Origin of the sequence: Enterobacter sp. EC_50 (assembly GCF_019584525.1) — a bacterium.
In the GTDB taxonomy this organism is placed as follows: Bacteria; Pseudomonadota; Gammaproteobacteria; order Enterobacterales; family Enterobacteriaceae; genus Enterobacter; species Enterobacter roggenkampii.
In genome coordinates this window covers 1-114,293 of the sequence record NZ_VDAF01000015.1, presented here as the reverse complement: position 1 = coordinate 114,293, position 114,293 = coordinate 1, and the positions used below count along the sequence as shown (strand labels likewise).

Sequence of the window (114,293 nt, the reverse complement as noted above, 5' to 3'; positions counted from 1 at the left end):
GCGACCATGGCAATCTGCCGATCGTCTTCAAGCTGGCGAACAACGGCGCCCAGCGGCGGTATGCCAGAGGCAGTTCGTAAGATGCCTGCGATATCATTGCCTGCACGCGTCGCGATCTGACGGTACCCGATGGCACCTTCCGTCCAGGTTGAGGTGACGACGCGGGTGTCAACGTCTACGCCATCGGGCAGGTTGTTCATATTGACCTGCACGCTGGAAGGCGAATAGCTGGAGATGGACGGTAAAACGCCAATCCCGAAGCGATTGGTTTCATCCCGCGACATGTTCAGCGGGATGTTGCCTACGCCATCGGTACTGACCATCACGCGCGGCTCGTTACCGTAGCTGCGGCGGTGCAGCGCAGCGCCTTTAGCCGTCGAGGTGAATGAACCGGTCCAACTGGCACTCAGGGAATTGTATTCGTTAGCCTTAACGCTCCCGGAGAGATTCAGGTCGCCATAAGGAGAATAATGTTGATAGTTGCCGCTCACCTGCGCGCCGGCATCTGACTTCTCGCTTTCGGTACCTGCCGAAACGCCCCAGGTGTTGTTGCGGTCTGATGTGTCATACCACGATACGTTCTGGCTCAGACTCTCGCTGTTGCGCAGGTCGTAATTCAGACGATGATCGGGATCGAGCGGTACGCTCAGTGAGAGATAGAACTGCGTATCGTCGTCTTCGTCTTCATAGTGGGTTTTACTCCACGACACGGTGACGCCCAGATTTTTCCAGCGACCGATATCAAAGTTATAGCCTGCGGTCACGCTGCCCGTCGTGGAGGAGGAATCGTTCCACCAGGTTTGACGCAGCATGTTCACATAGAGGTTGAGCGATAGCGCCGAAATGTACTGGCTTGCCGTCACGCTGAGCGTCTGTTTTTCTGACTGCCGATCGTTATTGTCATCATCCAGAAAACGGGCGTAGCTGAGAAACTGCGGATCGGAATAGCGATAACTGGCGAGCGTAAGCTGGCTGCCGGTGGTATCGAAACGCTTACTGTAGTTGAAACGGTAACTGTAACCTGTCTGGCTATTCTGATTGGGCAACTGGCTGGTCGCCTGCGTCACGTCAAAAGAGAGCGCGCCCAGGTACTCCATGTTTTGACCTATTCCGGCGGCAACGGACCGGTAGCGATGGCCATCGGCGAGCGTACCGCCGTAGAGGGAGGTTTGTGACAGCATCCCCCAGGAGAATTCGCCGCTCATAAACGCGTTATCTTCAACGTCATGCGAGGCGTCTTTGCGTGCTTTTCCTGCCGCCAGCTTATAGCGAACCTGACCTTTGCGGGTTAAAAAAGGCACCGATTCCGCAGAAACCTGGAAGGTGCTTACGCGCCCATCCTCTTCTGCCACTTTGACGTCCAGCGTACCCTGTACAGACTGGTTTAGATCCTGAATAACAAACGGCCCTGGCGGAACGTTGCTTTGGTAAATGACACGGTCAGCCAGGCTAACCGTTACCGTGGCGTTAGTTTGCGCGAGGCCGGTAATTTGTGGCGCGTAGCCGCGCAGCGACCATGGCAGCATGCGCTCATCGCTAATCAGGGAGGCACCGGTATAGGTGAAGGCATCAAAAATAGCGGACTGGAAATCCGTTTCACCCAGTGTGAGTTTGGCTCCGAGCGAGGGGAGAGGACGGAACATATAGAGGCGTGAAAAGCGCCCGTCATTCTCTGAACCTGCGTCGGTATGGGTTTGAGTATACTGATAATCACTGCGCAGTCGCCACGCGCCCATATTCGCGCCGGCAGTGCCATAAGTGTTGACGTTATCCGTGCTGCTGCCATCGTTCGGCTGGTAATGACTGGCAAAAAGATTGTAATCCAGTAGTACGCCCGGCACGCCGTTGTCCCAGGTTGAAGGGGGCATCCAGTCTGCGGCACGGTACTGTAACCAGGCCTGAGGTATCGTGACCTTCAGCGTCTGGCTGGATTGCTCAAAATTAAATTTAATATCCGGTTTTGATGCAAAGTCGACGCACCCGTCTTTTTCCGCCAATGCGCTACGGATATTGTCCTGCAGAGCAAATGTATCGGCCAGTTCAGGTGGAATACAGACTTGTACGCTCTTGTCTATCTCCTGCCAGCGGAGCTGCCAGCCATTTGCCAGCGGGATATCATTAATCGAAACGGTAACAAAATAGTCGCCTGGTGTGATCGATATTTGATCTTTAAAAAGAGATAAATCAACGCTGCCACGCTGATCTTTATCGATGGCATTGATGTTAAATTCGGTGGCGGAGGCAAGTTCCACCATAAACAGGGACGTCATAATAATTATGCATTGTAATTTATATGTCATCGCCCTGTTACTCAAATAAATACATTCAACGCCGGCTGACATTAAATGCCAGCCGGTTTAATTTGAAACATGGCGTAGTTATTTATACGCCAGAATATAGTTGGCTGTAGCTTCCACCTGGCCAGCAGTCGCCGTTTTACCCGTTACCACTTCCATTAATGCTTTGAAGTGCAGCGTTTGAGTCGTTGAGCCTGCCAGCAGAGCAACCTCATTAGCAGCACCCAGCGTGATGTTGGCTTCGGCGTTATTCAGAAGACGAACGCCCACGTTCTGTGCACCACTTGCATAGGTATTGGTCATCAGACTGGTGTCGGTCGCATCTGTCGCTGAGCTGGTAAACGTGACATCGACTTTGGTCACTGGTGTGTCAGTCTCGTCGGCCGGATCGTCAAGCTGGCAGTTTTCCAGATTGATATCAACCGGAACTGCGGAAGACTTCTTGTTGGCATTGATCACGGCTGTGGTCACTTCACCGAGATCGACTTCTTTATCAACGCTGTCTGGTGCAATGCTGCAAGGCGCATCAATAACAACGCCTTTGAATTTGATTTTTCCCGACCCCTGCTCGGCAGCAAAGGCGGAACCCGATACTGCGGCAGCGATAGTTACAGCTAATAAAATTTTTTTACCCATATACATGAAAATATCCTTTTTCAAACGAATTCATACTCTGAATATAAGTTTCAAAACGCAAATGGAGTATATGGGAGGACGAAGGGGAGATGCGATTACTGCATCTTAAAGCTATTTTAAGATTATATTAATATATAATTAATGTTGATTGTAAGCATCGGCTAACATTCATAATATATGCAGTAACTCAGATAATAGACTGATAAAATTTCATCATCCTATTTCTATAAGCTATATATTTTGCAAGGGCTTTGTTGGCAACAAAATAACGTATCATTTCTATCTATATCTTAACGTTTCGAAAGTCTGCCTCCGTATTATACGGAGGCAGACTAATCCTAACCGATACCTGCAGATTGCAATAACACCAGGCTTAAGCCCATGACCGACATTCCGCACAGCACGCCATAGCTGGGGTTGTTATTGGGATCGATCTCTTTCGCCAGCGGCATTAATTCATCGACGGAAAGCGCCACCATAATCCCGGCAACTGTGGCCATAATGGCGGCCATCACGACAGGGGAGACCAGGCTTCCGAGAATCAACCAGGCCAGGACACCGCCGAGGATTTCAGCCATCCCGGAAATTCCTGCCCAGAATACCGCGGTACGTTTCGAGCCCGTGGCGGCATACACCGGTCCGGCGACCGCCAGTCCTTCAGGAATATTGTGTAAGGCCACCGCCAGCGCGATGCCAAAGCCCATTTCCAGATTGCTGCTGGCCGTCACGTAGGTCGCGACCCCTTCCGGGAAGTTATGCAGGCTAATCCCCAGCGTGAGCAGAACCGCCGTTCGCTTAATATTCCGCGGCACAGGCGTTACGTTTTTCTGCATTAAATCCTGCGGATGCGCGTGGGGTAGCATCCGGTCGAGGGCAAAGTAACCCAGCAGGCCAACGACAAACATGCCGTAGCCCAGCAGGGGAGACATCCCGTCGGTGCCCAGCGCAGCAGGGAGCATCTCCATCAGGGAGATAAGCAGCATGATCCCGGCAGCAAAGCCCAGCGAGAAGGCCAGCACGCGGTTTGACGGCTTCTGACCAAGCACGCCGAGGATTGCGCCGATAAAGGTCGCGGCGCCCGCCAGTATGGTCAGGATCAGAGGGACTGACATGGATTGCTCCTTATGATAATGATTATCATTAATATAAATGATTCATTTCTGGCAAAGCGAGGGGCGACCCCCGGCTTTACACATTCCTTACATTCAAAATTCCTGATGATGATCTTCACGCTTATCAGCGTTCATCTTTGTCCGATTGCGCGTAATGTAGCACCATTAAATTGACACCTTCTGTAAGGATATCATCATGACTTCTTCCCGTATGCCAGCCCTGTTTTTAGGCCACGGCAGCCCAATGAACGTTCTGGAAGATAACGTCTATACCCGCGCATGGCGTCATCTGGGCGAGACGCTGCCGCGTCCAAAAGCGATTGTGGTGGTATCTGCGCACTGGTTCACCCGCGGCACGGGCGTGACCGCCATGGAAGCGCCAAAGACCATTCACGATTTTGGCGGCTTCCCGCAGGCGCTGTATGACACGCATTATCCGGCCCCCGGCTCGCCTGAGCTGGCACAAAGGCTGGTGGAACTGCTGGCGCCTGTTCCGGTTGCGCTGGATAAAGAAGCCTGGGGCTTTGACCATGGCTCATGGGGCGTGCTGATAAAAATGTATCCTGATGCGGATATCCCGATGGTGCAGCTGAGCATCGACAGCACCAAACCGGCGGTCTGGCATCTGGAGATGGGGCGCAAGCTGGCGACGCTTCGTGATGAAGGCATCATGCTGGTGGCAAGCGGCAACGTGGTGCACAACCTGCGCACGGCGCGCTGGCATGGCGAAAACACGCCATACCCGTGGGCGACCGCTTTTAACGACTACGTTAAAGCGAACCTGACCTGGCAAGGCCCGGCTGAGGCGCATCCGCTGGTGAACTATCTGGAGCACGAGGGCGGTTCGCTCTCTAACCCGACGCCGGAGCATTTCCTGCCGCTGCTGTACGTGCTTGGCGCATGGGACGGTCAGGAGCCGGTTACGATCCCGGTCGATGGAATAGAGATGGGAAGTCTGAGTATGCTATCGGTACAGGTAGGGTGAAAATATGCCCGGTGGCGCTACGCTTACCGGGCCTACAAAACCGTAGGCCGGGTCAGGCGAAGCCGCCACCCGGCAGATCTTACTCCACAAAAATATGCGGGTAGAACCGCGACAGATCCTGCGTGATCAGCGCGCGATCTTCGCGAATGCCAATTCCGGCAGGTTGATCGTTAATGAGCCAGCTGCCAATTAGCGTATAGCTGTCGCCAAATTTCGGCAGTTGATAGAACGCCTGGACGATCATCCCTTCCTCGCCGTAAGGCCCTTCAACCGCTTCCAGCGTTTTACCGTTTTCGATGATCGACACGTTCGCGCCTTCGCGGGAGAAGATCGGCTTAACGACGTATTTCTCCATCTGCGGGTAATCATCTTCCGCAAAGTACGCTGGCAGCAGGTTAGGGTGATTCGGGAACATCTCCCACAGCATCGGCAGCAGGGCCTTGTTGGAGATAATGCTCTTCCAGGCCGGTTCCAGCCAGCGCACGCCCGCATCTTCCAGCTTGGTGGAAAACATCTCGCGCAGCATGTACTCCCACGGGTAGAGCTTGAACAGGTTGCTGATGACCTGATCCTGCATGTCCGTAAACTGACCTTTTTCACCCAGGCCGATATCCTCGATATAGAGGAACTCGGTCGCCACTTCCGCTTCGGCGGCGCAGTCCTGCAGATACTGAACCGTGCCACGATCTTCTTCCGTGTCGCGGCAGCAGGCGAGATGCAGCAGGTTGAAGCCAAACTGCTCGCGCAGCTCGGCAAAGCGCTCGATCAGCTTCTCCTGCAGGCTGTTGAACTGGTCGCTGCCTTCCGGCAGGTTTCCGGCGTTCATCTGGTCTTCCAGCCAGATCCACTGGAAGAATGCCGCTTCATAGAGGGAGGTTGGCGTATCGGCGTTGTTTTCTAAAAGCTTCGGTTCACCCACGCCGTCCCACGCCAGATCCAGGCGAGAGTAAAGCGAAGGCTGATTCGTTTTCCACGACTGGCGGACAAAGCTCCAGGTGTGCTTTGGAATGCGGAACTTGGCCATCAGCTCGTCGCTGTCGATGACTTTTTCCACCACCTTGAGGCACATCTGGTGCAGCTCAGCCGTGACCTCTTCCAGCTTCTCAACCTGGGCCAGGGTGAGCTTGTAGTAAGCGTCTTCACACCAGTACGGCTCGCCGTACATGGTGTGGAAGTTAAAGCCGTACTCGGTGGCTTTTTCGCGCCAGTCCGGGCGCTCGGTAATACTGACTCGTTCCATGATCAGCCGCCCATTGAGCGAGTAGAGGTGCCTGATGCACTGCGCTGCATGCTGGTCTGTTTCGCCACAGACTCACCGAACCCGCCGCGGGTGATGGTGCTGGTGGTCGCAGGCTTCGGCGCCATCGCGGTTTTCGGTACGGTTACGGTGCGGCCCGGAGTCGCTGCGCCGTAGCCTTTACCGCTGGCATCGGTATATTGACCGTAAGCCGGGCTGGCCGGGTTTTTCGAGCTAAACAGCGGCTGCTGCTGGTAGCCCGCACCGCCGCCCATCAGACGGCCCATCATGTAGCCTGCCATCAGCGGCATCCAGAAGCTGCCGCTGGACTGCGCCTGTGCCTGATTTTCAGGTGCCGTGCCTGCCTGAGCCGGTGCCTGCTGGCACTGACCTTCACCAAATTCCGCTACGCAGTCTTCGCGTGAGGCATATTTCGGCGCGGTGCGTTCCGCTTCTTTCAGCGCGTTGGTGTAGGCCGTTTTACATTCGGCCGCTTTACCGGTGGCGGCAGAGCAGTCGTCTGCGTTTTGATACAGCGAAACCGTTTCATCGTTTTTCTCACAGCCTGCCAGCATAAAGACAGCGGTAACCGCCAGCGCAACAGGGGTGAGGTGACGTGCATTCCAGCTCTTGCGGAACGACGCGTGATTGATCGTTTTTGTCCGTTTCATGTTTGTCTTCCAGGACCCAGTGGTAATAACGCTCAGGATAGAGGATGAGTGGTTGAAAATGAAGCGAAGAGGGGCGGAATCAGGGGGATCTTTACGTTGGCTTACGTTCGAGGGGGATTTTGCGCCGGGTGGCGCTGCGCTTACCCGGCCTACGATTCAGTAGGCCCGATAAGCGAAGCGCCATCGGGCAATGCTCAGTTACGGAACGGATTGTTGCCCTTGCTGGCAGGCGCTGTGGTGCGCGCGGCAGCAGGCTGTGCAGCAGGGGTAGTGCCGTTAGCGTTGAAGTTATCAACCGCGGCAACCTGCTCCGGGTTCTCCGGTGCAACGCTGTCCGGTGAGGTAGAGACCGGCTTGCCCAGTGCGCTGTTCAGCATCTGCAGGTCTTGCTCGTTCAGCGTACCCAGAGCCTGCTTAATGTTCAGCTGGTTAATCAGGTACTGATAACGCGCGCTTGAGAGCTGCTGCTTCGCGTTGTACAGCGTGGTGGTCGCGTCGAGCACGTCAACGATAGTACGTGTACCGACCGAGTAACCCGCTTCCATCGCGTCCAGGGAGCTCTGTGCAGACACAACGGCCTGTTTATAGGCGTTGATGCTGCTGATTGAGGCGTTCACGTTGTTGAAGGATGAACGTACGGTCTGCACCACGTTACGATGGGCGCTTTCCAGCTGCTCGCTCGCGCCAACAAAGTTGTACTGCGCCTGTTTCACCTGGGAGTTAACCTGACCGCCCTGATACAGCGGCAGGGAGAAGCTCAGGCCCACTTTGTTCTGACCCATATTGCTGTCGTCATACTGGGCAGAATTGGTTTTAGAGCCACTGTAGGTGGTGTCAGAAACGCCGGTAGAGGCGCTCAGGCTCAGGGTTGGCAGATGGCCGTCCTGCGCCTGACGAATTTGCTCGCGGGCCAGGTCCTGGCTCAGGCGCGCCTGCAGCAACGTCAGGTTGCGGTTTTCCGCCTCTTTCAGCAGGGCGTTAACGGCCTGCGGCTTATCCGTTTTGAAGCTGTCGACGTTCAGGGAGGCCAGCTCAGGATAGTAGTTCCCGGTGACCTGACGCAGGGATTCCAGCGCGTTGTCGAGGTTATTACGCGCGGTCACTTCGTTGGCCAGCACGGTGTCGTACTGTGAACGGGCGTTCTGCACGTCGGTGATCGCCACCAGACCCACGTTGAAGCGCTGGGTGGTTTGATCTAACTGACGGTAAATGGCCTGTTTCTGCGCTTCGGTGTAGGAGAGCGCGTCAATGGCGCTCAGCACGTTGAAGTACGCCGTAGCTGTGTTCAGGATCAGCGTCTGCTGGTCAGTCTGATAGGTCACATCCTGGATGCCCGCGCTTTTTTCCTGCAGGGTCAGGGCACGCCATTTGGACATATCAAACAGCGTCTGTGTTAATTGCAGTGAGGCACTGGTAGCATTGGAGTTTACGCCGTTAGCGTCGCGAAAACCGTTGCTGTAGGTATAATCTGCACCTAACCCTAACTGTGGCAGCAAGGGGCTACGCGCTTCGTTAATCTTTTCAAACGCAGCATCACGATCGGCCGCTGATTTACGTAAATCAGGGTTGCCCAGACGTGCCTGCTGGTAGACCTGTAACAGGTTTTCCGCCTGGCTCATTGCACTGAAGCCCGTCAGGCTCAGGCCGATAAGGATGGGGAGCAATTTCTTCATTTGCATTCCTTGTTGTGAAGCAGTATTAGCGCTGATCTAATTAAAAAATAATTGCCGATTCTAACAGAATCATCCACACCAAAAGGTTGGCGTTACGTGCCATCTGGCGGTAATTTGCACCAATCTATCATATAGCCTTACAAACGGCAGCCAAACAGCCTTGAAATTCACAATTTCATCACCATTGCTACCAGGACTCGACTCATGCAAAAACCAGAAAAGTTGCCCGTGACATTCGCCAAAAACGATGTAGAAATTATTGCACGAGAAACGCTTTATAGCGGTTTTTTTTCAATGGATCTTTACCGTTTCAGGCATCGCCTGTTTAACGGTGAAATGAGCGGCGAAATCAGACGCGAAATTTTTGAGCGCGGGCATGCGGCAGTCTTGCTACCCTTTGACCCAGTGCGTGACGAAGTCGTGCTGGTGGAGCAGATCCGCATCGCCGCTTATGACGTCAGTGAGAGCCCGTGGCTGCTGGAGATGGTGGCCGGGATGATCGAAGAAGGCGAGACGGTTGAAGACGTCGCCCGGCGCGAGGCGCTGGAAGAGGCGGGACTGGTGGTGGGCCGAACCAAACCGGTGTTGAGCTATCTGGCGAGTCCGGGTGGCACCAGCGAACGCTTATCCATTATGGTGGGCGAAGTGGACGCCACGACCGCAGAAGGCATTCACGGTCTGGCTGATGAAAACGAAGATATTCGGGTTCATGTGGTGAGCCGGGAACAGGCTTATCAGTGGGTAGAAGAGGGGAAAATCGACAACGCAGCGTCTGTCATCGCCCTGCAATGGCTGCAGCTGCATTATCAGACATTACGAAACGAGTGGAAAAAATGAAGCGCTATACGCCTGACTTCCCAGAAATGATGCGCCTGTGCGAAACGAATTTTGCACAATTGCGCCGCCTGCTGCCGAGAAACGACGCACCCGGCGAAACGGTAAGCTATCAGGTGAGCAACGCGCAGTATCGATTAACGATAACAGAATCAACGCGCTACACTACGCTGGTGGAGATTGAGCAAACGGCACCCAGTATTAGCTACTGGAGCCTGCCGTCGATGACGGTACGCCTCTATCACGACGCGATGGTCGCTGAAGTGTGTTCAAGCCAGCAGATCTTTCGCTTCAAGGCGCGGTATGATTACCCGAATAAAAAGTTGCATCAACGCGACGAAAAGCATCAAATTAACCAGTTTTTAGCCGACTGGCTAAGGTATTGTTTAGCACATGGAGCAATGGCGATTCCGGTTTGTTAGCGTCATAAACCTACCTAAGGACACCATTTGGAAAGCCTGTTGAACCTGACTGTTGCTGGTGGGGCGCCAGTCAGGATATTACAAATCACCGATACCCACCTTTTTGCCGAAAAGCATGAAACGCTGCTGGGGGTGAATACCTGGGAGAGTTATCAGGCGGTACTGAGCGCCATTCACGCTGAAAACCGTGCATGCGATCTGATTGTCGCAACGGGCGATCTGGCGCAGGACCAATCTTCCGCGGCCTACCAGCATTTTGCTGAAGGCATCGCGAGCTTTAGCGCGCCCTGCGTCTGGCTGCCGGGTAACCACGATTTTCAGCCCGCCATGTACAGTTCTCTCCAGGATGCGGGGATTTCTCCGGCGAAATGTGTTTTTGCGGGTGAACAGTGGCAGATCCTGCTGCTGGACAGCCAGGTGTTCGGCGTCCCGCACGGTGAGTTAAGCGAGTTTCAGCTCGACTGGCTGGAGACCAAACTGGCCGCTGAACCTGAACGTCACACGCTGCTGTTGCTTCATCATCATCCTCTGCCGGCGGGCTGCAGCTGGCTCGATCAGCACAGCCTGCGCAACTCCGCGGCGCTGGATCGCGTGCTGGCGAAGTTCCCGCGGGTGAAAAATCTGCTGTGTGGGCATATTCACCAGGAGCAGGATCTCGACTGGAACGGACGCCGCATGCTGGCAACGCCGTCGACCTGCGTTCAGTTTAAGCCGCACTGCGCCAACTTTACGCTGGATACCATCGCGCCAGGCTGGCGCTGGCTGGAACTGCATCCCGACGGCACGCTGACCACGGAAGTCTGCCGTTTGACCGGCGCACAGTTCCGCCCGGATACCGCTTCAGAAGGCTATTGATGTCTACGCTCCTTTATCTGCACGGATTTAACAGTTCGCCGCGCTCCGCAAAAGCGACACAGTTTCGCCAGTGGCTGAGCGCGCATCACCCTGACGTTGAGATGATTATCCCACAGCTGCCGCCTTACCCGGCAGAAGCCGCGGAAATGCTGGAATCCATCGTGCTTGCGCACGGCGGCGAAACCTTTGGTGTGGTCGGTTCATCGCTGGGGGGATATTACGCCACCTGGCTCTCGCAATGCTTTATGCTGCCCGCCGTGGTGGTTAATCCGGCGGTACGGCCATTTGAGCTGCTGCGGGACTTTCTTGGCGAAAACGAGAACCCCTACACCGGCCAGCAATATGTGCTAGAGTCACGCCATATTTACGATCTCAAAGTTATGCAGGTCGACCCGCTCGAGGCGCCGGATCTCATCTGGCTGCTGCAGCAGACGGGTGATGAAGTGCTGGATTACCGCCAGGCAGTGGCGTATTACGCCTCCTGCCGCCAGACTATAGAAGAGGGCGGAAACCATGCTTTCACGGGCTTTGAGAATCATTTCACCCAGATTGTCGATTTTCTTGGACTGCACAGCCACTGACAATCAATGCGAATTGCTAGTTTAAATCATGACGCAAACCTATAACGCTGATGCCATTGAGGTCCTCACCGGGCTTGAGCCGGTTCGCCGCCGCCCGGGGATGTACACCGATACGACGCGCCCAAACCATCTGGGCCAGGAAGTTATTGATAACAGTGTGGACGAAGCGCTGGCGGGCCATGCCAAACGCGTTGACGTCATCCTGCATGCCGATCAGTCGCTGGAAGTTATTGACGACGGGCGCGGCATGCCGGTGGATATCCACCCGGAAGAGGGCGTCCCGGCCGTTGAGCTGATCCTCTGTCGTCTGCATGCGGGCGGTAAGTTCTCCAACAAAAACTACCAGTTCTCCGGTGGCCTGCACGGCGTGGGGATTTCCGTCGTCAACGCCCTGTCCAAACGCGTGGAAGTGAACGTCCGTCGCGATGGTCAGGTCTACAACATCGCGTTTGAAAACGGCGAGAAGGTTCAGGATTTGCAGGTTGTCGGCACGTGCGGCAAACGCAACACCGGCACCAGCGTCCACTTCTGGCCTGACGAGAGTTTCTTCGACAGCCCGCGCTTTTCCGTATCCCGCCTGACGCACCTGCTGAAAGCCAAAGCGGTGCTGTGTCCGGGCGTGGAAATCACCTTTAAAGATCACGTTAACAATACCGAGCAGACCTGGTGCTACGCCGATGGCCTGAACGACTACCTGTGCGAAGCGGTAAACGGCCTGCCAACGCTGCCGGAAAAACCGTTCGTCGGCAACTTTAGCGGCGATACCGAAGCGGTGGACTGGGCGCTGCTGTGGCTGCCGGAAGGCGGCGAGCTGCTGACCGAAAGCTACGTTAACCTGATCCCCACTATGCTCGGCGGGACCCACGTCAACGGCTTGCGTCAGGGGCTGCTGGACGCGATGCGCGAATTCTGCGAATACCGTAATATCCTGCCGCGCGGCGTGAAGCTGTCGGCGGAAGATATCTGGGACCGCTGCGCCTACGTGCTCTCCGTGAAGATGCAGGATCCGCAGTTTGCCGGTCAGACCAAAGAACGTCTGTCGTCACGCCAGTGTGCGGCGTTCGTCTCCGGCGTGGTAAAAGATGCGTTTACCCTGTGGCTGAACCAGAACGTTCAGGCGGCAGAAATGCTGGCTGAAATGGCCATCTCCAGCGCCCAGCGTCGTCTGCGCGCCGCGAAGAAAGTGGTGCGTAAAAAGCTGACCAGCGGCCCAGCGCTGCCGGGCAAGCTGGCGGACTGTACCGCGCAGGATCTCAACCGCACCGAGCTGTTCCTCGTGGAAGGGGACTCGGCGGGCGGGTCGGCCAAGCAGGCGCGCGATCGTGAATACCAGGCGATCATGCCGCTCAAGGGTAAGATCCTGAACACCTGGGAAGTGTCTTCAGACGAAGTGCTGGCCTCGCAGGAAGTCCACGATATCTCGGTTGCGATCGGTATCGATCCGGACAGCGACGATCTGAGCCAGCTGCGCTACGGCAAGATCTGCATTCTCGCGGATGCGGACTCCGATGGTCTGCACATCGCCACGCTGCTGTGCGCGCTGTTTGTGAAGCACTTCCGCACGCTGGTGAAAAACGGTCACGTTTACGTGGCGCTGCCGCCGCTGTACCGTATCGACCTCGGCAAAGAGGTTTACTACGCGCTGACGGAAGAAGAGAAAGCGGGCGTGCTGGAACAGCTGAAGCGCAAGAAGGGCAAACCGAACGTGCAGCGCTTTAAAGGGCTGGGCGAGATGAACCCGATGCAGCTGCGCGAAACGACGCTGGATCCGAACACGCGCCGTCTGGTGCAGCTGACGATCAGCGATGAAGACGAACAGCAGACCAACGCCATGATGGATATGCTCCTTGCCAAGAAACGTTCGGAAGACCGTCGTAACTGGCTGCAGGAGAAAGGCGATATGGCGGATATTGAGGCTTGATGCCCTCACCCTAACCCTCTCCCGCAGGGAGAGGGAATGGATCGTAGGCCCGGTAAGCGCCAGCGCCACCGGGCTTTTTTACATCAAAACTCCATTTTCACCGTAAACTGCACTTCGCGAGGGTCGCCAATCTGGTTGCCCAGGTTGTTGGTCGCAATGGACGAAGTGTAGTAGGTCTTATCAAACAGGTTCTTCACGTTGACCTGCAGCGTCACCGGATACTGCAGCTTCATCTTATAGGCCGCAAAGGCATCCGCCACAAAATAGCCCGGCAGATAATAATCCGCGCCGTTGGTCGCTGAACGACGGCTCACGCCGTGTCCGCCGCCGCCCAGCGTCAGGGTATTCCCGGCAAACGCATTATGAATGTCGTACGTCAGGAACAGGGAGCCGGTGTGGCGCGGCACATTCGGCAGCGGTTTGCCCGCGTAGTCCGGGTCTTCAAGCACCTTCGCGTCGGTATAGCCGTAGCTGGCGATAATATTGGTGTTCTCGGTCAGTGACCCGGCAAGATCCACCTCCACGCCCTGGGATCGCACGCGGCCCGCCGTTTTGGCGATGGTTTCACCTCCCACGCTTTCGTTGTACAGCACGTTGCGTTTGTGGATATCAAACAGCGCGATATTGGCGGTAACGCCGTCGAACAGGTCGAACTTCGCGCCCACTTCGTAGGCGTTTGAGGTTTCCGGCGGCAGGTCGCCAATGTAACTTGCAATGGACGACTGCGGCATAAACGTCTGCGAGTAGTTGGCAAACAGCGAGACGGATGGCGTGAGCTTGTAAACCAGCCCCAGCTTTGGCGTCCACTGTTCGTCGCGGCTGTCGGTGTTGACGTTGAACGGACGACCTTTGCCCGCGTACTGGGTGTAATACTGATAGCGCATCCCGGCGACGGCGATCCACTTATCCGTCAGGTACAGGGCATCCTGCGCGTAGGCCGAATAACTCTCCTGCTTGAGCGTCTGGTCGCTGTCTGCGGCGGAGACGGTTGTACACTTGTTGAGTTTGCCGTAAACCGGATGGTAGATGTTGAAACCTTTGACGTTCTTACAGCGCATCATGTCCGTACGCAGCAAATCGTAATTCTCATACGACACGCCGGTCAGGATCTCATTGTAAAAGCCTGCAATATCGACATTCCCCTGCAGATCCGCGCGGGTGCTGTGCATGCGCTGGGTCGAGCCCTGGGTCGCATCCACGCGGCGGGTCAGGTTGCCGGTTTTTGCATCGTAGGCCATCACGCGGGCCTGGTTATCGCTGTATTTGTCCTGGCTGTAGCTGTAGTCGAACTTCGCGGTCCACTGGCTGTTAAGACGGTATTCCGCGTTCAGCTGCGCCAGATCGGACTGACCATCGGTCACGTTAAACGGCTCGTCAAAGCGGGTTTTGCGATCGACATCAACGGCCTTTTTGGTGTTGAGATCGAAGATCGTTCCGCGATCGAACGGCGTTTTATAGTCGCGATGCGAATAGAGCACGGTCACGGTGGCATCATCGCCGAACCAGGTGAGCGACGGGGCGATAAAGGTGCTGCGTTCGTTGCCAAAATTACGCCAGTAATCTTCGTCCTGATACTCACCCGTGAGGCGATACGCCAGACGCGTGCCGTCGATCGGGCCGGTCACATCGACCTGTCCGGTGCCGCCGCCAAAGCTGGAGGAGGTGGCGGACAGAGAACCACCGAAGGTTCTCTCCGGGCGTTTGGTGACGACGTTAATCAGGCCGCCCGGATCGAGAATGCCATACAGCGTTGAGGCCGGGCCTTTAAGCACCTCCACGCGCTCGGTGGCGGCGTTAAAGCTGCGCGGCAGGACGGTGCGCAGGCCGTTGGTCATGATCGAGCCGTCCCGGTTCGCGCCAAACCCGCGGCGCACGAAGGCATCCTGCGTACCGCCGAGGGTGTTGGTCTGGACCACGTTGCTGACGTTATAGAGCGCCTCATCCAGCGTGGTGGCGTGCTGATCCTCCAGCACTTTATCGCTGACGGTATTCACCACCTGCGGGATATCCAGCATCGGCATGTTGGTCAGCGTTGCGGTGGAGGTGTTCAGCGGCTGGTAGCCGTTGGTGGCTTCCGCCGGCGTATTTGGATCGGCAGTGACGGTAAGCGTTTCGCCGTCTTTAGCCGCGGTGGTGTCCGCCGCCTGGGCCAGCGGCGCCATAAACAGCAGTGAAAAGAGCGCGCGCCCTTTTACCCCAGAGAGTGAAGGTGTGAACGTAGCCATTACATCTGTTATCCCAAAATATCCGTGAATCACCTTCACGGAAGAATGTGTGAGTCATTGCCCTTTTATGCTCTGCTCGTTAGCCAGAACTGGCATCGAACATGTAATTGAGAATCATTCAATCATGCGGGAATGTAGTAGTAAATGAAAAATGATAAAAATCGGCTACATGTATGAAACGCAACGGGAAAGTACAAAGGTAATTAGTTATTTGATTGAAAAATAATGATTTATTAATTTTGTGGTCTGCACGGTAACGCTCCGTTACCCCTGGTTTTTTCAGGGTGTTTCTTCTCTTGACTACTACATGGAGTGGCGTCAAACTCTCAAAAGAGAATGATTTTTATTTATATTTGTTGCGCTTTTTTATTACGTTGGCGTTCACGTGGCTCACAACACAAAACAACCGGGACTGGTTCTGGAGAACCTCTCTGCGGGCTATCAGAAAAAAATCATCGTTGATGATATCTCCCTTGCCATCCCTCAGCAGAAAATGACGGTGCTGGTAGGGGCGAACGGCTGTGGGAAATCCACGCTGTTGAGCACTATCGCGCGGCTGCTGCAGCCGCTTGGGGGAACCGCGCTGCTGGACGGTAAAGCCATTCACGAGCAGCCGACCAAAGCCGTCGCCCGCCAGCTTGGTATTCTCCCGCAGTCCCCGCTGCTCCCGGAAGGGTTAACCGTTTTTGAGCTGGTCTCGCGCGGGCGCTTTCCCTGGCAAAACGTTATGCGCCAGTGGAGCGACGAGGACGAACTGGCGGTGGAAGAGGCCCTGCGCCTGACCGGCACGGCAGCGTTTGCCCATATGCCGGTGGAAAGCTTATCCGGCGGCCAGCGTCAGCGCTGCTGGATCGCCATGGCGCTGGCGCAGCAAACGCCGTATATCCTGCTGGATGAACCCACCACGTTCCTCGATCTTCGCTACCAGGTGGAGATCCTGGAACTGCTGCACGCCCTGACCCGCCAGCACGGGCGTACCGTCGTGGTGGTGCTGCACGATCTCAACTTTGCCGTGAACTACGGTGATTCCCTGGTCTTTTTACGCCAGGGAAAAGTCGAGGGAGTGTTACATGAAGGCGACGCCTGCACGCCGGAGCTGATCAAAGCGGTGTTTGATGTGGACGTGCATATGTCCATCAACCCCTTGACCGGCAAACCGTTCTTTATGCCGTTTCGCCAGAGCATTCAGAAGCCATGATGCGCATCTCTCTGGCTTTCCTGATTTTCACCCTGCTGTTGGCAATGGGGGCGATTGCTCATCTGGGGATCGGTGCACGCTTTATCGCCCCGCAAACGGTAGTGGAGGCATTCTTTCATTTCGACCCGCGCAATTTCGACCATAACATCATCATCAGACTACGACTGCTGCGCCTCTGCGCCGCGATGGTGACAGGCGCCGCGCTCGGTGTGGCGGGCGTGCTGCTGCAGTCCGTGATCCGCAACCCGCTCGGTGAGCCGCATATTCTGGGGCTCAACGCCGGGGCAGCGCTGGCTGTGGTGATCGCCAGCGCGCTTGGGCTTTCGCTGCCGTTTGGCCGCCCGCTGATTGCGGCCGCCGGTGCCGCCGCGCTGTTTCTGCTGGTGCTGATGTTCTCCTCGACCGGTCGCATCGGGCTCACGCCGATGAAGGTCACCCTGTGTGGCGTGGCGATGTCGGCATTTGCCTCGTCGATTACCGCCGCGGTGTTAATCCTGGATGAACAGACGCTGCTCTCTCTGCGCACCTGGCTGGCAGGTGATATCGCCGGAGTCAACGCGCAGATGCTCCAGAGCGCCCTGTGGGCTGCAGCAGCCGGTTTTGTTCTTGCTATCGGGTTGTCGCCCTCGCTCAACATGCTGGCGCTGGGCGACAGAATGGCGCAGGGGCTTGGCGTGTCGCTGCTGAAAACCCGCCTCCTTGCCCTGCTGGCCATCGCGCTGCTCTGCGGCGCGGCCGTCTCCCTCGCCGGACCGATTGGCTTTATCGGCCTTGTGGTACCGCAGCTCATTCGCCGTCTGGTGTCGGTCGATTTACGCGCGATGGTGCCGCTGTCGGCCCTCTGCGGTGCGCTGGTGCTGCTGCTGGCGGATATCGCTGCCCGCACGCTGTTTACCCCCTGGGAGCTGGCAACCGGCATCATGACGGCCCTTGTCGGCGCGCCCGTGTTCATCCTTATGGCCTTGAGGATGTTCAAATGAACCGGGCCGGACTCCGCGCGATCCGTGTTGGCCGCCTGTCGGCGCTGGTTCGCCCGAAGGCGCTGGCGTACCTGTCGCTTTTCGCGTTGATGGCGCTAAGCCTGCTGGGCTTTGGCCTGGCGCACGGTTCTCTGCCCATCCCCGCCTCTGCCATCGGGCGCGCGCTGTTTTCGCCTGAAAGTCTGACGGCGGAGACGCGCTACGTCGTGATGGATATCCGCCTGCCGCGCCTGCTGATGGCGGTGCTGTGCGGCGCGATGCTCGGCATGGCGGGGGCGGCGATGCAGTCCATCACCCGCAACGGTCTGGCTGACCCGGGGCTTATCGGCGTGAAGGAGGGCTGTAGCGCGGCGGTACTGCTGCTGATTTTTCAGTTCCCGGCGCTGAGCCTGGCCTGGCGTCCGCTGGTTGGCATGGCCGGTGGGCTGCTCACCGCGCTGCTGGTGATAGCTCTGGCGCGCGATATCTCGCGCCCGCGGTTTATTTTGATCGGCATCGGCGTGTCGTGGGCGTTTGCCGCGGCAATGGGCGTCTTTATGACCACCGCCGACGTGCGCGACGTGCAGACGGCGATGCTGTGGCTGGCGGGCAGCCTGCACGCGGCAAACTGGACGCTGGTAGGGCTGGCCGCGCTCTGGGCTGCCCCCGCGTTTGCGCTGCTGCTCTTTACCGCGCGGGCAGCGGACGTGGCGCTGCTCGGCAATCAGGCCGCCGCGGGCCTTGGCGTGCGCACAACCCGGCTGGCGCTGCTGCGGGTTCTCGCCCCGGTAGTGCTGACGGCGGCCTGCGTCTCCTGCGTGGGCAGCATTGGCTTTGTGGGGCTGATTGCCCCGCATATGGCGCGCCTGCTGCTGCGCGGTGGTCAGACCGCGCTCCTGACGGGAAGCGCCGTGCTGGGCGCGCTGCTGGTGCTGCTGGCGGATAACGTCGGACGTCTGGCATTCCTCCCGCTGCAGCTGCCGGCGGGAATTGTCATTTCATTGATTGGCGGACCGTTTTTCCTGCTGCTGCTCTGGCAGCGTCGGGACAGATTTTAGGGGATTATGATGCGCGTACTGTTTTCGATGCTGTTGCTGGTGGGGTTCGCGGTGAGCGCGGCGGAGCCGACGCAGGTCTTTACCGACGATCTGAACCGCAAGGTGGTGGTGCCGGTGCACCCGAAACGGATTGTCTCCTTACACGATCTGGACATCACCATTCCACTGATTGAGCTTGGCGTGCCGCCGGTGGCGAGCCATGGCCGCACGCGGCCTGACGGCAGCCATTTTCTGCGCTCCAGCGGCATGTTAACCGGCGTCGACTTCGATAATTCCGATATCAAATTTATCGGCACGGCGGATATCGACATCGAAGCCATCGCCGCCGCCAAACCTGACCTGATCGTTACCGAGCCGACCCGCAACACGCCGGTGGAACAATTAGCGAAAATTGCCCCGACGGTGAGCATCGATCATCTCGACGGCGGCGCGCCGGAAATCTACCGCAAGCTGGCTCAACTGACAGGAACGCAGGCGCGGCTCAAGGTTCTGGAGCGGCGATATCAGGAGCAAATCAAGGCGCTGAAGGCGACCATCGACACGCGCAAAATCACCGTATCGGTGATTCAGGCCAATCAGGGGAAAATCAACGCCATGCACAGCTACCACTCGCTGGGCCGCGTTCTGCGCGACGCCGGATTCAAATTCCCGCCACTGATTGAGTCCATCCCGGAAGGGGGGCGCATCGACGTCAGCGCCGAGCGCCTGCCGGAGCTGGATGCCGATTTCGTCTTTGCTACCTGGCGCGGGGATACGGGCGGTAAACCGCAGGACGAGCTGGCAGCGATGGAGGCGGTGATGCCGGGCTGGTGTCAGTTCCTGACTGCCTGCCGGAGCGGGCATTACGTGCTGATCTCGCGTGAAGAGGCGATCTCGAATTCGTTCGCGTCTTTAGGGCTGATGGCCGCGCAGGTGCAGTCACAGATTGCCGGGCGTCCGCTGCCGGAGGCCTCACGGTGATCCGCAAAGAGAAGGGGCGCGTGGATGTCTATGGCGACCGCTTTCGCGCGCGGGCGCATCAGCTGACGCCGCGTCTGCTGCAGGTCGCACGCTATATCCATGACAACCGCGAAGCGGTGATGGAGCAGACCGCCATGGAGATTGCCGCCGTAGTGAAAACCTCGGATGCCACGGTGGTCCGCGCCATACAGGCGCTGGGGTTCGCCGGGCTGCGCGATCTCAAGCAGACGCTGGAGCAGTGGTTTGGCCCGGTGGTCACCTCCAGCGAAAAGATGTCCACCACGGTGAACACGCTCGCCAGCGACGTCAACGCGAGCATTGATTTCGTGCTGGAGGGACATCAGCACACCTGCGAGGTGTTATCCGAGCCCCACAACCGCTACGCGATGGCGCAGGCGGTCTCACTGCTGGCGCAGGCAAGGCAGGTTGCCATATTTGGCATTGGCGCCTCCGGCATTCTGGCCGAGTACACCGCCAGGCTGTTCAGCCGTATGGGGTTACCCGCCACGCCGCTCAACCGTACCGGGATCGGGCTTGCCGAACAGCTGATTGCGCTTCAGCGCGGTGACGTGCTGGTGATGATGGCGCAGAAATCCGCGCACCGGGAAGGGCAAACCACCCTGCGTGAAGCTAAACGTCTGGGCATTCCCACCATCCTGCTGACCAACGCCCTTGATTCGCGTTTCAGTAAGGAGGCCAGCGTGGTGATCCACGTTCCGCGCGGCGGTGAAAAGGGTAAAATCCCGCTCCACGGCACGGTGCTGCTCTGTCTGGAGATGATCATTTTGTCCGTCGCCGCCACCGAACCGCAGCGCGCCATCAAGTCGATGAAGCGCATCAACGAACTCCATCGCGGGTTAAAGCCGGGGAAGAAAAGCAGCTAAAAACAACAAAGCCCGGTGGCGCTAGCGCTTACCGGGCCTACGGTTCAGGTTTTGTTGGCCGGGTAAACGCAGTGCCACCCGGCAAATTCCACGAACTTAAACCCCTTGCTCCAGGATGCGGATGTGGGTTTCCAGCACGTCGCCCTTCACCGCGTCGCTCCACGCTTTCATGTGCGCGGTCTGCAGATGCGCTTCAAGATGCGCGACGGTTTCCCACTGCTCAACCATAATGATCGAGTCCGGCGCGGTCGCCTGGAAGCTGGCGTCAGTGGCAGCATCCACCATCGGCGCGTAGCCGTGGCAGCCTTCTTCTTTCAGTACGGTCGGGATGATTTTCGCGAACTGATCCAGCACCGCCTGGCGGTGATGTTGACCTGGACGAGTACGGATTTCTGCGATAACGGTAAGCATGTTTACTACTCCTTTAATTCCAGGCTACCAGTTAAGCAAAAATTTCCGCGAGATGCTTGCGATATTCTGCGATATAGCGCGGGACATCAGGCATTTTAATCACGTCGTTGACGATAAAGGTCGGCAGCGGATCCATGCCCAGGAACTGATTCGCCTTGTGGAACGGCAGATAAGCACCGTCTACGCCCACGCCTTCGAAGAACTGATCTTTCTCGGTGAAGGCTTCCAGCGGCGCGTTCCAGGTCAGTGACAGCATATATTTTTTGCCCTGAATCAGGCCGCCTGAACCGTATTTTTTGGACGCGTCAGAGCGGGTGCGGCCATCGCTGGCATACAGCGAGCCATGACCTTCCGTGAACACGTCGTCCATGTACTTTTTCACGGTCCACGGCGCGCCCATCCACCAGCCTGGCATCTGCCAGATCACCACGTCAGCCCACAGGAAGTTCTGCACTTCGGCCTTCACGTCGTAGTGGCTGTCTGCACGCACGACCTTAACATCATGCCCGGCGTCGCGCAGGAAACCGTCCGCGACCTCGGTCAGGGTGTCATTCAGCTGGCCTTTAGAGTGCGCAAATTCTTTTGCACCGTTGATAATCAGGATGTTGCTCATTATTTGTCCTCGACGATGAGAGTATGCCGGGTATTCTACGCGCGAGGACGGAGCGGAAAAATGAGCAAAATGTGCAAAGTCTTTTGCTGGAGATGCAATAATCCGCTACCAGCTGACCTTCACCTCAAAGCCGCCTTCCGCCGCATTGCTCAGCGAGACGCGCATCCCGTGCAGCGCGGCAATGCGCCTGACGATAGAGAGCCCCAGCCCGCTGCCCGTGGCGTTCTGGCCCGGTGGACGATAAAAACGCTCGCCGATGCGCGCCAGCACCTCGGGGTCAACGCCGGGACCGTTGTCGCGCACGCTAAAGCTACGCGCGTCCTGCGTCACGTCCACCACGCTGCCGCGCGGACTGTAGCGGATGGCGTTGTCCAGCAGGTTGCGCACCAGCAGGCTGAGCAGCAGGGGCTGCCCCTGACGTTTGACCTGCGGGGCATGGTTGATGAGGCGAATATCAATCCCTGCCTGCTGCGCCGGATGCCAGATATCCAGCACCGCCGACTGAAGTAAATCGGCAAGCGTTATCGGTTCGACATCGTCAAGGTTATCCAGCGAGTCCAGACGCGACAGGGTGAGGAGCTGATCCACCAGCCGCGAAGCGCGGTCGATTCCCGCATGCAGCTGTGCCAGCGCTTTTTCCCGCGCCTGCGGATCGTCCTGCGAGAGCTGCGCCACGTCAGTTTGCACCTTCAGGGCCGCCAGCGGGCTGCGCAGCTCGTGGGCGGCATCGGACGTAAAGCGGCGCTCGCGGGTCATCATCTCCTGGGTACGTGCGAAGAGGTGATTCAGCGCGTCGAGCAGGGGGCGCACTTCCGTGGGCACACCCTGAAGCACAAGCGCATCGGTCGCATCCGGCGAGCGGGAGCGCAGGGTCTGCGCCAGCTTTTTGAGCGGCCTCAGCTCCCGGCTCAGGAGGAGAACCAGCAAGAGCAGCATCACCGGCAGCGCCACCAGCCAGGGCGTGAGCTGCGAGCTGACCACGTCCAGCGCCATATCCTGGCGGTACTCCCACTCCTGACCGACCACCACGCGGTATTTCCCGTCGGGTGAGGTCAGCCACAGGAAACGCCATTCGTCGTTGTCGTCCTGGAGCTGCCCGTTAGCAAACCCGTCGCGGCGATAGTGGTACGGAATATCGCGCCCGTTCTCGCCGTCGTTCAGCAGCATTTTGCCCTCGACGCTGTAAATGGCGAAAGCCAGCGCGTCGTCATCGAGACGGCCATGCTTCACTTTTTTTGGGATCTCGCGCATCCGCTCGGGGGCGCGGATCTCGTCCAGATCCATCGTCAGCAGCCGTTTGGCAAACAGCATCTGCTGCGTGTCAAAGAGCTTATCCAGCTTGTGGGTGGTTTGCTGCCAGGCCACCAGGCTGGCGGCAAACCATGCCGTCAGAGAGAGCGCTAAAAAGAGGAGCGTCAGGCGCAGCTTCAGGCTCAGGCGTTGCGTCAGCTTCATGCGTCACCCAGGGTATAGCCGATGCCGTGCACGGTGCGGATAAACTCGCTGCCAAGCTTGCGGCGCAGATGATGAACGTGGACTTCTACCGCGTTGCTGGAGACGTCGTCGTCCCAGGTATACAGTTTTTCCTCAATCGTCTTGCGAGGGAGCACGCGGCCTGCATTGCGCATCAGCAGTTCCAGCAGCGCGAACTCTTTCGGCTTCAGCGTCAGCGGTTCACCGTCCAGCGTGGCGACGAGACGGGTCGGATCGAGCGTGACCTTGCCGTGGCGTAGCTCGCTATGCGTCTGGCCGTGGCTGCGGCGGACCAGCGCCTCGAGGCGGGCACCCACTTCAATCAGCGCGAACGGCTTGCAGAGATAATCATCCGCGCCAAGACGCAGCCCTTCCACGCGCTGGTTAAGCGCATCCCGCGCGGTCAGGATCAATACCGGCTCGCTGTGCCCGCTTTCGCGCCACGCGCGCAGGATGTCCAGACCGTCGATTTCCGGCAGCGTCAGATCCAGCACCACGGCATCATAGGGTGCAGACGCGAGCGCGGCCTGACCGGTTTTACCGTCGGTAAACCAGTCCACGCTAAAGCCCATTTTGCTTAAACCCGCCCTGATACCGTCGCCGATTAGCGTGTCGTCTTCTACCAGTAAAATGCGCATGTTCCCTCCTTGATGCCGTCAGTAAACCCTCTGTAAGCGCCTGCTGTACAGCAATAATAAATAAATTTTTCCCTTAAGAAGTTGTTAAGGATTACCCTGTTTAATGGACTGCGAAACCAGATTAAAGGGAGAGTTAATATGAAAAAATTCGCTGCCATTGCCGCCATCATGATGATGGCCACTGCCCCCGTTTTTGCTGCGCAGGGCGGATTTAACGGCCCGTCCGCCACGCAAACCCAGACCCAGACGCAGGCAGGCGGTTTTGTCGATAACGACGCCAACCTCACCACCGCGGTGAAGGTGAAAGAGATGAAGGACGACAGCTGGGTGAAGCTGCGCGGGAACATCACCCAGCGCCTGTCCGATGACCGCTACACCTTCCGCGATGAGACCGGCACGGTGAACGTGGAAATTGACCACAAGCGCTGGAACGGCGTGATCGTCACCCCGCTGGATAAAGTGGAAATCCAGGGCAAGGTCGATAAAGAGTGGAACGATTTTGAAATCGACGTGAAGCAGGTCATTAAGCTGAACAAATAACCCGAAAAGGGCCGCATAAGCGGCCCTTTTTCTTTGTGACTCAACTCGTCAGATAGGGTAGTATCTGCGGCAATATTGCCTGAAACCCTTCGGTTTCTGAGTTGAGGAATCACACGTAATGAGCGATATGGCAGAGCGCCTCGCGCTACATGAATTCACGGAAAACGCCTACCTGAACTACTCCATGTACGTCATCATGGACAGGGCGTTGCCGTTTATCGGGGATGGCCTGAAGCCCGTTCAGCGCCGCATCGTGTATGCGATGTCCGAACTGGGGCTGAATGCCACCGCCAAGTTCAAGAAATCCGCCCGTACCGTCGGTGACGTGCTGGGTAAATACCATCCGCACGGCGACAGCGCCTGTTATGAAGCGATGGTGCTGATGGCGCAGCCGTTCTCTTACCGTTACCCGCTGGTGGATGGTCAAGGGAACTGGGGGGCGCCGGACGACCCAAAATCCTTCGCGGCGATGCGTTATACCGAGTCCCGCCTCTCTAAATATGCCGAAGTGCTGCTGGGCGAGCTGGGGCAGGGGACCGTTGACTGGGTACCGAACTTCGACGGTACGCTGCAGGAGCCGAAGATGCTGCCCGCGCGTCTGCCGAACATCCTGCTGAACGGCACCACCGGGATTGCGGTCGGTATGGCGACGGACATTCCGCCGCACAACCTGCGTGAAGTGGCGAAAGCCGCCATCACCCTGATTGAGCAGCCGAAAACCTCGCTCGACGATCTGCTGGATATCGTGCAGGGCCCGGACTTCCCGACCGAAGCTGAGATCATCACCTCGCGTGCGGAAATCCGCAAAATCTACCAGAACGGTCGCGGCTCCGTGCGCATGCGCGCGGTGTGGAATAAAGAAGACGGCGCCGTGGTCATCACCGCGCTGCCGCATCAGGTTTCCGGTGCCAAAGTGCTGGAGCAGATCGCCTCCCAGATGCGCAATAAAAAGCTGCCGATGGTGGACGACCTGCGCGACGAGTCTGACCACGAGAACCCGACCCGTCTGGTGATCGTGCCGCGCTCCAATCGCGTGGACATGGAGCAGGTGATGAATCACCTGTTCGCCACCACCGATCTGGAAAAAAGCTACCGCATAAACCTGAACATGATCGGCCTCGACGGACGCCCGGCGGTGAAAAACCTGCTGGAGATCCTCTCCGAATGGCTGACGTTCCGCCGCGATACGGTACGCCGTCGTCTGAACCATCGTCTGGAGAAAGTGCTTAAGCGCCTGCATATCCTCGAAGGTTTGCTGGTGGCGTTCCTCAATATCGACGAGGTGATTGAGATCATCCGTACCGAGGACGAGCCGAAGCCCGCCCTGATGTCGCGCTTTGGCATCAGCGAAACCCAGGCCGAAGCGATCCTCGAGCTGAAGCTGCGCCATCTCGCCAAACTGGAAGAGATGAAGATCCGCGGCGAGCAGAACGAGCTGGAAAAAGAGCGCGATCAGCTGCAGGCGATCCTCGCGTCCGAACGCAAGATGAACACCCTGCTGAAGAAAGAGCTGCAGGCTGATGCCGACGCGTTTGGTGACGACCGTCGTTCTCCGCTGCACGAGCGCGAAGAAGCGAAGGCGATGAACGAGCACGACATGCAGCCGTCCGAGCCGGTGACCATTGTCCTGTCGCAGAGCGGCTGGGTGCGCAGCGCCAAAGGCCACGATATCGACGCGCCGGGGCTCAGCTACAAAGCGGGCGACAGCTTTAAAGCGGCGGTGAAAGGCAAGAGCAACCAGCCGGTGGCGTTTATCGACTCCACCGGTCGCAGCTATGCCATTGACCCGATCACGCTGCCTTCCGCACGCGGGCAGGGCGAGCCGCTTACAGGTAAGCTGACGCTGCCGCCGGGCGCGACGGTTGACCATATGCTGATGGAAGCCGATGACCAGAAGCTGCTGCTGGCGTCTGACGCGGGCTACGGTTTTATCTGTACCTTCAACGATCTGGTTTCCCGCAACCGTGCCGGTAAGGCGCTGATTAGCCTGCCGGACAACGCTCACGTAATGGCACCGCTGGTGATCGAGAACGAAAGCGACATGCTGCTGGCGATCACCACCGCTGGACGTATGCTGATGTTCCCGGTCAGCGATCTGCCGGAGCTGTCAAAAGGCAAGGGCAACAAGATCATCAACATCCCGTCGGCGGAGGCCGCGAAAGGCGAAGATGGCCTGGCGCACCTCTTCCTGCTGCCGCCGCAGAGCACGCTGACCATTCACGTCGGCAAGCGCAAAATCAAGCTTCGTCCGGAAGAGCTGCAGAAGGTGGTGGGCGAGCGCGGTCGCCGCGGCTCGCTGATGCGCGGCCTGCAGCGTATCGACCGCGTGGAGATTGACTCTCCTGCACGCAGCGCGGCGGGTGACAGCGAAGAGTAATGTCATGATATCCCCCTCTGTCCGGAGGGGGAATTTCAATAAAATTTCCCGTAAAATCGTTGTTAATTCGTGCGTTGCGATTAACAATACGCGCTCGTAATAAAGTCCTTACCTGGCCACAGGTGAAGTATAATTGTCAGCTGTCAGGGCTTCAGAGGTCGCTATGCTATATATTGTTCGTCTTATTCTTACCGTTATCTACTGTATTCTGGTCTGTATTTTCGGCTCTATTTATTGCCTGTTCAGCCCGCGTAATCCGAAGCATGTCGCCACCTTTGGCCATATGTTCGGGCGTCTTGCGCCGCTGTTTGGTCTGAAAGTTGAAAAACGCCTGCCGGAAGGAGCGGAGAATTTCGGTAACGCCATCTATATCGCCAACCATCAGAACAACTACGATATGGTGACGGCCTCCAATATCGTGCTTCCACCGACCGTGACGGTGGGCAAAAAAAGCCTGCTGTGGATCCCGTTTTTTGGTCAGCTGTACTGGCTTACCGGTAACCTGTTGATTGACCGTAATAACCGTGCAAAAGCGCACGGCACCATTGCAGAAGTGGTGAATCATTTTAAAAAGCGCAGGATCTCAATCTGGATGTTCCCGGAAGGGACGCGCAGCCGCGGCCGCGGCCTGCTGCCGTTTAAAACCGGTGCGTTTCATGCCGCAATTGCGGCAGGTGTTCCAATTATTCCTGTGTGCGTTTCCAATACTTCGAATAAGATTAATCTTAACCGCCTGAATAACGGGCTGGTGATTGTCGAAATGCTGCCACCCGTCGATACCAGCAAATACGGTAAAGATCAGGTGCGCGAGCTGGCAGCGCACTGCCGTGATCTGATGGCTGAGCATATTGCGCTGCTCGACAAAGAAGTCGCAGAGAGAGAAGCCGCCGGTAAGATCTAACCCGGCGTTGAAGGGAAAACGAATTCCCGCGTTGTTAGTCGTTTCAGATGGAGCTTATATGTCACTCAGTCGGCGTCAGTTTATTCAGGCTTCGGGGATCGCCCTTTGTGCGGGTGCGATGCCGCTGAAAGCCAGCGCCGCCGGGCAGCAACAGCCGCTGCCTATTCCGCCACTCATTGAATCCCGTCGCGGCCAGCCGCTTTTCCTGACGCTGCAGCGCAGCCACTGGTCCTTTACCCAGGGGACGCGTGCGCCGGTCTGGGGCATTAACGGACGTTACCTTGGGCCGACCATACGCGTGTGGAATGGCGATGACGTAAAGCTCATCTACAGTAACCGTACCCCTGAAAATGTCGCCATGACCATCAGCGGCCTGCAGGTGCCTGGCCCGCTGATTGGCGGCGCGGCGCGCATGATGTCACCCAGCGCCGACTGGGCGCCCGTTCTGCCGATTCGCCAGAGCGCGGCAACCCTGTGGTATCACGCCAACACCCCTAACCGCACGGCGCAGCAGGTCTATAACGGCCTGGCCGGCATGTGGCTGGTGGAAGATGAAGTCAGCAAATCCCTGCCGATCCCGAACCACTACGGCGTGGATGACTTCCCGATTATCATCCAGGACAAACGTCTGGATAATTTCGGTACGCCGGAATACAGCGAACCGGGGAGCGGTGGCTTCGTTGGCGATACGCTGCTGGTTAACGGCGCGCAGAGCCCGTATGTCGAAGTGTCCCGTGGCTGGGTGCGCCTGCGCCTGCTCAACGCGTCTAACTCGCGCCGCTATCAGCTGCAAATGAGCGATGGCCGTCCGCTGCACGTCATCTCCGGCGATCAGGGTTTTTTACCGGCACCGGTGTCCGTCAAACAGCTGGCGCTCGCGCCGGGTGAGCGTCGCGAAATTCTCATTGATATGACCAACGGGGATGAAGTCTCTGTGACCTGCGGCGAAGCGGCAAGCATTGTTGACCGTATTCGCGGGTTCTTTGAACCGTCGAGCATTCTTGTCTCGACCCTGGTGCTGACCCTGCGTCCAACCGGCCTGCTGCCGCTGGTGACCGATAGCCTGCCCATGCGTCTGCTGCCGCAGGAGATCATGAGCGGCTCGCCGGTGCGCAGCCGTGATATCAGCCTGGGCGACGATCCGGGCATCAACGGTGCGCTGTGGGACGTCAACCGCATCGACATTACCGCGCAGCAGGGCACCTGGGAGCGCTGGACGGTGCGTTCAGATATGCCGCAGTCCTTCCATATTGAAGGGGTAAGCTTCCTGATCCGCAACGTTAACGGCGCGATGCCGTTCCCGGAAGATCGCGGCTGGAAAGACACCGTCTGGGTGGACGGTCAGGTTGAACTGCTCGTCTACTACGGCCAGCCTTCGTGGCCGCACTTCCCGTTCCTGTTCCACAGCCAGACGCTGGAGATGATGGACAGGGGCTCCGTAGGGCAGATGCTGATCAACCCCGCGCCATAACCTCTGACATTCCCGGTTCGCCGGGAATGGTTTATGCCCGCCAGAAAAAGCGCGAGAACAGAATCAGCACCGGGTAAATTTCCAGACGCCCTAAGATCATTGCCGCGCACATCAACAGCTTAGCCCCTTCTGTTAACGTGCCGAACGTCGACGCCGTCTCGCCAAATCCCAGCCCCATGTTGTTGATACAGGCGGCGACCGTCGCGAATGATGTAAACAGATCGTAGCCCATCAGATTAAGCGCCCAGACAAAAAAGCCCGTGATCATCACGTAGAGAAAGAAGAAGCTCCAGACCGAGCGCAGGACGCGTTCATTCACCACGCTTTTGCCCACCTTAATGCTCAGCAGCGCGCGCGGATGCGCCAGCTGGTTCATCTCCTGAATACTCTGCTTGAACATAATCAAAAAACGCAGGGCTTTGATCCCGCCGCAGGTCGAGCCTACGCAGCCGCCAAAAAAGCTGGCGCTCAACAACAGGAAGATGGTGTGGGTGGGCCATTGGGCGTAGTCGGCGGTCGACAGGCCGTTATCGGTCATCATCGAACTGGCAAGGAAGAAGGCGTGCACCAGGCTATCCGTGGGGCTGTACATGCCTGCATGCCAGACCTGCCAGGCGGTGATGAGGATAATCGCCGCAGCGGCGCTCAGGAAGAATTTAACCTCCGGGCTGCGACGAATCGGCTTCAGGGTGCGTCGGACAATGGCGACGTACCAAAGGGTGAAGTTAAACGCGGAGAGCAGCGAAAACGCCCCGGCAACCAGCTCGATTGCGTGGCTGTCATAAAAACCAATGCTCTCGCTGCGGGTGGAGAAGCCGCCCAGTGACACGGTCGAAAGCCCGTGACAGACGGCGTCAAAAAAGGACATTCCCGCCAGCCAGTAGGCCAGAGTGCAGGCCACGCCCAGCGCGAAGTAGGTCACCCACAGCGTGCGCGCGGTATCGGCAAGGCGGGGCGTCAGACGCTCCTCCTTGAACGGCCCCGGCATCTCTGACTGATAAAGCTTCATGCCGCCAATGCCCAGCAGCGGCAGGACCGCGACGGCCAGCACGATGACGCCTAACCCGCCAATGAAATTCAGCTGAGCGCGGTAATACAGGTACGACTTAGGCAGGGCGCTGACGTCCCCGATCACCGTCGCTCCGGTAGTGGTGATCCCGGAAACCCCTTCAAAGAGCGCGTCAGCAAAGGAGAGCTGAAGCCCGTCATCCATCCAGAGCGGCATGGCGCTAATCAATGAAAACAGCAGCCAGAACAGCACGATAATCACGAAACCGTCGCGGGTGCGCAGCTGGATGCCGGCGTGGCGGGTTGCCCGCCAGGTTAAGCCTCCGAGACTAAAAAAGGTTAAAAATGTGGTCAGGAAGGCAAAGTAGGTCCGCTCTTTATTCAGCAGGGCGATAACCATCGGCGGCAGCATGGAAAGGCTGTACAGCAGCACAAGGAAACCGCAGAGGTGCAGGACAACCCGCAGCTGGGAGACATGTAACGAATCGTTGGGCTTCACAACTGAGCTCCGCACAAACACGCATTCCGGGGCAAATCACCGGAAAATAGAGTGAATATTATGATCCAAAATTATCAGGGCGGCATATTTTAACGACTTCCGTGAATATCTGCCTGCTTCCTGCATCCTTTTCTTCAAATCTGGCGGATGAACAGCGTATAATCCCGCTCCTTTTGTTTATTTTTTCTTCGGAAGCATTATGAGCGCAATTTCCCTGATCCAGCCGGATCGTGACCTCTTCTCCTGGCCCCAGTACTGGGCGGCCTGCTTTGGACCGGCGCCATTCCTGCCGATGTCCCGGGAAGAGATGGACCAACTGGGCTGGGACAGCTGCGACATCATTCTGGTCACGGGCGATGCCTACGTTGACCACCCGAGCTTCGGCATGGCCATCTGTGGCCGCATGCTTGAGGCGCAGGGCTTCCGCGTGGGGATCATCTCCCAGCCTGACTGGAACAGCAAAGACGACTTTATGCGTCTGGGTAAACCGAACCTGTTCTTCGGCGTGACCGCAGGCAACATGGATTCGATGATCAACCGCTATACCGCCGACCGTAAGCTGCGCCATGACGACGCCTACACGCCGGATAACGTGGCGGGTAAACGCCCGGATCGCGCGACCCTGGTCTATACCCAGCGCTGCAAAGAAGCCTGGAAAGACGTGCCGGTGATCCTGGGCGGCATCGAGGCGAGCCTGCGCCGCACCGCGCACTATGACTACTGGTCAGATACCGTGCGCCGCTCGGTGCTGGTAGATTCCAAGGCCGACATGCTGATTTACGGAAACGGCGAGCGTCCGCTGGTGGAAGTGGCGCACCGCCTGTCGCAGGGCGAGCCGGTGAGCAGCATCCGCGACGTGCGCAATACCGCCATTATGGTGAAAGAGGCGCTGCCGGGCTGGCGCGGGGTAGATTCCCGCATCATCGATATGCCAGGCAAAATCGACCCGATCCCACATCCGTACGGCGACGATCTGCCGTGTGCCGATAACAAACCGGTAGAGCCAAAGAAGGCGGAAGCGAAGGCGATCGTCGTGCAGCCGCCGCGCCCGAAGCCGTGGGAAAAGACCTACGTACTGCTGCCGTCCTACGAGAAGGTGAAAGCTGACAAGGTGCTCTACGCGCACGCGTCCCGTATTCTGCACCATGAAACCAACCCGGGCTGCGCCCGCGCGCTGATGCAGAAGCACGGCGAGCGCTTTATCTGGATCAACCCGCCGGCCATCCCGCTCTCCACCGAAGAGATGGACAGCGTCTTTGCGCTGCCGTACAAGCGCGTGCCGCACCCGGCGTACGGCAACGCCCGCATCCCGGCGTATGAGATGATCCGCTTCTCGATCAACATCATGCGCGGCTGCTTCGGTGGCTGTTCCTTCTGCTCCATTACCGAGCACGAAGGGCGCATTATTCAGAGCCGCTCTGAAGATTCAATCATCAATGAGATCGAAGCCATTCGCGACTCCGTGCCGGGCTTTACCGGCGTGATTTCCGATCTTGGCGGCCCAACCGCGAACATGTATATGCTGCGCTGCAAATCACCGCGCGCGGAACAGACCTGTCGTCGCCTCTCCTGCGTCTATCCGAGCATTTGTGAGCACATGGACACCAACCACGAGCCGACGATCAACCTCTACCGCCGCGCGCGCGATCTGAAAGGCATCAAGAAGATCCTCATCGCGTCCGGGGTGCGTTATGACATCGCCGTGGAAGATCCGCGCTACATCAAAGAGCTGGCGACGCACCACGTGGGTGGCTATCTGAAGATTGCGCCGGAGCACACCGAAGAGGGCCCGCTGTCGAAGATGATGAAGCCGGGCATGGGCAGCTACGATCGTTTTAAACAGCTGTTCGACACCTACTCGAAGCAGGCGGGCAAAGAGCAGTATCTGATCCCGTACTTCATCTCCGCCCACCCGGGCACGCGTGATGAGGACATGGTGAATCTGGCGCTGTGGCTGAAGCAGCGCCGCTTCCGCCTGGATCAGGTGCAGAACTTCTATCCGTCACCGCTCGCCAACTCGACGACCATGTACTACACCGGCAAGAACCCGCTGAGTAAGATTGGCTATAAGAGTGAAGACGTGGTGGTGCCGAAAGGGGATAAACAGCGTCGTCTGCACAAAGCGCTGCTGCGCTACCACGATCCGGCCAACTGGCCGCTGATCCGCCAGGCGCTGGAAGAGATGGGCAAAAAGCACCTGATCGGCTCGCGCCGCGACTGTCTGGTACCGGCCCCGACGCTGGAGGAGATGCGCGAAGCGCGTCGCCAGAATCGCAATACGCGCCCGGCGCTGACCAAGCACACGCCGATTGTGCATCAGCGTTCGAACGGTGGAGCGGGAACGAAGAAGACCGTAAAACGTAAGATCGGTTAAACCTGTAACAAAGCCCGGTGGCGCTAGCGCTTACCGGGCCTACAGGTCAGCGCGTAGGCCGGGTAAGGCGCAGCCGCCACCCGGCTTTTTTACTCCATTATCCGCCAAACTGATCCGGGTCTGGCCCAAGCCGCTTGCCCTTATCCAGCTTCGCAATTTCCCCCAGCTCATCTTTGTCCAGCCGGAAATCCCAGACGTCGAAGTTCTCGGCGATGCGCGATGGCGTGACCGATTTCGGGATCACCACCAGGCCGTTGTCCAGATGCCAGCGAATGACGATCTGCGCCGGGGTTTTGCCGTATTTATCCGCCAGGTCGCGGATAATTTTCTGATCGAATACCCCTTCACCGCCCTGAGCCAGCGGGCTCCAGGATTCGGTCTGAATCTTATGCGTGGCGTTCCAGGCGTGAAGCTGGCGCTGCTGCAACAGCGGGTGCAGTTCGATCTGGTTAATCACAGGCGCGACGCCCGTCTCGTCAATCAGCCGCTGCAGGTGATGAACCTGGAAGTTACAGACGCCGATGCTTTTCACCAGCCCCTCTTTTTGCAGTTCAATCATCCCTTTCCAGGCATCAACGTAATGGTCGATGGCCGGAACCGGCCAGTGCATGAGATACAGGTCGACGAAATCGAGCTGGAGCTTCTCCAGACTCTCCTGCAGGGCTTCGCGGGGACGCTTTTGATCGTCATTCCACAGTTTCGTGGTGATGAATAACTCATCGCGGGGGACACCGGCGCTGGCCAGTGCGGTCCCCACGCCGTCCTCGTTTTTGTACGCGGCGGCGGTGTCAATCGACCGGTAGCCGACTTCCAGGGCTTTATGAATGGCGGAGACGACCTCGTCGTTACCGGCTTTCCATACACCTAGCCCCAACTGGGGCATCACGTTGCCGTCCTGCAGCTTGATTACGGTTTGGTTTGCCATTTTTCCTCCTTCAGGTGCGCATCGCCGGAGGGAGACTCCGGCGATGGGGTGTGCATTAAGTCTGGACGAAATGTCAAAAAACGAAAGTCGGGGGGACAAAAACGCTTAGCGTGCCGCTTCGTAAATACGGCGGCTGACGTCCAGGGTGATGTCGCCGTGCTCGCCCAGATGGGTCATGCCATGCTCTTCGAGTTTCGCCAGCAGGGCTGGGATGGAGCTGCCGTCCAGACCGTAGCCAGACAGACGCGTTGGCACGCCCAGACCTTCAAAGAAGCTGCGGGTCGCTTCGATGGCGGCATCAATACGCGCATCGTCAGAACCCTCGGTGATGTTCCACACGCGCTCAGCGTACTGCAGCAGTTTGGCGCGTTTGGTATCACGTTTTTCATTCCACAGCGCAGGCAGCACAACGGCCAGCGTCTGCGCATGATCCAGACCGTGCATCGCCGTCAGCTCGTGGCCCAGCATGTGGGTCGCCCAGTCCTGCGGCACGCCAGCACCGATCAGGCCATTCAGCGCCTGGGTGGCGGCCCACATCACGTTGGCGCGAACGTCATAGTTTTCCGGCTCTTTCAGCGCTTTCGGACCTTCTTCAATCAGCGTCAGCAGAATGCCTTCCGCAAAACGATCCTGGATTTTGGCATTCACCGGATACGTGACGTACTGCTCGACGGTATGCACAAAGGCATCGACCACGCCGTTCGCGACCTGACGCGCAGGCAGGGTGTAGGTGTAGACCGGGTCCAGGATGGCGAAGACAGGCTGAACGTGTTCGTTCATGAAGGCCTGCTTATCACCGGTGGTTTTACGGGAGATGACCGCGCCCTTGTTGGATTCAGAACCCGTCGCTGGCAGGGTCAGCACGGAGCCCATCGGGATGGCGCTTTTGATGTCGCTGCCGCGGGTTTCCAGAATGTGCCACGGATCGATGCCGTCAGCATAGTGCGCTGCCGCCGCGATGAATTTGGTGCCGTCCAGCACGGAGCCGCCGCCGACCGCCAGCAGGAAGGTGATGTTTTCTTCGCGGGCGATTTTCACCGCGTTCATCAGCGTTTCGTAGGACGGGTTTGGCTCAATGCCGCCGAACTCACGCACGTCCAGACCGTCCAGCGCGCTGTAAACCTGATCCAGCACGCCGGTTTTTTTCACGCTGCCGCCACCGTAGGTGATCAGCACGCGGGCGTCAGCAGGGATCTGTGCGCGCAGGTCAGCGATAGCGTCTTTACCAAACAGAATGCGGGTTGGGGTGTGAAGATTAAAGTTGTTCATTGCTCGTTCCCTTTAGTGGGTGAAAAACCGTGGTGCGCAGAGGGCGACCTGATGCTGCACATTGTGGCCGTCCGGGGCTACGCCCTCAATGCACATTCCTGCCGATGTCTTGCCCATTTCTACAGAGCGCTGGAGAAAGCGCGGAAAACAACGCACACTGTCAACGTCGAAAACCGCACCCGGAGTAACGCAAGATGAACCGTGAGGCTATCTGCCAGCAGCTCACTGCGCAGATTAAGAGATTGATAGATAATGAAAATCGTGCCAGCGATCTGCTGCCGGACATTCGCCTGCTCTACGGCACGCAGCCCGGAACGCGCACGCCGGTCATGTACCAGCCGGGCATCGTTTTTCTCTTTTCAGGCCATAAAATTGGCTATATCAACGAGCGCGTGTTCCGCTACGACACCAATGAATATCTGCTGCTGACAGTACCTTTACCCTTCGAATGTGAAACCTTCGCGACAGAGGCGGTTCCGCTGGCGGGGATCCGCGTCAATGTCGACATCCTCCAGCTGCAGGAGCTGCTGATGGAGATTGGCGAAGACGAACTCTTCCAGCCTTCGATGGCCTCAAGCGGGATCAACTCGGCAACGCTGTCGGAAGAGATCCTTTGCGCCATTGAGCGTCTGCTGGACGTCATGGAGAGGCCGCTGGACGCGCGCATACTGGGCAAGCAGATTATCCGAGAAATTCTGTACCACGTGCTGCTGGGCCCGGGCGGCGGCGCGTTACTTGCCCTGGTGAGCCGACAGACCCACTTCAGCCTGATAAGCCGCGTGCTCAAGCGTATCGAAAGCCAGTACACCGAAAACCTCAGCGTCGACCAGCTGGCGGCGGAAGCCAATATGAGCGTCTCGGCGTTTCACCATAACTTTAAATCGGTGACCAGCACTTCGCCGCTGCAGTACCTCAAAACCTACCGGCTGCATAAGGCGCGAATGCTGATGATCCACGACGGCATGAAGGCCAGCGCGGCGGCGATGCGGGTGGGCTATGAAAGTGCGTCGCAGTTCAGTCGGGAGTTTAAGCGCTATTTCGGCGTCACGCCGGGAGAGGATGCGTCGCGTATAAGAACGATGCAGGGAGCCTGAGGGGAAACGTAGGCCGGGTAAGGCGTAGCCGCCACCCGGCAATTTTTTATCACGCGCTGCAGTACTTCTTCTTAATCACTACCGCGATGGTGCCCACCAGACCCGCCACCAGCAGGAACATCGGCAGCACCATCAGGAAGGTCATCACCTGATCTTCGTGGTGTTTCACGAAGGGGATCATATTCAGCGCGTAGCCGAATGTCGTCACCACGCCAACCCAAAGCAGGGCGCTCAGCCAGTTGAAGAACTGGAAGCGGCGGTTCGACAAACCGGAAATGCCCGCCATCGTCGGCAGAAGGGTGCGAACGAACGCCAGAAAACGTCCGGCCAGCAGCGCAAGCAGGCCGTGTCGGTCAAACATGCAGGTTGCACGCTGATGGTATTTATGGGGTAACTGCGCCAGCCAGCTTTTGACCACGCGCGTGTTGCCGAGCCAGCGGCCCTGCAGATAGCTCAGCCAGCAGCCCAGGCTGGCTGCGGAAGTGAGGATAACCATCGTGGGCGTAAAGTCCATGACGCCTTTGCCGATCAACGCCCCGGCAAGCAAAAGCAGACTGTCACCGGGTAAAAACGAGGCTGGCAGTAATCCATTTTCCAGAAACAGCGTTGCGAACATCACGAAATAGACGACGCCTATGACGTGAGGATCCGCCAGGGCGGCAAAATCATGTTGCCAGAGCGCCGCGATAATATCTTGAATAACAGCCATGGACTTTCCTGTGGAACAGCAGATATAGCGCTATTGTACTCCCTAATTCGCCCGTCGGGTTTGATCCCGGGCGCAACTCATGCAGACTTTTCTGCTTGCGGTGTCCACAAAAGCGTCCAGAGAGTACATTTTCAGCCAGCACTCTACACGATACGCTCGAACCCTGCTGCTAAATCCGCAATCAGATCGTCAACATTTTCTAAACCGATATGCAGTCGAATCAGGGTACCGCTGAAGGCCACTTCACCACCTGGGCGCAGGGCCGCGATCTGCTCCGGCTGGTTAGCCAGGATCAGGGATTCAAAACCGCCCCATGAGTAGGCCATACTGAAGAGGCTAAAATTATCCAGATAGCTTGCCAGCTCGTCATTATTCAGCCGTTTTTTCAGCACAAACGAGAACAAACCGCTGCTGCCCGTAAAGTCACGTTGCCAGAATTCATGCCCCTTACTGCCCGGCAGCGCCGGATGGTTTACGCGCTCAACCTGCGGATGCTGCGCCAGCCATTCGGCCACCTTCAGGCTGCTTTCGTGGTGCTGACGCAGGCGAACGCCCAGCGTGCGGAGTCCGCGGCTGGTCATGTACGCCGTGTCGGCATCCACCATCTGGCCCATCAGATAGGCGTTTTCACGCAGCTGATCCCAGCAGCGCGCGTTGGAAACCGCAGTACCAATCATGCCGTCAGAGTGGCCAATCAGGTATTTCGTCGCCGCCTGGATGGAAATATCAATGTCGAATTCCAGCGCTTTGAACAGCACGCCTGCCGCCCAGGTGTTGTCGATCATAATGATCGCCTCTGGCGCTTTGCTGCGCACGGCCTTGACGATAGCCGGCACGTCGTGAACTTCCATGGTGAGCGACCCCGGCGATTCCAGGAACACAATGCGCGTGTTTGGCTGAATAAGTTCGGCAATACCTTCACCAATCAGCGGGTCGAACCAGCCGGTCGTCACGCCGAGCTTGCTGAGGATTTTGGTACAGAAGTCCTGGCTGGGTTCATAGGCGGTGTTGGTCATCAGGATATGGTCGCCCTGTTCCACAAACGCCAGAATGGTGTTGGCGACCGCCGCCGCGCCGCACGGGAACAGCGCGCAGCCTGCGCCGCCTTCCAGTTCGCACATCGCTTCCTGCAGAGAAAAGTGGGTTAGCGTGCCGCGACGGCCATAAAACAGCCCGCCTTTTGCGCGGTTGCGCGTGGCGTTTTTTTTCTCCTCAACGGTGTCAAACACCAGCGAGGAGGCGCGTTGAATCACGCTGTTGACCGATCCCTGAGTATATTTTTTGCTGCGTCCTGCCTGTACCAGCGTGGTATCAAGATGCTTCGTTGTCATGTTCGCTAACCCTGTTTTTATACGTCTGGACGTCCAGACTACCACGATTGGAAAAAACTGCACCCGCAGGCTTATCGAATAAGCAGAAAATATTAGCAAAAAAGCGCATAAGAAATTTTTACTGCGTAAGCGCAAGGAAAGTGAACGAAAATTGCGGCACTATGCAAATACTAATGAGAACTACTATCAATTCGACGATGTTTTGATATTATTACGTTCAGATTTTGTGATTTGCGTCCTGGAGATACAGAGTGGGTAATAATTTGATGCAGGCGGATCTCTCCGTTTGGGGCATGTATCAGCATGCTGACATCGTGGTTAAGATTGTGATGATCGGCCTGATTCTGGCGTCCGTTGTCACCTGGGCTATCTTCTTCAGCAAGAGCGCCGAGCTGCTTTCGCAGAAGCGTCGCCTCAAGCGGGAACAGCAGCAGTTGGCAGAAGCCCGCTCTCTGGATCAGGCCTCAGATATGACCTCATCCTTCCACGCGAAAAGCCTGACTACCCTGCTCGTGAATGAAGCACAGAACGAGCTGGAACTCTCCGCGGGCAGTGAAGATAACGAAGGCATCAAGGAGCGTACCGGTTTCCGTCTGGAGCGTCGCGTGGCGGCGGTTGGCCGACACATGGGGCGCGGCAATGGTTATCTGGCCACCATCGGCGCGATTTCGCCGTTCATCGGTCTTTTCGGTACGGTCTGGGGCATCATGAACAGCTTTATCGGTATCGCGCAGACCCAAACCACCAACCTGGCGGTCGTTGCGCCGGGTATCGCCGAAGCGCTGCTGGCGACGGCGATTGGTCTGGTCGCGGCGATTCCGGCGGTGGTTATCTACAACATCTTCGCGCGCATGATTGGCAGCTACAAAGCCACCCTCGGTGACGTTGCCGCGCAGGTTCTGCTGCTGCAGAGCCGCGATCTCGACCTGAATGCCAGCGCCGTTAAGCCGGTGCACGCGGCGTCCAAACTGCGCGTGGGTTGATATTATGGCGATGCGTCTAAACGAAAATCTGGACGATAACGGCGAAATGCATGAGATCAACGTGACGCCGTTTATCGACGTCATGCTGGTTCTGCTGATCATCTTCATGGTGGCCGCGCCGCTGGCGACGGTGGACGTGAAGGTGAATCTGCCAGCCTCGTCCAGCCAGCCGCAGCCGCGCCCGGAAAAGCCTGTCTATCTGTCCGTGAAGGCCGATAAATCGATGTTCCTCGGTAACGACCCGGTAACGGCCGACTCTGTTATCCCGGCGCTGGATCAGCTTACCGGCGGTAAAAAAGACACCACGGTCTTCTTCCGTGCGGATAAAACCGTGGATTATGAAACCATGATGAAGGTAATGGACACGCTGCATCAGGCGGGTTATCTGAAGATTGGGCTGGTCGGCGAAGAGAAAGCGGCCGCGAAGTGATAAAGAAGCTGGCGAAAGCCGGCTTTTTTTATGCCTGTTGGGTTTATGCGTTCTTATTTTCCGTCGGTGCGGTAGAGGGGGTTGCCAGCGCGTCCTCATCAAGCGCAACGCAGGTGACGTTTGAGGTACGGTACTCGCCGTCTGACAGTTTGCGCGTCAGACGCAGGGTGGCGATCTCTCTGGCAAGCAGGTACTGGTAGTTGGCCTCAAGGCGTCCCAGAAGCTTCTCTTTTAGCTCTGGCCGCTGTTCCATGATGGCGTTCATCACGGCACCGTAAATTTCTTCTTTGACCTGCAGCGGATAAATCTCACGGCGATTCTGCCATTTCAGCCGCACCAGCGTCGCCGGGATCGATACCAGGTCTTGTGTAATGCGCGTCATCTCGTCATTTTTTGTGTTTCGCAGCGCGTCGAGATTTTGCTTTAAGATAAATTCATCACTTTTTTTATCATCCAAAGTCAAATAAACGTCGTTATTTTTAACTTCCTTCACGTTAATCCTCCCCCAGGCTATAAAAAATTGGGTTGTTTTTTTCGCGCGTAATTAAGTTAAGCCAAATTTCATTGCCCGCTTCGTTAATTTCTTTGGTTTTTTCGGCCAATATTTGACTTAGTTTCTGGGCATCTATTTCACCTTCGGCCTGCAGATCATTCAGCAGGTGGACAAAAGCTTCAATTTTTATGGCGCGAAATAAGCGGTCTTTTATATGACGATCGTGCTCTTCCAGCAACATATTACGGGATTTGCCGGTACGGGAAACACCAATTAATATATCAGGCTCGAAATCAGAGAGCTTTCTTTTCCCCTGAGTGAAACTGACCTCTTTTTCTGCTTCCGTCGGTTGCTGTTCCACAGGCGTAATGTGGTACTTAGCCGGGACGAGATAGTCGGGCAGCATTTTTAATTTCCTTTAATTTCAACAGGGTGGGGTTGGTAAAGGCGTGAGATTCGTTGACAATATCATGAGGCAAATTTAAAATCAAAAAAAATGGAGCCTACCCATGAACAGCATCTTTTTTACGGTCATCACATTACTATTACTGACCGCTGGTGTGCTTTTATTGATGCAGGAGTTCAATAAAACGAAAGTGTCGAAAGACACCAGTGAACCGCCGCAACCGGAACTCATGACAAAAGAGGAAGGAGAAGACCATTTCTCTGTATTGATGAACTCCGTTACGCCTGTCTGGTACTGGCGGGTGAACCATGAATATATCGACTTTTTACACGCGACAATTAAACGCATGAAAATGTCGGAAATTAATGACACGCCCGGACTGTTTGAAGCACAGCGTCGCTGTAGCGATCTCAATTCAGCCGTGTATAAATATTATGACAATATCAAAAAACGCTGCCTTAACGGCGAGAAGGTCTCTTATTCCGATCTGGACGTATTAAATTTGCGTCAGTGTTTTCGTGAGTTCAGCCTTGAAGCCTACCCGGAGCTGGTGGTGCTGGTCTGGCCGGAATACGCCCGTCCCGAGGTTAACCCCGACAACGTCTGAGTGACCATACTGGTGAGCTATTGCAAACAGTCAGCGCCATTGGGATATACTGGGCGCTGGTTTCTTTTGCAAACAGGACTTTATGGAACGCTTTTTTGAAAATGCCATGTACGCCTCTCGCTGGATACTGGCCCCTGTCTATTTTGGCCTTTCGCTGGCGCTTATCGCGCTGACGATTAAGTTCTTTCAGGAAATCCTGCACGTTCTGCCGAATATCTTTTCCATTGCCGAGGCGGATTTGATTCTGGTTCTGCTGTCGCTGGTGGATATGACCCTGGTGGGCGGGCTGCTGGTAATGGTGATGTTCTCCGGCTACGAGAATTTCGTCTCTCAGCTGGATATCGACGAGCGCAAAGAGAAGCTCAGCTGGTTGGGCAAAATGGATGCCTCGTCGCTGAAGAATAAAGTGGCCGCGTCGATTGTGGCGATCTCTTCTATCCACCTGCTACGCGTGTTTATGGACGCGAAGAACGTGCCGGATAACAAACTGATGTGGTACGTCATTATCCATCTGACGTTTGTGCTGTCTGCGTTTGTGATGGGGTATCTGGATAAGATCAGTAAGAAGTAAAGTACGCCTTACCCCTCACCCTAACCCTCTCCCCAAAGGGGAGAGGGGACTGCTCGGTGCGGCCTTATTTATCAGACGACGCCTGCCACAGGTTCAACTCCCCATCCGCAACATGCTGGTCAATCCGCTTGAGTTCGTCCTCACTGAAGTACACGTTATCCAGCGCCCGAACGTTCTCCTCAATCTGTTCCGGGCGGCTTGCGCCAATCAGCACTGACGTCACGCGCGCATCTTTCAGCAGCCAGCTCAACGCCATCTGCGCCATAGTCTGACCCCGCGCCTGCGCCATTTCACTCAGCAAACGCAGGCTGTTCAGGTTGGCTTCGGTCAGCATTTTTTCGTTCAGACCGCGGACTTTCTTGCCTTCACGCTGCATGCGTGAATCTTCAGGAATACCGTTCAGGTATTTTCCGGTCAGCAGCCCCTGCGCCAGCGGGGTAAAGGCGATACATCCTGTACCGTTGGCCGCCAGCGCATCCAGCAAACCGGTCTTATCGACCCAGCGGTTGAGCAGGTTATAGGACGGCTGGTGGATCAGCAGGGGGATCTTCCACTCGCGCAGCAGCTCGGCCATTTTTTGCGTGCGCTCGGTTGAATAGGAGGAAATGCCCACGTACAGCGCCTTGCCGCTCTGAACAGCCTGCGCCAGCGCAGAGGCCGTCTCTTCCATCGGCGTGGTTTCATCCACGCGGTGGGAATAGAAAATATCCACGTAGTCGACGCCCAGGCGTTTCAGGCTCTGATCGAGGCTGGCGAGCAGATATTTGCGCGATCCGCCTGAGCCGTATGGCCCGGGCCACATGTCGTAACCCGCCTTGGTGGAGATAACCAGCTCGTCGCGATACGCGGCAAAGTCCTCCCGCAGCAGACGGCCAAAATTCTCTTCCGCGCTGCCTGCTGGCGGGCCGTAGTTGTTGGCAAGGTCGAAATGGGTAATGCCGAGGTCAAAGGCTTTACGCAGCAGCGCCCGCTGGGCATCAAGAGGCTGAATATGGCCGAAGCTATGCCACAGGCCAAGCGACAGCGCGGGCAGGCGAAGGCCGCTTTTGCCACAGTGGCGGTACTGCATGTTCTCGTAGCGGTCAGGGGCAGGGTACCAGGACATGATGTCTCCTTTTCTTATCGATGAATTTTTGAAACGGCGTTTTCATTCTGTCCTTATCAAAACACAAATCCCGGGGAGAAGCGATGGCAGAACTCCCTGCCAGCAATTTTCCCCGGGATGCGTCAGACGTTGAGTCCCGCACTGCCCGGTACACGCAGGTCACCGGGCAATCAGACGACAATCAGAAGCTGTAGCTCATCCCCGCCTGTACGCTGGCATCGTTATCCACATCGCCAGTACCGACATAGACGCCGGTGGTCAGGGTGAAGTTATGGGCGATGGTGGCGTTGATACCTGCCCCAAAGATGCCCATGGTGTTGTTGTGACCGGAGGTATTGTGATAATCCGCCGCCTGAATGTCGGTGTCATCGCTGAACTCTTTCTGGAAGCGCGCGTCGATCCACGGCATCACCTTCACGTTCTTGTTCAAATCGCGAAGGGTGGTGGTGAGCCTCACGCCCGCGCCGCCGTTCCAGGAAGAGACCTGGCTGTCGGCAAAGGTGACTTCGCTGTCAGAGAAGCCGTTCGCTTTGGTCTGATCCCAGCCAAGAGTGGCGTAGGGTTGCAGCAGCGTTTCGCCTGGCAGCAACACGTTCACCCCGGTGCGGGCCTGCGCCAGATACATACTGCCATCGGTGGAGCCGTGCAGCGCTTCCGTCATGCCGCTGGTATCGCCCGTCACGTTGTTGGCAGACAGCGAGTAACGCATATCGCCGTAGCTGAAGCTGCCGTCAGCAAACAGACCCCAGGTTCGGCCGTTCAGCGCCTGCTGCCAGCCGCCATACAGGCTGTAGTAGTTACCGTAAACGCTGTCTTTGAAGCTATCCGCGCCGTCGCTGGTGTCCTGCACGCGGCTGCGCGTCCACGCCAGCGCGATACCGCCGGTGACGCTGTCGCCGTTGTCCAGATGCGCCGTCCAGTCTACGCCGCCCTGCGCACCCTGAGTGATGCTTTTATAGTCGACGTCGTTGCTGAAATTACCGTTCTGATAAAGGAAATCGCCCCAGACCTGCGCACCGTCCTGCTGTTCTCCCAGCAGGTTTGCCAGATGCACCTGGTTCATGTGGTTGCTGATGTCATCCGCTACCTGATGCCCGGCCTGTTCCGCTGCATCCAGGCCGGCTACCAGCCCCTGAACGTCGCTCGCAAGGTTGCCCTTCTGGCTGTTAAATTCAATATTCCAGCTCTGGCTATTATCTGCAGTCAGCTGAGCCTGAGGCGCGCTGTCGGCCGCAACAATATTCAGACTGTTGTTGTAGTTATACGCGCCGCTACGGTTCTCCACGGTCTGGTCGCCGTTGGTAAACGTGGCTGCTGCATAATTCTGCGGCGCACTGCTGCCCGACGTGGTGAAGGTCCCCAGGACTATTCCCTGCTGATTTTGCGCTGATGGCGTAATGCTGTTCACCACCACGGCGTTATTGGCGCCGGTAATATTACCGAAATTCACGTAGCTGTCGGTGCTCATGGTAACCAGCGCATTGCTGCCGGTGGTGTTGGCAATCAGGGTTGAACCGTTTTGCAAACTCCAGCTGGTTGCATCGTTAATTTTATCAATGGCAATGCTGTTATCACTGGTGGTATTTACCGTTTCAAACTGGCTTATTTGTCCGGATATAGAACTGCCCGCATCCATTGACAGGGTATCGCTGCCGTCACCACCGTTAACATTGCCATTGACATGTGAATCATTGGTCAGGACGACCGTATCATCACCTGCACCCGTTGTAATATCACCGTTGACGGTCGCGTTGTTCTGCAGCGTAATTGTACTATTGCCCGTACTCTGGCTGGTATTTATCTCGCCATTCACGGTGCTGTTATCCACCAGAACGGAATTTGCGGCGTTACCATCAACGGTCACATTGCCATTTACCACGCTGTTATTGGTCAATGAAATCAGCGTGGTGCCGTTTTCGTTAAAGGCCCCAATGTCGCCGGTGACCGTACTGTTATCCAGCGCCAGCGAATCAGCCTTCGTTCCGTACATCGCGATGGCGACATCGCCAAAGGCATCCAGGTTGATGTCGCTGAAGGGCTTATATCCGCTCAGTTTTACCGCCAGCGTGTCGATGTTCTGCGCGATTTCGCTCTGTGAGGCATCCACGGAAGCGTTAGTCAGCGTAATATTGGTATCAGATTTATCGCTACCCGCGTAAATACCGCCTTTATCCATCGTGCTGTTGCTGATGGCAATATTTTGTGCACCGGCTCCCGCACTGAGAATACTGCCGTGCAGCATGCTGCCGTCCTCAACGTTGACGGTGTGGTAACCTTTATCCATGGGGTCGAGATAAATGGCGGAACCCATCATATAGGCTTTCTTGCCCTCGTAGCTTCCGGCGTCATTTTCGCCATTCAGCGTGGCGTCATCGATGGTCACCGTCGTATTGGTGGTTGCACCGGTATTGCCCACTTCGATCATATCGACGGTGGCGCCGTTATTCACCGTAATATTAGCCGTCCCCCCGTTGCTGCCCTGAATATAATGGCCGGACATGTCGGTACCAGAAACGGTTAATGACTGGGTATCCCCTGATTCACGGCTTCCATCCATAAAGATATTATTTGCGGTGGTGTCGGCCATAATGGCATTAGTCACGCCGGGATCTTCATAGAAACTATTATCTACATATTTCGTTAAGCCGCAGGTCTGCGATGTCACGCCCGGCTGGCAGGGCGTAGCGGGTGTTACGTTAGCCTGGGCGCCAAATGACGTTAAAGCCACTAATACACATTGCGAAAGCAATGTACGATTCATTAATTTGCGCATTTGAAGTTCTCTGGATGAGTCGAAAATTGTCCGGCTCTTTTTAAATGAATTTATTTAAAATAAGAACTTCCTCAGCAGGTAAGGATGTAATGAAATCTAAAAAAATATCCTGCACAATAATTAGCGTTTAAATAATTAAATTTGATTAATAAATTTAATTTAATTCATGAGCTAAATGCTTTGGAATGATTTGCATACAAATTAAAGGGTTTCTTGACCGGTCGTGCGGTTCTTTGACCGTCTCATTCATCAGGGTATTCATCCTTTCGGGTTGTGAGGTTAATTAACTGTTTGTCTGTTTTACATTTCGACGGCTGCTGAAATATGAAAACATGTATTGAGCAGTAAGATTTTCCCCGCAGTGATTATCCTTTTCCGGCGAACGGCAGGGTAGCGAAGATTTTTATAAAATTACGCGCGAAATAGTATAACTTCGTCAGTTTCTGCCGATAACGAGGGTAAGACTCGCCTCTGGGCGAATTCACCCTCACGGCAAGGAAGACTTATGAATATGCTCCGTAATTTCACGATCCGTTTCGTCATGCTGGCGATTCTCGGGATCTTTTGTTTAATGTGGGCGGGTGTTGGGCTCTACAGCACCTGGTCTCTGTCTCGCGTTTCAGATGGCAACGAGGTGGACCGCCAGCTGGTCAAGCAGATGACGGTGCTCAGCCAGGGCAACGATCAGTATTTCCGCTTTGTGACCCGTCTGAGCCGCGCAATGGAAGTCAAAGCCGCAGGCGGCACGCCGGATCTGGCCTCTGCCCAGCAGGCGCTGGATAACATGGGCAAGAAGCTGGCCGAGATGAAGGCGATCTCCCCAGGCCCAATGGATCCCCAGGTCTCTTCCCGGGTGATCGGTGCATGGCAGGCGCTGCTCGAACAGGGCGTGACGCCGCAAATGCAGCAGGCGAAACTGGGCGCGCTGGACGGCTATCGTCAGCAGGCCAATAACGTCACGCCAACGCTGAGCCGCGCGTTCGGCGCGGCGGCTGAAGAGTTCAACAGTGCTGCCGCAAAGTCGCTCGACAGCACCCGCGTGGTGGTGGACGGCCTGACCAGCATGACCCGTACGGTGATTATCGTCGCCACGATCGTCGGTCTGCTGATCCTGCTCTTCACCGACCGTTACCTGGTCGCGATGCTGGTCAAACCGCTGGACCGCATTCGCCAGCAGTTCCGCCAGATTGCTCAGGGCGATCTCAGCCAGCCCATTGAGCCGTTCGGCCGCAACTGCGTGGGACAGCTGGTGCCGCTGCTGAGCGCCATGCAGGACAGCTTGCGCGAGGCGGTCAGCACGATCCGCTCCGGCAGTGAAAATATCTGGCGCGGGGCGACGGAGATTTCCAGCGGTAACAACGATCTCTCCTCCCGTACCGAAGAGCAGGCGGCGGCACTGGAAGAGACGGCAGCCAGCATGGAACAGCTGACCGCTACGGTGAAACTGAACGCGGAGAGCGCCCGCCAGGCAAGCCAACTGGCCGATGTGGCCTCAACCACCGCCAGCCGCGGCGGTTCGCTGGTGGAAGAGGTGGTAAGCACCATGAGCGGTATTTCGGAAAGCTCGAAGAAAATTGCTGAAATCACCAACGTCATTAACAGCATTGCCTTCCAGACCAATATTCTGGCACTTAACGCGGCGGTTGAAGCAGCACGCGCGGGCGAACAGGGGCGCGGCTTCGCCGTCGTGGCGGGCGAAGTTCGCAACCTGGCAAGCCGCAGCGCCAACGCGGCGAAAGAGATTGAAGGGCTGATTACCGATTCCGTTTCCCGCGTCGAGCAGGGTGCAAAGCTGGTAAGCGACACGGGGACGACCATGGATGCGATTTTGCGGGACGTGACGGAAGTGACGACCATTATGAAGCAAATCGCCTCTGCCTCTGAGGAGCAGAGTAAAGGCATTTCGCAGGTCGGTATCGCCATTACGCAGATGGACGGCGTCACCCAGCAAAACGCCTCGCTGGTGGAGGAGGTTTCCGCGGCGGCTTCGGCGCTGGAGCGTCAGACCGAAGATCTTCAGCGCTCGGTGCAGAAGTTCCGCCTGACGGCATAACGCAACGTGATAAGGCCGCCTTGAGCGGCCTTACATTATTAACGCCTTCCCCATTCCGCGTGCTCTGAAACTGCTATTCTTTTGCTAACCCCTGACGTTCTGGACTCTCTTCTACGAGGTGTTGCTATGAACAGATCGTTATCTTTTATCCCTGTCCTTTCTCTCATTTTTCTGACGCTTTTCTCGGTTTCCACCAGCGCGACCCAGCAGGCGCAGGAGCGGCGCGTGGCGCGTGATGTCAGGCAGGAAACCCGCGACGCGTCACGGCAGGTGAAACAGACCTGCGTGGCGAACAATAACCAGAGTAATCACGACTGCCGCCAGGACAAGCGTCAGATGAAACAGGCCGGACGGCAAAAAGCGCGGGATATAAAGTATTAACATAACAGGCGAGGCGGCATGCAAGCGTATTTCTTGCCGCCTTTTTAAAAAAACGTAAGTCAATATATTTCAAATATTAAAATATTCGCTTGTAACAATATATTTGGCATTTTCTGCACATTCCAGAACATGAAAATTAATATTGTCTTAAGAATTCGCCGACATAATGAATTATCTTCTTGAAGCCGGAAATAATTCAATTTATGAAAAACCGTATTATTTTATTAGCAGCCCTTGCAGGTTTTGTCGTGGTCAATACAGCGATGGCCCAGAGCGTCACGGTCGATGTCCCCACCGGGTATAAGGTCGTGATTGTTCCGCAGTCAGCCACGGTTCCTGAGGCGGTAAGCGTTGCGCCTGCACCTGTACAAACAACGTATGCCGCCCCTGCACCGGTCTATCATCCGCGTGCACGCCATGTGGCGAGCGTGGCGGAAGGAATGGTGATTGAGCATCAGTATGACGATCACCATTGATGCGATTTTGCGTAACGTGTCAGTAATTCCGCCTTACGGCAGAATGCGCTAAGGCCACGCTGTGCGGCCTTCCTCAGCGTCGCACTCAGGAAGGCGGCAGCAGGTTAAGCGCCTGCTTAACCGCCGCCTGCAAACGTGATTCCGGAACACCGTCCCGGGCCTGCACCGACAAACCGTGTAAAAAGACGGCGAAATAGTCTCCCAGACTCTCTGCATCGGTCGTATCCGGCAGTTCACCGTTTTGCACTGCCTGATGGAGACGGTCGATGATCTGCTGTGTACGCTGCAGGCGATGCTGCGCCAGCCAGGTTTTGATCGGCTCATTTTCTGCGCTGACGCTGGCTGCAGAGGCCACCACCATACATCCTTGCGGCAAATCCGGATGGCAGTACAGGTGAACCGCATCCATTAATAGCGTCTGGAGGGTATCCCGCACTGTGCCCCCAGCGGCTAAGGCCCGATCCGCAAAACTGCCTTCCTGATTTTCGTAATCAGCGATAGCTTCCCGAAAGAGCTGTTCTTTTGAACCAAACGCCTTGTAAATCCGTGCCGACGCGATCCCCAGCTCTGCCACCAGATCTGACATCGAGGTTCCTTCATAACCCTGTCTCCAGAACAGGTTGCGCGCTTTGATAAGCGCCTGGTCACGATCGAACTGGCGCGGTCTGCCTGCCATTTTGTTGCTCCGGTTGGTCCTGAATTCTGTGCAACAGGATCGCCTAAATCATCTGGATTACCAACGAATTTATAATTTTCGCTTGCGGTTATCCGGCTTTACTCCTATTGTTTGTCAATCGACAAACAATAGGAGTATACGATGAAAACCCTCAAAGGTCCCTCTCTCCATCTGGCCCAGTTCAGCGATGACGCGGCCCCCTTTAATGATTTGCCTGCGATAGCCCGGTGGGCGGCGGAAACGGGTTTTAACGCCCTGCAAATTCCGGCATGGGATCGCCGTCTCTTCGACGTGGCGACGGCCGCAGAAAGTCAGACCTACTGTGATGATTTGGTCGGTATGCTGGCGGAGCATGGCCTGGTGGTGAGTGAACTGACCAGCCATATCTTCGGCCAACTGATGGCGGTCCATCCTGCTTACGACAGCTTATGCGACAGCTTTGCGCCGCCGGAAGTCCACGGCAACCCGCAGGCCCGTAGCGAATGGGCACGGCAACAGCTGCTGATGGCGGTCAAGGCCTCTGCCAGGCTTGGCCTCAGCGATCTGGGTACCTTTTCTGGCTCGCTGGCGTGGCCCTATTTGTTCCCGTTCCCGCAGCGCCCGGAAGGGTTAATTGAAACCGCCTTTGACGAGCTGGCCAGACGCTGGATGCCGGTACTTAACGCCTGCGAAGAGCAGGGCATTAACCTCTGCTATGAGATCCACCCGAGTGAAGATTTGCATGATGGGGTGACGTTTGAAATGTTTTATCAAAGGGTAAAAGAACATCCCCGCTGCCGGATACTTTTCGACCCCAGCCACATGGTGCTCCAGCAGCTTAACTATCTGGAGTTTATTGATATTTATAAGGACATGATCAACATGTTCCACGTGAAAGACGCTGAATTTAATCCGACCGGTCGTCAGGGTATTTATGGTGGCTATCAGTCATGGGTTGATCGTGCAGGACGTTTTCGCTCATTGGGTGACGGCCAGGTGGATTTCAGGGCCATTTTCTCGAAGCTGACCCAATACGATTATGCTGGCTGGGCAACCCTGGAGTGGGAGTGCTGTCTGAAAAACCCGCTGGATGGTGCCAGAGAAGGGGCTACGTTCATCCGCGACCATATTATTCACATTACCGATAAAGTCTTTGATGATTTCGCCGGTGCGCCGGTTAACCCTCAGCAAATCAACGCACTACTCGGCATTCGCTAAGCCACGACATTACAGGGAGTCCCCATGGAACAACAATACGGTGAGATCGCGCATGCGGATCTCAGGGCAGAACACGTCTATACGAAAGTGAACGGACAGCGCATCCATTGCGTCGTGGTGGGAAAAGGTCAACCGGTATTACTGATACCGGGCTGGCCGCAGACCTGGTATACCTGGCGCTATGTTCTTCAGGCGCTGGCGGCGGCGGGTTTTCAGGCGATAGCGGTCGACCCTCCGGGTATTGGTGAGTCCGATAAACCGCGCGACGGCTATGACACCGGACGTGTCGGTGCCATGCTGCATACCATGATGGCGCAGTTGGGGCATGCGCGTTATCGCATAGTGGGCCACGATATCGGCATGTGGGTTGGCTATGCCATAGCGAGCGATTTTCCTCAGGCAATAGAACGACTTGTGCTGACAGAAGCGGTGATCCCTGGACTGGCACCGCCACCACCGATTTTCGTCGCACCGGAAGAGAACATCTTTCTCTGGCACTTCATGTTCAATCAACTGGCGGATCTCCCCGAGACCCTGACCAGCGGGCGCGAATCACAGTATCTCAGCTATATTTTCGATCGCTGGTCGCATCGCCGTGAACAGGTCGCTGCAGAGGTGTATATCGCCGCCTATTCGACACCCGGCGGGCTGCGTGCGGGCTTCGACTATTATCGCGCTATCCCGGAAACCATCCGGCAGAACCAGCGCCGTGCGCAAACGCCTTTAACCATGCCGGTATTAACGGTGGGGGCCGAACATGCCACGCGCGATGCACCGCTGATAACCCTCCAGGGCAATGCCCTTGATCTGCGTGGCGAGACGGTGGCGGACTGCGGGCATTTTATTACCGAAGAGTGTCATGAGGCGTTTATTGGGCTGATCGTGCCCTTTCTCTCAGAGGGCAACGATCGTGCCGCTTGATAAACACATTGCTGACTTTCTGGCTGCATCATCGGGCGCGCCGCAACCGGCGTCGTTAGGCGACCTGCGTGCCGCCACCGAAGTAGATTTGTTGCGGCTGCAGGGAGAGGATGAATTAAGCGATGACATGCAGGACTATGTTGTCATCGCCGATGATGGTTACGCCATTGCCCTTCGTGCCTATACCCCAGCAGCCTCAAACGCGGACATTGCGCAGCCTGCAATACTATTTGCTCACGGCGGTGGATGGTGTCTGGGGTCGCTGTCGCTCTATGATCGACCCTGTCAGGCACTGGCCAATGCCACTGGCAGGAAAATACTCTCCGTGGATTACCGTCTGGCGCCGGAGTTCCCCTTCCCAAGGCCGTTAGAAGATGTTTATCAGGCACTATACTGGGCCAGTGAACAGGCCGCGCTTCTGGGGATAGATGCGACCCGTCTGGCGGTGGGGGGCGACAGTGCAGGCGGAAATCTCGCTGCAGCGACAGCGCTGCTGGCCCGGGATCGCGGCGGACCTCACATTGAGCATCAGTTGCTGCTCTACCCGGCATTAAGTCGCGAAATGTCGACCGAAAGCTATTGTGAATATGCTGAAGGTTATTTTTTAACGCGTGATGCGATGGCGTTTTGCTGGGAAAACTATCTGGGAGACCGTCGTCATCCCTATGCCGAGCCGCTGCATATGGCCTCGCTGAGGGGGTTACCGCCAGCAACCATCCTGAGTTGTGAATATGATCCCCTGCGCGATGAGGCTGAAGCGTATGCGCGACGGCTTGAGGAGGCGGGGGTGCCTGTGCGCTGTGAACGGTTGCCGGGAATGGTGCATGCCTGCATGCATATGTCAGGGTTAACGCCAGCCGCAGGGCGGTTGTTCGAACGGGCTTGTATATAGTTCAGAGTAGGCTCCGTTTTCCAAATGGAGCCCTTTATCTTTACCTCTCGCCTCCATGCCGCGATGCGGTATCGGTTAGTTCTGCAATATTGCCGGGGCAATACCCATTTTTTGTTGTCAAAAATCGTTTCGGGAATATGCTTTCTGAAACAGATCAGCGAGGCGATAAAATGGACACGTTGCTTTTACCCGGCCAGAATCCCCGAGCCTGGGCGGAAACTATGATCAATCTGGAGGCCAGAAAACTGGTTAATACGGCCAACACGGTCGCGGCTATGCATCTTCAGGATGGTTTTATCCGGATTCAGTTTGTGGATGAGATCAGGGCATTCATCATGGCCCAGTTTGAGGCCGCACGCCGGGCAAAAACGGATGATGACTGTATGGCCTGCCTGCAGGCGTTGCGTGCAGAGAACACCAGTCTGCTTTAACAGTCCCATTCTCTCAAAACCGGCTATGCAAAACTCTATGCCGAGGTGAAGGTTGTCCGGCACGAGAACAAAATTGTAGGTTACATCATCTCAGCTGTTGACGTGGTGGTAGCCGGAGCGGCTATCTTTGGTGGGATCGTCATGATGTCCTCCATGACGCCGTTGGGGGTGGTGGCCGGTGCCGTGATTGTTGTTAACGGGCTTAACACTATTTCACGTGAGGCCGCACACAACCTGCTCGGTGATAAGCAGACGGAGGGAATTTTCGCTGACGGCTCAATGGAGGTCGCAGAATTCCTGGGCTTCAGCCGGCAGCAGGGGCTGGGGACCTACAAGGCTGTCACGCTCTTTAGTGAAGTCTACGGCGCGTATGGTCTGAGGCTGAAACCCGAAGCGCAACGGCTGTGGTACTGGACCAGGCCCGATTTCTTCAGGAAAGTATCCGATACGCCACGTCCCGCGATGGCGCTTAAAATTGCGGGATGGGGTGTTAAAGCCAAAGTGGCGCTTGATTTACTGACTATCGAGCCTTCCGGGAAATAGTCTTCTGCAGGCGGAATGCTTTCCAGCCCAGAGCTGGTGGAAAGGTCACCCAGGCAATGATCAGGACAACAAGGGAACTCATGCCCCCGGAAAGAATGTGTGTCCGGCTGCCAGCGATAAGGGTGACCAGCATAACCAGAACCAGCGCGACCGTGATCCATACCGAAACCCGGAAGCGCCGTGATAGCGCATCGATGAGATGCTGCATTGTGCCTCCGGCTGCTGCGAGTCGGCCCTGTAAATTGTCTACTTCGCTTTTGCTGAAACCTGCCTCAAGCAGGTCTTTCTCACTGATAGCCATCACGTCCTCCCTAAACAGGCGAAAGTATACTGTATCAGACCAATAATCCCAGGTGGCCAGCGTAAGCAAAATAAAAGAAATTACGGAACATGAAATGCGGACAACTTTCCGGAGAAAGTCCCGAACGTAAGGATACCGCAAACAGGAGGCTACCCGTAACGATCGCGGTAATACTTCCCGTTTCTCAAACGGAACCGAGATAAGACAAAAAACCCAGCATAATAGCTGGGTTTCATCATCATACCGATTCTAAAGTCAGAACTACGGCGTTTATCAGTGCGTCGCTTCACCAATCAGCGCGCCCGTGCCCGCGCCAACGGCTGCACCTTTCAGCACGCTCTTGCCGGTAACCGCCGCAGCGCCTGCGCCCACGGCAGCCCCTACGGCGCCGCCTTTACGCGCGGCTTTACCCCTGTCGCCGTTTTTGAACATGGCACCCGTGCCTGCGCCAACAACGGCACCGCCAACGGTGGATTTCAGATCTTTGCCCGTGGCCGCGCCAATGGCAGCGCCTGCTACCGCGCCAGCGGCGGTTTTATCGATGGCCATTCCCGAGGTGGAAAAAATGAGGGCGCTGATAACCAGCGTTGTTTTAATCAGTTTCATAACAGATCCTTTGTGACTGCTGTCGGTTGATACGTCGCTTCTCACTCTGAGGTGAGAAAAACGCACAGATAGTGCCAGCAATACCGGCTCAACCTTTAGGCCAATCATGCCCTGCGAAAGGATCTCGGTTGCCGGGCGGCGATCCGCCCGGCAGAACATTACGCCTGACGCTTATCTTCCGTATTGGTCTCGAAGTCGCTCGCCGCGTGGCGTTCGTGGAGCTGCTCGTTCAGCTCGCCGCTGGTGCGGTTAACGATGCGTCCGCGCTTAACGGCATGGCGATTCGCCACGTCTTTCGCCCAGCGCTGCACGTTGGTGTACTTTTCTGCGTCGAGGAACTCAGCGGCGTTATACACGCTGCCCAGCGCCACGCAGCCGAACCATGGCCAGATGGCGATATCCGCAATGGTGTACTCCTCACCCGCCACGTAGCGACCGCGCGCCAGCTGTTTATCCAGCACGTCGAACAGGCGTTTGGCTTCCATGGTAAAGCGGTCAATCGCGTACTCAATTTTCACCGGGGCATAGTTATAGAAGTGGCCAAAACCGCCGCCGAGGAACGGCGCCGCGCCCTGCAGCCAGAACAGCCAGTTCAGCGTCTCGGTGCGTCCCGCCGGATCTTTCGGCAGGAAGTGGCCGAATTTCTCCGCCAGATAGAGCAGGATATTGCCGGATTCAAAGACGCGCGTTGGCGGGTTCGTGGAGTGGTCACGCAGCGCCGGTATTTTCGAGTTCGGGTTCACCTCCACGAAGCCGCTGGAGAACTGATCGCCCTCGCCGATGCGGATCAACCACGCGTCGTACTCCGCGCCCGTTACGCCCAGCGCCAGCAGTTCTTCGAGCATGATCGTCACCTTCTGGCCGTTCGGTGTGCCCAGCGAGTAGAGCTGCAGCGGGTGAGAGCCGACAGGAAGATCTTTCTCATGGGTCGCGCCGGAAATGGGGCGGTTGATGTTGGCGAACGCGCCGCCGTTGTTCTTTTTCCATTCCCACACTTTGGGTGGCTGATACGTGTTGTCTGACATGTTGGCCTGCCTTTTGAGTGATGTGTTGAGGCAGTGTAGCAGGAGATTTGTGAAGCGTTTAACGTTGTGAGCGCAAGCAATTAACCGCTATTCCTTCCGGCGCTTATATATATCAAATCCGGCATAAGCTTAATCGAAAATCGCATTTTCATAATTAATGCGTAAACGGATAAAGCTGCATATGATGCTTCAACATAAATAAAAGATGCAGTCATAAACACTTTATAAGGCAAGGAGTTAGTGAGATGCGCAAGCTTCTGTTATCGGCAGTGGTTGTTTCGCTCGCGTTAGGCCTGGCGGGCTGTGATGATGCGAAAAATAAAGAGACAAATACGCCCTCAGCGGCAAAAAGCGATGCGCCAAAAGCGGGCGGTTCGCTGATTATCGGTATTACCTCCGGCGACCCGTTAGCTGTAAATCCGCTCTACGCCAGCGACCGTACCACGTTGACGATCATGCAAGCGTTGTATGCTCCCCTCTATAGCTTCAACAACGGTAAGATCGAATGGGGCCTGGCGGAAAGCCTGACGCCCTCTGCCGACAACCTCAGCTACACCCTGACGTTAAAACCGAACCTGAAATGGCAGGACGGCCAGCCGCTGACGGCGGACGACGTGGTCTTCACCTTCAATAAGCTGCTGGATGCCAAACAGCACAGCTTCTTCCGCAGCATGTTCACCTACGGCGATAAGCCGGTACAGGTAAGCAAGGTTGACGACCGCACCGTTAAGTTCACCTTACCGCAGGTCAGCGCGGCCTTTACCGGCACGCTGGTACAGATCTACCCGATCCCGCAGCACGTGTTCGCCGGCGAAGGCGACCTGGAAAAGAGCAGCAAAAACGATGCACCGGTCGGCTCCGGGCCGTTCAAATTTAAAGAGTACCGCGCCGGACAATATTATGCCCTGACCCGTTTTGACGATTACTGGAACGGCAAAGCGAAGCTAGATTCGGTGACCTACCGTTTCGCCAAAGACAGTAACGCCGCCAACCTTGCGCTGCAAAACGGTGAAATCAACCTCAAGATGGTTGACCCGCAGGATGTGAACCGCCTGAAAAATACCGGTAAGTTTGACTTCGTGGTCTATCCGGAAGGCCGTCTGGCCTATATGACGTTCAACCAGAACGTGCCGGTAATGAAGAGCAAAGAATTGCGTCAGGCCATTGCGTACGCCATCAACAAAGACGAGCTGACCCAGACCGCCTTTACCTCGCTGGACTACGCCAAACCCGCGACGTCCTTCCTGACGCCCGATACGCTTTACAAGACGGATGACGTCGAGCAATACACATTCGACCTGCAAAAAGCCAAAGAGCTGCTTAAAGCGTCCGGCGCGCCGGACAACCTCAAGCTGCGCCTGGCGTATGTGAATACCAACAAAACCCAGGAGAGCATGGCGCTCTACATTCAGCAGGCGCTGAAGGGCATTGGGGTGAACGTGGAGCTGATGCCGCTGGACTCCAACGCCATGTCTCAGCGCAGCCTCGATATGAACAACACCGCGTGGGAGCTGAACCTGGGCGGCTACATCATGGGCTCAGAGCCGGACGGCTACAAATCGCTGTTCATGAGCAACGAAGCCTATAACTACGCGCACTACAAAAATCCGCAGTTTGATGCCCTGTGGGATAAAGGCGCCGTGGAAACCGACGCCGCGAAACGTGCCGATATCTACAAGCAAATTCAGCAGACCGTGGCGAACGACATGACGTACTACCCGATCGCCTATACCAATGCGACCGTCGCGGTAGACAAGCGTTTTGGCGGTACCGAGGAAGCGGAGCCGAAACCGGTCTATCTGTTCCAGGATCTGTCAAAAATCTATCAGAAATAAGCGATTGCCCCGGCCGTCGGGTCGGGGCCTTGGTAAGGGCATGTCGTGAACACACTTCTCACGCGTCGGCTGCTGCAGCTGCTGCCGATGCTGTTCTTTATTTCGCTGGTGGCGTTTTTGCTGGTCAAGCTCGCGCCCGGCGATCCGGTGGCGGCGTACATCACACCGCGCATGGCTCCGGAAGATATCGAACGTATTCGCCAGAGCCTGGGGCTGGATAAGCCGCTGGTCACGCAGTACGTTCTGTGGCTGAAGAACGTCCTGCGGGGCGATCTCGGCTATTCGCTGATTTACCACCGCCCGGTGCTGGAGATGATCGGCGAACGCATTCCGGCCACGCTGGGGCTGATGGGCGCGTCGCTGCTGCTGGCGATCGTGCTGGCGATCCCGCTGGGCCTGCTGGCGGGGGCATTTAAGCACCGCTGGCTGGATCACCTGCTGAACCTGTTCGCCTATATCGGCATCTCGGTGCCGATTTTCTGGTTCGGCATTTTGCTCATTACGGTCTTTGCCGTGCAGCTTAACTGGTTCCCCAGCATGGGGATGCGCACCATCGGCATGGAAGATAATGCGCTGGACGTGCTGCGCCACGGCGTGCTGCCGTGCATTGCCCTCACGTTCTACAACCTCTCCAGCTACGTGCGCTACATCCGCTCCAACACCATCTCGCAGCTCTCTGCCGACTATGTGCAGACCCAGCTGGCTTACGGCGCCACGCGTTCCAGCATTCTGTTCCGCCACGTGCTGAAAAACGTGCTGCTGCCGGTGATCACCCTGTTTGGGCTGTCGTTCGGTGAGCTGATTGTGGGGGCCTACGTGACGGAAAGCGTCTTCTCCTGGCCGGGGATGGGGCTGCTCGGGATCCAGTCGATCGCCTCGCTGGACTACCCGCTGATCATGGCGATCATCATGCTCTCGTCGATGATGCTGATCGTCGGTAACCTGATCGCCGATCTGCTTTATCGCTTCGCCGATCCCCGCATTCGTACGCTGAGGTAACCCGCATGAGCAGACGCTGGCAGCAGGTTCGTCACCAGCTGCGCCGCAACCGTCCGGCGCAGTTCTCCCTGTTTGTGCTTTTTATTTTCGTTGTCGCCGCGCTCTGTGCGGGGTTAAGTCCGTACGATCCGGATCGGATGGCGCTCGGCGCACGCACGCTGCCGCCGGATGCCGCACACTGGTTTGGCACCGACGAGTACGGGCGCGACTACTTCACCCGCGCGCTGTATGGCGGCCAGATCTCCCTGATGGTCGGTTTTCTCGCCATGCTCTTTTCCACGCTTATCGGCACGGTGGTGGGAACGGTGAGCGGCTACTTTGGCGGCTGGCTGGACAACCTGATGATGCGCGCCGTGGATATCCTGATGGCCATCCCGGCCTTCTTCCTGCTGCTGGTGGTGAATGCGTACCTCAAGCCGGGCGTGGATAACATCATTCTGATCATCAGCCTGCTGACGTGGATGAACATGTCGCGGCTGGTGCGCGCTGAAACCTTGTCGGTGAAAGAGCGCGAGTATGTGCTTTATGCCCGCGCGTCGGGGGAGCACCCGCTGCGCATTATCGTTCGCCACATTATTCCCGGCGTGCTGCCGACCATTATCGTGGCCGCCACGCTCAATATCGCCTCGGCCATTCTGATGGAGTCGACGCTCAGCTTCTTAGGGCTCGGCGTGCAGGCACCGGCGGCGTCGTGGGGAAGCATGCTTAACAACGCCCAGTCTTATATTGGCGAAGCGTCGTGGCTGGCGATGTTCCCCGGCATTCTTATCCTGCTGACGGTGTTCAGCTTTAACGTGCTGGGCGATGTGTTCCGTACCGCCTTTGAGCCAGGAGCGAATCGCGATGAGTAGCTTATTAGCGCTTGAGAACCTGCAAACCACCTTCCGCACCCGCGAGGGCGAGGTTCACGCGGTGCGTGGCGTGAGCTTTCAGGTACAGCCGGGGGAACTTGTCGGCATCGTCGGCGAGTCGGGCTGCGGGAAAAGCGTCACCTGTAAGTCGATCATTCAGCTTCTGGGGAGCAACGGACGGATAACCGGCGGCAGCGTTCGCTTCCAGAATGACGATCTGGCGCAGAAAACGCCCGCGCAGATGCGCGCCATTCGCGGCAACGAGATCGCGATGATTTTCCAGGATCCGATGACTGCCCTGAACCCGGTGCTGACCATCGGCAAACAGATGACCGAGATCCTGATGCGCAACAAAGGACTCACCAAAAAAGCGGCCAAAGCGGCGGCGATCGCCATGCTGGAACAGGTGGGGATTGCCGAGGCGGAACGCCGATACGACCAGTATCCCCACGAGTTCAGCGGCGGGATGCGCCAGCGGGTAATGATCGCCATTGCGCTCTCCTGCAACCCGAAGCTTCTTATTGCCGATGAGCCGACCACCGCGCTGGACGTTACCATTCAGGCGCAGATCCTGCGTCTGCTGAAAAGCCTGCAACAGCAGACCCAAACCGCGATTCTGCTGATCACCCACGATCTCGGCGTGGTGGCGCAGGTCTGCAGCCGCGTGGTGGTGATGTACGGCGGGCTGGTGATGGAGGAGGGGAGCGTGGAGGACATTTTTTATCGCCCTGCGCATCCTTACACCCAGGGGCTGCTGGCCTCGCTGCCGCGCCCGGATGAGGTCAATCAACGTTTATCGCCCATTGAAGGCGCGCCGCCTGGCCTGCTTAACCCGCCGCCGGGCTGTCCGTTCGCCGAACGCTGCCCGAAACGCATGCCCCAGTGTGAGCGGCAGCCTGCCTTTTACGCCATGGGAGAGGGCCATCGCGCCGCCTGCTGGCTATGGGCCGATAAGGAGATTCAGGCATGAGTGAACAACAGGTGCCCTTAGTGAGCGTGCGCGATCTGCGCAAGCACTACCCGCTTAACGGCGGTTTGCTGCGTAAAGGCGCGGCGGTGAAGGCGGTTGATGGCGTGAGCTTTGATATCCAGCCCGGCGAGACGTTTGGCCTGGTGGGCGAGTCCGGCTGCGGGAAATCCACCCTCGGGCGCGCCATCCTGCGCCTTTTCGATATCACCGCGGGCGAGATCCACTTTGCCGGACAGGCGATTGCCCACGCCCGCGAAAAAGAGCTCAAGCCGCTGCGTAAGCGGATGCAGGCGATTTTTCAGGACCCTTACTCCTCGCTCAACCCCGGTATGACCGTGCGACAGCTGGTGGCCGAGCCGATGCAGATCCACGGCTACAGCCGGGAAGAACAGCGCGAACGGACGGAAACGCTGCTCTACAAAGTGGGGCTGAAGCAGGAACACCTTGAGCGGTTTCCGCATGAGTTCAGCGGCGGGCAGCGCCAGCGCATCAGTATTGCCCGCGCGTTGTCCGTGCGTCCCGAATTTGTGCTGTGCGATGAGCCGCTCTCGGCGCTGGACGTCTCGGTGCAGGCGCAGGTGGTGAATATTCTGCAGGATCTTCAGCAGGAGCTGGGGCTGACCTATCTGTTCATCGCCCACGATCTCTCGATGGTGCGTCATATCTCCAGCCGCATTGGGGTGATGTATCTCGGTAAGCTGGTGGAGGTAGCCCCGGCGAATGAGCTGTATCAGCGTCCGGCGCACCCTTATACCCGCGCGCTGCTGGCGGCGGTTCCCCAGCCCGACCCGCGGATTCGCAACCTCGAAGACGCCACCCTGCGCGGCGAAATGCCCGGCCCTACGTCCGCGCTGCCGGGCTGTAAGTTCTGCAGCCGCTGCCCGCACGCCATGCCGGTTTGCCAGACGCAGGAGCCTGCCATGCAGGAGATCGCGCCAGGGCATTTCGCGGCGTGCTGGCTGTTTAAGATGTGAGCCTTAAACGTGTCGGGTGGCGCTTCGCTTACCCGACCTACAGGGTTTTGCGTTTTGTCGGCCGGGTAAGGCGAATTATTTACCACGCAGGTGTATGATAAACGCTCCTCTGTCAGGTTAATTACAACGTGCAGACGACGACAACCCATAAAAATTGCCGCCTGCCTGTTTTAGGTTGGATACATGCGTAAAGGAACGTTAAGCAGTGATGCGCCATTCGGGACATTGTTAGGCTATGCGCCCGGTGGCGTGGCGATTTACTCTTCAAATTACGGCAGTCTGGACCCGCGAAACTATCCGGAAGATGCGGATTTCCGCAGCTATATCGGCAACGAATACATGGGCCACAAGTGGCAGTGCGTTGAGTTTGCCCGCCGTTTCCTGTTCCTCAACTATGGCTTCGTGTTTACCGACGTCGGTATGGCGTGGGAAATTTTCTCTCTGCGCTTTTTGCGTCAGGTGGTGAACGATAACATTCTGCCCCTTCAGGCTTTTGCCAACGGCTCAAAACGCGCGCCGCGCGCCGGGGCGCTGCTGATCTGGCAAAAGGGCGGCGAGTTTCACGAGACCGGCCACGTGGCGGTGATCACCCAGCTTCTGGACGATAAGGTGCGAATCGCGGAGCAGAACGTCATTCACTCTCCGCTGCCGCTCGGGCAGCAGTGGACGCGCGAGCTGCGCCTGAGCGTGGAGAACGGGTGTTACACCCTCCACGACACCTTCAGCGACACGGAAATTCTCGGCTGGATGATCCAGACCGACGACACAGAACACAGCATTCCGCAGCCGGAAATCGACGGCGAACTGCTGAAAATCAGCGGCGCGCGGCTGAAAAACACACGTCAGTTCGACGGGAAATGGCTCAACGAAAATGACGCGCTGCAGCAGGCGTATATTCGCGCCAACGGTCACGTGATCAACAAAGATCCCTGCCAGTACTTCACCATTACCGAAAGCGCCGAGCAGGAGCTGATCAAAGCCACCAACGAGCTGCACCTGATGTACCTGCACGCCACGGATAAGGTGCTGAAAGACGACAGCCTGCTGGCGCTTTTCGACATCCCGAAAATCCTCTGGCCGCGCCTGCGCCTCTCCTGGCAGTGGCGCCGTCACCATATGATCACCGGTCGTATGGATTTCTGCATGGATGAGCGCGGCATCAAGGTCTACGAGTACAACGCCGACTCCGCCTCCTGCCATACCGAGGGCGGGCTGATTCTCGAAGAGTGGGTAAAAAATGGCTATCGCGGTAACGGGCATAACCCGGCAGAAGGCCTGCTGGAAGAGCTGACCGGCGCCTGGAAGCACAGCCACGCCCGGCCATTCGTCCACATCATGCAGGACAACGATGTCGAAGAGGACTATCACGCGCTCTTTATCCAGCGTTCTCTGCTGCAGGCCGGGTTCGAGACCAAAATCCTCCACGGGCTGGGGGCGCTCAGCTGGGATGCCGCCGGACAGCTAATTGACGACGAAGGCCGCCACGTCAACTGCGTGTGGAAAACCTGGGCGTGGGAGACGGCGATTGAGCAGATCCGCGAGGTCAGCGAAACCGAATACGCTGCGGTGCCGATCCGCACCGGACATCCTGAAGGCGAAGTGCGCCTGATTGACGTCCTGCTGCGCCCGGAGGTGCTAGTCTTTGAACCCCTGTGGACCGTTATTCCCGGCAACAAGGCGATTCTCCCTGTGCTGTGGCAACTGTTCCCGAACCACCGTTATCTGCTCGACACCGATTTTGAGGTCAACGATCTGCTGAAGCAGACCGGATACGCCGTTAAGCCGATTGCCGGACGCTGCGGCAGCAATATCGATCTGATCAGCGCCCAGGACGAACTGCTGGATAAATCCAGCGGCAAGTTTGTTGACCGCAAAAACATCTACCAGCAGCTGTGGTGCCTGCCGAAGGTCGACGGCAAGTACATACAGGTCTGTACTTTTACCGTGGGCGGGAACTACGGTGGGACCTGCCTGCGCGGCGATGACTCGCTGGTGGTGAAGAAAGAGAGCGATATTGAGCCGCTGATCGTGGTTAAAGATAAGTAGCTCTTACCCGCAATAAAAACGCCCCCGCAGGGTATTCTGTGGGGGCTTTTCGTTACTGTTCTTCCTCTTCCTGCCCGTTGATCTTCAGATCGATGATGCGGCCAATCTGGTCATGATAGACCGTCAGCAGGTTGTACTGGCTCATCTCAGAGATGATCTGCGGTGAGACATTAAAGCTGCGGGCCAGCTCCTCCTGGTGAAAATAGCCAGGCTGACGCCGCCTCGCGTGGGCCCGACGGCGATTGTACTGATACCACAAAATCAGCAGCCAGCCGTTGAGCGCGGCGAAAAGCAGGTAGAGCAACACCGTATTAAAGGACGCAATAATCACGCTCCAGCGGTGGTCGCTCTCCTCGGTGAGCTGCATCCAGAGCCGGGCATACAGGAAAAACAGAAAGCCTCCCCACGCCACCAGCGTTAACGCGGCATCGAAAAGACGTGGCAAGAGCCGATGTTCGGTCAGAATTAAGGTATTTTCGTTCATTGAAGGCTTCCTTTTCCCCGGTCCGGACTGATCCAGCGCGCGCGGGCGCGCTGGCGTTTAAGCATGACTTTTGGAAATGCGACGAGGGTGGTGAACAGGCCGATCATCCAGTACACCATCGGGAACCAGATCACCCAGAAAAGCGAGCTGGCCACCTTCCGTTCATAGCGACGCTCGATGAACAGGCTGACCAGGAACTGCAGCAGGCACATCACGCCCAGCAGCAGCCCGGTAAACTCCGGTGGAAAGAGGCTCTCCACGGTCAGCCTGGCGGGAATCGGCGTGATATGGCTGAGGATAAATAACAGCACCGTCATGGCGTAGGCGAAGGCCCACAGCGTTGACAGGGCATACTCAAGAAACAGGGGCCACATGCGGTGATGCTCCCAGCGCACAATCCTGCGAAGGTTGACCAGAAACACCTCCGCACCGCCCTGGGCCCAGCGCAGACGCTGTTTCCACAGGCCCTTCAGCGTCTCCGGCATCAGGATCCAGCACAGCGCCCGCGGCTCGAAAAAGATATCCCAGTGGCGCAGCTGCAGCTTCCAGCTGATGTCGATGTCTTCGGTGATCATGTCCGGGCTCCAGTACCCGACGTCCGCCAGCGCCTGTCGGCGAAAGGCGGCGATGACGCCCGAGACGGTAAAGACCCGGCCATAGATCCGCTGCGTCCGCTTGATGAGCCCGATAATCGATGAGAACTCGCCCACCTGAATGCGGCCAATCAGCGTGGAGCGCGTGCGGATACGCGGATTCCCGGTGACCGCCCCGACGTGGGGATACTGAATCAGCGGGGCCACCAGATACGCTGCCGTATCGCGGTCGAGCAGGGCGTCGCCGTCAATGCAGACCAGCAGATCGCCCCGGGCCGCCGCTGCCCCGGCTTTGAGCGCCAGCGCTTTCCCCTGGTTTTCTGCGAGATTAATTACCCGCAGGCGCGGATGTTCCTGCGCCAGCGCCTGCAGCACCTGCGCGGTGTTGTCAGACGAGCCGTCGTTGATGGCGATAACTTCGATATTTTCATACCGCTGATCCAGCGCGGCGCTGATGGTCTCCCGGGCATTCCTTCCCTCGTTGAAGCAGGGGATAAGAATGGAGATGAGCGGCTCACCGGCGAGCGTCGGGGCGGGCGTCTCTTTCTCCCACGACCAGTGGCGTTCAAGCTGAAACCAGAAATAGAGCCCGCCGGTTATCCAGAGCACGGACATGAACAGCGGCCAGAAGAACACAAAATCCAGAATCAGCTCGCCGGTAAAGAGGGCGGCCACGCCTAACGGCAACCCGAATACCAGACATAAAATAGAAAAGGCGATAATGCGATCAGTCATTGTCAGGGTACCAGTACGAAGAAAATACAGGCCTGATGCGTGAGATATCAGGTTGGTTGTTGATGAAATCGTCGGGGTAGTAGCCGTAGTTTTTGACGCCGTTCAGCTGGAGCACGCGCATCCACTGTGCCAGTTGGCTGTCGGAAACGGCGCGCTGCGGTTTCCGCTCCCAGTCCCGGGCCTGCAGCTCGAAAATGGTTTTATCGAGCGCGCCGGGACGCGCGGCGACCGCGTTAACCAGACGCGTCAGCCAGGCGTCGCTCTCGTCTGCCGGGACGGACTCCATCAGCGGCATGGCCATCGGCACCGTCCAGTCATACTCCGCCAGAAAATCGTCAAGATTCTGGGCGAACCACGCTTCGCTTTCGGGCTGCAGAATGGGCAAGGCGAACATGTTGCGCGCGGTTTTTATCTGCGGGCCACGGATATGCTTCACCGCGAGGCTCAGGGCGTGGGTAAACCCGATAAGCGTCTGGCTTTTCTGACGTGTTGTGCTCTGAGGGCCATCGTCCACGTCGGTCAGCACCGCATCGTCATGGAACAAGATCCCGTTGAAGCTGGCATAGCGGGCCAGATCTTCATAGATGTCCGTCACCTGCTGGCGCACCTGCGGGTCCCACGGGGAGAGCCGGATATAGGGATCGGTGGCTTCGCGCCGCTGGCCTGACGAGCGGTCCCGACGCTGCACGCGCGGCAGGGCAGGATCGAGATCGAACGAGAGCACCGGCATCCACGCGAAGACTTTCACGCCCGCCCGGGTTTGCAGCTGCCAGGAGACAAAATTAAAAAGATCGGCCCGGACCGGCAGCTGGCGGTTGGGGAAATAGAGCGCCCTGATCCTGCCGTCGCCCTGCGGGTCGGCAAACGCCTGCAGGAAAACATGGCTGATTTTCATGTCGTAGACCCGCTGGATCAGCCTGTTGATATTTTGCGTCTGCTGGGCTGGATTAGGATCGTAAACGTAGTCGAGATCGACGTGCATGACGCGCACGGGCTCGCGCTCCTGAACCTGGCTGACCGTACTGGCAAACGCCTTAAGCGAGGGATTGCCGGCGATCAGCAGACGGGGGATGTTGCCCAGCTCCTGCACGTTCCCCAGCCCGTCCTCAAGGGTAAAGGCCAGCTGATAACCCTGCTGTCTGGCGATGGCGAGCGACGTGCCGTTGGCGGCACCGTAGGGCCAGACCCAGGCGCGCGGCGCCTTGCCCGTCACCTGCGTGATTTTTTCAGTCACTTTGCGAACGTCATCGCCGATCCGCTGGTTGAACTGCCGATCGGTTTCATAGCGGCCCGTCGCTTTATCGTAAAAGCGGTTGGCGATGGCGGGTTCGCGGCTGCCCTGCGGGTTGGCAACAATGCCGTAATGCGAGGCCCAGGTGTGCGACCCGATCTCAATCAGCGGAGACCGGCTGAGCTCGCGCACCATATCCCACGTCGCGAAGCGATCGCGGGGCGTCATCAGGCCGCCGAAGTTAACTTTTTGATTTTCCGGCGTATCCACCCAGCTGCCCACCGGCGCCCAGAGCGCAGGGACGTTCCACGCCTGAAGCAGTGGCCAGACGCGGGTGTAAAAGCTGCTGTAGCCGTCGTCAAAGCTGAGCAGAACGGCTTTGGGCGGCAGCGTTTTTTTTCCGTCATGGGCATCCAGAATGTCCTGCACGCTGATGACGTGATAACCGTTGTGCAGCAGCCAACCGATCTGCTCGTTTAGCGCGCTGGTGCGCACGGAGAGGTAGCGCTGATCGGCGGCATCGTCTTCGACGTCGTGGTAGGCCAGCACCAGAAACTGGTTCTGCGGCCAGGGTTTGCTCGCCTCCAGCTGCGGCCGATCTTTGGGCGCAATAAACGAAAATGCCTGCGCGCAGACATTTGCGCTGAGGCAGAGCCAGCCGATGAGTATCAGGCTCGCGGAAAAACGTGTGTTCATTATCATCATCCTTAAAAGCGTATAGTCGCATCAAACGTGACGGAGAGGTTGCTCTCGCGTTTGCCGTCGTAAGGGCGCTTGTCCCAGTTCAGCATCACGCCGGTATCCATGACGTTGTTCCACTGAACGCGTTGTCCGTAACCCAGCACAGCGATGGCACCAGCGGACTGATTTTTCTGCCAGTAGCGGCCGCCTCCCGCCACGAACTGCTGGCTCCAGAGGTTGTCGTAATGGCGGACCAGCTCATGGTCAACGGTCAGGGCGGCCATCACGGAGAGATCCCGCGCCGGGTTGTAATAGAGGGTGTCCCGCAGGCTGTTTTTGCTGGCGGCGATCCCCGGTTCGAGATCCATCGTCAGGGACGGGGTCTGCCAGAGACGCTCCTTGCCCGTGAGGGTGTATTCCTGTCGGCGGTTATGATCCGAGAAGCGGCTGACGGCGGCGCTGAACTGGTACTCACGGCGCTCGTTTTGATACCAACGCACCCCGCCTTCCCCCCGGTTGGCGCTGATCCCGTTGCGTAACGCCCGCAGGGGCGTGTTGCGCGACAGGCGCTCAAGGCTGCCGCTGACCTGCCAGCTATCGGTGAGGCTGTACGTCGTTGAGAGGCGAGCCCCCGGTTTGTTTGCCCCGTGATAGCGGTTGCTGGAGAGCTCGGCTTCGAGCTGGAGATCGCGTGGTCGCCATTCGATGCCGCCCAACAGGTGACGGCTGGAGCCTTTGCCTTCATCGAAATTGCCCTCTGCATAGCGGGTGCCGGCAAACAGCCGCCAGTTATCCGCTACGGGCGGGCCATAGAGCGTGGCGTCCCAGTTGAGGTCGTGCGTCCCACTGACGGGGTTATCGGAGTGCAAACCCTTGCTCGCGTTGAGGCGCAGCTCGGACATATGGTGGACGGTGCGGAGCCTGTCCAGACGCCTTGTGCTGCGATCGCGCGGCGCGCGGGCAACGACGTCGTCGGCCAGTAAATCCATCTGCCGCCACTCCTGCAGATCCATGGCGACGTAAGCCTGCTGCTGCTCAAGTTCCAGATTCGAGGGCTCCAGCGCCTCCGCCATTTTCAGCGTTTGCTCGGCCGCGCGCGGCAGACCTCGCGCCTGCAGCAGGGTAGCGTAGTCAATCTGCAAACCCTGATTGCCCGGTGCCGTTGTCGCCATACGTCGCGCCAGCTTTTCGGCTTCCGGCAGGGCATTCGTCGCCAGCAAATAGTTAAAACGAAGCGACTGACCGGTAAGCCACCGATCGTTCGGCTGAGCGGTAGGGGAACCGAAATCGTAACGGGTCCAGGGAACGTTGCGGGTGTGGCGCTCTGCATACCGGCGGGCGGACGGATACTCTCCCGTATCCAGCCAGGCGTAGAAAAGCGCGTGCTCCTCGTCCTGCGGATCGGATGCGTACTGCGGATAGCGTTGCAGAAGCGCGAAGGCGGCGGCAGCGTTTTTCTCCTGCAGATATGCGGAGATCACCCAGCCGATTGCCCAGCCCGGCACCGGATGCCGGGCTGCCGTCAGATCCTGATATTCGCTGATGACCCGCGGGTAATCGGCATGAGCGTAGAGCGCGCCGAGCCGGTCGATACGCGCAAGTACGACGTCTTCCGCCGCCTGCGGCTCGCTCTGCCAGCGAGACAGCAGCGCGTCGTAACGATTCAGCGCGGATTGCGCAAGCTGCAGGCGCTCCTTTTCTGTTCTGCCAGGCACGTCTGCAAGGCGAACGCTTTCGGCGGCGGCATTCAGCTCAAGACGACGACGCTCCGCGGGGGCTAGCGCCACCTTTTGTGAAAGCAGGAGCGCGGGGGTATTGACCCGGTTATCCTTTAGCGCGTCGACCCGCTCGCGGAGAAGCGCGTGATTTTCTGGCGCGATATACAGCGCGCGCGTGTCGGCTAAAAGCCGATCCCAGCCTTTTCCCTGGCGTAGCCAGACGTATGCCAGCGTCTGAAGATGCGCCTGCGAGGGGGCCTCCGCCACCAGCCGTCGGGCCTCCTGAAGGGCAAGCGTATCTTTACGGGCATCGGCCAGGGTTTTGATATAGCCGATACGATAATCGTCGTTATCCGGCGCAAGGCTGCGCGCTTCTTTCCAGAGCGCCAGAGCGGGCTCCCACGCTTTCTGATTTCGTCTGGCCTGCGCGACAGCCGCAACGCCGCGGGCGGGCAGCGGCATATAAATGCTGTAGCGCTGCCAGACCTTAATAACCTCGTCATCATGACCTGCCCAGGCCGCCACCTGTAACCAGTCCGCAACGTGCTCGGGCGTCAGGGCATGCTGCTGCTGATAACGCTGAAGATAATCGAGAAACGACGTGTAATTACCGTTACGCGCCTGTTGAATCTGTTGCTCATAAACGGATTCCGTCGCCTGAACCAGAACAGGAAAGAGCAATAACAGAAACAATAATGTTGGGGTGCGATAAAAGAATAATGTACTGAAGCGAAGCGATCTTTCCATATCTATTTGCCATTTGTTTATCATGAATCCATTGCATAACACGGCTGCCTTTTAACTCTGCGTTAAAGGCCATAAATGAGAACATTAAATCTGAATGCAGTAACGTTAAGGGGTACTTACTTAAAGGTAATTATGGAGCCTCATCTTAGTGGACTGGATGGGAGGTAATGTACACCCGATATGTTGCCCGATAAATATGCTGAAAAGCGGCTGTGTCGTTTTGAGATAATTCTGTAATGAGCGGATTTTTGTGTTTATTTTGAATTGAGTGGTTAATTGTAATTCATTGAAATATAATGCTTTTATTTTTATTGTGACAGTTTTGTATATATTTTTAATGACGCTTGCTAGCCTCAATTAAAGTACTTTCTGGTGCATGTTTGGGAAGTTTCATGACAAAAATTCTTAATGTTTAGAGAAGTGACTTTTCTGCGATTGTTTTTTATTTATAATTAAAGACAGACATTGAATGATAGTCTACAGGAAGTCTTACTCATCAATGTGTGTATTGAGGGATGTCTAAAGCCAGAATACATCTATCGTTAATATAACAGCGCTATAAAACGAAGGCGGTCTTCTTTTCGCAGGATCGTTCTTGCTTTAATCTAAAAGGGATGGTTAGTGGCAACTTCAATAGTGTTAGTGACTCAGGATCGCTACCTTGTCAGGGGGATGCGGATATTTTTTCCGGATATTATCCTGCTCGATTCGATTGACAGAAACATATTTGATAACGGTGCAGATGAATATTCTGTATTGATTGATAGTCGTGCGCCGCTCCGTTTATATGATTACCTGATACGCCATCCGGCCAGAACGAAAAAAACGATTTGCTGCGTTATGCTTGATATGCGCCATCGCGAGGAGAATCTGCTCAGTATGAAGCTGTTTATGAATACGTCGCTGACGGCACCGGATATGGCCTCGCTGTTTAACCTGGTGCTCAATATGAAGGGCCGTCGCCTGACCACGAAGTGGCTGCTGAATTTACGGCTGAGCACGCATGAAACGATCATGTTGCGGTTGCTGAGAGCAGGGATGTCAATGGAGGAGATTGCAGGCGAGCTGAATACGTCGGTGAAAAGTCTCTATCGCAAACGAATGGCGCTCTCGGAACGGCTGGGGGCGGAGAACTTCAACGAGGCGTGTTTGTTTATCTTCAAAAACAAACTGCTGGGCGCAGGTGGGAACGATCCCTGGGTTGGGGAGAGAACAAAAGCATAATTGCGGGCGGTATTCAGAGGTTTGAGAACGCTGGATGAGGACAACTTCCTGGCCTTGGGTTTGGATTTACTCTGGCTCAAAACGACACAAGGACGTTGTCATGGACACGATTGAAGAGTCTGGTCACCGCCACTGTAAGATATCTTCAACTATTTGATATAAATATAAATTTGACAAATATCGACAGGTAGCGATTTATCCGTCAAATTCAGTTAAACTTCGTCACATGTTTCAGTGAGTTATGGGATGGTTAGTAGAATGACCAGCGAAGAAGCACTTTTAAAATCAGGTTTTAGTAAACGAGATCTTCAAAAGCTAAAAAACAATATCGAGAATTACGGTGGTTCGTTTGATAGCGTAACTCATGATCTGGCCAATCGTTTTAAGGCAATGAAGTGGATAACTATTATTGCCTTTATCATACTGGCTTTAACTCTTTTACTTGCATCCAGGGATACAAGTCTGACACTTGCGCTCACGTTATTGATTGTACTACCTTTTATCTGGTATATAACGCCAGCAAAACTTGGCTACAAATCCTGGCGTTACCGTAAAATGCTGACTAATTCTGAGACGGGTCGCTGACGGACAACAGATCAAAAATAATCTTAGCTTTCACGCCGTAACCTGCTATTTTCATTGTAAGCTGCGGGCGGCTCAATGTGCTCACCTTTCGGTAATAGTCTGTGGGTAGATAACGAAACAGTCGCCAGGTACCAGGTCGCCGTAACAAGCCAAAAATGGTATACGCATTAGCGGCCAGTGAGATTGATTTGTAGACACCTAAACCATTCTCACGACTAAAGCCCATAAACTCAGCTGTAGACATCGCGGCATTCGCGACCAGCCCTTCACTGGTAGTGTTGTTCGTTGCGTAGCGAGCCACTTCTTTACTGATGCTGTTTGCCCCGTCAGTAACCAGAATCGCACCAGCAAGAACTCCGAGAGGGGTCATCGTGCCAATCAGTGTAAATCCTGCGGCTATTTCAGCACCGGCCAGGACAACACTAACTGCCGAGATAACATACCCAACAATTTTGTTATTCTCTCGGATGAACTCGACTTTCGCGTAAAGCTTCGCTGCCTTCGTTCGTAATAAACGAGCTTGTTCCAGGAGGTTATAGTTTTCTTCCCGAAGTATTTTAACGCAGTCCATGCATTCTTTATCTGATTTAGCCTGACGAGCTAGCGTAAACTGTTGTTCTATGAGGTCCCGAATTTCCTGAATGAACTTCATTCGAGTCAGACCATCGCTGAGATGAAAAGCCGACAGAGTGTTGGCTGTATTTACCAGTTTCCTGGCTTCCATATTCACCATCGTTTCCGCCCAGGCTTTATTTCTTCCACCTGATTGCATCATGTTAAGCAATGCTGCATCCATTGTAATTCCTCTCAATTGCTTTACCGGCGTCTGTTTAGACTGATAAACGGCTCCCTCTGACTGCCATGCGTTCCAACGCATGCACAATATAGTAGCAATGTGGTTACGGGGTCTGAAGCAGAAGTCGCTTTTTGCAGCTACACACCTCGGCCTACTAGACGGCTTTCACCGGGCATCACCGAAAGTATCAGGCCAGATTTTTGCTCAATGGCATCAATGAGAAGCCCGTTCTCGCTTGAGTGGCCGCTGTAGTAGGGAAAGGGCAACACCAGCGGAAAGCCAGCCGTTTTTGTCGGGAATTTCACCATCAATCAGGCCGGATGTGCAGCACGACTGGACGTTTTCGGAGGCCCTGGGCAATCCGGCATGTGTCCACTGTATAGTAGGTGCCGTTTCGGTCTTTGGTAGGCTTTATCATAATGCCCATTTTGTACCACCGGGAAGCGGGGCCGGAGGAAAGATAAGAGGGGTAACTACTGATAAACCAACAAGTTGTTGACTCAGAAAGCAAAAACCCGCCACGAGGGCGGGTTCTTTAAATAGTGGTGCCCGGACTCGGAATCGAACCAAGGACACGGGGATTTTCAATCCCCTGCTCTACCGACTGAGCTATCCGGGCAACGGGGCGCATTAAACCCGATCTGCCCGGTGGCGTCAACGAAAAATGTTGTTTTCGTTACGGACTGCGCAATCTCTCACCATTTCGCCGCATCCTTAAGCGAAAAAGTGCGTCCAGAGCGCGGAGAGCGGCATGGCGAGCAGCAGCGCGGGCAGCATGTTCACCACGGCAAACATCTTGATCCCACAGATGCGCAGCCCTGTTGCCAGTAGCAGCAGGCCGCCGACGGCGGTAAAGTCTGCCATCATCGCCGGCGTAGTGAGCGGGAGAATTAACGTGGCGCAGGTAGCCAGTGCCAACTGGATAAGCAGCATCGGCACGCAAATCGCCGCGACGGCAATGCCGAGCGTGGTGGCAAAAATAGTGGCGGTGAAGAAATCCAGAAACGCTTTTGCAATCAAAATGCTCGGATCGCCCGTCATCCCTTCCTGCATCGAACCGAAAATCCCGGTGCCGCTGGCGCAAAACAGAATAATGATGGCGACATAGTTCTGAATAAACGTCTCGTGCGTGCCGTGCTTCGCCTTGCCCGGTCGGGCTATCAGGTTTTTGGCTTTGCCTACCGCATTATTGATGCCTTTTTCCAGATAGCAAAACTCGCCAATCAGCGCGCCGAGCAGGGTGGCCAACACCATCACCGGCAGGTTGGCGCATTTGACCACTAACAGAATACCGATCCCTAACGAGGCCAGGCCGAATATCGAGGGCATGGATGAGCGGATACGCTCCGGCAGCCGCTGGCTCAGTACTGCGCCGAGTACGCCGCCCAGCAATACGGCTCCTGCGTTGATAAATGGCCCGATAACCACGCTTAACTCCTGTTATTTAATCATTGATATTGCATTATTATGGCACGTCAGCGCAGCGCGGGCCTTAGCTTTGGGTGATATACGTGCATACTGATTCCTTCTTGCACCTCAAAATAAAAGGTGACATTATTGCGCGAATTTTCTCCTCCCTGTCTCACCGTTCGGTGAGGGTAATTGCGCTTATGAAAACCATGAAAATCGCCGTCAGCCGCGAGCTGCTCTCAACGGTGTCTACGCATCGCGAAAAGGTGACGCTGGACAGCACGGATTTCACCGATGTGGCAGCCGTCGTCATGACGACGACAGAGAGTCGCAGCGGCATCCTTGCCTTGCTGAAACGCACGGGCTTTCATTTACCGGTGTTTATTTTCTCTCAGGAGCCAACGGAGGTGCCTGACGGCGCCACCGCGGTCATCTCGGGTAAAGCTCAGGAGTTTCTGGAACTGGAGACTGCTGCCAGCCGTTACGAAGAGAACCTGCTGCCGCCGTTTTTCGACACCCTGAGTCAGTATGTGGAGATGGGCAACAGCACTTTCGCCTGTCCGGGCCACCAGCACGGCGCGTTTTTCAAAAAGCATCCGGCAGGGCGGCAGTTCTATGATTTCTTCGGTGAGAACGTGTTCCGCGCGGACATGTGCAATGCCGACGTGAAGCTGGGCGATCTGCTGATCCACGAAGGGTCCGCCAAGCATGCGCAAAAGTTTGCGGCGAAAGTCTTCAACGCGGATAAAACCTACTTCGTGCTGAACGGCACGTCGGCGGCCAACAAGGTGGTGACCAACGCGCTGCTCACCCGCGGCGATCTGGTGCTGTTCGACCGCAACAACCATAAATCTAACCACCACGGGGCGCTGATCCAGGCGGGCGCCACGCCGGTTTACCTTGAGGCTGCGCGTAACCCGTTTGGCTTTATTGGCGGGATTGACGACCACTGCTTTGACGAGGCGTATCTGCGGGACCTGATCCGCGAGGCGGCGCCGGAAAAGGCCGACGAGGCCCGCCCGTTCCGCCTGGCGATCATTCAGCTTGGCACCTACGACGGGACGATCTACAACGCCCGTCAGGTGATCGACAAGATCGGCCATCTGTGCGACTACATTCTCTTTGACTCCGCCTGGGTAGGCTACGAGCAGTTTATTCCGATGATGGCGGAAACGTCCCCGCTGTTGCTGGAACTGAACGAGAACGATCCGGGCATTTTCGTGACCCAGTCGGTGCACAAACAGCAGGCCGGGTTCTCGCAAACCTCGCAGATCCATAAAAAGGATAACCACATTCGCGGCCAGGCGCGTTTCTGCCCGCACAAGCGGCTGAACAACGCCTTTATGCTGCATGCCTCCACCAGCCCGTTTTACCCGCTGTTCGCGGCGCTGGACGTCAATGCGAAAATCCACGAAGGGGAAAGCGGGCGCAGGCTGTGGGCCGAGTGTGTGGAGCTGGGCATTGAGGCGCGCAAGGCCATCATCGCCAACTGCCATATGATCAAGCCGTTTATCCCACCGGTGGTGGCGGGGCGGCCGTGGCAGGATCATCCGACGCACGCCATTGCCAGCGAGCTGCGCTTCTTCAGCTTCGAGCCGGGGGCCAAATGGCACGGGTTTGAGGGCTATGCGAGCGAGCAGTACTTTGTTGACCCGTGCAAGCTGCTGCTGACCACGCCGGGCATTGATGCCGAAACCGGGGAGTACACCGATTTCGGGATCCCGGCGACGATTCTGGCGCACTACCTGCGTGAAAACGGCATCGTGCCGGAAAAATGCGACCTTAACTCGATCCTGTTCCTGCTGACGCCTGCCGAAAGCAGCGAGAAGCTGGCGCAGCTGGTGGCAATGCTGGGACAGTTTGAACAACATATTGAAGACGACACCCCGCTGGCCGACGTGCTGCCGACGATCTTCCAGAAATACCCGGTGCGCTATCGGGATTATACCCTTCGCCAGCTGTGTCAGGAGATGCACGATCTCTACGTCAGCTTCGACGTGAAGGATTTGCAGAAGGCGATGTTCCGCAAGGAGAGCCTGCCTGAGGTGCTGATGAACCCGCAGGATGCCAATCAGGCGTATATTCGCGGGAACGTGGAGCTGGTCCGCATACGGGATGCCGAAGGGCGGATTGCTGCCGAAGGGGCGCTACCCTATCCGCCGGGCGTGCTGTGCGTGGTGCCGGGTGAAGTCTGGGGCGGGGCGGTACAGCGTTACTTCCTGGCGCTGGAGGAGGGCATCAACCTGCTGCCGGGCTTCTCGCCGGAGCTGCAGGGCGTTTACAGCGAGAAGGATGCCGACGGGATTAAGCGGCTGTATGGATATGTGTTGAAGTAGACTCTCCCCCGAACGTAGGCCGGGTAAGCGTTAGCGCCACCCGGCGATTTGCCCGGTGGCGCAAGCTTACCGGGCCTACAATATCGCTTCAGGCTTCTGCGCGCCGGTACATCCTTCTCGGATGCCCAATCTTGCCGTACAGCATCTCCACGCTGAGAAACCCGTTCTCCACGCAGTGCTCCAGATAGCGACGGGTGGTGGTTTTACTCAATCCCGTCTCGCTCACCACCTCATCCACGGTAAAGCAGTGCGTTGCCTTGTCGTTAAACAGCGACTGCACCCGCGCCAGGGTATTTTCCTCGATGCCCTTGCTGCCGTTGTCCTGGCGGTAGTTTTTCGCCTGAAGCTGATACAGCGAATCGACGTTCTGCTGGTCGACAATCTTCCAGACGCGCTGCTGTTCGGCAAACTGCACAAACCGCTCCAGCGACTGGCTGAGCCGCTTCCAGGAGACGGGTTTGAGGATGTAGTCGAACGCGCCGTTGCGGATCGCCTGGCTGCAGGTGTCCATATCGCTGGCGGCAGTAATAAAAATGACCGAGCAGTTGGCGCGGGCCAGCATGGGGTTATTGATCAGCGAGATCCCTTTGCCGTCCGGCAGATAGTTATCCAGCAGCACCAGCTGCGGCTGTTTGCTTGCAAGCTCTGCCTGGGCCGCAGCCAGCGACGAGGCAATGCCCACCAGCCTCAGACGCGGATGCTTGCTTATCAGCTCCGCGTGCAGTTGCGCCAGCTCGTTCTCGTCTTCAACAATCAGTACGTCGATAAGTTCATGTTGCATAGTCGGTGTCTTCCAGTTGCCGGGCGGTTCCCGTGGCCGGGATAAACAGGGAGAAAATGGCGCCGCGCGGGATATTATCGGCAACTTCTATCGCGCCGCCAGCCTGTGTGACGTAGCTTTCGATCAGATACAGACCAATCCCATGATCGCCGCGCGTTTTGGTGGTGATGCCGCGTTCAAAGATCCGCTCACGGATCTCCGGCTTGATGCCAACGCCCTGGTCGGCCACTTCAATAATCAGCTCCTGTTCGCTGAGCTTTATCAGCACCTCCACCGGCGCGTGGGGAAGCGGCGACCGCTGCGTCGCTTCGATAGCGTTATCCAGCAGGTTGCCAATAATCGAAATCAGCTCTTGTTCCCCCAGTGGCAGGAACGGCCTGTCCAGCCGACAGGCCGGGTCGAAACTCAGCTCGACCCCTTTCTCCCGCGCGCGGGCGGCTTTCCCCAGCAGCAGGCCGCACAGGGTCGGGGAGCTGAAGCGCGAAGAGATAAAGTCCAGCAGCTCCTGAGCGTGTTCAGACTGCGCCTGAATGTAGCCAATCGCCTCCTCATAGCGGCCCATATGCAGCAGACCGGAGAGGGTGGTCATCCGGTTTAACTGCTCATGACGCATGATGCGAAGGTTATCGACGTAGCGTTTGACCTGGCTGAGCTGGGCGCTTAGCGAGTCGATCTCGTTGCGATCGCGGAAGGTGATCACCCAGCCCTGCAGCGACCCCTCAAGCATGATGTGGACCCGGCTGGCAATCACCGTGAGATCGTTAAAACGGCAAATCTCATCATGGGTATCTTTCGCCAGCATCGTCTGCGTGTCGAAGAACGGGACCGGATCGATCACCTGGCTTATCAGCTGCCCGCGCAGCTCGCGGGCCGGCTGGCTCAGCCCCAGCAGCTTGCGCGCCGCCTGGTTGATGACTTCAATCCGCCTTTGATCGTCAATGGCAATTACGCCTTCATAAATAGACTCCATCAACGCCTTCTGCTGGCGCACCAGCAGGCCGATCTCGCGCGGCTCGAGGGAGAAGATCTGCTTTTTAATACTGCGGGTAAAGAACCAGGAGAAGATAAAGAGAGCAATCAGCAGCAGCACCGCGGCAATCAGGATATTGACCACTTTACTGACGGTAATGGTGTCCAGGTAGCTGGTGAGATAGCCGACCGAAACAATGCCGACCACCTGTCCGGCAGCGTTGAAGATGGGGGCCTTACTGCGCAGCGAAATACCCAACCCGCCTTTGCGGATGGTGGTGGTGCTTTTACCCTGCAATACGGCTTCGTTGTCACCGCCTACCAGCGTGGTGCCCACTCTGTCGGCGAAGACGGAGTGAAAAAGATGCTGGCCCTTATTATCACCAATCACAATAAAGCTGGCGTCACTGTGCGCAGAAATCTTCTGCATAAAATCATGGATGGCGGTGATATTCTTTTGTTCAACTTCATGTCGCAATGTTGGAATAAGCGCAATCTCTTCAGCCTGTATTTTGGCGCGCGTGCTCATTTCCTGATAAAGCTGTTTCCCGACATCGGCATAATAATATCCGCCCAGTAACGCAAAAAGCACTGAGAAAAAGGCAACCAGCGAAATAAACAGCTTTATCTGGAAAGAGACTTTCATAACTCTCACGCAAGGTAGCGACAAAGAACGCCAATATATCATCTTTTTTCGCGCGGACGCCCGCTTTGCCGAAAACTTGTGATCCCTTGCACAGCGGGCGTTGTAAAAGCGTTATCCCAAAGACGGGTGGCCTCTGGCTGCACGAATAAATGTTATTTGTTTGTTCAATTCAGAAAAGAAACCATAAAAACCACGGCCATAAATAAGGCGTAAATCACATTAAATAAAAGAAACCATTAAAACCATAGCTGCCATTAAAACTTCGCTTTTAATATGTCATTCCTCACATAAAGTAAGCCTTTGTGACTCTAAGCTGAACGCACAAAATAACCAAGGGGCTTATTATGAGCACAACTGACGATTCTTTCTCTGTTACCCACGACCCGATTGAAATTCAGCGGCCTTCGCTCAAAGAGCGCTGGTGGCATATTATGGATACCTGGAAAATCGGGATTATTCCTCTGCCGCTGTTCGTTCTGGCGGGCGCGCTGATCGCCATTGATTGCCTGGGCGGAAAACTGCCGAGCGATATCGTGGTGATGGTGGCGACGCTGGCCTTCTTCGGCTTTGCCTGCGGTGAGTTTGGTAAACGCCTGCCGATTGTCGGCAAGCTCGGCGCGGCGGCGATTTGCGCCACCTTTATCCCTTCCGCGCTGGTCTATTATGGCCTGCTGCCGGACGTGGTGGTCGAGTCCACGACCAAGTTCTACAAATCCACCAACATTCTCTACCTCTATATCTGCTGCATTATTGTCGGCAGCATCATGAGCATGAACCGTACGGTGCTGATTCAGGGCTTCCTGCGCATCTTCTTCCCGATGCTGTGCGGCGAAATCGTCGGCATGCTGGTGGGGATGGGCGTCGGCCTGGCGCTGGGTCTTGAGCCATTCCAGATCTTCTTCTTTATCATCCTGCCAATCATGGCGGGCGGCGTTGGGGAAGGGGCGATCCCGCTTTCCATCGGCTATGCCACCCTGCTGCATATGGACCAGGGCGTGGCGCTCGGTCGCGTGCTGCCGATGGTCATGCTCGGCGGTCTGACGGCGATCATCATCTCCGGCTGCCTGAACCAGCTTGGTAAGCGCTACCCGCATCTGACCGGTGAAGGCCAGCTGATGCCTAACCGCGCCAATGCCGATGCCACCGTCTCTCAGCCTGCGTTCTCCGGCAAAGCGGACGTGACCACGATCGCCTCCGGCGCGCTGCTGGCGGTGCTGCTCTACATGCTGGGCATGCTCGGCCACAAGCTGATTGGCCTGCCTGCGCCGGTCGGCATGCTGTTTATGGCGGTGCTGGTGAAGCTCTGCAACGGCGCCTCTCCGCGCCTGCTGGAAGGCTCGCAGGTGGTGTACAAGTTCTTCCAGACCTCCGTGACCTACCCGATTCTCTTTGCCGTTGGCGTGGCCATCACCCCATGGCATGAACTGGTGGCCGCCTTCACGCTGACCAACCTGCTGGTGATTATCAGCACCGTCTCCGCGCTCGTGGCGACCGGGTTCTTCGTCGGCAAAAAGATTGGCATGCACCCGATTGATGTCGCCATCGTCTCCTGCTGCCAGAGCGGCCAGGGCGGTACCGGCGACGTGGCGATCCTGACCGCAGGCAACCGCATGAGCCTGATGCCGTTCGCCCAGATTGCTACCCGTATCGGCGGGGCGATTAACGTCTCCATCTCTCTGCTGATTCTGGGCAACTTCCTCGTTTAAGTTTTCAGGAAAGAACAATGAAACTCGCAAGCTTTTTATACCAGGGAAAACGCAGCTACGGCATCGTCCAGGCCGACGGCGTGATTGATTTGGGCCGCCGTCTGGGCGACCGCTACAGCGACCTTAAGGCGCTGCTGCAGGGCAACGGGCTGGCGCAGGCCACCCGCTACCTGAACGATGCCGTGGACGTGCCGATGAGCGCCATCACCTTCTTACCGGTGATTGAGCAGCCGGAAAAAATCCTCTGCGTGGGCATGAACTACGCCGACAAGCGCAAGGAGTTTGACCAGCACAACCCGGCCCCAACGCTGTTTGTCCGCTTCCCGGACTCACAGACCGGCCACAACGAGCCGGTGCTGAAGCCGCGCCACTCCAGCGAATTCGACTACGAAGGCGAGCTGGCGGTGATCATCGGTAAAGGCGGGGAGAACATCAGCCGCGACGACGCCCTGCGCCACGTGGCCGGCTACAGCTGCTACATGGACGGCTCCGCCCGCGACTGGCAGCACACCTGGTTTACCGCCGGTAAAAACTGGCGCAAAACCGGCGCGTTTGGCCCGTGGATGGCGACGGCGGACGAGATCCCGGATCCGCACCAACTGGCAATCCGCACCTGGCTGAACGGCCGCATGGTGCAGGAAGACAACACCAGCAGCATGATCCACAAGGTGGCGGAGCTGATCATATACATCAGCACCTTCACCCGCTTGAGTCCGGGCGATGTGATCATCACCGGATCCCCTGGTGGGGTGGGTAAAAAGCGCAATCCGCCGCTGTTTATGAAAGAGGGGGATCGCATTGAGGTGGAGATCGAGCATATCGGTCATCTGAGCAACGTGATCGTGGAAGCGCCAGCCGTCGGGCTCGCGGCAGCACATTAAGTAAGGCGGCAGCATGCATTCGCAACCCATCGATTTTCGCCACACGCTGGTGGCGAAACATCCGGAACGCTTGAGCCAGATCCGTTACCTGCTGGCAGACAGCGGCCTTGGCCTGGACAACGACATCACGCTGTTTGTCGAAGCCTGGTCCGGCCCGCAGCTGGTGGGGTGCGCAGGGCTTGCCGCCAACGTCATCAAGTGCGTGGCGGTCAACGAGCAGCTTCGCGGCGAGAACCTCAGCGCGCGGCTGCTGGCGGAGGTGCAAAATGCGGCGCTGGAGCGTGGGCATTTTCACCTCTTCCTCTGCACCCGGCCGTGCAACCGGGAGCGTTTTGCCCGCAGCGGCTTCTGGCCGATTGCCCAGAGCGGGAACAACGCCGTGCTGATGGAAAACACCCCGCAGGGGATCGCGCGCTACTGCCGTTCTCTGCGCGCGAACCGCAGGTGTGGGGAGAAGATTGGCGCCATCGTGATGAACGCCAATCCGTTCACCCTCGGGCATCGCCATCTGGTGGAGCAGGCGGCGGCGCAGTGTGACGCCCTGCATCTGTTCGTGGTGCGCGAAGACGCGTCGTTCTTCCCGTTCAGCGCGCGTCTCGAGATGGTGCGCGCGGGCGTGGCGCACCTGCCGAACGTGGTGGTGCATGAGGGCTCGCAGTACATCATTTCCCGCGCCACGTTTCCGGCCTACTTCCTGAAGGAGACCGGCAAGGTGCAGCAGGCGTGGAGCGAGATCGACGTGCTGATCTTCCGGGATTTCATTGCCCCGGCGCTCGGCATCACGCACCGCTTCATCGGCTCGGAGCCGTTCTGCGACATCACCCGCCAGTACAACCAGACGCTGCACGACCTGCTGGCCTCGCATATTGAGGTGGTGGAAATGCCGCGCATCAAGGCCACCGGTAACGCCATATCGGCGTCCGAAGTGCGCCGCTTACTGAAGACACAGCAGTTTTCCCGGATCCGGGAGATTGTCCCGGACTCCACCTTCGCGCATCTCGAAACGCATTACCGTGCGAGTGCGGAAGTCGCTTAACTACCAGGAATTTATCATGAAAATTGTAAGGGAGGCGCTGGCCGGAACGCAGGAGTCCAGCGACCTGATGGTGAAAATCGCTCCCGCTCACGGCGAGCTGGAGATCGTCATCCACAGCGAAGTGATTAAGCAGTTTGGCGAGCAGATTCGCCAGGTGGTCAACGACACATTGCGCGCCATGAACGTGCACCAGGGATTAATCATTATTGAAGACAAAGGGGCGCTGGACTGTGTGATCCGCGCCCGCCTGCAAAGCGCGCTGCTGCGTGCCGCCGATGAACAGGCCATCAACTGGGGGGCGCTGAAATGAGCAAACTCCGCCGCAGTATGCTGTTCCTGCCGGGCGCTAACGCCGCCATGCTCTCAACCGCCTTTATCTACCGTCCTGACGCCATCATGTTTGACCTTGAGGACGCCGTTGCCCTGCGCGAGAAGGATACGGCGCGCATGCTGGTGTTCCACGCGCTGCAGCACCCGATGTATCAGGATATCGAAACCGTGGTGCGCATTAACCCGCTGAACACGCCGTTTGGTCTGCTGGATCTGGAAGCCGCCGTGCGGGCCGGCGTGGACGTGATCCGTCTGCCGAAAACCGATACTCCGGACGACATTTACGAGCTGGAGGGCCACCTCGAGCGCATCGAGCAGGCGTGCGGCCGCGAGGTCGGCTCCACCCGCGTGATGGCGGCGATTGAATCGGCCATTGGCGTCATCAACGCCGTGGCGATTGCCCGCAGCTCTCCTCGCCTTATCGGCATTGCGCTGGCCGCCTTTGACTACGTGATGGACATGCAGACCGAGCGCGGCGACGGCACCGAGCTGTTCTACGCCCGCTGCGCCGTGCTGCACGCTGCCCGTGCGGCGGGCATCGACGCCTTCGACGTGGTGTGGTCAGACGTTAACGACGAGGCCGGGTTCCTGCGTGAGGTCGATTTGATCCGCAAGATGGGCTTCAACGGCAAATCACTGATTAACCCGCGCCAGATTGACCTGTTGCACAACGCCTACGCCCCGACGCAGGAAGAGGTGGATCACGCCAGAAGGGTGATTGAGGCGGCAGAAGAGGGCGAGCGTAACGGCCTGGGCGTGGTGTCGCTCAACGGCAAAATGGTGGATGCACCGATTATTAACCACGCGCAGGTGGTGCTGGAGCGCGCGGCGGCCTCCGGCGTGCGTCGGTAAGGATAAGACAATGAATCAGACTGAACTTCTTCACGTGAATTTTCCCCATCTGCGGGACTTAAAACCGTTTGATACCGCCCACAGCGCCACGCCGTGGCTGGCGGACAGCGATGCGAAGCACAGCCGCAAGCTGTGTGCCTCCATTGAAGAGGCGGCTAAACGCTGCGGCCTGCAGGACGGGATGACCATCTCCTTCCACCATGCGTTTCGCGAAGGCGACCGGGTGATCAACACCGTCGTGGCGCTGCTGGCGCGGATGGGCTTCAAAAACCTGACGCTGGCCTCCAGCTCGCTGATGACCTGCAACGACGCGCTGATCGAGCATATCGAAAGCGGCGTCATCACCCGGATTTACACCTCGGGCATGCGCGGCAGGCTGGCGGATGCCATCTCCCACGGGCTGATGGACGAGCCGGTGCAAATTCACTCCCACGGCGGGCGCGTGAAGCTGCTCCAGGACGGCGAGCTGAATATCGACGTGGCGTTTCTCGGCGTGCCGTGCAGCGATGCGTTTGGCAACGCCAACGGGACGCACGGAAAATCGTGCTGCGGCTCGCTGGGCTACGCCATGGTGGACGCCCACTTTGCCCGCAAGGTAGTGCTGCTGACCGAAGAGCTGGTGCCGTTCCCCAATATGCCCGCCAGCCTGGTGCAGGACCAGGTGGACTACATCGTGCAGGTGGAGAGCGTGGGCGACCCGGCGAAAATCAGCGTCGGCGCGGCGCGCGTCACCAGCAACCCGCGCGAGCTGATGATCGCCCGCTATGCGGCGGACGTGATCGAGCATTCCGGCTACTTCAAACCGGGCTTCTCGATGCAGACCGGCTCCGGCGCGGCGGCCACGGCCTGCACCCGCTTTATGGAAGAGAAGATGGAGCGCGGCGGCGTGAAGGCGCGCTTTGCGCTCGGCGGCATCACCGGCAGCCTGGTGGATCTGCACGAGAAGGGGCTCATCGAAAAGCTGCTCGATACCCAGTGCTTTGACGGTCAGGCGGCGGCCTCGCTGGCGCGTAACCCGAACCACGTGGAGATCTCCACCAACGTCTACGCCAACCCCGGCAGCAAGGCGGCAAGCTGCGACCAGCTCGACGTGGTGATCCTCAGCGCCCTGGAGATCGACGTCGAGTTCAACGTCAATGTTATCACCGGCTCCGACGGCGTGATGCGCGGCGCGTCCGGCGGGCACTGCGACGTGGCCGCCGCGGCGAACCTGACCATTGTGGTCGCGCCGCTGCTGCGCAGCCGCATTCCGACGGTGGTGAAGCACGTTACCACGCGCCTTACGCCGGGGGAGAGCATCGACGTGCTGGTCACCGATCACGGCATCGCGGTCAACCCGGGGCGCCCCGAAATCCGCGAGCGGCTGCTGGAGGCCGGGCTGAAGGTTGTGGATATCAACGCGCTGTACGAGCGAGCGATCTCCCTGACCGGCGTCCCGAAACCGATTGAATTTACCGACAAAATCGTCGGGGTGATCCGCTACCGCGACGGCAGCGTGATCGACACCGTGCGACAGGTGAAGGAGGAAGTATGACTTTAGCGACACCCGTGCGGGCGGGTGTCAGCCTTGACGAACTGCTGGCGGCGAAAGAGCGCCGCGCAGCGCGCCAGGCTGACATGCTTGAGCACTATCAACAACCGGTGATCTCCCTCACGCTGGTCACGCCAGGGGAAATCAAGGACTGCCTGCGCTACCGCAATACCATGGGCGTGGCGCTGCAGATGTGCGACCAGCTGCTGTGGGAAAACCGTTGGCAGGTGCTGGACCGCCAGGTGCTGTGGCTCCCGACCGGGCCCGAAGCCCTGTGGTGCGTGGCCCATCCGGCGGTGGAAATCAAAGCGCACTGTGCGGATCTGGAGCAGACGCACCCGCTCGGCAGGCTGTGGGATCTGGACGTGATTTGCCCTCAGCACGGCCACGTCGGGCGTCAGTCGCTGGGGGGGAATCTCAGGCGCTGCCTGATCTGCGACGCGCCCGCCCACGCCTGTTCCCGTTCGCGCAATCACCCCGTTGAGCAGGTGGTTTCCCGCGTGGAGAAGACGATCGATGACTGGTTTGCTCGCGACTAAACCGCGCCCGGCTGACGTGCCCGCGCTTGCCGAAGCGGCGCTGTGGCAGGAGCTGGAGCTGACGCCCAAGCCGGGGCTGGTGGACAAACTCAATAACGGTTCCCATCGCGATATGGACCACGCGCTGTTCGTCCGCAGCATTGCGGCGATTACGCCGTGGTTTTCGCGCTTTGCCGAGCTGGGCAGCGCGCATGCGGATAAGCCGGCTGGGGAACAGCTACGACTTCTCCGCCCGATGGGGATGGCCTGCGAGCAGGCGATGTACGCCGCAACGAACGGAGTGAACACGCACAAAGGCGGTATTTTTGCCCTTGGCTTACTGTGCTTCGCCGCCGGGCGCGTGAAGCATGTCACCGCAGAGAGCCTCTGCTGTGAGGTGAGTAACATCTGCCGCGGGCTGGTTTCGCGGGAGCTGGCCGCACGCAGCGGACGGGCGACGGCGGGCGAGCGGCAGTTTAAGCAGTACGGCTTAACCGGCGCGCGCGGTGAGGCGGAGAGCGGCTTTGCGACGGTGCGTAAGGCTTTGGATTCGTGGAACGGACAGTCGCTTCACGGCCTGCTGTTGCGCCTGATGGCCGTCAATCAGGACAGCAATCTGGTTTCTCGCGGCGGCATGGAAGGGCTGCGCTACGTTCAGGCCTACGCGCGGGAACTGCTGGATAACGGCTGGGACCGCGAGGCGTTGATCAGAATGGATAACGCACTGATTGAACGGAACCTGAGCCCGGGCGGCAGCGCGGATTTGCTGTCGGTGGGGTGGGTGCTCTCTGCAATAAAATAGCCGGGTGGCGGCTTCGCCTTACCCGGCCTACGGTCTGGTTTTGTAGGCCCGGTAAGCGCAGCGCCACCGGGCACAACAATCAATGCGCGATCGGCTGCGCACCGTGTGGTTCACGCACGTGCTTGTACTTGAACAGTGCGATGAACGCGAAGAACAGCACCAGCGAGTACGCCGCGAAGATCAGCCACACCGGCTGCCAGTTGGTGATGCCGTTGGTGGTGTACATCTCAACCACTTTACCGCTTACCACGCCGCCCAGAATACAGCCGAAGCCGTTGGTCATCATCAGGAACATACCCTGCGCGCTGGCGCGGATTTCAGGTTTAACCTCTTTTTCCACAAACACCGAGCCGGAGATGTTGAAGAAGTCGAAGGCGCAGCCGTAAACAATCATCGACAGCACCAGCAGCACCGTGCCGAACGGGCTTGGGTCGCCGTAGGCGAACAGACCGAAGCGCAGCATCCACGCCGCGATACTGATCAGCATGACGTTCTTGATGCCGTAGCGGCTCAGGAAGAACGGGATGGTCAGGATGAACAGCGTCTCAGAGATCTGAGAGATGGACATCATCACCGACGCATGCTCAACGATAAAGCTGCCGGAGAACAGCGGGTTGTTATCGAAGCTGTGCAGGAAGGTGTTGCCGAACATGTTGGTGATCTGCAGCTCCGCGCCCAGCAGCATGGAGAAGATGAAAAAGATCGCCATGCGTTTGTTTTTGAACAGCGCGAAGGCATCCAGGCCGAGCATGGTGCTCCAGCTCTGGTTTTTCTGCTGGTTAGACACCGGAATGGTTGGCAGCGTCAGGGTGAAGATCGCCAGCAATACGGAGAGCGCCGCACCGATATACAGCTGCATATGGCTCAGTTCGAAGCCCGCGAAGCTTACGCCCCACATTGCCATGATAAAGCCGATGGTGCCCCAGATACGGATTGGCGGGAAATCGGTCACGATATCCATATCCGCGGACTTCAGGCGGTAGTAGGAGATGGTGTTGATCAGCCCAAGCGTTGGCATATAGGCCAGCGAGTTGAGCAGGATCACCATGAACATCGCCCCCGGCGTGGTCACCTGGGCTGCCATAAACAGCGTCCCCGCGCCCACCAGGTGGCAAAGCATGTACAGCCATTTGGCGCTTAACCATTTATCCGCCACGATCCCCAGCAGCGTTGGCATGAAGACAGCCGCAATACCGAGCGAGCTGTAGACGGCACCGATTGACGCACCATCGAACTTGAGCGTCACAAACATATAGGAGCCGAGTGTAGTCAGCCAGCTACCCCACAGGCAGAACTGCAGAAACGACAATATTTTAAGCTGCAGCTTAAGGTTCATGTTACTTTCCTCACAAGTGAGCGGGAGATATGTTGTTATAGAAACATTCAGGGTTGTTATTTGATGCAATTCTATCAGTTGGCAACGATATGTTTTGTTACCTCCCGCAAAAAAATGCAATCCACATTAATTTGCAGTTTGGATTGTGATGCAAATAACATTTTCGTATGGGTGGGGGGAAGCAGAACACCTTCTCCTTGCAGGAGAAGGTGTGCGGATCACCGGCGACGGTAGTTCTTCTGCGCCGTATTCACCTTATACAGATAACGACGGGATTCCGCGGACGGGTGGCGGGTGGTCAGGGTGGCGTAGACATCCCCCGGCGCCATGCTGTTGATGATGTTCGCGGCCTGCACTTTGTCATTTGAGAAGACGCGCAGCACGCTGCCCGCGCCGCCGTTATAGGCGGTGATTACCGCATAGCGACGCGACGTCGGGTTGTCGATGCCGCCGAGGTAGACATTGTTCAGCATCGCCAGATAGGCCGTGCCGGTATCAATGTTGCTCTGCGGGTCGAACAGATAGCTGCGGCTCGGCGTGCCGGATTTCCCCTGCGCGCGGAACACGTCTTTACCGGCGCTGTGCTGCACCACCTGCATCAGCCCCAGGGCGTCGGAACGGCTTACCGCATACGGGTTAAACGAGGATTCGGTCTGCATAATCGCCAGGATCAGCGACTCATCCACGCCGTATTTACGCGAGGCCTGACGCACCATGCCCAGATACTTATGCGCACGCTTGTCGAGGTGGTTCGGGACGAGGTTGATGGTGACGCTATAGATGATCTTCAGACCGTTAGAGCGGCTCTTCAGGCGCGTCTGCAGCAGGTAGTCGGCAAATTTCGTGGCGCGACCTTCCCAGCGGATTGGCTGGCCGGTCTGATCGACGACCTGACCGTACAGGAACGGCTCTTTCGAGATGGTGATATCGTCGGCATCGGAGTAGAGATCGATTGAGCCCGGATCGTCACCCATCAGCAGGGTTTTGATAATGGCCTGACGGAGTCGAGCCGCAGGGTCTGTGCCTGCGATGGTCTCAATCGTGATCGTCCCCTCATCAAAGTTGATGTGGCTACGGGTCAGATAGGCGTCGGTGTACTTAACGTAGTCCTTAGGTCCGGCAATAAGAACTTCGTTAAATCCCCATATGTTCTCGATGTTGTGGGCAAACTGCCCCATCAAAATGTCAAAACCGTTGGTGTCCTTGATCCAGGCTTCGTTGTAATCATCGCCTTTTTTTGACGAACACGAGACAAGCAACGGCGCAACAAGGGCTAGCGCTAAAAGTTTTTTCATCATTCCGGGAGTGCGTGTTGTGTTTGCTTAGTCGTTGCTTTCGCCGGGTGGCGCTGCGCTTACCCGGCCTACAAAACCGTAGGCCCGTGCAAGCGAAGCGCCGCCGGGCAACAGCCGCTCGATGTTATTTTTCCGGTGGCGTATAGCCTTCGATGTGCACGTCTTTACCTTCGAACAGGAAGCTCACCATCTCCTGCTCCAGCAGCTTGCGGTGTTCCGGGTTCATCATGCTGAGTTTCTTCTCGTTGATCAGCATGGTCTGCTTTTTCTGCCACTGTCCCCAGGCTTCTTTGGAGATTTCATTGTAGATGCGTTTACCCAGCTCGCCCGGATAAAGCTGGAAATCCTGGCCCTCAGCGTCACGCTGCAGGAAAGTACAAAAAATCGTTCTGGCCATACTCATTCCTCTTTTTCTTGTCGATGCTAAACCATTGCACCGGCACGTAATTGCTGTAACAGGCGCTCCACGGGAGCCGCCAGTCCGACTGATGGCGGTTGCGCTAAGTTATACCAGAGAGCGGTGCCTTCATCCATGCACGAGGCGACGGAGGACACGGGAAGCCACATCGGCACAATATCCAGATGGAAATGGCTGAAGGTGTGGCGAAACGCGGTCAGCTGCGTCAGGTTATCGGCAGCAATCCCGCGCTGTTTAAGCCATTCACGCAGCAAGTCTTCATCTTCAAACTGTGGGAAGCAGTATAGACCACCCCACAGACCGCTCGGCGGACGCTGGGCGAGGAAGACCTCATCACCGTGCTGCATCAGCAGCATATAGCCGGTGCGCTCCGGCAGCGTCTGTTTGGGTTTCTTGCCCGGATACTGCGCCCAGGAATGGTTGGCATACGCCACGCAAAGATTATTCACCGGGCAGAGCTCGCATTTGGGTTTTGAGCGCGTGCAGACCATGGCGCCGAGATCCATCATCGCCTGGTTGAAACGCTCGACGCCGTTGGCTGGGGTAACCGCTTCACTGATTTCCCAAAGGCGTTTTTCAACATCCTTCTTCCCCGGCCAGCCGTCAACGGCATAGCAGCGTGCCAGCACGCGCTTGACGTTGCCGTCGAGGATCGGGAAATGCTTGCCTAAAGACAGGGAGAGAATGGCGCCTGCGGTCGAACGCCCGACGCCGGGTAAGTCCGCCACCTCGTCGAAAGTTTCTGGGAATTTCCCGTTGTGGCGCGTCGCGACCTGCTGTGCGGCCTTGTGCAGGTTGCGCGCGCGGGCGTAATAGCCCAGCCCGGTCCACAGGTGCAGGACCTCGTCCAGCGGGGCATTGGCCAGATCGGTCACCGTCGGGAAGCGCGCCATAAAACGCTCGAAGTAAGGGATCACCGTGGCGACCTGCGTTTGTTGCAACATCACCTCGGAGAGCCATACTTTGTACGGCGTTTTTTCAATTTGCCAGGGCAGGGTTTTACGCCCGTATTTGTCGTACCAGTCCAGCACCTGGGCTGAAAATTGAGAGGCTTGCATGGTCATCGATTCGCATAATCAGGGACGCAGATTGCAGCACAGCGTCAATCTGCTGTAAACCGGATCTTTCCCATGCTTGCATAGAAGCCTTAACTTTGGATAATGCCCGTTTCCTGAACATTCTCACAAGCAGACAACTCTTTTATGAAAAACGACGTCATTTCACCGGAATTTGATGAAAACGGTCGCCCGCTGCGCCGTATTCGCAGCTTTGTCCGTCGTCAGGGCCGCCTGACAAAAGGTCAGCAACACGCGCTGGACAACTACTGGCCGGTGATGGGCGTTGAGTTCAGCGAGCAGCCTCTGGATTTTGCCGAGCTGTTTGACCGCGACGCGCCGGTCACGTTGGAAATTGGCTTCGGTATGGGCGCCTCGCTGGTGACCATGGCGAAAGCGCGCCCGGAGCAGAACTTCCTTGGTATCGAAGTGCATTCGCCGGGCGTGGGCGCGTGTCTGGCAACGGTCCATGAAGAGGGCGTTGAGAACCTGCGCGTGATGTGTCACGACGCGGTGGAAGTGTTGCACAAAATGATTCCTGACAATTCTTTAACCATGGTTCAGCTCTTTTTCCCTGACCCGTGGCATAAAGCGCGTCATAATAAACGCCGTATCGTTCAGGCGCCGTTTGCCGAGCTGGTTAAAAGCAAGCTGAAGCTGGGCGGTGTCTTCCATATGGCGACCGACTGGGAACCGTATGCGGAACATATGCTGGAAGTGATGTCGTCGCTCGACGGTTATAAAAACCAGTCTGCGAATAACGACTATGTACCGCGTCCGGAATCGCGTCCGGTAACGAAATTTGAACAGCGTGGCCATCGTCTTGGTCACGGTGTATGGGACTTAATGTTCGAGAGGGTGAAATAATGGCAAAGAATCGTAGCCGTCGTCTGCGTAAAAAGATGCACATCGAAGAATTCCAGGAAGTGGGCTTCTCCGTTGCGTGGCGTTTCCCGGAGGGCACCAGCGTTGAGCAGATCGATCAGGACGTGGATGCGTTCATCAACGAGGTGATCGAGCCTAACAAACTGGCCTTCGACGGTAGCGGCTATCTGGCCTGGGAAGGTCTGATCTGCACCCAGGAAGTGGGTAAATGCACCGAAGAACATCAGGCTCTGGTCCGTAAATGGCTTGAAGACCACAAGCTCGAAGATGTCCGCGTCAGCGAACTTTTCGACGTTTGGTGGGACTAATTAAGCAGTAAGGGGCCAGCATTAGCTGGCCCGTTTTGTCTGAGGGAGTGTTTAAGATGCGCAAAACGTTGCTGGCAGTTGCTTTGATGGCAACCGTATTCACCGCCCATGCGGATTATCAATGTAGCGTCACCCCGCGTGATGACGTGGTGTTGAGCCCGCAAACCGTGCAGGTCAAAGGCGAGAACGGCAATCTGGTAATTACGCCAGAAGGGAACGTCACCTATAACGGCAAACAGTACAACCTGACTGCCGCACAGCGCGAGCAGGCGAAAGACTACCAGTCCGAATTGCGTACCGCGCTGCCGTGGATTAATGAAGGTGCCCTGACGCGCGTCGAAAAGAGCCGCGTGGCGCTGGATAAGATCATCACCAAAGAGGTGGGTGAGAGCAGTAACATGCGCACCCGCCTGACGAAGCTGGACAAGCAGCTTAAAGAACAGATGAACCGCATTATCGAGACGCGCTCCGACGGCCTGACGTTCCACTACAAGGCGATCGATCAGGTTCGTGCTGACGGGCAGCAGCTGGTGAACCAGGCGATGGGCGGCATCCTGCAGGACAGCATCAACGAGATGGGCGCCAAAGCGGTGCTGAAAGGCGGCGGTAACCCGCTGCAGGGCGTGCTGGGCAGTCTGGGCGGCCTGCAAACTTCCATTCAGAACGAGTGGAAAAACCAGGAAGATGATTTCCAGCAGTTCGGCAAAGACGTGTGTAAACGCGTGGTGTCGCTGGAAGACAGCCGGAAGGCGCTGGTGGGGACGCTGAAGTAAGGTCTCTGCGCGCTGGGCCCCTCACCCTAACCCTCTCCCCAAAGGGGCGAGGGGATGGTTTGCTCCCTCTCCCTTTCAGGGAGAGGGCCGGGGTGAGGGTTGCAGCATTTGCAGTGTCTCAAGGATCTTTTCCAACACAGCCTCTTCATTATTCCAAAGTTCGTTGTTCCAGAATCGAATAACGTGCCAGCCCTTTTGGTTTAACCACAACGTCCTTTGATGATCGTATTCCTGATTTTCATCATGCTGTCCGCCATCCAGCTCAACTGCCAGACGTGCTTCGCAGCAGGCGAAATCCAGTATGTAGTTTCCTACCGGATGCTGTCGGCGAAATTTATAATTTTCGAAACGGCGGCTGCGCAGTAGATACCAAAGCCGCCTTTCTTCCGTTGTCAGCTCGCGTCTGAGCTGTTTTGCATATGAACGCGTAATTTCCATCCCCACACTCTGCCAGCCTTTCCCTCAGCCGACAGAACGGGATGCAAAATCCTGAACCAACCTTCAGGAATCTTCGGCGAGGAACAGCTCAAGAAGGGAATTGAGGAACAGTTTGCCGTGCTCGGTGATCTGCCAGTATTCCTCACATTCCGTGAGATACCCCTGCGCCAGCGCTTCGTCGATCTGCGGGCGAATCACCGACTCCGGCAGCCCGGTGTACAGCGCAAACTCAGCGCGCGGCGCGGCTTCCAGCAGACGGAAGCGGTTCATAAAGAACTCAAACGGCTTATCCGCCGCCTCGACGTCGTGCTGACGCTCCAGGTAGCGGCCTTCCATATACCCGCGAGGGTGGCGGGTTTTGGCAGTACGCAGAATACGCCCGTCCGGGAAGGTCACCTTGCCGTGTGCGCCGCAGCCGATGCCGAGATAGTCGCCAAAGCGCCAGTAGTTCAGGTTGTGCTGACACTGGTAGCCCGGCTTTGCATATGCCGACGTTTCGTACTGCTGATAGCCCGCCGCGGTTAACAGCTGGTGACCCTGCTCGAAGATATCCCACAGCGCGTCGTCATCCGGCAGCACCGGCGGACGCGAGCCAAAAAGGGTGTTGGGCTCGATGGTGAGCTGGTACCACGACAGATGAGGGGGATTCAGCGCAATGGCCTGGCGCAAATCGTCCAGCGCCTCTTCCAGAGACTGATCCGGCAGGCCGTGCATCAGATCGAGGTTAAAGCTGCGCAGGCCCAGACCGGTCGCCAGGTTTGCCGCGCGTTTCGCCTCTTCCGGGCCGTGAATACGCCCCAGGCGCTTCAGCTTCGGCTCGCTAAAGCTCTGCACGCCGATGGAGATGCGGTTCACGCCCGCGCGCTGGTAGTCGACAAAACGGTCGGCCTCAACGGTGCCGGGGTTGGCTTCCATCGTAATTTCAGCATCCGCTGCCAGGTTCAGGCGCGCACGCACGCCGTCCAGCAGCGTTTGCATCGCCGGGCCTGACAGCAGGCTCGGCGTACCGCCACCAATGAAAATGGTCTTAACTTCACGTCCCTGTGCGTAAGGTACATCGGCATCCAGGTCGGCCAGCAGATGCGCAACGTAGTCATCGTGCGGCACTTCGCCCTTCAGCGCGTGCGAGTTGAAATCGCAGTACGGGCATTTTTGCACGCACCACGGGATGTGAATATACAGACTCAGAGGTGGCAAATTAGCCATTACGCAGTGCTTCCAGTAACAGTTTCAGCGCGCGTCCGCGGTGGGATATCGCGCTTTTTTCTTCGCGGGTCAGTTCCGCAGCGGTTTTGCCCTCGGAAGGGACAAAGAAAATCGGGTCGTAACCAAAGCCGCCTTTGCCAGCTGCTACACGGGTAATCACGCCCGGCCAGCTGCCGTGGCAGACGATCGGCGTCGGGTCTTCCGCGTGACGCAGATAGACCAGCACGCAGTGGAACTGCGCGGTGCGCTGTTCGTCCGGGACGTCTTTCAGGGCGACAAGCAGCTTTTCCAGATTCTGCTGGTCGGTAGCGTCAACGCCGGAATAACGGGCAGAGTAGATCCCCGGCGCGCCGCCGAGAAAATCGACCGCCAGACCGGAGTCGTCAGCGATTGCGGGCAGGCCCGTAATCTGTGCGGCATGGCGTGCTTTCAGGATCGCGTTTTCGATAAACGTCAGCCCCGTCTCGTCGGCGGAATCCACGCCGAGCTCGGTCTGGGCGACCACATCCAGCCCAAAATCATGTAATAGCGAGGCCAGCTCGCGCACTTTACCGGCATTACCGGTCGCGAGAACAACTTTCTGCATGGTTTAGTCCTGTTCTGTCAAAGCCGCGACTTCCGTCGGGATAGATTGCGGGTTGAGGATTTTTACCTGTTTATGCCGCCCCAGTTCGCCTTTTTCAATGATGACCTGGCTTTTAGCCACGCGAAACTGTTTTGCCAGATATTTGGTCAGATGCGCGTTCGCCTGGCCGTCAACGGGCGGGGCAGTGATGGCGACTTTTAACTCGTCGCCATGCAGTCCAACAATACCGTCACGGCTGGCTTTCGGCTGAATATACAGCCGTAAAACCAGCCCGTCAGCGCAGGTGCTTACGGCACTCATAGCGCCATCCACAGCCCCGGCAGCAGCATATCACCCGTGGACTGCAGCAGTTCAGCGACCCCCATGTTGATCACATAGAGCAGCAGAACCAGGATCATCGGCGAAAAATCGATGCCGCCCATAGACGGAAGCAGGTTACGGATCGGGCGCAGCAGCGGCTCGGTCAGCTGAATCAAGGCGTACTCCACCGGGCTACGGCCCTGGCTCACCCAGCTCATGATCGCCATGACCAGCAGCACCCAGAAGATCAGCAGACCGATGGTTTTGATCAAAATCAGGACGGCGACAATCCAGATGATCGGCTGGAAGGTGAAGACCATAAACAGCACAATCGCTTTGATAACGCTCAGAATAAACGCCACCAGCAGAGACGAACTGTCGATGGGCCCCATGGCCGGGATAATACGGCGCAGCGGTCCGACAACAGGCTGCGTGATTTTCACGACAAACTGCGAGAACGGATTGTAAAAATCACAGCGGGCCCACTGCATCCAGACGCGCAGCAAAAGCGCCATCGTGTACAGCTCAATGACCGTTGAGAGCAGGAAAGTCAACGTCTTCATGGCGTTCCTCAGGTTTCCTTATTATTTTGAGTAGTCGCGCGCACCGAAAATTGCCGTGCCGATGCGCACCATCGTGCTGCCTGCCGCAATGGCGGCTTCCATATCATCCGACATGCCCAGAGAAAGCGTGTCTACCGTGTTATAGCGCGCTTTAAGCGCCTCAAATGCTACAGCCATTTGCTGTGCCACGGCAAACTGCCTTTCATAACTTGACTCAGGCGCCGGGATTGCCATCAAACCACGCAGGCTTAAGCGCGGCAGTTCGGCCACCTCGGCTGCCAGCGCATCCAGCTCGCTCAGCGCAATGCCGGACTTGCTGTTTTCATCGCTGATGTTGATTTGAATCAGCACGTTAAGCGCTGGCATCTCTGCCGGACGCTGGTCGTTCAGGCGTGTCGCAATGCGCAGACGGTCAACGGTATGGCACCAGTCGAAGTGCTCCGCCACCAGACGGCTTTTGTTCGACTGCAGTGGGCCGATAAAGTGCCACTGCAGATCCGTCTTCCCCTGTTCCTGGAAGTAGCGAATTTTATCCACGCCTTCCTGGACGTAGTTTTCACCAAACGCCCGCTGGCCTGCGTCAATGGCTTCTGCGATGACGCTCGCAGGCTTGGTTTTGCTGACAGCAAGTAGCGTAATTTCTTCTGAAGCCCGGCCGCAACGCGTTGCGGCGGCTGAGATTTTGTCCCGGACCTGTGCCAGGTTATGCGCAATGTCGTTCATTTTCCGAGGAGTAGTCTATGGATGTGGAAGAAATTGTGGCCCTTAGTGTAAAGCATAACGTCTCCGATCTACACCTGTGCAGTGATTCGCCACCCCGCTGGCGCAGAACGGGCCGCCTTGAACCGGCACCGTTTCCTTCTCCGGACCTCGGGGCGTTGTTAAAAGCGTGGCTCAACGATGAGCAGCAGGGGATATGGTGGGCCAGCGGGCAGGTGGATTTTGCCGCGACGGTGGCAGGAGGCCAGCGCCTGCGCGGCAGCGCCTTTAAGCAGATGCGCGGAGTCTCTGTGACGCTACGGCTGTTGCCGCGTACCTGTCCGCAGCTCGCTTCGCTGGGCGCACCGAGGGTTATCCCGGAACTGTTAACCAATGCGTCCGGGTTGATTCTGGTGACGGGGGCGACCGGCAGCGGCAAATCCACGACGCTGGCGGCGATGGTCGATTTTCTCAACCACCATACTGACGGCCATATTCTCACGCTCGAAGATCCGGTGGAGTTTATCTATCAGAGCGAGCGTTGCCTGATCCAGCAGCGGGAGATCGGCCAGCACAGCCCGTCATTTGCCGATGCGCTGCGCAGTGCCTTACGCCAGGATCCGGACGTGATTTTGCTGGGAGAGCTGCGCGACAGCGAAACGATCCGCCTGGCGCTAACGGCAGCGGAGACCGGGCACCTGGTGCTGGCGACGCTGCATACGCGCGGGGCATCGCAGGCGATTGAGCGGCTTGTCGATACGTTCCCGGCGCAGGAGAAAGATCCGGTGCGTAACCAGCTGGCCGGCAGCCTGCGGGCGGTGCTGGCGCAGAAGCTGCTTCCTGACTTACAGGACGGGCGCGTCGCGCTGTATGAGCTGCTGGTGAATACCGCGGCGGCGGCGAATCTGATACGAGAAGGAAAAACGTGGCAGCTGCCTGGTATCATTCAAACCGGACAGCAGGCAGGCATGCAGAACTTTGACCAAAGCCTGGCGGAGAGACGGGCGCAGGGGCGGCTGTAGGCCCCTGTGCTTAAAAGCCCTGCTCGAAATAGCTTTCGAGGATGATGACGGCAGAAGCGGAGTCCACGCTGCCTTTATTGAGCGCGCGGAAGCCACCGTGCTCAAACAGACCCGCACGCGCTTCGACGGTGCTGAGACGCTCATCGTGCAGCTTGACGGAGACGCCAAAGCGGCCATGGATTTTATTGGCGAACTTACGCGCCCGGGCGGTCAGCGGCTGTTCGGTACCGTCCATGTTGAGCGGTAATCCGACAATCACGTCATCCGGCTGCCACTCTTTGAGCAGACGCTCAATGAGATTCCAGTCCGGCGTACCGTCGTTGGCCTTCAGGGCGGTAAGCGGACGCGCGGTACCGGTGATGCGCTGCCCCACGGCGACGCCAATGCTTTTGGTGCCAAAATCGAAGGCCAGAAGCGTTCCGCTCATCAGGCGTGCCCCGCTACGCCAGGCATGGTCAGAATATCAATACCAATCAACTTCGCCGCGTCGCGCCAGCGATCGGCAATCGGCGTTTTAAACAGGATATTCATGTCCGCAGGGGCGGTGAGCCAGGCGTTATCGAGGATCTCCTGCTCAAGCTGGCCTTTCTCCCACGACGAATAGCCCAGCGCCACCAGCACTTCAGAAGGCTGCTCTGCGGTGCCCAGCGTTTCGAGCACGTCACGTGAGGTGGTGATGACGGTGTTATCCGAAATTCGAATACTGGAAGAGAACACCGGCGGCGTATGCAGGATAAAGCCGCGATCTTCTGCAAGAGGTCCACCCAGCATCACGGGCTTATCAAGCCGGATCTCCGGCAGTCGCGCTTCAGCCGGGATTTTCAGCTTGTCCAGAATCCCTTCAACCTGAAGATTTTCCAGCGGTTTATTAATGATAATACCCATCGCGCCGTCTTCATTGTATTCACAAATATAAACCACGGCGCGGCGAAAAATCGGGTCCTGGAGAGCAGGCATGGCAATAAGAAAGTGATGCTGTAAATTCATTGTCAGAGGTACTGTTTCCTGGTTTAAAAAGCGACAGCGACCAGTATGCGGAGAAACCCGGGCGCTGTCACTCATTGGTGGGTTATTTCTGCAGGCGTTTTTCGATGGCGTCCATCAGCATTCCGGTGATCGAGACCGGGAATTCCGCTTCAATTTCACGAATGCAGGTCGGGCTGGTGACGTTCACTTCGGTCAGACGATCGCCGATGATATCCAGTCCGACGAAGATCAGGCCTTTGGCTTTCAGCGTCGGGCCTACGCGGCGGGCAATTTCCCAGTCGCTTTCGGTCAACGGACGCGGCTCACCCCGGCCACCGGCCGCCAGGTTACCACGGGTTTCGCCACCCTGCGGGATACGCGCCAGGCAGTAAGGGACCGGTTCGCCATCCACCACCAGCACGCGTTTGTCGCCGTCCTTGATTGCCGGAATATAGTTCTGTGCCATGCAGTAACGGGTGCCCAGTTCGGTCAGGGTTTCGGCAATCACGCCGATATTCGGGTCGCTTTCCTTCACGCGGAAAATCGACGCGCCGCCCATGCCGTCCAGCGGCTTCATGATGATATCGCCGTGCTTCTGCCAGAATGCCTTCAACTGGGCTTTGCTGCGGGTCACCAGGGTTTCCGGCGTCAGGTCAGAGAACCAGGCGGTGTAGAGCTTCTCGTTACAGTCGCGCAGGCTCTGCGGCTTGTTGACGATCAGCGTGCCTTTCTCTTCTGCACGTTCAAGGATATAGGTGCAGTAGATATACTCGGTGTCGAACGGCGGATCTTTACGCATCAGAATGACGTTGAGATCGGCCAGGGCAATGTCCTGCTCTGTGCCAAATTCATACCATTTGTCGTAGTTCTGCTCGACGTTAACGATGCGGGTGCGCGCGCGGGCTTCACCGTTGATCAGGTAAAGATCGTTCATCTCCATATAGTGGAGTTCATAGCCGCGACGCTGCGCTTCCAGCAGCATGGCGAAGCTGGAATCTTTCTTGATGTTGATGTTTGCGATGGGGTCCATCACGATGCCGAGCTTGATCATCTTTCTCTCCAATAATGCGTCAACCCAGATCGCCAAACCGTACCTGTAGCGCGGTAATGGCCGTGAGTGCCGTTGTCTCAGTGCGCAGAACGCGAGGTCCCAACAGAATATCAGTAAACTGGTAACGTGCCGTCATCGCAATTTCGTCCGCCGACAGGCCGCCTTCAGGGCCAATCAGCAGGCGAACGCGCTCAACGGGCAGCGGCAGCGTATTGATGCTGGCGCTGGCGCGCGGATGAAGATTGAGCTTCAGCCCACTGTCCTCTTCTGCACACCACTCCTCCAGATCCATCGCCGGGCGGATCTCCGGAATACGGTTGCGGCCACTCTGTTCGCAAGCCGCGATGGCAATTTTCTGCCACTGCTGGATCTTTTTGTTCAGACGTTCCGCATCCAGTTTAACGCCACAGCGCTCAGAAAAAAGTGGCGTAATGAGGCTTACACCCAGTTCAATGGATTTCTGAATCGTGAACTCCATTTTCTCGCCGCGCGACATCACCTGGCCCAGATGGATATGCAGCGGTGATTCCCGGTCATCCACTTCACCGCGCAGGACGTTCACGTGTACGCTTTTTTTATCCGCCCTCGTGATTTCCGCGTCGAAAACCTGGTTAGAGCCGTCGAACAATTGTATTGCCTGGCCGGCGCCCATGCGCAGCACGCGGCCAACGTGGTTGGCGGCGTCATCAGACAGGGCGATTTCACGGCCTGCGGTAATCAGTTCAGGATGGTAAATGCGGGGAATGCGCATAGTCAGAAATTCCATGTGTCATGCGATATAAGCGAATTGCCGTAGTGTAGGTTAGCTCTTTTGCGCCTGGCAAGCCCGCTGGACGTAAGGGTTGTGATTCCCCTGGACTCTGGCGATACGCTCGTCGCGCTGGCATTCCCACTCCGTCACCGGGTACTGCTTGTCCCAGGCGTTGAACAACTGGGTCTGCTGGCGGGAGAGGTTGAGATCGTAACGGTCACGCATATAGAAATAGGTGCGGGCAATGCTGCCGCGCGCGCGGGCAGGGGGCTCGGCGACTTTCTCTTTAAAATCAATCTTCATACCGCACTGGCCGTACTGACCTTCGCCACCGTTCCACTGGCTGTACATGAAGTTGCCGCGATCGCCGTTCACTTCGCCCACCGCGGGCTGCAGGTTATGCATGTCGCTTTCCATCTGGCGGTAAACCGGATCTTTGGCGCAATTTTTACGTCCACCATCCTGCCAGCACTGGCGCTGGTGGCCAAACTGCCATGCCGGAACGACATGTTCCCATTCAATACGGCTGGCGCGGTTTTCGTTTTTACGCACCTTGTAGCCGCAGGACTCAAGGTCAACGACCCCTTTTTTACCCTGCCAGTTAATTTTACAGCCGCAGTAGAAATCGCCCGGTACGTCAGCGTTGACCTTTACACCGGCCGCTTTGGCCTGAGAGAAACTGTTGATACCGTCGGCCAGGGCGTGGCCTGAGAGCGCCGTCGTCAGAAAGGCGACCGCGAGAGAAAAATTACGGGACATCTTACACTCCGTGTCAAAACGAGCCCGCAACGTAACGAATGTTGTTCCTGTATGCAATCAGTCAGATCAGGAAAGTTCCTGAACGTTCAGATAATTATTCCGCCACCAGCGGCTCGCCGCATTTCACGCAGCGGTAGGTTGCCTCGCCGCGCACCACGCGATTATGGCGGCGGACGGTAAGCTGATGTTGCTGACACTGGCAGCGGTAGGGGAAGGTATTGCGGCGCACCGATTCCAGCTCGAACTGATGGGTTCTGCGCGCCGGAACGCCGAGCACCGCTTCCATCATCCACTTCCACTCCTTGCCGTGGGGGGCGACGCGCCCAAAGTGCTTCCACACCAGCAGGTGCGCCAGCTCGTGCGGCACCACTTCATCGATAAACGCCTGCTGATTTTCCATCATCAGAACCGGGTTAAGGCGGATCTCATAGGATTCCAGCCAGGCGGTACCGGCCGAGGTGCCACGCTGCTGGTAGACGAGTTTGGGTTCAGGGTAATTGCGACCAAGCTTCAGGTTCGCCTGGGCGAGTTTTTCCCGCAGGCTGCGCATAACGGCTTGCTGAATGGCGATGGGGAGACGGGGAGCTTTCATAGGGGCAGAGCATAAAGCGGGAAGCGGGGAGGCGCAAGAGGCGCCTCCCGTAAGAGGATCAGTCGTGAGCGCCGATTTCGCGCAGCGGGCGACCTTTCATCAGGTTACGTTCAATATGTTCCAGAGACACGTGTTTGGTTTCTGGAACCAGCCAGATGGTCAGCACAATAAAGAAGATGTTCAGACCGGCGTAGACCCAGAAGGTATTGGCATTGCCCAAGGTATTGAGCATGGTCAGGAACGTTGCGCCGACGATCATGTTGGCAATCCAGTTGGTTGCGGTAGAGCAGGTGATACCAAAATCACGTCCTTTCAGCGGCTGGATCTCAGAGCACAGCACCCAGATCAGCGGCCCGGCGCTCATCGCAAACCCGACGATAAACATCAGCAGCATGCCTACCGCAAAGTACTGGGCGGTTGGGGAGTGAATGCCCACATGCATCATGGTACCGAGGACGCCCATACCGGCCGCCATCACCAGGAAGCCCAGCGTCAGGGTTGGCTTACGTCCCCAGCGGTCCACCAGACCGATGGCGATAAAGGTCGCCAGCACGTTGGTCAGACCCACGATGACGGTCCCCCACATCTGCTCGGTGGTGTTGGTGTAACCCGCCAGCTCAAAGATTTTGGGCGCGTAGTACATGATGACGTTCATCCCGGTGAACTGCTGCATCACCTGGAGCAGCACGCCGAGGAACACCGCCCGGCGGAAGTTGCTGTTCTCTTTAAACAGCGCCCAGCCGGACTGTTTGACCTTCAGGCTTTCGCGGATCTCTTCCAGCTCGTTTTTCGCTTCCGCGCTGGTATCGCGCAGGCGCATCAGCACGCGTTCGGCATCGTGGAAGCGACGTTTTGCAGCAAACCAGCGCGGGCTGTCCGGCAGGAAGAAGACGCCAATCAGCAGCAGAACCGCAGGGATGATGATCACGCCGAGCATCCACCGCCATGCGCCGCTGTAGCTAAACGCGGTATCGGAAAGGTACGCGCCCAGGATACCGATGGTGATCATGAGCTGGTACATCGAAATCATACTGCCGCGGATTTTCTCCGGCGCGATTTCAGACAGGTAGAGCGGGGCGGTATAGGACGCCACGCCCACGGCCAGACCGAGCAGCACGCGGGAAACCAGCAGAACCTCAACGTTAGGCGCTGCGGCAGAGAAGAGTGAGCCGGCCACGAACAGGATCGCGCCAATCATCAGGCTCTTTTTACGTCCGAGCTTGAAGGAGAGCCAGCCGCTGCCGACGGCCCCAACGGCCGCACCGAACATCATGGAGCTGACCACCCATTCCTGGGTGTGAGCGCTAATCTGGAACTCGTCAGTGATGAAAGGTAATGCACCGGCAATCACGCCGATATCCAGGCCAAAAAGTAATCCTGCCAGGGCGGCGAGGAAACAGACGAAGAATGTCATCGCCTTGTTGGACGTACGCCCCTGTTTTTTATTGTCAGGCATTATGCCCTCCAGTTGGGTTATCAGTTTTATTGATGGTAAGGGTAGGTGAGCGACCCGTAAAAATATGTGAGATTAATCACATAGGTGTAATCGGTTACACTCGTGTGCAACCGTAAATAAAATTAAAGCTTTGAAAATATAGAGGTAAATGAAGTGAGGCGCATCGCGAAAGGAGATATTTCAGACTTAACTGAAAGGGAATGTAACAGCAGAAGAATGGCGATCATGCAAAGAGAATATTCTGAAAGCGGAGGGGCACCGGTGCGGTGTAATCGGTTCCAAAGAGTACACCTTTCTGCCGGGTGGCGGCTGCGCCTTACCCGGCCTACAAATGCCCAAAACTCGTAGGCCCGTGCAAGCGAAGCGCCGCCGGGCAAGGATGATCGCACAAATGCAAAAGGCCAGCCCGAGGGCTGGCCTTTTAAAAGCGATGTCAGTCGATTACTTCAGACCGGCAGCTTCACGCAGCAGGGCGGCTTTGTCGGTTTTTTCCCATGGGAAATGTTCACGACCAAAGTGACCGTATGCAGCGGTTTCTTTGTAGATTGGGTGCAGCAGATCCAGCATCTGAATCAGGCCGTATGGACGCAGGTCGAAGAACTCGCGCACCAGCAGGGTCAGCTGTTCTGAAGGCACTTTCTCGGTACCAAAGGTTTCCACCATGATGGAGGTGGGTTCAGCCACGCCGATAGCGTAGGAAACCTGAATTTCACAGCGGTCAGCCAGGCCGGCAGCAACGATGTTTTTCGCCACATAACGTGCCGCGTACGCTGCAGAACGGTCCACTTTTGATGGATCTTTACCGGAGAATGCACCGCCACCGTGACGCGCCATGCCGCCGTAGGTATCAACGATGATTTTACGACCGGTCAGGCCGCAGTCACCCATTGGGCCGCCGATAACAAAGCGTCCGGTCGGGTTGATGAAGAATTTGGTGGCGCTGCTCAGCCATTCGGTTGGCAGAACCGGCTTGATGATCTCTTCCATCACTGCTTCCTGCAGGGATTTCTGATCGATATCTTCGGCATGCTGGGTAGACAGAACCACCGCGTCAATACCGACAATTTTACCGTCGTCGTACTGGAAGGTGACCTGGCTCTTCGCATCCGGGCGCAGCCACGGCAGGGTGCCGTTTTTACGCACTTCAGCCTGACGCTGCACCAGACGGTGTGCGTAGGTGACCGGCGCTGGCATCAGCACGTCGGTTTCGTTGGTTGCATAGCCGAACATCAGGCCCTGGTCGCCCGCGCCCTGTTCCAGCGGATCGGCACGGTCAACGCCCTGGTTGATGTCTGGAGACTGTTTGCCAATTGCGCTCAGTACCGCGCAGGAGTTGGCATCAAAGCCCATATCAGAATGCACATAACCGATCTCACGCACCGTGTTACGGGTGATCTCTTCGATATCAACCCATGCGCTGGTGGTGATCTCACCGCCAACCAGAACCATGCCGGTTTTGACATAGGTTTCACACGCGACGCGTGCTTTTGGATCCTGCGCGAGGATCGCATCCAGCACCGCATCGGAGATTTGGTCAGCAATTTTATCAGGATGTCCTTCTGATACGGACTCGGACGTAAACAGGTGTTTTGCCATGTTTTATTTCACCTAAGAGGAATTTGGTTAGCTCAAGCTGCTGTGTGGAATAGCCAAAGGAGATAATTCTACCAAGGCCTGCAGGTTTTTGACACTGGCAGTATGAGTGTTAATCAGTATAGATGGATTAACATCTGGATGGCTATTTTAGGTCACTTCTTCACCCGATTTCCAGTTTTTTTTGACTCATCTCTCACTCAGTTGAAATTGCTGCTGGCAAAAATTCCTGACGGTGCTGGCAACACGCGCATTTTTGTTTTGCTTTTTAGCCCCCTTCTCGGTATAAAACGCGGCGCGCGGCTCATATAAAATAAGCGCTCGATGAACTCATCGTGTCGCCACTTCCAGCCGGGTAAAGCAGTGAACTTTTAGCTTTGGCTTGGGGTCCGTTTCAGCAGAGGCGGCCGTGGAGGTGATACGAGATAATGAACCATCGTTTTCCGCTAATTCAGCGCAGCCGTTCTGGCGCGCATTTGATTCCCGCAACCCGCATTTCTAGTCTGCAAACCTGCCGATGTTATACCCATCTCGGCGCTTCTCAGGATTCCAGGGCCGGTCACGCTTTGTGAAAACTGAACAAGGGCGCTCTTGTTAATACAAGAGTTTTCTCGTGGTTTCGCCGAACCTTGTCATACAGAGTTCGGATACGTGTTTTACAATGATATGAATAAGAAACCGGTCGCACGGTCTGGATTTCAGCATACTCTGCTGGGAAACGGAGCCGTTTATGGGTTGTTATCGCCGTATAACGCTGCGATAGTAGTCAACTGTTTTACACTTAATACAAAGAGTTGAGGTTCGCTATGTCTGACGACATGTCTTCTTTTTCGCCTTCGTCAGCGGGCGAACAGGGTGTACTACGTTCTATGCAGGAGGTTGCGATGAGCTCCGAGGAAGCCAGCAAGATGCTGCGCACTTACAATATTGCCTGGTGGGGCAATAACTACTACGACGTCAACGAACTGGGCCATATCAGCGTCTGCCCGGATCCGGACGTCCCTGAAGCGCGCGTGGATCTCGCCAAACTGGTGAAAGCCCGTGAGGCTCAGGGCCAGCGTTTGCCTGCACTGTTCTGCTTCCCGCAGATCCTGCAACATCGTCTGCGTTCGATTAACGCCGCGTTCAAACGTGCGCGTGAATCCTACGGCTATAAAGGCGACTACTTCCTGGTTTACCCGATCAAGGTAAACCAGCACCGCCGCGTGATTGAATCGCTGATCCACTCCGGCGAGCCGCTGGGGCTGGAGGCAGGTTCCAAAGCGGAACTGATGGCCGTGCTGGCGCATGCAGGGATGACCCGTTCAGTGATTGTCTGTAACGGCTATAAAGACCGTGAATACATTCGTCTGGCGCTGATAGGCGAGAAGATGGGCCACAAGGTCTATCTGGTTATCGAGAAGATGACAGAAATCGCCATCGTGCTGGAAGAGGCCGAGCGTCTGAACGTGGTGCCGCGCCTTGGCGTGCGTGCGCGTCTGGCGTCACAGGGGTCCGGAAAATGGCAGTCCTCCGGCGGTGAAAAATCCAAGTTCGGCCTGGCGGCCAACCAAGTGCTGCAGCTGGTAGAAATTCTGCGCGAGCGTGGTCGTCTGGACAGCATTCAGCTGCTGCACTTCCACCTCGGCTCGCAGATGGCCAACATTCGTGATATCGCCACCGGCGTGCGTGAATCGGCGCGTTTCTACGTTGAGCTGCACAAGCTTGGCGTGAATATTCAGTGCTTCGACGTGGGCGGCGGCCTGGGCGTGGACTATGAAGGGACCCGCTCACAATCTGATTGTTCCGTGAACTACGGCCTGAACGAATACGCGAACAACATCATCTGGGCGATCGGCGACGCCTGTGAAGAGAACGGCCTGCCGCACCCGACGGTGATTACCGAATCCGGTCGCGCGGTGACCGCGCACCATACGGTGCTGGTCTCTAACATTATCGGCGTTGAGCGCAGCGAAACCACCGAAGCGACGCCGCCGGCAGACGATGCCCCGCGTTCCCTGCAAAGCATGTGGGAAACCTGGCAGGAGATGCACGAGCCCGGCACGCGTCGTTCCCTGCGCGAATGGCTTCACGACAGCCAGATGGATCTGCACGACATTCACGTCGGCTACTCTTCAGGTACCTTCAGCCTGCAGGAGCGCGCGTGGGCCGAGCAGCTCTATCTGAACATGTGCCATGAAGTGCAGAAGCAGCTCGACCCGAGCAACCGCGCGCACCGCCCGATTATCGACGAGCTGCAGGAGCGCATGGCGGACAAGATTTACGTCAACTTCTCGCTGTTCCAGTCGATGCCGGATGCCTGGGGTATCGATCAGCTGTTCCCGGTTCTGCCGCTGGAAGGATTGAATCACGCCCCGGAACGTCGCGCGGTGCTGCTGGACATCACCTGCGACTCTGACGGCGCTATCGACCACTACGTGGACGGCGACGGTATCGCCACGACGATGCCAATGCCGGAATACGACCCGGAGAACCCGCCAATGCTGGGCTTCTTTATGGTCGGCGCGTATCAGGAGATCCTCGGCAACATGCACAACCTGTTCGGCGATACCGAGGCGGTTGACGTGTTTGTCTTCCCTGACGGCAGCGTGGAAGTTGAGCTGTCTGACGAAGGGGATACCGTGGCGGACATGCTGGAATACGTTCAGCTGGATCCGAAAACCCTGCTCACGCAGTTCCGCGACCAGGTGAAAAACACCGGGCTGGACGATGCGCTGCAGCAGCAGTTCCTGGAAGAGTTTGAAGCGGGTCTGTACGGATATACGTATCTGGAAGACGAATAACGTTCGAAAGGGGCGTTAAAAAAAGGGTCTGACGAAAGTCAGACCCTTTTGTTTTAGCTGTACTGCTCGTCGGTGAAGGTAATGGTTACCGGAGCATAGATATCAATCGGTCGATCGATTTGCAACGCCTTCCACTGTGGACGCGCGTTCATCGCACCTTTGCTCATGTCGCCATTCCACTTCTTGTGTTCCGGCGTTTTCGGCATGTCCATCCCGGTCTGACCGGTGGACGACCCCGGAGAAAGCTTAACGTCATTCCCTTTGGTGTTGCTGGATGGCGCAACGCCGTTGGTCATGTCGCCATTCCACTGCTTGTGTTCCGGCGTTTTCGGCATATCCATCCCGGTCTGACCGGTGGACGAACCCGGCGAGAGCTTGACGTCATCGCCTTTGGTGTTGCTGGATGGCGCAACGCCGTTGGTCATGTCGCCATTCCACTTCCTGTGGTCCGGTGTTTTCGGCATATCTTTACCGGTTTTACCCGTTGCAGAGCCAGGAGAGAGCACCGGATAGTTAGTTTCCGGTACGGCCCATTTCTTCACTGGCGTAACCGTTGTGGCTTCTGGTTTCGCTTTTGGCGTAACCGTTGCGGCCTCTGGTTTCGCTTTTGGCGTCAGCGGCTGGGAGGTTGACGGCGCAACGTTTGGCACGGCTTCACTGCGTGCGGTTTCAGACGCGACGGCCTCCTTATGGACCACCGAAGAGGCGGACGTGGAGGTCGTTGTCGCCGTCGTTTTCTCAATCGTCATATGCTGAGAATCAGACGTTGTACGCGTCGTGGTTGTCGTCTGCTGCTGCGTTGAGCCTGGCTTAGTCGGCGTACACTTCTGAGGGCAGCCGCCATCGTCCGTATGGCCGTCATCCGGCTTCGCTGGAGTATCGCTGTCTGCGTCAGCGCCGCTTTTCTTCTTCTTACGAATCCCCGGATCGGCAAGCGTGTAGGAAATGTTATTTCCTGCTTCTTTCTCATCACGCGTGACAACCGACATTTCATCTTTATTGGTATTGAGATCGCCATTCACTGCCGCACTGGTGGTGTCACCCACGGCGATAGTGGATTTCTGCGTTTCGTTGTAGTGAATTTCATCCACGGTGTCGACGTAGATGTTACCGGAAGGCACTACGCCATTGCTCAGGCCAATGCCGCCACCGCCGTACAGACCATCCTGCTCAACGTGGTCTTCCAGCGTTTTCGCATTGATATCACCCGCAACGTTCACCGATCCGGTGCCATCCTGAGATACCAGATTAGCCCCGGTCATATTGAGGTCGCCTCCGGTTTTCACATTCAGCTCGCCGCTGGTATTGATACCGGACTGCTTCGCTGTTTTAGACGAATCGTAACTTTCAGAGCCGCCGCCCCCGTTGACGGACGCGTTCGGGATGATGCCCGCTGCCGAGACGGAGATGCCCACAGAAGCGCCCCAGTTACCGCGGCTGCTATCGGTGTGCTCGGTATTCTGCACGGAGGTGATATTCATATCGCCTGCAACGTTAACATCCGCTTTTTCTGCATCGATGTTAGCGCCCTTCATGTTCATATCACCGCCAGCGTTCACTGTCACCGTGTTGCCGTTGATAGTACTGTTCTTATACGACGTAGAGTTACCCGAGCCGTGTTCCGTACTGCCGTTGTAATCGACTGAAATACCGCCGCTTGCGCCAGTTATATCCACTCCCACGCCTGCGGTAAGACCGCCTTTGTGTTTTTCGGTTTCATTGGTGTAAGAGGTTGTTGATTTCGCTGCGTTAATGTCCACATTACCACCCGCATTGATCTCCGTATTCTGCGAGTTCACGTTCACGCCGTTGAGCGTGGTATCGTTGGTCGAATTAATGCTGACGTTTTTAGCATTAATATTGGTGGTATTCTCCGCCGTTGCGGTGCGCGTTTCTTTCGTTTTTGTCGTGTTCCCGCCGAAAGTGACGGAGCCGCCAGCAAGATCGTTTAGCATGATGTTGGACACATCGCCCAGCACTTCCGCCGTCGTGGTTCCGCTGTTAATCGACTGGCCTTGCTGCGATTTATCAATGAGATTCCCGGTTTTGTCGATCGCATCAACTACCGCACTGTGGGCCTCACCTGAAACACCGACAAAGCGGTCTTTATGTGTGACGGTGGTTTTGGTTTCATCCTCGTATTTGGTGCTTGCGACATCCTTCGCGTTAATGCTGAGCTTATCTCCGGCGGAGAGGTCAGCGCCGCCAATATCCGCCGTTTTTCCTGCATTTACGGAACCGGAATCGGTAAAATTAATGGACGCGTTGGTGTTCTGCTTGCTCTGGGTCGACACGGTATCGGTTGTGTCTTCCATACCCACCTTGAAACCGGCAGTATCGGTGATCGGTGCGCGGCCCGGTTTGGCACCAATCGCGGAGGTTTCAGAATTACCGCCTGCGCTGGTGTAGTCGCCAGAGGTGGTATTTTTTGTGGTGCCGTCGTTTTTGCCGTAGGAAGCCGAGGCGGATTTACCGGCGCCGCTGATGCCGGCCTCAGCAACAAACTGGCGAGACTGTGTGGTGTGTTCCTCAGCGGACACGTTTTCAGACGTCTTTATCTCAACGTTTTCTGCCGCGTTGATGGAGCCGCTTTTCGCGTCAATGCTGCCGCCTTCGATGACCACATTCTTGCTGGCATCAATCTGCACATTGCCGCCAGCCTTGACGGTTGCGCCGATAGCTTCGCCGGTCACCGTTTTGGTGTCGGTGGTGGTATAGCTGGACAGACCGTTGATCTCGGTATTGATGGTACGGTTAGAATCAATCTGATGCAGGTCGTTGAAGGTGACGTCACCTTCGCTCGCCTTCATATTCACGTCCTGGCCTGCCGTAATATCAGCCGCGTTGGAAGTGATGGTTTTCGCCTGCATGTTGATACTGCCGCCTGCGGTGACGCCATCATCGTGCGCATGAATCTTCTGCTTGCCGTCTTCGCCGTGTCCGACAGATGCGGTCAGGGTGATGTCGCCCTTTTCAGCCTTCATGTCAATGTCGCCACCGGCGTTCACTGCCGCGCCGTTTGAGGCAATGCTGCCATTTTCCGACGTCATTGAGACGTTACCGCCCGCCGAGATGCCAGCATCTGTCGCATTGCTGATGTTGTTAATATCCCCTTTGGATTTCAGCGTGACGTCACCCTTAGAGGAGAGGGTACCGTTCACGTTGTTAATGGCGGTGGCATCAACTGAAAGGCTATTTCCGGCTGCAATGGACGCTGTGCCTTTACTGATATCACCGTTAGCCAGCTGGCTAAGGGTTTCAGGGCAAAGGTAGACCACCGGCACCAGCACTTCCGTCCCTTTGATGTTCTGGCTCACGAACCAGACGATATCCTGGGTCAGCCCATTGCGCTGCTCTTCGCTCAGAGGCTGTCCCACCACCAGATTTAGATCGCTGTTTTTCGCCGCAATACCGGCGTTATCCATCAGGTTTTGTACCAGCGCATCGCCTTCAAGACCGTCTCGTATCGCAAACATGCTGCCTACGGAGCGGCTGATCTCTCGACGAATCAGTTCGGAGATAAAGTAGTTATCGCCAATGACGTTAACGGTTTCGGTGGTAGTGTAATCCACCTTGTCGAAATAGTAGTCAGAGCCGCTGTACTTGCTCTGATCGATCATTTCCGGGCGCGTTTCGAAAATCGGAATGATGTGGTTGGCCGGGCCGCTGTATTCGGTACCGTTTTTCGCCGCCTCAGAGGCTTTTTTGAATTCGTCAGTGACTTCAAACATGCCCGGCAGAGAGACCAAATCCTTGATGGTCGGCAGTGGGCTGATCCCCATGGCCAGTTCATTCAGCTTTTTGGTATTGATGGCAACATCATAGCCCGCGACGGCGGTGTCGATGGTGTAGTCACCCACGTCGATATTCTCAATTTTGGCGTTTTCTTTGATTGTGCCAGCGTTAGCCAGGCCGTTATCCAGCGTGCCGCCATTGTGCGTAAAGTTACGACCCGCCGTGATTTCACCTTTTTCTGAAGGCACGAAGTAGATCATATTCGTCTTCAGAGGGGTAATGCTGGTGTCATTGCTTACCAGGTTATGCCATGCCGTGTTCAGGGTCGCGTAATCTTGCGAATTCCACGTTTCACCAAACACTTTGCTCATGACGTAGTTGAGCTGGGTTGAGTCATTCGCGGCGTCGAGAAGCGATTTATAGCTACGCTCTCTGTTTGGATCCTGGGTACCGCTTTTGGTTGCAGGTGCGCCGTCACCAAAGATGAAATCAAGGTATTGATAGAGCGAGTTGAAGGTCAGCGTCGTGTAGTGCTCTGCTGCCACCTTCCAGTAGTCGGTCAGTACTATCGGTTGCTCAAGGATGAGATTCAGATAGTCATACATGGATTCGGAGGTATAGGTTGGCGAGTTCAGCAGATTACCCGTGATGGTGATATCACGTCCCGCCTGGATCAGGCCGCCGTTATTTTTAACCTCTTTTTCGTCGAAAATGCCGCGCTGGTTAATATTAATATCTTTCCCGGCGCTGATTTCGCCGAGCTTACTCATAGCGATATCTGACGCCAGAACCGGGATGTGCAGAACCGTGGTAATCCTGACCTGCGTCATCACATTATCAATACCGGCCCATTGACCCACGGCATCCTGCGTTTGGGTTTGCGAAATGGTGCCACCCGTATAGGTGCTCTGGTTTTCCAGAGAGGCCGCATCAATATTGATGTTCTGTTCGGAGCGAATGATCCCGGCGGAGTTGATAATCGTTTTCGCGATGAGCGACATGTCACCCATGCTCAGCACGTTACCGTTATAGTCATTAACAAAGGCACCGTCGTGGGCATTAATATCCATCTTCCCTAACGACCAGAGCAGGCTGTTGCTGTTGTTCATTACCTCATTAGCGTTGATGTGTAAATCACCCCCCGTGACCACAGACTTGCTGTTGATCACCTTACCGTCTGCCTGGAGCGTCAGGTTGCCGATGGCTTCCATCATGGTGTTGTTGTACAGCGTACCTTCCGTGCTGAGCGTCATATCATGACCTGCACGAATACTGCGGTTATTGTCATTCAGCGCGATGGAGTCTTTTACCTTGAGCAATAAATCATGACCCGCTTCGAGGATGCCATTGATGTTATTGAATGAACCGGTATGGATGTTGAGGTCGTTTCTGGCAGAGGTCGTGCCGGAATCATGATTATTCAGCTGCGAGGCATTAATCGTGATGTTATTCCCGGCGATCAGGGCATTTTTTTCGTTGCTAATCGTCCCGCCCGCTACGTTAAGGTTCGTATTGTTGGCACCCGATAGTACCGCTGCATTGGCGTTGATCAGATTATTAGCGACATTAACTGACAGATCGCTCTGCGTCGACACAATCACCGCCTGTTCGGTGTTAAGCATGTTTTGCGCATTGATCGTAATGTCGCCGCCCGCCACGAGAGTGGACACCGACTGCTGCCCGTCCTCTGCGGTGAGGCTGCCAATGTTGCTCAACGTGTTGGCGACAATCTCCAGCGGGCCGTTTACAGCCTGAATGACACCGGCCGTGCGGTTGGTCAGAACGCCGATGGCGTTCAGCACCGTCTGCATATTGGCGGAGATGACCGCGCCGTCGCTGTTGATGAGCGACTCAACGTCTTCAATCGTCAGGTTACGCAGTGCAGCTAAAACATGCCCTTCACCTGTGTTGGCCAGGTTTTTGACGTTGCGAATAATCAGATCCAGACCTGCCTGAACCACACCGTCGTTTTTCAGCTCCTCAACGGCATCGATCGCGATATTGCCATTGCCGATAATCACCGAGCGGTTGTTTAACGTCTTCACGCCGCTGATATTCAGATTGCCCTCAGAGGCAATCACTGCATCGCTGCTGTTATTAAGCGTCGTGGTTGTCGCGATCGAGAGCGCATTATCCGATTTAATCATCGATGCGCCGCTGTTATTAAGGGTACCTACGTTTCTCAGCGTGGTATTTCCAGCACCGAATAGCGTTGCACCTTCAGTGTTATTGAGGGTGTTCACATCGGACAGTGACAGCGTGCCGTCAGAAATCACAAAACTGCCGGTGTTATTCAGCGTGTTGAGATGGGTAAGTTGCAGCGTCTTGCTGGCATACAGCGTGGCGGCGTTAAGGTTATCGACGGTGCTGACGCGATCGAGCGTCAGGCTACCGGCCTGAATGGTTGAGGCGTCGTTAAGCAACGATGTCGCTGTAACGGAGAGGTTTTCTCTTGCCGCGATCAGCGCGTCATGGGTGTTAGAGAGGGTGGAAATTCCGCTGGCATTGATATTATCGCCCTGGATCAGCCCATCGTCATTGTGTACTGCCAGCGCGCCGTCACCCTTTATGGTGAGGTTCTTCCCGGCAATAATGCTGCCTTTTTGACTATTCTGTAGCTCTTTTTTGACATCAAGCTGCATGTCAGTGGTCGCACTCAGCGTGCCGGCCTGGTTTTTCAGATTCGCGGTTGCGATGGCCAGTTTCTCGCTGGCACTGATGGTGCCGCTGTTACTGACGGTTGCACTGGCTTTACGGGTCTGGGTGGAGACATTACGTCCTGCAATACGTCCGGTATTGCTGAGCGTGTCGCCGCCGGATGCCACCGTCACGTCATGCTTGTTGCTGGCAATGGTGCCGTCGTTGACGATGTTACCGTCGGCATCAATGAAGATCAGCGCATCGTTACCGCTCAGGGTGCCGCTGTTTGAAACCTCACCGTTGACCTTAATGCGCATCTCACCGCTATTAGCGCCAATATGACCACTGTTGTTCAGGGTGCTGGCGGTCATAACCAGGTTTTTATCCGCGTAGAGGCGGCCTGCGTTGTCGAGATGGCCGACAGACAGCGTCTGGGCGTTGCTGGCATACAGGATGCCATTGTTCTTCATTGAACCTGATGCAATCCAGATATCCCCTGTGGCGCTGACGGAACCCTTGTTTTCAAACGCACCGGTCAGGTTGAACTGCAGCGTCCCTTTCTTCGCGAGAATAACGCCTTCATTGTTAGTCATGCTGCCCGCGGTAACGTTGACATTACCACTGTTGCTGACGATCTCCGCATCGGAGACGAGGGTGCTGAAGGGCACCTGCTGGCCATTCTGGATGACGACAAAATCGCCATTTTTTAACGTCACGACGCCACCGGAAATGACAGCGCCGTTAGCATCCAGCGCTTTTAGTTTTCCGGAAAGGGTGTACTGCCCGGCAACATTAATCTGAATGGCGGGTACCGCTGTTGTGGCACTGTTTTGCGCAATGATAGCAGCCGTATTTTGCAGCAGGGTTGAGGCATCAATTCGGATCGTGCCGTTACGGGAGATAACGTCGTTATTCACCGTCATGCCAGAGAGCGCATGCAGGATAATATTATTTTGCGCTTCTGTACTTCCGGTGCCGCTGCTGTTTTTGTTCAGGGCAATATTGTTGCCGCTGACAGTGACATTTTTATCGCTGCGTAAACCTGTCAGCGTCACGTCGCCGTTCGCACTGATCTCAATGTCACCCGTGGCAATAATACTGCCCTCATGACGGACGCCTGCGCCGGATTCGGTGCTGATAAGTTGAATTTTACCACCGTACATTGACCCCATCGCCCGACCGTCAATCGCGACATCCGGCGTATGGCCGTCACCCGTGGCGCGAGTCGTGTGCTGGCGGCTGGAGAGATCGTAATCGTTCTGCCCGGCAACTACCTTAACGTCCGCCTGACCGGCAATTTCACCTTCCAGTTTTGCACTTCGGCTGACAATGTCGAAGTAGCTTAGCCCTTCGGTAGAAATGCCTTGCCCTGTGAGAGACACGGTGCCTTTTTCAACAGCTAGTTTATAGTTGCCGTCCTCTTTCATCTGCACCTTACCGGTACTCAGCGTCAGGCTGTTGGCATTAATGGTGGTGGCGCCGTTAACGCTAATACCGTTTTGGTTAGCAACGATCACGTCCGCTTTTCTGCCGAAGACTTCCATCGTCCCGTTAATATAGGACGCCTGGGCTCCCGTCACTTCACTGATAATTGCTTTTGCTTCATGCTCAAGCTGGGCGTTTTTAACCGTGTAACCCCCGATCTTAGACACACCATCCTGCATGCTGTTGTTAAAAATAAGGCCATTTTGGTAATGACTCCAACTTATTGATAGTGTTTTATGTTCAGATAATGCCCGATGACTTTGTCATGCAACTCCACCGATTTTGAGAACGACAGCGACTTCCGTCCCAGCCGTGCCAGG

General features: G+C 56.7%; 103 protein-coding genes, 1 tRNA gene and 1 pseudogene (1 of these 105 running past the window's edge). 52 read left to right on the top strand and 53 right to left on the bottom strand.

What is annotated here, in order from left to right:
* From FHC48_RS14165 to zupT, 3 genes are all read right to left on the bottom strand, one after another.
* Window positions 1–2,300, bottom strand: the 5' portion of a protein-coding gene (locus tag FHC48_RS14165) for a fimbria/pilus outer membrane usher protein (RefSeq protein WP_059364773.1). 139 nt of this gene lie to the left of the window's left edge; only the first 2,300 of its 2,439 coding nucleotides appear in the window; the start codon lies at window positions 2,298–2,300; the stop codon falls past the left edge of the window.
* Window positions 2,301–2,378: 78 nt separating this feature from the next.
* Entirely contained in the window at window positions 2,379–2,939 is a 561-nt protein-coding gene (locus FHC48_RS14160) for a fimbrial protein (protein ID WP_021242311.1), read from the bottom strand.
* Between the two features lie 332 nt (window positions 2,940–3,271).
* Complete coding sequence (zupT, locus tag FHC48_RS14155) at window positions 3,272–4,045, bottom strand: zinc transporter ZupT (RefSeq protein WP_008502969.1); 774 nt, start codon at window positions 4,043–4,045, stop codon at window positions 3,272–3,274.
* Window positions 4,046–4,241: 196 nt separating this feature from the next.
* On the opposite strand from zupT, the gene ygiD reads away from it, so the two are divergent.
* On the top strand, window positions 4,242–5,030 hold the full coding sequence (ygiD, locus tag FHC48_RS14150; RefSeq protein ID WP_059364770.1) for a 4,5-DOPA dioxygenase extradiol: 789 nt from the start codon (window positions 4,242–4,244) through the stop codon (window positions 5,028–5,030).
* A 79-nt stretch (window positions 5,031–5,109) separates the two neighbouring features.
* Here ygiD and FHC48_RS14145 read toward each other — a convergent pair whose 3' ends face one another.
* From FHC48_RS14145 to tolC, 3 genes are all read right to left on the bottom strand, one after another.
* Entirely contained in the window at window positions 5,110–6,270 is a 1,161-nt protein-coding gene (locus FHC48_RS14145; RefSeq protein ID WP_021242309.1) for a glutathionylspermidine synthase family protein, read from the bottom strand.
* A gap of 2 nt (window positions 6,271–6,272) precedes the next feature.
* Window positions 6,273–6,938, bottom strand: a complete 666-nt coding sequence (locus FHC48_RS14140; protein ID WP_008502972.1) for a DUF1190 family protein — start codon at window positions 6,936–6,938, stop codon at window positions 6,273–6,275.
* Window positions 6,939–7,132: 194 nt separating this feature from the next.
* Complete coding sequence (gene tolC / locus FHC48_RS14135; RefSeq protein ID WP_008502973.1) at window positions 7,133–8,611, bottom strand: outer membrane channel protein TolC; 1,479 nt, start codon at window positions 8,609–8,611, stop codon at window positions 7,133–7,135.
* Between the two features lie 204 nt (window positions 8,612–8,815).
* On the opposite strand from tolC, the gene nudF reads away from it, so the two are divergent.
* Genes nudF through parE form a run of 5 tightly spaced genes read left to right on the top strand, consistent with a single transcriptional unit; the run spans window position 8,816 to window position 13,224 of the window.
* Window positions 8,816–9,448, top strand: coding sequence for an ADP-ribose diphosphatase (gene nudF, locus FHC48_RS14130; RefSeq protein ID WP_008502974.1), 633 nt, complete (start codon window positions 8,816–8,818; stop codon window positions 9,446–9,448).
* Entirely contained in the window at window positions 9,445–9,867 is a 423-nt protein-coding gene (locus FHC48_RS14125) for a DUF1249 family protein (RefSeq protein ID WP_003862516.1), read from the top strand. The genes nudF and FHC48_RS14125 overlap by 4 nt, the downstream gene beginning before the upstream one ends.
* Before the next feature lie 27 nt (window positions 9,868–9,894).
* Complete coding sequence (gene cpdA / locus FHC48_RS14120) at window positions 9,895–10,722, top strand: 3',5'-cyclic-AMP phosphodiesterase (protein WP_008502975.1); 828 nt, start codon at window positions 9,895–9,897, stop codon at window positions 10,720–10,722.
* Window positions 10,722–11,303 (top strand): esterase YqiA, encoded by a 582-nt coding sequence (gene yqiA, locus FHC48_RS14115; protein WP_032675509.1) that lies wholly within the window; start codon window positions 10,722–10,724, stop codon window positions 11,301–11,303. The genes cpdA and yqiA overlap by 1 nt, the downstream gene beginning before the upstream one ends.
* A gap of 28 nt (window positions 11,304–11,331) precedes the next feature.
* Entirely contained in the window at window positions 11,332–13,224 is a 1,893-nt protein-coding gene (gene parE / locus FHC48_RS14110) for a DNA topoisomerase IV subunit B (protein WP_008502977.1), read from the top strand.
* Window positions 13,225–13,307: 83 nt separating this feature from the next.
* On the opposite strand, the gene FHC48_RS14105 is transcribed toward parE, so the two are convergent.
* Window positions 13,308–15,449: a TonB-dependent siderophore receptor gene (locus FHC48_RS14105; protein ID WP_039265452.1), complete on the bottom strand. Its 2,142-nt coding sequence runs from the start codon at window positions 15,447–15,449 to the stop codon at window positions 13,308–13,310.
* Between the two features lie 385 nt (window positions 15,450–15,834).
* Between FHC48_RS14105 and FHC48_RS14100 the strand changes: the two genes are divergently transcribed.
* The 5 genes from FHC48_RS14100 to FHC48_RS14080 are packed head-to-tail and all read left to right on the top strand — an operon-like array spanning window position 15,835 to window position 20,508.
* Window positions 15,835–16,647 carry an ABC transporter ATP-binding protein gene (locus FHC48_RS14100; protein ID WP_008502979.1) on the top strand — a complete coding sequence of 271 codons (813 nt, stop codon included), beginning with the start codon at window positions 15,835–15,837 and terminating at the stop codon, window positions 16,645–16,647.
* Window positions 16,644–17,627, top strand: coding sequence for an iron ABC transporter permease (locus tag FHC48_RS14095; protein WP_059364651.1), 984 nt, complete (start codon window positions 16,644–16,646; stop codon window positions 17,625–17,627). The genes FHC48_RS14100 and FHC48_RS14095 overlap by 4 nt, the downstream gene beginning before the upstream one ends.
* Window positions 17,624–18,664: an iron ABC transporter permease gene (locus FHC48_RS14090; protein ID WP_069598783.1), complete on the top strand. Its 1,041-nt coding sequence runs from the start codon at window positions 17,624–17,626 to the stop codon at window positions 18,662–18,664. The genes FHC48_RS14095 and FHC48_RS14090 overlap by 4 nt, the downstream gene beginning before the upstream one ends.
* A 9-nt stretch (window positions 18,665–18,673) precedes the next feature.
* The gene (locus FHC48_RS14085) at window positions 18,674–19,624 is read left to right on the top strand and encodes an iron-siderophore ABC transporter substrate-binding protein (protein ID WP_063617876.1); all 951 of its coding nucleotides are present in this window, start codon (window positions 18,674–18,676) and stop codon (window positions 19,622–19,624) included.
* Window positions 19,621–20,508 (top strand): MurR/RpiR family transcriptional regulator, encoded by an 888-nt coding sequence (locus FHC48_RS14080; protein ID WP_021242303.1) that lies wholly within the window; start codon window positions 19,621–19,623, stop codon window positions 20,506–20,508. The genes FHC48_RS14085 and FHC48_RS14080 overlap by 4 nt, the downstream gene beginning before the upstream one ends.
* Before the next feature lie 96 nt (window positions 20,509–20,604).
* Here the strand turns inward: FHC48_RS14080 and FHC48_RS14075 are convergent, their stop codons facing one another.
* From FHC48_RS14075 to qseB, 4 genes are all read right to left on the bottom strand, one after another.
* A complete protein-coding gene (locus tag FHC48_RS14075; protein ID WP_008502984.1) occupies window positions 20,605–20,919 on the bottom strand; it encodes a putative quinol monooxygenase in 315 nt (104 codons plus the stop codon).
* 31 nt (window positions 20,920–20,950) lie between these two features.
* On the bottom strand, window positions 20,951–21,532 hold the full coding sequence (locus tag FHC48_RS14070) for an NAD(P)H-dependent oxidoreductase (protein ID WP_014833281.1): 582 nt from the start codon (window positions 21,530–21,532) through the stop codon (window positions 20,951–20,953).
* A 105-nt stretch (window positions 21,533–21,637) separates the two neighbouring features.
* Complete coding sequence (qseC, locus tag FHC48_RS14065; RefSeq protein ID WP_059364647.1) at window positions 21,638–22,987, bottom strand: quorum sensing histidine kinase QseC; 1,350 nt, start codon at window positions 22,985–22,987, stop codon at window positions 21,638–21,640.
* Window positions 22,984–23,643 carry a quorum sensing response regulator transcription factor QseB gene (gene qseB, locus FHC48_RS14060; RefSeq protein WP_023294563.1) on the bottom strand — a complete coding sequence of 220 codons (660 nt, stop codon included), beginning with the start codon at window positions 23,641–23,643 and terminating at the stop codon, window positions 22,984–22,986. Before qseB ends, qseC begins: the two co-directional genes overlap by 4 nt.
* Window positions 23,644–23,781: 138 nt before the next feature.
* Here qseB and FHC48_RS14055 point away from each other — a divergent pair, with 138 nt between their 5' ends.
* The 4 genes from FHC48_RS14055 to ftsP all read left to right on the top strand — a co-directional run bounded on the left by FHC48_RS14055 (window position 23,782) and on the right by ftsP (window position 28,932).
* Window positions 23,782–24,183, top strand: coding sequence for a YgiW/YdeI family stress tolerance OB fold protein (locus tag FHC48_RS14055; RefSeq protein WP_059364645.1), 402 nt, complete (start codon window positions 23,782–23,784; stop codon window positions 24,181–24,183).
* Window positions 24,184–24,301: 118 nt separating this feature from the next.
* Window positions 24,302–26,560: a DNA topoisomerase IV subunit A gene (gene parC / locus FHC48_RS14050; RefSeq protein WP_045334453.1), complete on the top strand. Its 2,259-nt coding sequence runs from the start codon at window positions 24,302–24,304 to the stop codon at window positions 26,558–26,560.
* Between the two features lie 163 nt (window positions 26,561–26,723).
* The gene (plsC, locus tag FHC48_RS14045; protein ID WP_008502990.1) at window positions 26,724–27,461 is read left to right on the top strand and encodes a 1-acylglycerol-3-phosphate O-acyltransferase; all 738 of its coding nucleotides are present in this window, start codon (window positions 26,724–26,726) and stop codon (window positions 27,459–27,461) included.
* Between the two features lie 58 nt (window positions 27,462–27,519).
* Window positions 27,520–28,932, top strand: a complete 1,413-nt coding sequence (ftsP, locus tag FHC48_RS14040) for a cell division protein FtsP (RefSeq protein ID WP_044597640.1) — start codon at window positions 27,520–27,522, stop codon at window positions 28,930–28,932.
* Window positions 28,933–28,963: 31 nt separating this feature from the next.
* Here ftsP and FHC48_RS14035 read toward each other — a convergent pair whose 3' ends face one another.
* Window positions 28,964–30,439: a TrkH family potassium uptake protein gene (locus FHC48_RS14035; RefSeq protein ID WP_008502992.1), complete on the bottom strand. Its 1,476-nt coding sequence runs from the start codon at window positions 30,437–30,439 to the stop codon at window positions 28,964–28,966.
* Between the two features lie 199 nt (window positions 30,440–30,638).
* On the opposite strand from FHC48_RS14035, the gene FHC48_RS14030 reads away from it, so the two are divergent.
* Window positions 30,639–32,813 carry a YgiQ family radical SAM protein gene (locus FHC48_RS14030; RefSeq protein WP_023344923.1) on the top strand — a complete coding sequence of 725 codons (2,175 nt, stop codon included), beginning with the start codon at window positions 30,639–30,641 and terminating at the stop codon, window positions 32,811–32,813.
* 97 nt (window positions 32,814–32,910) lie between these two features.
* Here FHC48_RS14030 and dkgA read toward each other — a convergent pair whose 3' ends face one another.
* Together dkgA and yqhD are read right to left on the bottom strand one after the other, a co-directional pair.
* Complete coding sequence (dkgA, locus tag FHC48_RS14025; RefSeq protein WP_021242117.1) at window positions 32,911–33,738, bottom strand: 2,5-didehydrogluconate reductase DkgA; 828 nt, start codon at window positions 33,736–33,738, stop codon at window positions 32,911–32,913.
* 105 nt (window positions 33,739–33,843) lie between these two features.
* Entirely contained in the window at window positions 33,844–35,007 is a 1,164-nt protein-coding gene (yqhD, locus tag FHC48_RS14020; protein ID WP_008502995.1) for an alcohol dehydrogenase, read from the bottom strand.
* A 194-nt stretch (window positions 35,008–35,201) separates the two neighbouring features.
* Here yqhD and FHC48_RS14015 point away from each other — a divergent pair, with 194 nt between their 5' ends.
* The gene (locus tag FHC48_RS14015; protein WP_008502996.1) at window positions 35,202–36,101 is read left to right on the top strand and encodes an AraC family transcriptional regulator; all 900 of its coding nucleotides are present in this window, start codon (window positions 35,202–35,204) and stop codon (window positions 36,099–36,101) included.
* A 49-nt stretch (window positions 36,102–36,150) separates the two neighbouring features.
* Here the strand turns inward: FHC48_RS14015 and yghB are convergent, their stop codons facing one another.
* Entirely contained in the window at window positions 36,151–36,810 is a 660-nt protein-coding gene (gene yghB, locus FHC48_RS14010) for a DedA family general envelope maintenance protein YghB (protein ID WP_008499812.1), read from the bottom strand.
* 143 nt (window positions 36,811–36,953) lie between these two features.
* Window positions 36,954–38,141 (bottom strand): cystathionine beta-lyase, encoded by a 1,188-nt coding sequence (metC, locus tag FHC48_RS14005; protein WP_220418899.1) that lies wholly within the window; start codon window positions 38,139–38,141, stop codon window positions 36,954–36,956.
* Window positions 38,142–38,392: 251 nt separating this feature from the next.
* Between metC and exbB the strand changes: the two genes are divergently transcribed.
* Both exbB and exbD read left to right on the top strand, forming a co-directional pair.
* A complete protein-coding gene (exbB, locus tag FHC48_RS14000; protein WP_021242115.1) occupies window positions 38,393–39,124 on the top strand; it encodes a tol-pal system-associated acyl-CoA thioesterase in 732 nt (243 codons plus the stop codon).
* Window positions 39,125–39,128: 4 nt separating this feature from the next.
* Window positions 39,129–39,554, top strand: a complete 426-nt coding sequence (gene exbD, locus FHC48_RS13995; RefSeq protein ID WP_008499809.1) for a TonB system transport protein ExbD — start codon at window positions 39,129–39,131, stop codon at window positions 39,552–39,554.
* A 43-nt stretch (window positions 39,555–39,597) separates the two neighbouring features.
* Here exbD and FHC48_RS13990 read toward each other — a convergent pair whose 3' ends face one another.
* Window positions 39,598–40,047, bottom strand: coding sequence for a hypothetical protein (locus FHC48_RS13990; RefSeq protein WP_023294557.1), 450 nt, complete (start codon window positions 40,045–40,047; stop codon window positions 39,598–39,600).
* Window position 40,048: 1 nt separating this feature from the next.
* Window positions 40,049–40,453 carry a hypothetical protein gene (locus tag FHC48_RS13985; RefSeq protein WP_008499807.1) on the bottom strand — a complete coding sequence of 135 codons (405 nt, stop codon included), beginning with the start codon at window positions 40,451–40,453 and terminating at the stop codon, window positions 40,049–40,051.
* Window positions 40,454–40,556: 103 nt separating this feature from the next.
* Between FHC48_RS13985 and FHC48_RS13980 the strand changes: the two genes are divergently transcribed.
* On the top strand, window positions 40,557–41,060 hold the full coding sequence (locus tag FHC48_RS13980) for an ESA_00282 family adhesion-associated protein (protein WP_008499806.1): 504 nt from the start codon (window positions 40,557–40,559) through the stop codon (window positions 41,058–41,060).
* Between the two features lie 82 nt (window positions 41,061–41,142).
* Window positions 41,143–41,631 carry a TIGR00645 family protein gene (locus FHC48_RS13975; RefSeq protein WP_008499805.1) on the top strand — a complete coding sequence of 163 codons (489 nt, stop codon included), beginning with the start codon at window positions 41,143–41,145 and terminating at the stop codon, window positions 41,629–41,631.
* 64 nt (window positions 41,632–41,695) lie between these two features.
* On the opposite strand, the gene FHC48_RS13970 is transcribed toward FHC48_RS13975, so the two are convergent.
* Window positions 41,696–42,736: an aldo/keto reductase gene (locus FHC48_RS13970; RefSeq protein ID WP_058653868.1), complete on the bottom strand. Its 1,041-nt coding sequence runs from the start codon at window positions 42,734–42,736 to the stop codon at window positions 41,696–41,698.
* Window positions 42,737–42,917: 181 nt separating this feature from the next.
* The gene (locus FHC48_RS13965) at window positions 42,918–45,464 is read right to left on the bottom strand and encodes an autotransporter outer membrane beta-barrel domain-containing protein (protein WP_261308053.1); all 2,547 of its coding nucleotides are present in this window, start codon (window positions 45,462–45,464) and stop codon (window positions 42,918–42,920) included.
* A gap of 550 nt (window positions 45,465–46,014) precedes the next feature.
* Here FHC48_RS13965 and FHC48_RS13960 point away from each other — a divergent pair.
* The 3 genes from FHC48_RS13960 to FHC48_RS13950 all read left to right on the top strand — a co-directional run bounded on the left by FHC48_RS13960 (window position 46,015) and on the right by FHC48_RS13950 (window position 48,419).
* Entirely contained in the window at window positions 46,015–47,562 is a 1,548-nt protein-coding gene (locus FHC48_RS13960; RefSeq protein ID WP_025912490.1) for a methyl-accepting chemotaxis protein, read from the top strand.
* Between the two features lie 126 nt (window positions 47,563–47,688).
* Entirely contained in the window at window positions 47,689–47,943 is a 255-nt protein-coding gene (locus tag FHC48_RS13955; RefSeq protein WP_045409503.1) for a hypothetical protein, read from the top strand.
* Between the two features lie 203 nt (window positions 47,944–48,146).
* Window positions 48,147–48,419 (top strand): hypothetical protein, encoded by a 273-nt coding sequence (locus FHC48_RS13950; protein ID WP_059365151.1) that lies wholly within the window; start codon window positions 48,147–48,149, stop codon window positions 48,417–48,419.
* Between the two features lie 85 nt (window positions 48,420–48,504).
* On the opposite strand, the gene FHC48_RS13945 is transcribed toward FHC48_RS13950, so the two are convergent.
* On the bottom strand, window positions 48,505–49,095 hold the full coding sequence (locus FHC48_RS13945; RefSeq protein WP_059365150.1) for a TetR/AcrR family transcriptional regulator: 591 nt from the start codon (window positions 49,093–49,095) through the stop codon (window positions 48,505–48,507).
* 141 nt (window positions 49,096–49,236) lie between these two features.
* On the opposite strand from FHC48_RS13945, the gene FHC48_RS13940 reads away from it, so the two are divergent.
* The 4 genes and pseudogenes from FHC48_RS13940 to FHC48_RS13925 all read left to right on the top strand — a co-directional run bounded on the left by FHC48_RS13940 (window position 49,237) and on the right by FHC48_RS13925 (window position 53,079).
* Window positions 49,237–50,292: a sugar phosphate isomerase/epimerase gene (locus tag FHC48_RS13940; protein ID WP_059365149.1), complete on the top strand. Its 1,056-nt coding sequence runs from the start codon at window positions 49,237–49,239 to the stop codon at window positions 50,290–50,292.
* A gap of 24 nt (window positions 50,293–50,316) precedes the next feature.
* Window positions 50,317–51,213: an alpha/beta fold hydrolase gene (locus FHC48_RS13935; RefSeq protein ID WP_059365148.1), complete on the top strand. Its 897-nt coding sequence runs from the start codon at window positions 50,317–50,319 to the stop codon at window positions 51,211–51,213.
* Window positions 51,203–52,105, top strand: a complete 903-nt coding sequence (locus FHC48_RS13930; RefSeq protein WP_059365147.1) for an alpha/beta hydrolase — start codon at window positions 51,203–51,205, stop codon at window positions 52,103–52,105. Before FHC48_RS13935 ends, FHC48_RS13930 begins: the two co-directional genes overlap by 11 nt.
* Window positions 52,106–52,275: 170 nt before the next feature.
* Window positions 52,276–53,079 (top strand): annotated as a pseudogene (locus FHC48_RS13925) (DUF4225 domain-containing protein).
* Here the strand turns inward: FHC48_RS13925 and FHC48_RS13920 are convergent.
* The 3 genes from FHC48_RS13920 to yghU form a co-directional block, all read right to left on the bottom strand.
* On the bottom strand, window positions 53,057–53,380 hold the full coding sequence (locus tag FHC48_RS13920) for a hypothetical protein (protein WP_021242103.1): 324 nt from the start codon (window positions 53,378–53,380) through the stop codon (window positions 53,057–53,059). The pseudogene FHC48_RS13925 and the gene FHC48_RS13920 sit on opposite strands and share 23 nt — an antisense overlap.
* 273 nt (window positions 53,381–53,653) lie before the next feature.
* A complete protein-coding gene (locus FHC48_RS13915; protein ID WP_059365146.1) occupies window positions 53,654–53,986 on the bottom strand; it encodes a glycine zipper domain-containing protein in 333 nt (110 codons plus the stop codon).
* 158 nt (window positions 53,987–54,144) lie between these two features.
* On the bottom strand, window positions 54,145–55,011 hold the full coding sequence (gene yghU, locus FHC48_RS13910; RefSeq protein WP_008499796.1) for a glutathione-dependent disulfide-bond oxidoreductase: 867 nt from the start codon (window positions 55,009–55,011) through the stop codon (window positions 54,145–54,147).
* 245 nt (window positions 55,012–55,256) lie between these two features.
* Here yghU and FHC48_RS13905 point away from each other — a divergent pair, with 245 nt between their 5' ends.
* From FHC48_RS13905 to gss, 6 genes are all read left to right on the top strand, one after another.
* Window positions 55,257–56,846: an ABC transporter substrate-binding protein gene (locus FHC48_RS13905; RefSeq protein WP_059365145.1), complete on the top strand. Its 1,590-nt coding sequence runs from the start codon at window positions 55,257–55,259 to the stop codon at window positions 56,844–56,846.
* A gap of 45 nt (window positions 56,847–56,891) precedes the next feature.
* Complete coding sequence (locus FHC48_RS13900) at window positions 56,892–57,845, top strand: ABC transporter permease (protein WP_084832257.1); 954 nt, start codon at window positions 56,892–56,894, stop codon at window positions 57,843–57,845.
* 5 nt (window positions 57,846–57,850) lie between these two features.
* Window positions 57,851–58,696, top strand: coding sequence for an ABC transporter permease (locus tag FHC48_RS13895; protein WP_023294546.1), 846 nt, complete (start codon window positions 57,851–57,853; stop codon window positions 58,694–58,696).
* A complete protein-coding gene (locus FHC48_RS13890; RefSeq protein ID WP_059365144.1) occupies window positions 58,689–59,666 on the top strand; it encodes an ABC transporter ATP-binding protein in 978 nt (325 codons plus the stop codon). Before FHC48_RS13895 ends, FHC48_RS13890 begins: the two co-directional genes overlap by 8 nt.
* A complete protein-coding gene (locus FHC48_RS13885) occupies window positions 59,663–60,640 on the top strand; it encodes an ABC transporter ATP-binding protein (protein WP_059365143.1) in 978 nt (325 codons plus the stop codon). The genes FHC48_RS13890 and FHC48_RS13885 overlap by 4 nt, the downstream gene beginning before the upstream one ends.
* Window positions 60,641–60,823: 183 nt before the next feature.
* On the top strand, window positions 60,824–62,686 hold the full coding sequence (gene gss / locus FHC48_RS13880) for a bifunctional glutathionylspermidine amidase/synthase (RefSeq protein ID WP_025912482.1): 1,863 nt from the start codon (window positions 60,824–60,826) through the stop codon (window positions 62,684–62,686).
* A gap of 52 nt (window positions 62,687–62,738) precedes the next feature.
* Here gss and pgaD read toward each other — a convergent pair whose 3' ends face one another.
* From pgaD to pgaA, 4 genes are read right to left on the bottom strand one after another with little or no spacing between them, the layout of a single operon-like run.
* On the bottom strand, window positions 62,739–63,170 hold the full coding sequence (gene pgaD / locus FHC48_RS13875) for a poly-beta-1,6-N-acetyl-D-glucosamine biosynthesis protein PgaD (RefSeq protein WP_008499789.1): 432 nt from the start codon (window positions 63,168–63,170) through the stop codon (window positions 62,739–62,741).
* A complete protein-coding gene (gene pgaC / locus FHC48_RS13870; RefSeq protein WP_039024623.1) occupies window positions 63,167–64,498 on the bottom strand; it encodes a poly-beta-1,6-N-acetyl-D-glucosamine synthase in 1,332 nt (443 codons plus the stop codon). The genes pgaD and pgaC overlap by 4 nt, the downstream gene beginning before the upstream one ends.
* Complete coding sequence (gene pgaB, locus FHC48_RS13865) at window positions 64,491–66,434, bottom strand: poly-beta-1,6-N-acetyl-D-glucosamine N-deacetylase PgaB (RefSeq protein ID WP_185949881.1); 1,944 nt, start codon at window positions 66,432–66,434, stop codon at window positions 64,491–64,493. The genes pgaC and pgaB overlap by 8 nt, the downstream gene beginning before the upstream one ends.
* 2 nt (window positions 66,435–66,436) lie before the next feature.
* The gene (pgaA, locus tag FHC48_RS13860) at window positions 66,437–68,875 is read right to left on the bottom strand and encodes a poly-beta-1,6 N-acetyl-D-glucosamine export porin PgaA (RefSeq protein ID WP_119312225.1); all 2,439 of its coding nucleotides are present in this window, start codon (window positions 68,873–68,875) and stop codon (window positions 66,437–66,439) included.
* Between the two features lie 672 nt (window positions 68,876–69,547).
* Here pgaA and FHC48_RS13855 point away from each other — a divergent pair.
* Window positions 69,548–70,099 (top strand): LuxR C-terminal-related transcriptional regulator, encoded by a 552-nt coding sequence (locus FHC48_RS13855; protein ID WP_059362139.1) that lies wholly within the window; start codon window positions 69,548–69,550, stop codon window positions 70,097–70,099.
* 258 nt (window positions 70,100–70,357) lie between these two features.
* Window positions 70,358–70,684 (top strand): hypothetical protein, encoded by a 327-nt coding sequence (locus FHC48_RS13850; protein ID WP_039265473.1) that lies wholly within the window; start codon window positions 70,358–70,360, stop codon window positions 70,682–70,684.
* Here FHC48_RS13850 and FHC48_RS13845 read toward each other — a convergent pair.
* From FHC48_RS13845 to FHC48_RS13835, 3 genes are all read right to left on the bottom strand, one after another.
* A complete protein-coding gene (locus tag FHC48_RS13845; RefSeq protein ID WP_023326053.1) occupies window positions 70,662–71,480 on the bottom strand; it encodes a DUF4225 domain-containing protein in 819 nt (272 codons plus the stop codon). The genes FHC48_RS13850 and FHC48_RS13845 overlap by 23 nt on opposite strands.
* A 543-nt stretch (window positions 71,481–72,023) precedes the next feature.
* Window positions 72,024–72,099 (bottom strand) — tRNA-Phe (locus FHC48_RS13840).
* A gap of 95 nt (window positions 72,100–72,194) precedes the next feature.
* Window positions 72,195–72,908 (bottom strand): DUF554 domain-containing protein, encoded by a 714-nt coding sequence (locus tag FHC48_RS13835; RefSeq protein ID WP_008499781.1) that lies wholly within the window; start codon window positions 72,906–72,908, stop codon window positions 72,195–72,197.
* 182 nt (window positions 72,909–73,090) lie between these two features.
* Here FHC48_RS13835 and FHC48_RS13830 point away from each other — a divergent pair, with 182 nt between their 5' ends.
* Complete coding sequence (locus FHC48_RS13830; protein ID WP_059364430.1) at window positions 73,091–75,226, top strand: ornithine decarboxylase; 2,136 nt, start codon at window positions 73,091–73,093, stop codon at window positions 75,224–75,226.
* A gap of 88 nt (window positions 75,227–75,314) precedes the next feature.
* Here the strand turns inward: FHC48_RS13830 and FHC48_RS13825 are convergent, their stop codons facing one another.
* A complete protein-coding gene (locus tag FHC48_RS13825) occupies window positions 75,315–76,007 on the bottom strand; it encodes a response regulator (protein ID WP_023326051.1) in 693 nt (230 codons plus the stop codon).
* Window positions 75,997–77,622, bottom strand: coding sequence for a sensor histidine kinase (locus FHC48_RS13820; protein ID WP_059364432.1), 1,626 nt, complete (start codon window positions 77,620–77,622; stop codon window positions 75,997–75,999). Before FHC48_RS13820 ends, FHC48_RS13825 begins: the two co-directional genes overlap by 11 nt.
* A gap of 344 nt (window positions 77,623–77,966) precedes the next feature.
* Between FHC48_RS13820 and FHC48_RS13815 the strand changes: the two genes are divergently transcribed.
* The 8 genes from FHC48_RS13815 to citG are packed head-to-tail and all read left to right on the top strand — an operon-like array spanning window position 77,967 to window position 85,278.
* Window positions 77,967–79,328, top strand: coding sequence for a 2-hydroxycarboxylate transporter family protein (locus tag FHC48_RS13815; protein ID WP_021242090.1), 1,362 nt, complete (start codon window positions 77,967–77,969; stop codon window positions 79,326–79,328).
* A 17-nt stretch (window positions 79,329–79,345) separates the two neighbouring features.
* Window positions 79,346–80,209: a fumarylacetoacetate hydrolase family protein gene (locus FHC48_RS13810; protein ID WP_059364433.1), complete on the top strand. Its 864-nt coding sequence runs from the start codon at window positions 79,346–79,348 to the stop codon at window positions 80,207–80,209.
* A 13-nt stretch (window positions 80,210–80,222) separates the two neighbouring features.
* Entirely contained in the window at window positions 80,223–81,245 is a 1,023-nt protein-coding gene (citC, locus tag FHC48_RS13805; protein WP_059364434.1) for a [citrate (pro-3S)-lyase] ligase, read from the top strand.
* A 16-nt stretch (window positions 81,246–81,261) separates the two neighbouring features.
* Window positions 81,262–81,555, top strand: a complete 294-nt coding sequence (gene citD, locus FHC48_RS13800; RefSeq protein ID WP_023294531.1) for a citrate lyase acyl carrier protein — start codon at window positions 81,262–81,264, stop codon at window positions 81,553–81,555.
* Window positions 81,552–82,427 (top strand): citrate (pro-3S)-lyase subunit beta, encoded by an 876-nt coding sequence (gene citE, locus FHC48_RS13795; protein ID WP_059364436.1) that lies wholly within the window; start codon window positions 81,552–81,554, stop codon window positions 82,425–82,427. The genes citD and citE overlap by 4 nt, the downstream gene beginning before the upstream one ends.
* 10 nt (window positions 82,428–82,437) lie before the next feature.
* Window positions 82,438–83,961, top strand: a complete 1,524-nt coding sequence (citF, locus tag FHC48_RS13790) for a citrate lyase subunit alpha (protein WP_059364437.1) — start codon at window positions 82,438–82,440, stop codon at window positions 83,959–83,961.
* The gene (gene citX / locus FHC48_RS13785) at window positions 83,958–84,497 is read left to right on the top strand and encodes a citrate lyase holo-[acyl-carrier protein] synthase (protein WP_059364439.1); all 540 of its coding nucleotides are present in this window, start codon (window positions 83,958–83,960) and stop codon (window positions 84,495–84,497) included. The genes citF and citX overlap by 4 nt, the downstream gene beginning before the upstream one ends.
* A complete protein-coding gene (gene citG / locus FHC48_RS13780; RefSeq protein ID WP_059364441.1) occupies window positions 84,475–85,278 on the top strand; it encodes a triphosphoribosyl-dephospho-CoA synthase CitG in 804 nt (267 codons plus the stop codon). Before citX ends, citG begins: the two co-directional genes overlap by 23 nt.
* A 79-nt stretch (window positions 85,279–85,357) precedes the next feature.
* On the opposite strand, the gene FHC48_RS13775 is transcribed toward citG, so the two are convergent.
* The 4 genes from FHC48_RS13775 to mutY form a co-directional block, all read right to left on the bottom strand.
* Window positions 85,358–86,614 (bottom strand): nucleoside permease, encoded by a 1,257-nt coding sequence (locus FHC48_RS13775; RefSeq protein WP_008499767.1) that lies wholly within the window; start codon window positions 86,612–86,614, stop codon window positions 85,358–85,360.
* 218 nt (window positions 86,615–86,832) lie between these two features.
* Window positions 86,833–87,909: a membrane-bound lytic murein transglycosylase MltC gene (gene mltC, locus FHC48_RS13770; protein WP_021242082.1), complete on the bottom strand. Its 1,077-nt coding sequence runs from the start codon at window positions 87,907–87,909 to the stop codon at window positions 86,833–86,835.
* Between the two features lie 124 nt (window positions 87,910–88,033).
* A complete protein-coding gene (locus FHC48_RS13765; RefSeq protein ID WP_008499765.1) occupies window positions 88,034–88,306 on the bottom strand; it encodes an oxidative damage protection protein in 273 nt (90 codons plus the stop codon).
* Window positions 88,307–88,332: 26 nt separating this feature from the next.
* Window positions 88,333–89,385, bottom strand: coding sequence for an A/G-specific adenine glycosylase (gene mutY / locus FHC48_RS13760; protein WP_169809165.1), 1,053 nt, complete (start codon window positions 89,383–89,385; stop codon window positions 88,333–88,335).
* A gap of 144 nt (window positions 89,386–89,529) precedes the next feature.
* On the opposite strand from mutY, the gene trmB reads away from it, so the two are divergent.
* The 3 genes from trmB to FHC48_RS13745 are packed head-to-tail and all read left to right on the top strand — an operon-like array spanning window position 89,530 to window position 91,348.
* Entirely contained in the window at window positions 89,530–90,249 is a 720-nt protein-coding gene (trmB, locus tag FHC48_RS13755; protein ID WP_059364443.1) for a tRNA (guanosine(46)-N7)-methyltransferase TrmB, read from the top strand.
* On the top strand, window positions 90,249–90,575 hold the full coding sequence (locus FHC48_RS13750) for a YggL family protein (protein ID WP_003862421.1): 327 nt from the start codon (window positions 90,249–90,251) through the stop codon (window positions 90,573–90,575). Before trmB ends, FHC48_RS13750 begins: the two co-directional genes overlap by 1 nt.
* 56 nt (window positions 90,576–90,631) lie before the next feature.
* Window positions 90,632–91,348 (top strand): DUF2884 domain-containing protein, encoded by a 717-nt coding sequence (locus FHC48_RS13745; RefSeq protein WP_045407162.1) that lies wholly within the window; start codon window positions 90,632–90,634, stop codon window positions 91,346–91,348.
* A gap of 75 nt (window positions 91,349–91,423) precedes the next feature.
* On the opposite strand, the gene FHC48_RS13740 is transcribed toward FHC48_RS13745, so the two are convergent.
* The 6 genes from FHC48_RS13740 to FHC48_RS13715 form a co-directional block, all read right to left on the bottom strand.
* Window positions 91,424–91,786 carry an endonuclease domain-containing protein gene (locus tag FHC48_RS13740; RefSeq protein ID WP_071949300.1) on the bottom strand — a complete coding sequence of 121 codons (363 nt, stop codon included), beginning with the start codon at window positions 91,784–91,786 and terminating at the stop codon, window positions 91,424–91,426.
* Between the two features lie 63 nt (window positions 91,787–91,849).
* Complete coding sequence (hemW, locus tag FHC48_RS13735; protein WP_059364444.1) at window positions 91,850–92,992, bottom strand: radical SAM family heme chaperone HemW; 1,143 nt, start codon at window positions 92,990–92,992, stop codon at window positions 91,850–91,852.
* A complete protein-coding gene (gene rdgB, locus FHC48_RS13730; protein WP_059364445.1) occupies window positions 92,985–93,578 on the bottom strand; it encodes an RdgB/HAM1 family non-canonical purine NTP pyrophosphatase in 594 nt (197 codons plus the stop codon). Before rdgB ends, hemW begins: the two co-directional genes overlap by 8 nt.
* Before the next feature lie 3 nt (window positions 93,579–93,581).
* Entirely contained in the window at window positions 93,582–93,878 is a 297-nt protein-coding gene (gene yggU, locus FHC48_RS13725) for a DUF167 family protein YggU (RefSeq protein ID WP_008499758.1), read from the bottom strand.
* Entirely contained in the window at window positions 93,875–94,441 is a 567-nt protein-coding gene (locus FHC48_RS13720) for a YggT family protein (RefSeq protein WP_008499757.1), read from the bottom strand. The genes yggU and FHC48_RS13720 overlap by 4 nt, the downstream gene beginning before the upstream one ends.
* 21 nt (window positions 94,442–94,462) lie before the next feature.
* Complete coding sequence (locus FHC48_RS13715) at window positions 94,463–95,164, bottom strand: YggS family pyridoxal phosphate-dependent enzyme (RefSeq protein ID WP_059364446.1); 702 nt, start codon at window positions 95,162–95,164, stop codon at window positions 94,463–94,465.
* A 17-nt stretch (window positions 95,165–95,181) separates the two neighbouring features.
* Here FHC48_RS13715 and FHC48_RS13710 point away from each other — a divergent pair, with 17 nt between their 5' ends.
* Entirely contained in the window at window positions 95,182–96,162 is a 981-nt protein-coding gene (locus FHC48_RS13710) for a type IV pilus twitching motility protein PilT (RefSeq protein ID WP_059364448.1), read from the top strand.
* Window positions 96,163–96,172: 10 nt separating this feature from the next.
* Here the strand turns inward: FHC48_RS13710 and ruvX are convergent, their stop codons facing one another.
* From ruvX to metK, 8 genes are all read right to left on the bottom strand, one after another.
* Window positions 96,173–96,589 carry a Holliday junction resolvase RuvX gene (gene ruvX / locus FHC48_RS13705; RefSeq protein ID WP_021242076.1) on the bottom strand — a complete coding sequence of 139 codons (417 nt, stop codon included), beginning with the start codon at window positions 96,587–96,589 and terminating at the stop codon, window positions 96,173–96,175.
* On the bottom strand, window positions 96,589–97,149 hold the full coding sequence (locus tag FHC48_RS13700; protein ID WP_008499752.1) for a YqgE/AlgH family protein: 561 nt from the start codon (window positions 97,147–97,149) through the stop codon (window positions 96,589–96,591). The genes ruvX and FHC48_RS13700 overlap by 1 nt, the downstream gene beginning before the upstream one ends.
* A gap of 82 nt (window positions 97,150–97,231) precedes the next feature.
* Window positions 97,232–98,179 (bottom strand): glutathione synthase, encoded by a 948-nt coding sequence (gene gshB, locus FHC48_RS13695; protein ID WP_023326040.1) that lies wholly within the window; start codon window positions 98,177–98,179, stop codon window positions 97,232–97,234.
* Between the two features lie 19 nt (window positions 98,180–98,198).
* A complete protein-coding gene (gene rsmE, locus FHC48_RS13690) occupies window positions 98,199–98,930 on the bottom strand; it encodes a 16S rRNA (uracil(1498)-N(3))-methyltransferase (RefSeq protein ID WP_021242075.1) in 732 nt (243 codons plus the stop codon).
* A gap of 51 nt (window positions 98,931–98,981) precedes the next feature.
* On the bottom strand, window positions 98,982–99,689 hold the full coding sequence (gene endA / locus FHC48_RS13685; RefSeq protein ID WP_021242074.1) for a deoxyribonuclease I: 708 nt from the start codon (window positions 99,687–99,689) through the stop codon (window positions 98,982–98,984).
* Window positions 99,690–99,783: 94 nt separating this feature from the next.
* Entirely contained in the window at window positions 99,784–100,281 is a 498-nt protein-coding gene (locus FHC48_RS13680; protein ID WP_021242073.1) for a SprT family zinc-dependent metalloprotease, read from the bottom strand.
* Between the two features lie 58 nt (window positions 100,282–100,339).
* Window positions 100,340–101,737 carry a galactose/proton symporter gene (galP, locus tag FHC48_RS13675; protein ID WP_008499747.1) on the bottom strand — a complete coding sequence of 466 codons (1,398 nt, stop codon included), beginning with the start codon at window positions 101,735–101,737 and terminating at the stop codon, window positions 100,340–100,342.
* Between the two features lie 441 nt (window positions 101,738–102,178).
* Complete coding sequence (metK, locus tag FHC48_RS13670; RefSeq protein ID WP_008499745.1) at window positions 102,179–103,333, bottom strand: methionine adenosyltransferase; 1,155 nt, start codon at window positions 103,331–103,333, stop codon at window positions 102,179–102,181.
* Between the two features lie 138 nt (window positions 103,334–103,471).
* On the opposite strand from metK, the gene FHC48_RS13665 reads away from it, so the two are divergent.
* From FHC48_RS13665 to speA, 3 genes are all read left to right on the top strand, one after another.
* Window positions 103,472–103,642, top strand: coding sequence for a hypothetical protein (locus FHC48_RS13665; protein ID WP_045335271.1), 171 nt, complete (start codon window positions 103,472–103,474; stop codon window positions 103,640–103,642).
* Between the two features lie 354 nt (window positions 103,643–103,996).
* On the top strand, window positions 103,997–104,128 hold the full coding sequence (gene yqgB / locus FHC48_RS13650; protein WP_127312443.1) for an acid stress response protein YqgB: 132 nt from the start codon (window positions 103,997–103,999) through the stop codon (window positions 104,126–104,128).
* A gap of 8 nt (window positions 104,129–104,136) precedes the next feature.
* Window positions 104,137–106,113 carry a biosynthetic arginine decarboxylase gene (gene speA / locus FHC48_RS13645; protein ID WP_008499744.1) on the top strand — a complete coding sequence of 659 codons (1,977 nt, stop codon included), beginning with the start codon at window positions 104,137–104,139 and terminating at the stop codon, window positions 106,111–106,113.
* Window positions 106,114–106,166: 53 nt separating this feature from the next.
* Here speA and FHC48_RS13640 read toward each other — a convergent pair whose 3' ends face one another.
* Window positions 106,167–114,152, bottom strand: a complete 7,986-nt coding sequence (locus FHC48_RS13640; protein ID WP_259281159.1) for a hemagglutinin repeat-containing protein — start codon at window positions 114,150–114,152, stop codon at window positions 106,167–106,169.
* Window positions 114,153–114,193: 41 nt separating this feature from the next.
* The coding region (locus FHC48_RS13635) for an IS1 family transposase (protein WP_000641146.1) at window positions 114,194–114,293 on the bottom strand (100 nt) is incomplete at its 5' end.

What these genes read in the sequence shown, in the direction of transcription:
- FHC48_RS14160 (WP_021242311.1), bottom strand. Translation starts at nt 2,939, where the DNA reads ATGTATATGGGTAAAAAAATTTTATTAGCTGTAACTATCGCTGCCGCA.
- zupT (WP_008502969.1), bottom strand. Translation starts at nt 4,045, where the DNA reads ATGTCAGTCCCTCTGATCCTGACCATACTGGCGGGCGCCGCGACCTTT.
- ygiD (WP_059364770.1), top strand. Translation starts at nt 4,242, where the DNA reads ATGACTTCTTCCCGTATGCCAGCCCTGTTTTTAGGCCACGGCAGCCCA.
- FHC48_RS14145 (WP_021242309.1), bottom strand. Translation starts at nt 6,270, where the DNA reads ATGGAACGAGTCAGTATTACCGAGCGCCCGGACTGGCGCGAAAAAGCC.
- FHC48_RS14140 (WP_008502972.1), bottom strand. Translation starts at nt 6,938, where the DNA reads ATGAAACGGACAAAAACGATCAATCACGCGTCGTTCCGCAAGAGCTGG.
- tolC (WP_008502973.1), bottom strand. Translation starts at nt 8,611, where the DNA reads ATGAAGAAATTGCTCCCCATCCTTATCGGCCTGAGCCTGACGGGCTTC.
- nudF (WP_008502974.1), top strand. Translation starts at nt 8,816, where the DNA reads ATGCAAAAACCAGAAAAGTTGCCCGTGACATTCGCCAAAAACGATGTA.
- FHC48_RS14125 (WP_003862516.1), top strand. Translation starts at nt 9,445, where the DNA reads ATGAAGCGCTATACGCCTGACTTCCCAGAAATGATGCGCCTGTGCGAA.
- yqiA (WP_032675509.1), top strand. Translation starts at nt 10,722, where the DNA reads ATGTCTACGCTCCTTTATCTGCACGGATTTAACAGTTCGCCGCGCTCC.
- parE (WP_008502977.1), top strand. Translation starts at nt 11,332, where the DNA reads ATGACGCAAACCTATAACGCTGATGCCATTGAGGTCCTCACCGGGCTT.
- FHC48_RS14105 (WP_039265452.1), bottom strand. Translation starts at nt 15,449, where the DNA reads ATGGCTACGTTCACACCTTCACTCTCTGGGGTAAAAGGGCGCGCGCTC.
- FHC48_RS14095 (WP_059364651.1), top strand. Translation starts at nt 16,644, where the DNA reads ATGATGCGCATCTCTCTGGCTTTCCTGATTTTCACCCTGCTGTTGGCA.
- FHC48_RS14090 (WP_069598783.1), top strand. Translation starts at nt 17,624, where the DNA reads ATGAACCGGGCCGGACTCCGCGCGATCCGTGTTGGCCGCCTGTCGGCG.
- FHC48_RS14085 (WP_063617876.1), top strand. Translation starts at nt 18,674, where the DNA reads ATGCGCGTACTGTTTTCGATGCTGTTGCTGGTGGGGTTCGCGGTGAGC.
- FHC48_RS14075 (WP_008502984.1), bottom strand. Translation starts at nt 20,919, where the DNA reads ATGCTTACCGTTATCGCAGAAATCCGTACTCGTCCAGGTCAACATCAC.
- FHC48_RS14070 (WP_014833281.1), bottom strand. Translation starts at nt 21,532, where the DNA reads ATGAGCAACATCCTGATTATCAACGGTGCAAAAGAATTTGCGCACTCT.
- qseC (WP_059364647.1), bottom strand. Translation starts at nt 22,987, where the DNA reads ATGAAGCTGACGCAACGCCTGAGCCTGAAGCTGCGCCTGACGCTCCTC.
- qseB (WP_023294563.1), bottom strand. Translation starts at nt 23,643, where the DNA reads ATGCGCATTTTACTGGTAGAAGACGACACGCTAATCGGCGACGGTATC.
- FHC48_RS14055 (WP_059364645.1), top strand. Translation starts at nt 23,782, where the DNA reads ATGAAAAAATTCGCTGCCATTGCCGCCATCATGATGATGGCCACTGCC.
- parC (WP_045334453.1), top strand. Translation starts at nt 24,302, where the DNA reads ATGAGCGATATGGCAGAGCGCCTCGCGCTACATGAATTCACGGAAAAC.
- plsC (WP_008502990.1), top strand. Translation starts at nt 26,724, where the DNA reads ATGCTATATATTGTTCGTCTTATTCTTACCGTTATCTACTGTATTCTG.
- ftsP (WP_044597640.1), top strand. Translation starts at nt 27,520, where the DNA reads ATGTCACTCAGTCGGCGTCAGTTTATTCAGGCTTCGGGGATCGCCCTT.
- FHC48_RS14030 (WP_023344923.1), top strand. Translation starts at nt 30,639, where the DNA reads ATGAGCGCAATTTCCCTGATCCAGCCGGATCGTGACCTCTTCTCCTGG.
- dkgA (WP_021242117.1), bottom strand. Translation starts at nt 33,738, where the DNA reads ATGGCAAACCAAACCGTAATCAAGCTGCAGGACGGCAACGTGATGCCC.
- yqhD (WP_008502995.1), bottom strand. Translation starts at nt 35,007, where the DNA reads ATGAACAACTTTAATCTTCACACCCCAACCCGCATTCTGTTTGGTAAA.
- FHC48_RS14015 (WP_008502996.1), top strand. Translation starts at nt 35,202, where the DNA reads ATGAACCGTGAGGCTATCTGCCAGCAGCTCACTGCGCAGATTAAGAGA.
- yghB (WP_008499812.1), bottom strand. Translation starts at nt 36,810, where the DNA reads ATGGCTGTTATTCAAGATATTATCGCGGCGCTCTGGCAACATGATTTT.
- metC (WP_220418899.1), bottom strand. Translation starts at nt 38,141, where the DNA reads ATGACAACGAAGCATCTTGATACCACGCTGGTACAGGCAGGACGCAGC.
- exbD (WP_008499809.1), top strand. Translation starts at nt 39,129, where the DNA reads ATGGCGATGCGTCTAAACGAAAATCTGGACGATAACGGCGAAATGCAT.
- FHC48_RS13985 (WP_008499807.1), bottom strand. Translation starts at nt 40,453, where the DNA reads ATGCTGCCCGACTATCTCGTCCCGGCTAAGTACCACATTACGCCTGTG.
- FHC48_RS13980 (WP_008499806.1), top strand. Translation starts at nt 40,557, where the DNA reads ATGAACAGCATCTTTTTTACGGTCATCACATTACTATTACTGACCGCT.
- FHC48_RS13975 (WP_008499805.1), top strand. Translation starts at nt 41,143, where the DNA reads ATGGAACGCTTTTTTGAAAATGCCATGTACGCCTCTCGCTGGATACTG.
- FHC48_RS13970 (WP_058653868.1), bottom strand. Translation starts at nt 42,736, where the DNA reads ATGTCCTGGTACCCTGCCCCTGACCGCTACGAGAACATGCAGTACCGC.
- FHC48_RS13960 (WP_025912490.1), top strand. Translation starts at nt 46,015, where the DNA reads ATGAATATGCTCCGTAATTTCACGATCCGTTTCGTCATGCTGGCGATT.
- FHC48_RS13955 (WP_045409503.1), top strand. Translation starts at nt 47,689, where the DNA reads ATGAACAGATCGTTATCTTTTATCCCTGTCCTTTCTCTCATTTTTCTG.
- FHC48_RS13950 (WP_059365151.1), top strand. Translation starts at nt 48,147, where the DNA reads ATGAAAAACCGTATTATTTTATTAGCAGCCCTTGCAGGTTTTGTCGTG.
- FHC48_RS13945 (WP_059365150.1), bottom strand. Translation starts at nt 49,095, where the DNA reads ATGGCAGGCAGACCGCGCCAGTTCGATCGTGACCAGGCGCTTATCAAA.
- FHC48_RS13940 (WP_059365149.1), top strand. Translation starts at nt 49,237, where the DNA reads ATGAAAACCCTCAAAGGTCCCTCTCTCCATCTGGCCCAGTTCAGCGAT.
- FHC48_RS13935 (WP_059365148.1), top strand. Translation starts at nt 50,317, where the DNA reads ATGGAACAACAATACGGTGAGATCGCGCATGCGGATCTCAGGGCAGAA.
- FHC48_RS13920 (WP_021242103.1), bottom strand. Translation starts at nt 53,380, where the DNA reads ATGGCTATCAGTGAGAAAGACCTGCTTGAGGCAGGTTTCAGCAAAAGC.
- FHC48_RS13915 (WP_059365146.1), bottom strand. Translation starts at nt 53,986, where the DNA reads ATGAAACTGATTAAAACAACGCTGGTTATCAGCGCCCTCATTTTTTCC.
- yghU (WP_008499796.1), bottom strand. Translation starts at nt 55,011, where the DNA reads ATGTCAGACAACACGTATCAGCCACCCAAAGTGTGGGAATGGAAAAAG.
- FHC48_RS13905 (WP_059365145.1), top strand. Translation starts at nt 55,257, where the DNA reads ATGCGCAAGCTTCTGTTATCGGCAGTGGTTGTTTCGCTCGCGTTAGGC.
- FHC48_RS13895 (WP_023294546.1), top strand. Translation starts at nt 57,851, where the DNA reads ATGAGCAGACGCTGGCAGCAGGTTCGTCACCAGCTGCGCCGCAACCGT.
- FHC48_RS13890 (WP_059365144.1), top strand. Translation starts at nt 58,689, where the DNA reads ATGAGTAGCTTATTAGCGCTTGAGAACCTGCAAACCACCTTCCGCACC.
- FHC48_RS13885 (WP_059365143.1), top strand. Translation starts at nt 59,663, where the DNA reads ATGAGTGAACAACAGGTGCCCTTAGTGAGCGTGCGCGATCTGCGCAAG.
- gss (WP_025912482.1), top strand. Translation starts at nt 60,824, where the DNA reads ATGCGTAAAGGAACGTTAAGCAGTGATGCGCCATTCGGGACATTGTTA.
- pgaD (WP_008499789.1), bottom strand. Translation starts at nt 63,170, where the DNA reads ATGAACGAAAATACCTTAATTCTGACCGAACATCGGCTCTTGCCACGT.
- pgaC (WP_039024623.1), bottom strand. Translation starts at nt 64,498, where the DNA reads ATGACTGATCGCATTATCGCCTTTTCTATTTTATGTCTGGTATTCGGG.
- pgaB (WP_185949881.1), bottom strand. Translation starts at nt 66,434, where the DNA reads ATGATGATAATGAACACACGTTTTTCCGCGAGCCTGATACTCATCGGC.
- pgaA (WP_119312225.1), bottom strand. Translation starts at nt 68,875, where the DNA reads ATGGAAAGATCGCTTCGCTTCAGTACATTATTCTTTTATCGCACCCCA.
- FHC48_RS13855 (WP_059362139.1), top strand. Translation starts at nt 69,548, where the DNA reads ATGCGGATATTTTTTCCGGATATTATCCTGCTCGATTCGATTGACAGA.
- FHC48_RS13850 (WP_039265473.1), top strand. Translation starts at nt 70,358, where the DNA reads ATGACCAGCGAAGAAGCACTTTTAAAATCAGGTTTTAGTAAACGAGAT.
- FHC48_RS13845 (WP_023326053.1), bottom strand. Translation starts at nt 71,480, where the DNA reads ATGGATGCAGCATTGCTTAACATGATGCAATCAGGTGGAAGAAATAAA.
- FHC48_RS13830 (WP_059364430.1), top strand. Translation starts at nt 73,091, where the DNA reads ATGAAAACCATGAAAATCGCCGTCAGCCGCGAGCTGCTCTCAACGGTG.
- FHC48_RS13825 (WP_023326051.1), bottom strand. Translation starts at nt 76,007, where the DNA reads ATGCAACATGAACTTATCGACGTACTGATTGTTGAAGACGAGAACGAG.
- FHC48_RS13820 (WP_059364432.1), bottom strand. Translation starts at nt 77,622, where the DNA reads ATGAAAGTCTCTTTCCAGATAAAGCTGTTTATTTCGCTGGTTGCCTTT.
- FHC48_RS13815 (WP_021242090.1), top strand. Translation starts at nt 77,967, where the DNA reads ATGAGCACAACTGACGATTCTTTCTCTGTTACCCACGACCCGATTGAA.
- FHC48_RS13810 (WP_059364433.1), top strand. Translation starts at nt 79,346, where the DNA reads ATGAAACTCGCAAGCTTTTTATACCAGGGAAAACGCAGCTACGGCATC.
- citC (WP_059364434.1), top strand. Translation starts at nt 80,223, where the DNA reads ATGCATTCGCAACCCATCGATTTTCGCCACACGCTGGTGGCGAAACAT.
- citD (WP_023294531.1), top strand. Translation starts at nt 81,262, where the DNA reads ATGAAAATTGTAAGGGAGGCGCTGGCCGGAACGCAGGAGTCCAGCGAC.
- citE (WP_059364436.1), top strand. Translation starts at nt 81,552, where the DNA reads ATGAGCAAACTCCGCCGCAGTATGCTGTTCCTGCCGGGCGCTAACGCC.
- citF (WP_059364437.1), top strand. Translation starts at nt 82,438, where the DNA reads ATGAATCAGACTGAACTTCTTCACGTGAATTTTCCCCATCTGCGGGAC.
- citX (WP_059364439.1), top strand. Translation starts at nt 83,958, where the DNA reads ATGACTTTAGCGACACCCGTGCGGGCGGGTGTCAGCCTTGACGAACTG.
- citG (WP_059364441.1), top strand. Translation starts at nt 84,475, where the DNA reads ATGACTGGTTTGCTCGCGACTAAACCGCGCCCGGCTGACGTGCCCGCG.
- FHC48_RS13775 (WP_008499767.1), bottom strand. Translation starts at nt 86,614, where the DNA reads ATGAACCTTAAGCTGCAGCTTAAAATATTGTCGTTTCTGCAGTTCTGC.
- mltC (WP_021242082.1), bottom strand. Translation starts at nt 87,909, where the DNA reads ATGAAAAAACTTTTAGCGCTAGCCCTTGTTGCGCCGTTGCTTGTCTCG.
- FHC48_RS13765 (WP_008499765.1), bottom strand. Translation starts at nt 88,306, where the DNA reads ATGGCCAGAACGATTTTTTGTACTTTCCTGCAGCGTGACGCTGAGGGC.
- mutY (WP_169809165.1), bottom strand. Translation starts at nt 89,385, where the DNA reads ATGCAAGCCTCTCAATTTTCAGCCCAGGTGCTGGACTGGTACGACAAA.
- trmB (WP_059364443.1), top strand. Translation starts at nt 89,530, where the DNA reads ATGAAAAACGACGTCATTTCACCGGAATTTGATGAAAACGGTCGCCCG.
- FHC48_RS13750 (WP_003862421.1), top strand. Translation starts at nt 90,249, where the DNA reads ATGGCAAAGAATCGTAGCCGTCGTCTGCGTAAAAAGATGCACATCGAA.
- FHC48_RS13745 (WP_045407162.1), top strand. Translation starts at nt 90,632, where the DNA reads ATGCGCAAAACGTTGCTGGCAGTTGCTTTGATGGCAACCGTATTCACC.
- FHC48_RS13740 (WP_071949300.1), bottom strand. Translation starts at nt 91,786, where the DNA reads ATGGAAATTACGCGTTCATATGCAAAACAGCTCAGACGCGAGCTGACA.
- hemW (WP_059364444.1), bottom strand. Translation starts at nt 92,992, where the DNA reads ATGGCTAATTTGCCACCTCTGAGTCTGTATATTCACATCCCGTGGTGC.
- rdgB (WP_059364445.1), bottom strand. Translation starts at nt 93,578, where the DNA reads ATGCAGAAAGTTGTTCTCGCGACCGGTAATGCCGGTAAAGTGCGCGAG.
- yggU (WP_008499758.1), bottom strand. Translation starts at nt 93,878, where the DNA reads ATGAGTGCCGTAAGCACCTGCGCTGACGGGCTGGTTTTACGGCTGTAT.
- FHC48_RS13720 (WP_008499757.1), bottom strand. Translation starts at nt 94,441, where the DNA reads ATGAAGACGTTGACTTTCCTGCTCTCAACGGTCATTGAGCTGTACACG.
- FHC48_RS13715 (WP_059364446.1), bottom strand. Translation starts at nt 95,164, where the DNA reads ATGAACGACATTGCGCATAACCTGGCACAGGTCCGGGACAAAATCTCA.
- FHC48_RS13710 (WP_059364448.1), top strand. Translation starts at nt 95,182, where the DNA reads ATGGATGTGGAAGAAATTGTGGCCCTTAGTGTAAAGCATAACGTCTCC.
- ruvX (WP_021242076.1), bottom strand. Translation starts at nt 96,589, where the DNA reads ATGAGCGGAACGCTTCTGGCCTTCGATTTTGGCACCAAAAGCATTGGC.
- FHC48_RS13700 (WP_008499752.1), bottom strand. Translation starts at nt 97,149, where the DNA reads ATGAATTTACAGCATCACTTTCTTATTGCCATGCCTGCTCTCCAGGAC.
- gshB (WP_023326040.1), bottom strand. Translation starts at nt 98,179, where the DNA reads ATGATCAAGCTCGGCATCGTGATGGACCCCATCGCAAACATCAACATC.
- rsmE (WP_021242075.1), bottom strand. Translation starts at nt 98,930, where the DNA reads ATGCGCATTCCCCGCATTTACCATCCTGAACTGATTACCGCAGGCCGT.
- endA (WP_021242074.1), bottom strand. Translation starts at nt 99,689, where the DNA reads ATGTCCCGTAATTTTTCTCTCGCGGTCGCCTTTCTGACGACGGCGCTC.
- FHC48_RS13680 (WP_021242073.1), bottom strand. Translation starts at nt 100,281, where the DNA reads ATGAAAGCTCCCCGTCTCCCCATCGCCATTCAGCAAGCCGTTATGCGC.
- galP (WP_008499747.1), bottom strand. Translation starts at nt 101,737, where the DNA reads ATGCCTGACAATAAAAAACAGGGGCGTACGTCCAACAAGGCGATGACA.
- metK (WP_008499745.1), bottom strand. Translation starts at nt 103,333, where the DNA reads ATGGCAAAACACCTGTTTACGTCCGAGTCCGTATCAGAAGGACATCCT.
- FHC48_RS13665 (WP_045335271.1), top strand. Translation starts at nt 103,472, where the DNA reads ATGGCTATTTTAGGTCACTTCTTCACCCGATTTCCAGTTTTTTTTGAC.
- yqgB (WP_127312443.1), top strand. Translation starts at nt 103,997, where the DNA reads ATGAATAAGAAACCGGTCGCACGGTCTGGATTTCAGCATACTCTGCTG.
- speA (WP_008499744.1), top strand. Translation starts at nt 104,137, where the DNA reads ATGTCTGACGACATGTCTTCTTTTTCGCCTTCGTCAGCGGGCGAACAG.
- FHC48_RS13640 (WP_259281159.1), bottom strand. Translation starts at nt 114,152, where the DNA reads ATGCAGGATGGTGTGTCTAAGATCGGGGGTTACACGGTTAAAAACGCC.